Source organism: Pseudomonas sp. KK18, assembly GCF_037094675.1.
GTDB lineage: Bacteria > Pseudomonadota > Gammaproteobacteria > Pseudomonadales > Pseudomonadaceae > Aquipseudomonas.
In genome coordinates, this window is sequence record NZ_CP146605.1 from 2,558,577 (window position 1) to 2,673,919 (window position 115,343).

87 protein-coding genes and 2 pseudogenes (1 of these 89 only partly in view) are annotated in these 115,343 nt (G+C 59.5%); 50 read left to right on the forward strand and 39 right to left on the reverse strand.

All coding sequences use genetic code 11. The features are described 5' to 3' along the window. Window positions 1-208: 208 nt before the first annotated feature. Together paaY and paaX are read left to right on the forward strand one after the other, a co-directional pair. The gene (gene paaY, locus V6607_RS11770) at window positions 209-805 is read left to right on the forward strand and encodes a phenylacetic acid degradation protein PaaY (protein WP_338743928.1); all 597 of its coding nucleotides are present in this window, start codon (window positions 209-211) and stop codon (window positions 803-805) included. Between the two features lie 63 nt (window positions 806-868). After that, on the forward strand, window positions 869-1,798 hold the full coding sequence (gene paaX, locus V6607_RS11775; protein WP_338743929.1) for a phenylacetic acid degradation operon negative regulatory protein PaaX: 930 nt from the start codon (window positions 869-871) through the stop codon (window positions 1,796-1,798). Window positions 1,799-1,872: 74 nt separating this feature from the next. On the opposite strand, the gene tynA is transcribed toward paaX, so the two are convergent. Then, the gene (gene tynA, locus V6607_RS11780) at window positions 1,873-4,143 is read right to left on the reverse strand and encodes a primary-amine oxidase (RefSeq protein ID WP_338743930.1); all 2,271 of its coding nucleotides are present in this window, start codon (window positions 4,141-4,143) and stop codon (window positions 1,873-1,875) included. Between the two features lie 368 nt (window positions 4,144-4,511). On the opposite strand from tynA, the gene V6607_RS11785 reads away from it, so the two are divergent. Beyond that, window positions 4,512-5,414 carry a helix-turn-helix domain-containing protein gene (locus V6607_RS11785; RefSeq protein WP_338743931.1) on the forward strand — a complete coding sequence of 301 codons (903 nt, stop codon included), beginning with the start codon at window positions 4,512-4,514 and terminating at the stop codon, window positions 5,412-5,414. A gap of 317 nt (window positions 5,415-5,731) precedes the next feature. On the opposite strand, the gene V6607_RS11790 is transcribed toward V6607_RS11785, so the two are convergent. Then, complete coding sequence (locus V6607_RS11790) at window positions 5,732-7,132, reverse strand: tyrosine-type recombinase/integrase (protein ID WP_338743932.1); 1,401 nt, start codon at window positions 7,130-7,132, stop codon at window positions 5,732-5,734. 438 nt (window positions 7,133-7,570) lie between these two features. Here V6607_RS11790 and V6607_RS11795 point away from each other — a divergent pair, with 438 nt between their 5' ends. From V6607_RS11795 to V6607_RS11830, 8 genes are all read left to right on the forward strand, one after another. Continuing rightward, window positions 7,571-9,790, forward strand: a complete 2,220-nt coding sequence (locus V6607_RS11795; protein WP_134326125.1) for a class I SAM-dependent DNA methyltransferase — start codon at window positions 7,571-7,573, stop codon at window positions 9,788-9,790. Further along, window positions 9,790-11,118: a restriction endonuclease subunit S gene (locus tag V6607_RS11800; protein ID WP_134326126.1), complete on the forward strand. Its 1,329-nt coding sequence runs from the start codon at window positions 9,790-9,792 to the stop codon at window positions 11,116-11,118. Before V6607_RS11795 ends, V6607_RS11800 begins: the two co-directional genes overlap by 1 nt. Beyond that, the gene (locus V6607_RS11805; protein ID WP_134326127.1) at window positions 11,111-14,170 is read left to right on the forward strand and encodes an HsdR family type I site-specific deoxyribonuclease; all 3,060 of its coding nucleotides are present in this window, start codon (window positions 11,111-11,113) and stop codon (window positions 14,168-14,170) included. Before V6607_RS11800 ends, V6607_RS11805 begins: the two co-directional genes overlap by 8 nt. Then, window positions 14,154-14,933, forward strand: coding sequence for a SprT family zinc-dependent metalloprotease (locus tag V6607_RS11810; protein WP_134326128.1), 780 nt, complete (start codon window positions 14,154-14,156; stop codon window positions 14,931-14,933). The genes V6607_RS11805 and V6607_RS11810 overlap by 17 nt, the downstream gene beginning before the upstream one ends. A gap of 329 nt (window positions 14,934-15,262) precedes the next feature. Then, window positions 15,263-16,816, forward strand: coding sequence for a class I SAM-dependent DNA methyltransferase (locus V6607_RS11815; RefSeq protein WP_256662404.1), 1,554 nt, complete (start codon window positions 15,263-15,265; stop codon window positions 16,814-16,816). Continuing rightward, window positions 16,813-18,021, forward strand: a complete 1,209-nt coding sequence (locus V6607_RS11820) for a restriction endonuclease subunit S (RefSeq protein WP_134326129.1) — start codon at window positions 16,813-16,815, stop codon at window positions 18,019-18,021. The genes V6607_RS11815 and V6607_RS11820 overlap by 4 nt, the downstream gene beginning before the upstream one ends. Window positions 18,022-18,139: 118 nt before the next feature. Continuing rightward, on the forward strand, window positions 18,140-18,514 hold the full coding sequence (locus tag V6607_RS11825; RefSeq protein WP_218571478.1) for a hypothetical protein: 375 nt from the start codon (window positions 18,140-18,142) through the stop codon (window positions 18,512-18,514). A gap of 344 nt (window positions 18,515-18,858) precedes the next feature. Next, window positions 18,859-22,269: a DEAD/DEAH box helicase family protein gene (locus V6607_RS11830; protein ID WP_134326130.1), complete on the forward strand. Its 3,411-nt coding sequence runs from the start codon at window positions 18,859-18,861 to the stop codon at window positions 22,267-22,269. A 304-nt stretch (window positions 22,270-22,573) separates the two neighbouring features. Here the strand turns inward: V6607_RS11830 and V6607_RS11835 are convergent, their stop codons facing one another. The 6 genes from V6607_RS11835 to V6607_RS11860 all read right to left on the reverse strand — a co-directional run bounded on the left by V6607_RS11835 (window position 22,574) and on the right by V6607_RS11860 (window position 30,940). Continuing rightward, entirely contained in the window at window positions 22,574-23,131 is a 558-nt protein-coding gene (locus V6607_RS11835; RefSeq protein ID WP_134326131.1) for a hypothetical protein, read from the reverse strand. A gap of 154 nt (window positions 23,132-23,285) precedes the next feature. Next, window positions 23,286-24,011: a hypothetical protein gene (locus V6607_RS11840; RefSeq protein ID WP_134326132.1), complete on the reverse strand. Its 726-nt coding sequence runs from the start codon at window positions 24,009-24,011 to the stop codon at window positions 23,286-23,288. Between the two features lie 107 nt (window positions 24,012-24,118). Further along, a complete protein-coding gene (locus V6607_RS11845) occupies window positions 24,119-24,448 on the reverse strand; it encodes a hypothetical protein (protein WP_256662405.1) in 330 nt (109 codons plus the stop codon). Window positions 24,449-24,504: 56 nt separating this feature from the next. Beyond that, on the reverse strand, window positions 24,505-27,690 hold the full coding sequence (locus V6607_RS11850) for a UvrD-helicase domain-containing protein (protein ID WP_134326133.1): 3,186 nt from the start codon (window positions 27,688-27,690) through the stop codon (window positions 24,505-24,507). Between the two features lie 2 nt (window positions 27,691-27,692). Beyond that, the gene (locus V6607_RS11855; protein ID WP_256662431.1) at window positions 27,693-30,308 is read right to left on the reverse strand and encodes a PD-(D/E)XK nuclease family protein; all 2,616 of its coding nucleotides are present in this window, start codon (window positions 30,306-30,308) and stop codon (window positions 27,693-27,695) included. Window positions 30,309-30,775: 467 nt separating this feature from the next. Next, window positions 30,776-30,940, reverse strand: a complete 165-nt coding sequence (locus tag V6607_RS11860; protein WP_165933340.1) for a hypothetical protein — start codon at window positions 30,938-30,940, stop codon at window positions 30,776-30,778. 144 nt (window positions 30,941-31,084) lie between these two features. Here V6607_RS11860 and V6607_RS11865 point away from each other — a divergent pair, with 144 nt between their 5' ends. The 3 genes from V6607_RS11865 (at window position 31,085) to V6607_RS11875 (ending at window position 32,938) form a co-directional block, all read left to right on the forward strand. Next, entirely contained in the window at window positions 31,085-31,702 is a 618-nt protein-coding gene (locus V6607_RS11865) for a sel1 repeat family protein (protein WP_134326135.1), read from the forward strand. Beyond that, complete coding sequence (locus tag V6607_RS11870; protein ID WP_134326136.1) at window positions 31,692-31,949, forward strand: hypothetical protein; 258 nt, start codon at window positions 31,692-31,694, stop codon at window positions 31,947-31,949. The genes V6607_RS11865 and V6607_RS11870 overlap by 11 nt, the downstream gene beginning before the upstream one ends. A gap of 236 nt (window positions 31,950-32,185) precedes the next feature. Further along, on the forward strand, window positions 32,186-32,938 hold the full coding sequence (locus V6607_RS11875) for an NAD-dependent deacylase (RefSeq protein WP_134326137.1): 753 nt from the start codon (window positions 32,186-32,188) through the stop codon (window positions 32,936-32,938). A 28-nt stretch (window positions 32,939-32,966) separates the two neighbouring features. Here the strand turns inward: V6607_RS11875 and V6607_RS11880 are convergent, their stop codons facing one another. The 3 genes from V6607_RS11880 to V6607_RS11890 form a co-directional block, all read right to left on the reverse strand. Further along, the gene (locus V6607_RS11880; RefSeq protein WP_032896235.1) at window positions 32,967-33,503 is read right to left on the reverse strand and encodes a GIY-YIG nuclease family protein; all 537 of its coding nucleotides are present in this window, start codon (window positions 33,501-33,503) and stop codon (window positions 32,967-32,969) included. A 65-nt stretch (window positions 33,504-33,568) separates the two neighbouring features. After that, window positions 33,569-34,582 carry a WYL domain-containing protein gene (locus V6607_RS11885; protein ID WP_032896237.1) on the reverse strand — a complete coding sequence of 338 codons (1,014 nt, stop codon included), beginning with the start codon at window positions 34,580-34,582 and terminating at the stop codon, window positions 33,569-33,571. 93 nt (window positions 34,583-34,675) lie between these two features. Continuing rightward, window positions 34,676-36,763, reverse strand: a complete 2,088-nt coding sequence (locus V6607_RS11890; protein ID WP_134326138.1) for an AAA family ATPase — start codon at window positions 36,761-36,763, stop codon at window positions 34,676-34,678. Window positions 36,764-36,986: 223 nt separating this feature from the next. On the opposite strand from V6607_RS11890, the gene V6607_RS11895 reads away from it, so the two are divergent. From V6607_RS11895 to V6607_RS11940, 10 genes are all read left to right on the forward strand, one after another. After that, entirely contained in the window at window positions 36,987-38,201 is a 1,215-nt protein-coding gene (locus V6607_RS11895; RefSeq protein WP_134326139.1) for a hypothetical protein, read from the forward strand. After that, entirely contained in the window at window positions 38,198-40,192 is a 1,995-nt protein-coding gene (locus tag V6607_RS11900; RefSeq protein WP_134326140.1) for a hypothetical protein, read from the forward strand. The genes V6607_RS11895 and V6607_RS11900 overlap by 4 nt, the downstream gene beginning before the upstream one ends. Continuing rightward, window positions 40,176-43,928 carry a helicase-related protein gene (locus tag V6607_RS11905; protein ID WP_134326141.1) on the forward strand — a complete coding sequence of 1,251 codons (3,753 nt, stop codon included), beginning with the start codon at window positions 40,176-40,178 and terminating at the stop codon, window positions 43,926-43,928. The genes V6607_RS11900 and V6607_RS11905 overlap by 17 nt, the downstream gene beginning before the upstream one ends. 115 nt (window positions 43,929-44,043) lie before the next feature. Continuing rightward, window positions 44,044-44,175, forward strand: a complete 132-nt coding sequence (locus V6607_RS11910) for a hypothetical protein (RefSeq protein ID WP_256662406.1) — start codon at window positions 44,044-44,046, stop codon at window positions 44,173-44,175. A 187-nt stretch (window positions 44,176-44,362) separates the two neighbouring features. Further along, window positions 44,363-45,325: an ATP-binding protein gene (locus V6607_RS11915; protein WP_256591061.1), complete on the forward strand. Its 963-nt coding sequence runs from the start codon at window positions 44,363-44,365 to the stop codon at window positions 45,323-45,325. Continuing rightward, a complete protein-coding gene (locus V6607_RS11920; RefSeq protein WP_108526289.1) occupies window positions 45,325-46,569 on the forward strand; it encodes a hypothetical protein in 1,245 nt (414 codons plus the stop codon). The genes V6607_RS11915 and V6607_RS11920 overlap by 1 nt, the downstream gene beginning before the upstream one ends. Next, window positions 46,566-48,713, forward strand: a complete 2,148-nt coding sequence (locus tag V6607_RS11925) for a hypothetical protein (RefSeq protein ID WP_134326142.1) — start codon at window positions 46,566-46,568, stop codon at window positions 48,711-48,713. Before V6607_RS11920 ends, V6607_RS11925 begins: the two co-directional genes overlap by 4 nt. A gap of 6 nt (window positions 48,714-48,719) precedes the next feature. Next, complete coding sequence (locus V6607_RS11930) at window positions 48,720-49,415, forward strand: OmpA family protein (RefSeq protein WP_134326143.1); 696 nt, start codon at window positions 48,720-48,722, stop codon at window positions 49,413-49,415. 302 nt (window positions 49,416-49,717) lie between these two features. Beyond that, complete coding sequence (locus V6607_RS11935; RefSeq protein ID WP_338743938.1) at window positions 49,718-50,581, forward strand: hypothetical protein; 864 nt, start codon at window positions 49,718-49,720, stop codon at window positions 50,579-50,581. Window positions 50,582-50,803: 222 nt separating this feature from the next. Then, the gene (locus V6607_RS11940) at window positions 50,804-51,502 is read left to right on the forward strand and encodes an NUDIX hydrolase (protein WP_134326145.1); all 699 of its coding nucleotides are present in this window, start codon (window positions 50,804-50,806) and stop codon (window positions 51,500-51,502) included. Here V6607_RS11940 and V6607_RS11945 read toward each other — a convergent pair. Next, window positions 51,502-51,801: pseudogene (locus V6607_RS11945) on the reverse strand (transposase); the annotation flags it as partial. The gene V6607_RS11940 and the pseudogene V6607_RS11945 overlap by 1 nt on opposite strands. A gap of 306 nt (window positions 51,802-52,107) precedes the next feature. On the opposite strand from V6607_RS11945, the gene V6607_RS11950 reads away from it, so the two are divergent. After that, window positions 52,108-52,785 (forward strand): hypothetical protein, encoded by a 678-nt coding sequence (locus V6607_RS11950; protein ID WP_134326146.1) that lies wholly within the window; start codon window positions 52,108-52,110, stop codon window positions 52,783-52,785. Continuing rightward, window positions 52,782-53,759, forward strand: coding sequence for a hypothetical protein (locus V6607_RS11955; protein WP_134326147.1), 978 nt, complete (start codon window positions 52,782-52,784; stop codon window positions 53,757-53,759). Before V6607_RS11950 ends, V6607_RS11955 begins: the two co-directional genes overlap by 4 nt. Window positions 53,760-53,970: 211 nt before the next feature. Here V6607_RS11955 and V6607_RS11960 read toward each other — a convergent pair whose 3' ends face one another. Further along, window positions 53,971-54,171 carry a hypothetical protein gene (locus V6607_RS11960; protein ID WP_134326148.1) on the reverse strand — a complete coding sequence of 67 codons (201 nt, stop codon included), beginning with the start codon at window positions 54,169-54,171 and terminating at the stop codon, window positions 53,971-53,973. An 11-nt stretch (window positions 54,172-54,182) separates the two neighbouring features. Between V6607_RS11960 and V6607_RS11965 the strand changes: the two genes are divergently transcribed. Beyond that, a protein-coding gene (locus tag V6607_RS11965) for an IS3 family transposase (RefSeq protein ID WP_134326149.1) occupies window positions 54,183-55,333 on the forward strand; the annotation gives its coding sequence in 2 pieces (ribosomal slippage) (window positions 54,183-54,417 and window positions 54,417-55,333; 1,152 coding nt in all). 82 nt (window positions 55,334-55,415) lie between these two features. On the opposite strand, the gene V6607_RS11970 is transcribed toward V6607_RS11965, so the two are convergent. The 3 genes from V6607_RS11970 to V6607_RS11980 all read right to left on the reverse strand — a co-directional run bounded on the left by V6607_RS11970 (window position 55,416) and on the right by V6607_RS11980 (window position 59,261). Next, window positions 55,416-56,249: a CmcJ/NvfI family oxidoreductase gene (locus tag V6607_RS11970; RefSeq protein ID WP_134326150.1), complete on the reverse strand. Its 834-nt coding sequence runs from the start codon at window positions 56,247-56,249 to the stop codon at window positions 55,416-55,418. A 28-nt stretch (window positions 56,250-56,277) separates the two neighbouring features. Next, a complete protein-coding gene (locus V6607_RS11975; RefSeq protein ID WP_134326151.1) occupies window positions 56,278-57,018 on the reverse strand; it encodes an SDR family NAD(P)-dependent oxidoreductase in 741 nt (246 codons plus the stop codon). Between the two features lie 92 nt (window positions 57,019-57,110). Continuing rightward, window positions 57,111-59,261 carry a TonB-dependent receptor gene (locus V6607_RS11980; RefSeq protein ID WP_134326152.1) on the reverse strand — a complete coding sequence of 717 codons (2,151 nt, stop codon included), beginning with the start codon at window positions 59,259-59,261 and terminating at the stop codon, window positions 57,111-57,113. Window positions 59,262-59,694: 433 nt separating this feature from the next. Here V6607_RS11980 and V6607_RS11985 point away from each other — a divergent pair, with 433 nt between their 5' ends. The 15 genes from V6607_RS11985 to V6607_RS12055 all read left to right on the forward strand — a co-directional run bounded on the left by V6607_RS11985 (window position 59,695) and on the right by V6607_RS12055 (window position 80,136). After that, a complete protein-coding gene (locus V6607_RS11985) occupies window positions 59,695-61,398 on the forward strand; it encodes an ABC transporter substrate-binding protein (protein ID WP_134326153.1) in 1,704 nt (567 codons plus the stop codon). Then, window positions 61,395-62,327, forward strand: coding sequence for an ABC transporter permease (locus tag V6607_RS11990; protein ID WP_008431773.1), 933 nt, complete (start codon window positions 61,395-61,397; stop codon window positions 62,325-62,327). The genes V6607_RS11985 and V6607_RS11990 overlap by 4 nt, the downstream gene beginning before the upstream one ends. Before the next feature lie 23 nt (window positions 62,328-62,350). Continuing rightward, window positions 62,351-63,604 carry an acyl-CoA dehydrogenase family protein gene (locus V6607_RS11995; protein ID WP_134326155.1) on the forward strand — a complete coding sequence of 418 codons (1,254 nt, stop codon included), beginning with the start codon at window positions 62,351-62,353 and terminating at the stop codon, window positions 63,602-63,604. Window positions 63,605-63,636: 32 nt separating this feature from the next. Beyond that, window positions 63,637-64,689 carry an NADP(H)-dependent aldo-keto reductase gene (locus V6607_RS12000; RefSeq protein WP_087694258.1) on the forward strand — a complete coding sequence of 351 codons (1,053 nt, stop codon included), beginning with the start codon at window positions 63,637-63,639 and terminating at the stop codon, window positions 64,687-64,689. 15 nt (window positions 64,690-64,704) lie between these two features. Continuing rightward, the gene (locus tag V6607_RS12005) at window positions 64,705-65,568 is read left to right on the forward strand and encodes an ABC transporter permease (RefSeq protein WP_102606419.1); all 864 of its coding nucleotides are present in this window, start codon (window positions 64,705-64,707) and stop codon (window positions 65,566-65,568) included. Next, window positions 65,565-67,223 carry an ABC transporter ATP-binding protein gene (locus V6607_RS12010; protein WP_003219919.1) on the forward strand — a complete coding sequence of 553 codons (1,659 nt, stop codon included), beginning with the start codon at window positions 65,565-65,567 and terminating at the stop codon, window positions 67,221-67,223. The genes V6607_RS12005 and V6607_RS12010 overlap by 4 nt, the downstream gene beginning before the upstream one ends. Window positions 67,224-67,260: 37 nt before the next feature. Beyond that, window positions 67,261-68,661 carry an LLM class flavin-dependent oxidoreductase gene (locus V6607_RS12015; protein WP_087694260.1) on the forward strand — a complete coding sequence of 467 codons (1,401 nt, stop codon included), beginning with the start codon at window positions 67,261-67,263 and terminating at the stop codon, window positions 68,659-68,661. A gap of 1,022 nt (window positions 68,662-69,683) precedes the next feature. Beyond that, on the forward strand, window positions 69,684-71,345 hold the full coding sequence (locus V6607_RS12020) for an ABC transporter substrate-binding protein (protein ID WP_023659005.1): 1,662 nt from the start codon (window positions 69,684-69,686) through the stop codon (window positions 71,343-71,345). Continuing rightward, the gene (locus V6607_RS12025; protein ID WP_003219850.1) at window positions 71,342-72,322 is read left to right on the forward strand and encodes an ABC transporter permease; all 981 of its coding nucleotides are present in this window, start codon (window positions 71,342-71,344) and stop codon (window positions 72,320-72,322) included. Before V6607_RS12020 ends, V6607_RS12025 begins: the two co-directional genes overlap by 4 nt. Further along, complete coding sequence (locus tag V6607_RS12030) at window positions 72,319-73,182, forward strand: ABC transporter permease (protein ID WP_003219852.1); 864 nt, start codon at window positions 72,319-72,321, stop codon at window positions 73,180-73,182. Before V6607_RS12025 ends, V6607_RS12030 begins: the two co-directional genes overlap by 4 nt. After that, on the forward strand, window positions 73,179-74,894 hold the full coding sequence (locus V6607_RS12035; RefSeq protein WP_134326158.1) for an ABC transporter ATP-binding protein: 1,716 nt from the start codon (window positions 73,179-73,181) through the stop codon (window positions 74,892-74,894). The genes V6607_RS12030 and V6607_RS12035 overlap by 4 nt, the downstream gene beginning before the upstream one ends. Window positions 74,895-74,914: 20 nt before the next feature. Beyond that, complete coding sequence (locus tag V6607_RS12040) at window positions 74,915-76,123, forward strand: acyl-CoA dehydrogenase family protein (RefSeq protein ID WP_134326159.1); 1,209 nt, start codon at window positions 74,915-74,917, stop codon at window positions 76,121-76,123. Further along, entirely contained in the window at window positions 76,120-77,562 is a 1,443-nt protein-coding gene (locus V6607_RS12045; RefSeq protein WP_134326160.1) for an MFS transporter, read from the forward strand. Before V6607_RS12040 ends, V6607_RS12045 begins: the two co-directional genes overlap by 4 nt. Then, a complete protein-coding gene (locus V6607_RS12050) occupies window positions 77,559-78,071 on the forward strand; it encodes a GNAT family N-acetyltransferase (RefSeq protein WP_134326161.1) in 513 nt (170 codons plus the stop codon). The genes V6607_RS12045 and V6607_RS12050 overlap by 4 nt, the downstream gene beginning before the upstream one ends. Window positions 78,072-78,330: 259 nt before the next feature. Next, window positions 78,331-80,136, forward strand: coding sequence for an ABC transporter ATP-binding protein (locus V6607_RS12055; RefSeq protein ID WP_102368605.1), 1,806 nt, complete (start codon window positions 78,331-78,333; stop codon window positions 80,134-80,136). 35 nt (window positions 80,137-80,171) lie between these two features. Here V6607_RS12055 and V6607_RS12060 read toward each other — a convergent pair whose 3' ends face one another. Beyond that, entirely contained in the window at window positions 80,172-81,260 is a 1,089-nt protein-coding gene (locus V6607_RS12060) for a sigma-54 dependent transcriptional regulator (protein ID WP_134326162.1), read from the reverse strand. A gap of 22 nt (window positions 81,261-81,282) precedes the next feature. Next, complete coding sequence (locus V6607_RS12065; protein ID WP_003219870.1) at window positions 81,283-82,470, reverse strand: acyl-CoA dehydrogenase family protein; 1,188 nt, start codon at window positions 82,468-82,470, stop codon at window positions 81,283-81,285. 439 nt (window positions 82,471-82,909) lie between these two features. Between V6607_RS12065 and V6607_RS12070 the strand changes: the two genes are divergently transcribed. Then, window positions 82,910-85,015 (forward strand): TonB-dependent receptor, encoded by a 2,106-nt coding sequence (locus tag V6607_RS12070; protein WP_003219873.1) that lies wholly within the window; start codon window positions 82,910-82,912, stop codon window positions 85,013-85,015. A gap of 144 nt (window positions 85,016-85,159) precedes the next feature. On the opposite strand, the gene V6607_RS12075 is transcribed toward V6607_RS12070, so the two are convergent. Beyond that, the gene (locus V6607_RS12075) at window positions 85,160-85,624 is read right to left on the reverse strand and encodes a hypothetical protein (protein ID WP_003219875.1); all 465 of its coding nucleotides are present in this window, start codon (window positions 85,622-85,624) and stop codon (window positions 85,160-85,162) included. Between the two features lie 133 nt (window positions 85,625-85,757). Here V6607_RS12075 and V6607_RS12080 point away from each other — a divergent pair, with 133 nt between their 5' ends. Then, window positions 85,758-87,038, forward strand: coding sequence for an MFS transporter (locus V6607_RS12080; RefSeq protein WP_173406087.1), 1,281 nt, complete (start codon window positions 85,758-85,760; stop codon window positions 87,036-87,038). Here the strand turns inward: V6607_RS12080 and V6607_RS12085 are convergent. The 4 genes from V6607_RS12085 to V6607_RS12100 form a co-directional block, all read right to left on the reverse strand. After that, complete coding sequence (locus V6607_RS12085; RefSeq protein ID WP_134326163.1) at window positions 87,030-88,574, reverse strand: cryptochrome/photolyase family protein; 1,545 nt, start codon at window positions 88,572-88,574, stop codon at window positions 87,030-87,032. The genes V6607_RS12080 and V6607_RS12085 overlap by 9 nt on opposite strands. Continuing rightward, window positions 88,568-88,873 (reverse strand): DUF6482 family protein, encoded by a 306-nt coding sequence (locus tag V6607_RS12090; RefSeq protein ID WP_134326164.1) that lies wholly within the window; start codon window positions 88,871-88,873, stop codon window positions 88,568-88,570. Before V6607_RS12090 ends, V6607_RS12085 begins: the two co-directional genes overlap by 7 nt. A 17-nt stretch (window positions 88,874-88,890) precedes the next feature. After that, on the reverse strand, window positions 88,891-89,427 hold the full coding sequence (locus tag V6607_RS12095) for a DUF3833 domain-containing protein (protein ID WP_177009899.1): 537 nt from the start codon (window positions 89,425-89,427) through the stop codon (window positions 88,891-88,893). 320 nt (window positions 89,428-89,747) lie between these two features. Continuing rightward, entirely contained in the window at window positions 89,748-91,235 is a 1,488-nt protein-coding gene (locus V6607_RS12100; RefSeq protein ID WP_134326166.1) for an aldehyde dehydrogenase family protein, read from the reverse strand. Window positions 91,236-91,463: 228 nt separating this feature from the next. On the opposite strand from V6607_RS12100, the gene V6607_RS12105 reads away from it, so the two are divergent. Together V6607_RS12105 and V6607_RS12110 are read left to right on the forward strand one after the other, a co-directional pair. Then, window positions 91,464-92,633: a flavin-dependent monooxygenase gene (locus V6607_RS12105; RefSeq protein ID WP_134326167.1), complete on the forward strand. Its 1,170-nt coding sequence runs from the start codon at window positions 91,464-91,466 to the stop codon at window positions 92,631-92,633. 59 nt (window positions 92,634-92,692) lie between these two features. Next, window positions 92,693-93,163 (forward strand): annotated as a pseudogene (locus V6607_RS12110) (flavin reductase family protein); the annotation flags it as partial. A gap of 179 nt (window positions 93,164-93,342) precedes the next feature. On the opposite strand, the gene V6607_RS12115 reads toward V6607_RS12110, so the two are convergent. After that, complete coding sequence (locus tag V6607_RS12115; RefSeq protein ID WP_134326168.1) at window positions 93,343-94,671, reverse strand: hypothetical protein; 1,329 nt, start codon at window positions 94,669-94,671, stop codon at window positions 93,343-93,345. A 216-nt stretch (window positions 94,672-94,887) separates the two neighbouring features. Here V6607_RS12115 and V6607_RS12120 point away from each other — a divergent pair, with 216 nt between their 5' ends. The 3 genes from V6607_RS12120 to feaR all read left to right on the forward strand — a co-directional run bounded on the left by V6607_RS12120 (window position 94,888) and on the right by feaR (window position 98,023). Further along, window positions 94,888-96,387, forward strand: a complete 1,500-nt coding sequence (locus V6607_RS12120) for an APC family permease (protein ID WP_102606196.1) — start codon at window positions 94,888-94,890, stop codon at window positions 96,385-96,387. Further along, window positions 96,368-96,952, forward strand: coding sequence for a DUF3156 family protein (locus V6607_RS12125; protein WP_134326169.1), 585 nt, complete (start codon window positions 96,368-96,370; stop codon window positions 96,950-96,952). Before V6607_RS12120 ends, V6607_RS12125 begins: the two co-directional genes overlap by 20 nt. Window positions 96,953-97,069: 117 nt before the next feature. Further along, entirely contained in the window at window positions 97,070-98,023 is a 954-nt protein-coding gene (gene feaR, locus V6607_RS12130) for a transcriptional regulator FeaR (protein WP_003219901.1), read from the forward strand. A 60-nt stretch (window positions 98,024-98,083) separates the two neighbouring features. Here the strand turns inward: feaR and V6607_RS12135 are convergent, their stop codons facing one another. The 8 genes from V6607_RS12135 to V6607_RS12170 form a co-directional block, all read right to left on the reverse strand. Then, complete coding sequence (locus tag V6607_RS12135; RefSeq protein WP_134326170.1) at window positions 98,084-98,386, reverse strand: contact-dependent growth inhibition system immunity protein; 303 nt, start codon at window positions 98,384-98,386, stop codon at window positions 98,084-98,086. Beyond that, complete coding sequence (locus V6607_RS12140) at window positions 98,383-103,050, reverse strand: RNase A-like domain-containing protein (RefSeq protein WP_338743968.1); 4,668 nt, start codon at window positions 103,048-103,050, stop codon at window positions 98,383-98,385. Before V6607_RS12140 ends, V6607_RS12135 begins: the two co-directional genes overlap by 4 nt. Before the next feature lie 174 nt (window positions 103,051-103,224). Continuing rightward, window positions 103,225-103,986 (reverse strand): SDR family oxidoreductase, encoded by a 762-nt coding sequence (locus tag V6607_RS12145; protein WP_003209865.1) that lies wholly within the window; start codon window positions 103,984-103,986, stop codon window positions 103,225-103,227. Then, a complete protein-coding gene (locus tag V6607_RS12150) occupies window positions 103,979-104,779 on the reverse strand; it encodes an SDR family oxidoreductase (protein WP_134326171.1) in 801 nt (266 codons plus the stop codon). The genes V6607_RS12145 and V6607_RS12150 overlap by 8 nt, the downstream gene beginning before the upstream one ends. After that, window positions 104,772-105,593, reverse strand: coding sequence for a molybdenum cofactor biosynthesis F family protein (locus V6607_RS12155; protein WP_134326172.1), 822 nt, complete (start codon window positions 105,591-105,593; stop codon window positions 104,772-104,774). Before V6607_RS12155 ends, V6607_RS12150 begins: the two co-directional genes overlap by 8 nt. Before the next feature lie 86 nt (window positions 105,594-105,679). Then, complete coding sequence (locus V6607_RS12160; RefSeq protein WP_134326173.1) at window positions 105,680-106,339, reverse strand: LuxR C-terminal-related transcriptional regulator; 660 nt, start codon at window positions 106,337-106,339, stop codon at window positions 105,680-105,682. A 51-nt stretch (window positions 106,340-106,390) separates the two neighbouring features. Further along, on the reverse strand, window positions 106,391-106,756 hold the full coding sequence (locus tag V6607_RS12165; protein WP_134326174.1) for a cupin domain-containing protein: 366 nt from the start codon (window positions 106,754-106,756) through the stop codon (window positions 106,391-106,393). Window positions 106,757-106,902: 146 nt separating this feature from the next. Beyond that, a complete protein-coding gene (locus tag V6607_RS12170; RefSeq protein ID WP_008437180.1) occupies window positions 106,903-108,201 on the reverse strand; it encodes an FAD-binding oxidoreductase in 1,299 nt (432 codons plus the stop codon). A 195-nt stretch (window positions 108,202-108,396) separates the two neighbouring features. Between V6607_RS12170 and hpaR the strand changes: the two genes are divergently transcribed. Next, window positions 108,397-108,819, forward strand: a complete 423-nt coding sequence (gene hpaR, locus V6607_RS12175) for a homoprotocatechuate degradation operon regulator HpaR (protein WP_003209875.1) — start codon at window positions 108,397-108,399, stop codon at window positions 108,817-108,819. A gap of 132 nt (window positions 108,820-108,951) precedes the next feature. Here the strand turns inward: hpaR and hpaI are convergent, their stop codons facing one another. The 7 genes from hpaI to V6607_RS12210 all read right to left on the reverse strand — a co-directional run. Next, entirely contained in the window at window positions 108,952-109,752 is an 801-nt protein-coding gene (gene hpaI, locus V6607_RS12180; RefSeq protein ID WP_134326175.1) for a 4-hydroxy-2-oxoheptanedioate aldolase, read from the reverse strand. Window positions 109,753-109,770: 18 nt separating this feature from the next. Beyond that, complete coding sequence (hpaH, locus tag V6607_RS12185; RefSeq protein ID WP_003209880.1) at window positions 109,771-110,574, reverse strand: 2-oxo-hept-4-ene-1,7-dioate hydratase; 804 nt, start codon at window positions 110,572-110,574, stop codon at window positions 109,771-109,773. A gap of 10 nt (window positions 110,575-110,584) precedes the next feature. Next, window positions 110,585-111,889, reverse strand: coding sequence for an MFS transporter (locus tag V6607_RS12190; protein WP_008437183.1), 1,305 nt, complete (start codon window positions 111,887-111,889; stop codon window positions 110,585-110,587). A gap of 51 nt (window positions 111,890-111,940) precedes the next feature. Further along, window positions 111,941-112,333 (reverse strand): 5-carboxymethyl-2-hydroxymuconate Delta-isomerase, encoded by a 393-nt coding sequence (locus V6607_RS12195; RefSeq protein ID WP_087694947.1) that lies wholly within the window; start codon window positions 112,331-112,333, stop codon window positions 111,941-111,943. Window positions 112,334-112,475: 142 nt separating this feature from the next. Beyond that, window positions 112,476-113,333, reverse strand: coding sequence for a 3,4-dihydroxyphenylacetate 2,3-dioxygenase (hpaD, locus tag V6607_RS12200; protein WP_003209884.1), 858 nt, complete (start codon window positions 113,331-113,333; stop codon window positions 112,476-112,478). A gap of 148 nt (window positions 113,334-113,481) precedes the next feature. Next, window positions 113,482-114,942, reverse strand: coding sequence for a 5-carboxymethyl-2-hydroxymuconate semialdehyde dehydrogenase (gene hpaE / locus V6607_RS12205; RefSeq protein WP_134326177.1), 1,461 nt, complete (start codon window positions 114,940-114,942; stop codon window positions 113,482-113,484). Between the two features lie 5 nt (window positions 114,943-114,947). Continuing rightward, window positions 114,948-115,343: the 3' portion of a fumarylacetoacetate hydrolase family protein gene (locus tag V6607_RS12210; RefSeq protein ID WP_134326178.1), read on the reverse strand. Its footprint extends 375 nt past the window's final position; only the last 396 of its 771 coding nucleotides appear in the window; its start codon lies off the right edge, out of view; its stop codon occupies window positions 114,948-114,950.

Below are 115,343 nucleotides of genomic sequence, written 5' to 3' on the forward strand. Positions count from 1 at the left end.
GCTCGGCAAGCAGCGGCAGCTGATGGGGCAATACTAGCGTGACGTGACAGTGCGTTCGGGGCCCATGACCGAGCATTACATTCAGTTCCGCCTGGCGTACATTTACTGACGGGTGCTGGGCAGGGGCGGTTTTATATGTTACAAAAAAATAAATAACCATAAATTCGGCGTGCCATAAGGGGTACGCCCCTGCCGGAGCCACCGCCCCATGCCATGTTACCGCCTCAACGGCATGACCCCCGTCATCGACCCCAGCGCCTACGTCCACCCCACCGCCGTACTGATCGGCGACGTGATCATCGGCCCCCATTGTTATGTCGGCCCCTTGGCCAGCCTGCGTGGCGACTTCGGCCGCATCGTCCTGGAAGAGGGCGCCAACCTGCAGGACACCTGCGTGATGCACGGCTTTCCCGACAGCGACACGGTGATCGAGCGCAACGGCCACATCGGCCACGGCGCCGTGCTGCACGGCTGCCACATCGGCGCCGACGTGCTGGTGGGCATGAACGCGGTGGTGATGGACAACGCCCACATCGCCGAGCGCTGCTTCGTGTCGGCCACGGCCTTCGTCAAGGCCGGGTTCCGCTGCGCGCCGCAGTCGTTGATCATGGGCGCGCCGGCGGCGGTCAAGCGTGCCCTCAGCGACGACGAGGTGGCCTGGAAACTGGCCGGCACCCGCGAGTACCAGCAGCTGGCCCAGCGCTGCCTCCAAGACCTGCAGGAATGCCAGCCACTGCCCGCGGTCGAGGCCGACCGCCCGCGCCAGCGCGACTCCGGGCTGCGGCCCAAGCACAGCGGCGCTTGAACAGCACCTGTGCCTACAGCCACCAAGCAGGTATATTTCGGTTTTTCTTCGCACGGACAGCCAATGTCGTCCCTCACGCCGCTCGACGCCCTGATCGCCCGCTTCCAGGAACAGACCCCCATCCGCGCCAGCTCGCTGATCGTCACCTTGTACGGCGACGCCATCGAGCCCCACGGCGGCACGGTGTGGCTGGGCAGCCTGATTCGCCTGCTGGAGCCGATGGGCATCAACGAACGGTTGATCCGCACCTCGATATTTCGTCTCACCAAGGAAGACTGGCTGACCGCCGAGAAGGTCGGCCGCCGCAGCTATTACAGCCTCACGGCGGTCGGCCGGCGACGTTTCGACCAGGCCCTCAAGCGTGTCTACAGCTCCAACCTGCCGGCCTGGGATGGCAGCTGGTGCATGGTGCTGCTGACCCAGCTGTCGGCGGCCCAGCGCAAGTCGGTGCGCGAGGAGTTGGAGTGGCAGGGCTTTGGTGCGCTGTCGCCAACCTTGCTGGCCTGCCCGCGCAGCGACCGCGCCGATGTCAACGCCGCCCTCGGCGACCTCGGCGTGCTGGAAGACACCATCGTGTTCGCCACCCGCCCTGAGCCGGAAGCCACCTCCGCGGCGCTGCGCACGCAAGTGAAGGAGACTTGGAATATCGAAGCGCTGTCGGCCCATTACAGTGAGTTCATCCAGTTGTTCCGCCCGCTGTGGCAGGCCTTGCGCGAACGCGCCGAGCTGGACCCCGAAGAGTGCTTCCTGGCGCGCATGCTGTTGATTCATGAGTACCGCAAGCTGCTGCTGCGTGACCCGCAACTGCCCGACGAGCTGTTGCCCGCCGACTGGGAAGGCCGCGCCGCCCGGCAGCTGTGCCGCAATATCTACCGGCTGATCTACGCCCAGGCCGAGAAGTGGCTGGGCGTGACCATGGAAACCGCCGACGGGCCACTGCCAGACGCCGGCGAGAGTTTCTACCGGCGTTTTGGCGGCCTTCGAGATACCTGACTTCAGCCTACACGCCGAGCACTGTTGGAGCGGGCAATGCCCGCGATGAGGCCCTTGAGTCTGGCGCCGAGTTCTCAGGGTTTCGCGTTAAGGTTCAAAGTCGGCGTCTCATCAAAGAAGTTCCACGGCTTGAGCAGCACGTGCACCCATTCGGTCGGCATGATCGGCCATTCTTCCGCCCGTGCCACGTGAGTGGTGCCGGTGGTCAGCCACACCACATCATCGGTGTTCTCGATCGACTGGTTGTTCGCGGTGAACTGCCCCAGGCCACTGTCCGCCGCCGAGCGGTTCGGGTACTTGCCTTCCGGGTAGCGCTCCTGCGGGTCGTAGCGGGTCACCCAGAGCTGCTTGTCCATGAAGCTGAGGCGATGGTACAGACACTCGTCGCTGCCGAAATTGGCGCCCTTGGCCACCGGGTGGGTGCCCCCGGCATAGGGAATCAGCTGGTAGGAAACCGGGTAGCCCATCTTGTTTTCCTTACCCGGGTTGCTGATCAGGCGAATGGTCGCCGGGTCGAATTTCTGCGCCGCCTGCTGCTCGGTGCTTACCACCTGTTGGTCGATCTGCATGGTGCTGGTGCGCGGGCCGCCGCGGTCGTTCTTGGCCACCACCGGGTTGAGCTCGACCAGCGAGTTGTTCTCGCCGTCGACGTCCATGTCCAGGCGGAAGTTGTAGATGTGTTGGTGGGTGGTGCCGACGATGTTGTGGTCGATCAGCGTACCGTAGCGGGTATCCTCCTTGGCGGTGGCGTCGTGGATGGTGGTGGACTTCACGCCCTTGACCGCCTCGATACCCGTGGCGCCGGCGTCGATGCCGATCACGCCGTTTTCCTGGAATACCCAGTCGAAAATGTAATCGTAGTTGCCCACGGTGCTGATCCAGCGCACCACCAGCTCGCGGCGCTCGGTGCTGAGGTTCGGCTGGCCCATTTCCGCGTGCTTGTACTCGGGGCCGGCGTAGCGCTCGAAGATGGCCATCGCGCGCGGAATCTTGGTCGGCGCGCCAGTGTAGTCGGCGATGGTGGCGTCCAGCAGCACGGCGTTTTGCGGCGCGTCCTTGCCGGGCTGGATCGGCGAGGTGAGGGTGCCCATGCCGTAGTCGCCGGAGTCCAGGTAGGCCTTGAAGTACCAGCCGATGTCCGGGTCGCCGTAGGGCACGATCATGCCGCCAAGGTTGCCCTCGTACATGATCTTGCGCTTCTTGCCCTGGTCGTTGTAGGTCACGGTGGAGATCACCGGGCCGACGCGGGAGTCGAGGTGCAGGTGCAGGTCCCAGTTCTGCCAGTGGATGCTGTCACCGGTGATGGTGTAGTTCTTGCCTTCGGGCTCGGTGATGTCCAGCGGCTTGACCGTGGCGCCCTTGCGGCCGCGGCCGTCGTAGGGGGTGGGTTTCATCGGCACGGGAATCACGCCGGCGTCTTCGATCTTGAGGATCGATTTGGTTTCCAGGTCGACCACCGCCACCAGGTTTTCGATGGGGTGCGCCCAGTAGTTACCGTCGCCGACGTCGAGGTAGCTGACTATCTTGAGCAGGCGCTTGTCCTGGGTCAGGCCGTCCTTGCCGTCGAAATAGCCGACGGTGAGCGGCGTAGCGACCACTTTCTTGACGTCGGTGATGCCGCGCTTGGCCAGGGCCTGGGCGTATTCGGGGCTGGTTTCGATGACGTTCTGCACGGTGGCGAAGTCGTCCAGCAGGACCATGCCGTGGGCGTCCTTGATCGGCTCCCAGCTCAGCAGTTGCCTGCTCTTGAGGTCGACCACGGCCTCGATCACGTGCTTGCCGTCAAGCACCACCACATCGGCCTGGCGGGGCTGGCTGACGGGCTTGCCAGTGAAGACGAAGTCCCACACTTCGCTCTTTTTCGGCTCGCGCAGGGAGATCGCGGTATAGCGCAGGTTGCTCTTCGCATGCGCAGACGCCTGGACAGCGGCCACGGCGGTTTTTATTTCATCGGCGCTCAGGGCATTGAGCGGGTGCGGACGGGTTTCAACCACGAAAGTTTTATCCAGCCCCGATTGGAATACTTCGTTGATAAAGTCGTGGGACATGTACGCGGTATTCTTCTTGAACACCACAGGCACGCTCAATTCCAGGCGTTTGCCATTGAGCATGGCCACTTTGCTATTGGGCTTGACCTTGACGTAGGCGCCGTCCTTGGAAATAACGAAGACGTTGGCGTAGTCATCATATTTGACCGTGGCGCCGAAGTTTTCCAGGGTGCTTTGCAGCGGCACCATTTCTGCCGCGCCGCCATGGGCCTGGGCCTCAGGCGTGAGGCTGACGAGGGCCAACGCCAAGGCCAACGGGGCCATGGCGAAGCGCTGATGTTTGAAGATATTACCCATGAGTGTGTCCTTGAGTTCCCGGCCGAATGAGGTGGTTGTGTCTTCCGGTAACGGCTTGATACCGTTCTTTTACGGGTGTGCCAGGCAACTTTCTGTACGTGCCAAAGTTCGGCGGGTTGAACTGGCCTGCGGATTCACTCTACGGCCGGGAGCGAGCGGGTAATTAACACAAAGTGGCAATTGGTGAAGCCAGGGTTTGAATTGAATGCCTGTACTAGAGCGGTGCACGAAGTTGAGGCGGCGGTGCTGCAAATAAGGGCAAGATGAAGGTCATTTCAGGCAGGAAACGCGCACTGCACGACGGCATGACAGTTGCACACATTTTGTAACATCTGCTCATTCGCGAGCGCGCCCTGTCGAGACTTCGTATGCGCCAGTCCCTGCACACCACCGATATTTTCGAGCACGCCAACGCCTTGCCGGGCTGGCAGCAGCAGTACGACCAGCTCAGCAGCGGGCGGCTCGACGGCTGGCTGGACGTCGCCCAGGTGGATGAGGTGCAGCTGTTTCGCGAGCGCCTCAACCAGCAGGTGGTGCAGCGCATCAGCTTTCCGTGTGATGCGGTGAATATCCTGCTGCCGCTGGCGTGGCCGCAAGAGGATGAGCAGGGCGTAATCGTCCAGGGCCGCGCCACGGTGCTGCCGGCCATCGATGAGTATCGGGTGGTGACACCCTCCGGCATGGATGTGCTGTGCCTGTCGGTGCCGTTCGAGTCGCTGCGCGGGCTGTTGGACGAGGCGGTGCTCGCGGTGTTGATGGCATCGACCGTTTCGCGCCGGGTCTGCCTGCCGCCCGCGCGCCTGGCCAAGGATATTCGCGCGCTGCAGGTACTGATGGAGCTGGGCACCGGTTGGCAGACACTGCAGCTCAAGCGCAGCTTGACGATGCTGGTGGTCGAGTGGCTGGAGACCGCGGTCGACACCCGCCAGGCCCTGCCGCGGCCGAGCACCCGGGGCTATATCGTCGAGCGCTGCCACCAATGGCTGATGGAAGCCCCCGACGCGGCACCCAGCGTGCTGGACCTTTGCAAACGTCTGAAGGTCTCGCGGCGCACCTTGCAGTACAGCTTTCAGTCAGTGGCGGCGGTGACGCCGGTGCAATACCTGCGCTCGGTCCGCCTGAACGGCGCCCGTCGCGCCTTGAAGCAGAACCCCCAAGCGAATATCGCCGAAGTGGCGGAGCGCTGGGGCTTCGGCCATTCGAGCTATTTCACGCTGGAATATCAGAAGCTGTTTGATGAGCTGCCTTCGGCCTTATTGCAGAGGCGATGATCGAAGGGATTTGAGCAGTAGCTTAACCGAGCGCCGGAATGTTTGCCTGACTTCCCAAACCCACCGGATACGCCGTAAAGCCGAACAGCCCGATGGCGATGTTGACAAAGAATATGCGCAGGCGCTTTTAGGCATCTACTAATAGGCGATGGCACGGCTGAAGATACCGTTTGCGTCGTGGGCACAAAGCTTGGAAGGGAGAGCGGGTGGAATGGTAGTTAAAGTGGTACAGAATTGGTAAGTGGCATGCATTTCTTCTGTATTTTAACTTGTTACTCAGCTGGTTATAAGGGAGTTGGTCCCATCCATCGTCAACGCTATACATTCGCTGGGGGGGGCGTTTTGAGGATGGCTTCTATGCGCTCTCCAAGCAGCTTCCACGCGAGACTCTTCTCTTGCTGATAGTCGTGATGTAGATAATGTCGACGTACCTTGGACCCGCCTAGAACGTGATTCTGACAGCGGTCTATGATTTCAAGATTGACGCCTAGCATCTGCATCGTAGTGGCGCCGGTGCGGCGTAAATCATGAGGTGTCCATTCACCATTGATTCCTTTGCCAAGCACCAGTGAATCGTCATGATGACGCCCTGCCGGTGGCTTGGACCTGTTTTTGAACCGGCATTGGCGGTCTCCAATCAGTTTGCTGACCGTTTTTGTATCAACGTGATTTAGTTCATTTCGGCCCGGAAAGCAAAAATGAGTGTGTCCGGTTTCCACTTTCAGGCGTTTGAACTGGGCCATGCTAAAGCTTGAGAGAAAAACATGGTGATCCTGGCGCTTGCCTTTGCGTCCCTTCGTGGCTTCAGCTGGGATGAACCAGATGCCTTTATTCAAATCGATGTTGCGCCATTCGGCCTTCAGCAACTCGCCAATGCGACATAGGGTACTGAGGCAAATCCATACAGCGCATTGGACTCGAGGGTTGACCGGTCTAACTCCCGAATACTTCGCTCCACTTGCCAGCGATGCGTAGTCATGTTCAAGCTGATCGAACACCCCACGTAGCTCTCGGATCTCCCCTGGGGACAGTACACGATCTCGCTCTTCCTCATAGTCGTGATCCAGAAGCTGGCTTACATCCACTAAATCCGCAGGGTTGCCATCATTCATCAATGCTCGCCACGGTTTTCGCTTCTCAGCCCACCGGAGCATTTGCCCTATATCGTTGCTGCGAATGACAACCGCGCGATTGAGGCCACGTGATTTGATAGCTCGAAGTACGTCCAACAAATCTCGCTCTGTGAGTTCGCGCAAACGCCTGCTACCGATGAGCGGCAATACATCCTTATTGAAGCTGCGGCGAAGCTCGGCATTACCATCCTGGCGCGAAACTCCGTCACGCAGCCATTCACAGAACAGGTCGTTCACTGTCTTGTTTTCAACGGCCAGCCGGTCGGCCTCAGCAATTGTGGCGGCGATGGCATTCTGAGCTTCGATCTTCGCAGCTTTCCGACCTGCAGTTGGATCGATTCGCTTTGAAAGCATCGTCTTAAGCTCATCACGCTCAGCACGAATTACGCCAAGAGATTTCTTTGGCCACGTGCCCAGCCGATGGTCCCGTTTGGCGCCATCCCACTTGAATTCAAAACGGAATTGCACCGTGATGCCGCGCACACCGGCTCGAACCTTGGCGACAATGCCCCCATCCTCGCGGAGCGTTCTGCCATCATCTGCATCCGATAGTGCTTCCAGTTGCTTAATCGTGAGCTTTGCCACAGCCTACCCCTAGCATCAGTGGTTTCGCTGAATTTTGCCCCCACTTTTGCCCCACCGAAAGTACCGGCTGTCACCGTATGTCAATAGATCTTCTTGGACGCTATGAAGGAACCATGACGATGATTCCTAACGGTTTTATCCGTCTTTTGGATGCCTCCAGCATCCATCGCGTTCTGGTTGATAAAAGCATGGGGTGCTAGGGGTCGAGTGTTCGAATCACTCCGTCCCGACCATATATTTCAATGCATTAGCCTGGTTCGGTAACGACCAGGCTTTTTCATTTCTGTGATTTGGTCTTTCCGGTTGCCAATTGGTTGCCAATTGAGATTAGCTAAAGCTTCAGTAAGGTCTGCGCTTTGTCGGCATGGTCGGATAAATGTGATTGGCCGGAAAAGCACAACCGCCCTTGCTATCTGCCGGGAGTGAAAGGGGAACGAAATGAATCTGGAAGAGCTTCTCAATAACCTTGAATCCCCCATTTTCGTGCGCCCGACGCGCCGGATGACGCAAGGCGAGCTCGAAAACTATCTGGATAAAGCGGCCGACATCTTGCGTGGTAGCGCGGACCACTCTGAATTTCGCGGATACGTTTTTGCCTTGCTCTTCTACAAGCGAATTAGCGATTGCTTCAATGAGGAGGTGCAGGCCCAGGTTTCGATCCTGACGAAAGCCGGCATGTCGCTAGCCCAGGCCACCGTCTTGGCCATGGCGCCAGAAAACCATCACTTCGTTGTGCCAGCAGGTTCCTCCTGGGATGGCGTCGCTCGGACATCAAAAAACCAGCTCGGTCAGGCACTCAACGATGCCATGCTGGCCATCGAACGCGCCAACGCGCACCGTCAGAACAACTTCGATGGCATCCTCACAGGCAAGATCGACTTCAACAAGCAAGACGAGTTGCCGCGCGACAAGCTGGTTAATCTGATCAATCATTTCGGCTGCCAGATTTTCGATAGAGCCCACGTTTCGGACGACCTATTCGGCAACGCCTACGAGTATCTGATCCGCAACTTCGCCAGTAAGGCGGGAAAGTCCAGCGGGGAGTTCTATACCCCGGCAGAGGTCGGCTTTCTGATGGCCGAGGTGCTGCAACCGCAAGCTAATATGTCCCTTTGTGACTGGGCCGCAGGCTCGGGTGGACTGCTTCTGCAATGCATCCGCTACGTCAAGAAGCATGGCGGTGACGTGCGCCAACTGCAGTTGCACGGGCAGGAGTCTAACGTAGCGACCTACAACATCTCACGCATCAACATGATCCTGCATGGCATCCCCGTGTGGGAGCACAAGCAGGGCGATAGTCTGCGAGACCCGCGCCACCTCAGTGTTGGGAATGGCTCCAGTGGTGCTAGTAAAGCCAACCTCAAGCAATTCGATCGGATCATCATGAATCCTCCGTTCTCTCTGGAAGACTGGGGTTACGATACCGTGGCGGCGGGCGACAAGTTCGGCCGACTGGCCTACGGCATGCCGCCGGCCAGCAATGGCGACTGGGCCTGGATGCAACAGATCGCCAAATCCCTGAAGGATGCTGATCCTGACACCGGCCGCGGTGGGCAAGGCATGGTAGTAATGTCGCAGGGAGTACTGTTCCGTGGCCAGCCGGAGCAGACTGTTGAGGAGGATGGCCAGAATCAGAAGGCTGATTCCGAATACGTGATCCGGCGTGGCTTCATCGAGGCCGACCTGATCGAAGCCATCGTTGTGCTTCCGGGCAAGCTGTTTTACGGCAATAATGTGCCTGGCTGTCTGGTGTTGATTAATAAGGACAAACCAGCGGAGCGTAAGGACAAAATTCTGATGATCTGGGCCTCGCGTCACTTCCAGAAGGGCAATCCGCAGAATTTACTGCGTCCATCTGACTTGATGCGCATTCTCGTGCCATGGCGCGCCTTTGGTAGCCTCATAATGGCCCGCCGCTTGGTGGCTGAGCAGGAAGTGCAGCTGATCCGGGAGGTTGAAGTGCAACGTGTTGGCCGACTGGCGGATATCGAGGATGCATACGGCCCAGTGCTCGAACCTCTAGTACGTCTGGAAGCGGAACTCACCCAGCTGGATGCCCTGGATTTGAAGGTGCAAGCCGTAAAAGAAGCCATCACGCCATCGCATCCGTATTTCCACCCCCTTGCGCCGTTGCAGGCTGCAGTTGATTGCATCGAAAATGAGATCGCTGCCGCGGGGCGCGGTGAGAAGGCCGCGCTCAAAACCAAGTTGTTGGCCCCAAAGGCTGAATACCATTCCGCCCGCAAGACGCTGATTGACGCCGTCAAGGCTCGACACAAGCAGGTCACCAAGGCAGTTAAGGACTTGGGAAAATTCAAGGAAGAGCGCGACTCTCGCGAGCAGGAAGTGGATCTTTCCGCCGAGCGCGAGATTGCCCATCTGCGCGAGGCCGCTGCCGATCTATTGCGCATCTGTGCTTGCGAAGACGAGGCACGCCGCTATTTCACAGTGGTGGACAGGGCTGAAATCGGGGAGAACGAGTTCAACCTTAACCTGCCGCGGTATGTCGATACATTTGAGCCGGAGAGGGTTCTTCCGCTCTCACAGGCCGCGAAGCAACTAGTAGCTGCCTCGATGGCCGCCGACGGCGCCCAGAGTGCACTGCAATCTTTGTTAACCAGTATCAACAAGGCCGTCGTGTGTGAGGAAAGCGCTTGATGCTAACTCACCGTTTCAAAACTATCCTTGGCACTATCCCAGGTGATTGGCAGGCCAAGCCGCTCAGATCGCTGATCACAGAGCAATTTGCCGGCGATTGGGGTAATGACGATGGCGAACAGGCTGTATCGGTGATGCGTTCGACAAACTTCACGAACGACGGGCAGCTTGATATGAGCGACGTCGCCACTCGTTACTTCTCCAAGGAAAAAGCTGAGCAATTCGGTCTGAAGAAGGGTGATCTTTTGGTTGAGCGTTCCGGCGGGGGGCCTGAGCAGCCGGTCGGTCGAATCGGGTTCATCGAGCAGGACATGTCTGGCGCTACGGTATCCAACTTTGTACAGGTGCTCAGGCCCGATGCGGAAAAAGTGGATGCGACGTTTCTTGGTTGGGCACTGTTTGAGTTGCAGCGCACAGGCATTGTTGAGCGTGTTCAGCAGCAGTCCACGCAGATGCGAAATCTCAATTGGCGGGACTATCAACGTCTGTTGCTACCGTGGCCGGAGATGGACGAGCAGCGCAACATCGCTGCATCACTCAGGCTGGTCGATGATGCCATCAACAAAGCTCAGGCGGAATTGGAGGCGACGCGGGATCTCAAGCGTTCACTGATGGTTCACGTCTTTGAGCGTGGCCTGGTTGCCGATATTGAAACTAAGCCCTACAAGATCCACCGATGCTACACAGCTCGGATCCCTACGCATTGGGATGATGACAAGCTAGGCAAGTCTTTGACCGCTGTTGAGTACGGCACTAACGCTGCGTCCAACGACTACCGCGGTGGTTATCCTGTGATCGCGATCCCACAGGTGGTCGCACCGCATCTGGCCTTGACTGACGTCCCATTTGCCGAAGTGACTGAATCGGAAGCGGCTGCGCTGCGCTTGATGGTCGACGACGTGCTCCTGATTCGCACGAACGGAAATCCGGAGTACATAGGTAAATCGACCATCGTTTCTGAAGAGGTTGCCGAAACTCATACGATCTTTGCCTCATACCTGATCCGTGTGCGAACTGATAAAGATCGATTGATGGGCGCTTACCTCAATTACTTTCTCGCATCTCCCCTAGGGCGTAGGCAAGCCGGTGCCGTGGCGAATACATCTGCGGGCAATAACAACATCGGCGCACGAGCGATCAAGCAGTTTCGCTTTCCACGCCCGCCGCTCACCGAGCAAGAGCACGTTGTCACGTTACTCGACGGGATCGAGAGTCAGATCAGCGCACAATTGGAAAAGGTGAATGCTGCCATGAAGGTGAAGCGCTCCCTTCTGCAAAACCTACTCACCGGTAACATCCGTATTCCAAAAGGCGACACCCATGTCTGAAGTGATAGAGGCACTGGCTCCATATACGGTGAGCACCTTGTTCAATGAGGAAACCACGGTCGAGCGCGAGATTATCGAGCACCTCAAGGCGGCCAAACTAGGATGGACCTGGCGGTCGCGCGAGCAACTGCGCGAATTCCGACCCGATGAGCGCGAAGTGTTGTTGTTACCCCTGTTGCGCAAGAAGTTGAAGGCGCTGAACCCTTCGGTGCTGACAGATGACGCGCGGGTGGACGCCATCATCACCAAGTTGCGCGGCTGCCGAGACAACCAGCAATGGCTGGTGTGGCTGAAGGACGGCGTCAATTACAAGTTTGACGCTGCTGAGACCACTCAGGACGTGCGGTTGATCAACTACGACGATCTGGATAACAACGAATGGTGGGTGACTAATCAGTTTCCGGTGGAGGGTCGCTCGCCGCGCCGCCCGGACATTGTGCTTCTGATCAATGGCATTCCAATCATCGTCATCGAGGCCAAAACGGCTAGTCGCAGCAAGCCCGATTGGCGCGAGGGTGCCAAACAGCTCGGCATGTATGCTGAGGAAATCGACCAGCTCTTCTACACGAATGCCTACGCCGTGGGGGTCAATGAGACGCGGATGATGTACGGCGTGCCGGGGCGACGCTTGCAGTTCTGGCTGCAATGGCGTGATCCGTGGCCGCACGACATCGACGAGTATGATGAGATGAAGGTCTCGCTGTATGGCTTGTTCGATCGAGGCAATTTGCTGGACTTTATCCGCCACTTCATTGTCTTCGTCACCAAGGATGGCAAGACAGAGAAGGTGGTGGTGCGTTACCAGCAGTACCTTGCGGTAAAGGGCATCCTGAGCCGGGCGACTGATCTGACGCTGCCCGCGGACAAACGACGCGGCCTAATTTGGCACACCCAAGGCTCTGGCAAGACGTTGACAATGATTTACGCCGCTCGAAGCCTATGGGAAGACCCGAAGTTGCAACAGCCGACCGTCATCTTGCTGGTGGACCGTGAACAATTGGGCGATCAGATGGACCGCGAGCTGAATTCTACTGGCATGGACAACGTGTGGGTGGCTCCGAACAAGCGCGAGCTGGAGGAGAAGCTTACAGGCGACTATCGCGGCGTGATCCTGACCACAGTGCACCTGTTCGAGGGAATGCCCAAGCAGGTGACGAAGCAGCGCCCCAACGTGATAGTGATGGCCGACGAAGCGCATCGTACGCAGGAGCGCGACTTGGGTACTTATATGCGCTCGGCTCTGGAAGGGGCGTCGCTGTTTGGCTTTACTGGTACACCCATCGAGAACGATGACCACAATACGCCCAAGGCTTGGGGTTACGTGAAGGAGGACGGCAAACTCGAGCGTTACATGGGCCGCCCCTACACAGTAACGGATGCATTGCACGACGGCGTAGTGAAACCGATTCACTGGCAACCGCGCGTGACTGACTGGCAACTGCACGGCACCAAGCTGGATACCACCTTCAAACGAGAGTTTGGCCATCTGCCGCAAGAAGAGCAGAACAAGCTGATCACCGAGGGCGCCCGGGTAGATGCGCTGCTATTCCATCCCACGCGCATAACTCAGATCGCCGATGACGTGGTTCAACACTTCACAGACCACGTCCGCCCCAATGGCTTCAAAGGCATGCTGGTGTGCAAGGATAAGCAGGCTGTGAAACTCTACGCGACAGCGCTGCGTGAGCGCTTGGGTGATGAAGCAGTGATGGCCGTGATATCCGAGGCGCCGCAGAAGGATCCCGAAGACATTAAGGCGCTGTACTTGGGGGAAGTCAAGCGCAAGAAATTGCTGAATGAGTTCTTGATCCCGGCGCAATCGGAGCAGGACGAGCACCGCGACAAGGCCTACCGCAAGGTCGAGATGCTGGTGGTGTGTGACATGCTGCTGACCGGCTTCGATGCGCCAATCCTGCAGGCGTTATACCTGGACAGGAAGCTGCTGAATCACACTCTGTTGCAAACCATTGCGCGGGTGAACCGGCCCTATAACGAACTCAAGGGCCACGGTTTGGTGCTGGATTACTACGGCATCTTTGACCACCTGAACGAGGCGCTGAACTACAAGCCCAATGAGTTGGGGGACGTAGCTTTCCCGTTCGACACCATTCGCGAGCATTTTCGCAACACCTTCCAGCAGGTCTGGGACTTGTTTCCGTTAGACACGGTGCCACGGGATGGTTCGCACGATGCGTTCATCACCGCGATGAAGATCCTGCGCGATGTAGATGGCACCGAGAAGCAATTCGATAGCGGCTACCGTAGCCTGCGCGTGCTGTATGAGGCGCTGCAGCCCGACGAGCCGTTGCGCGATTTCATTCGACCTTATGCCTGGCTGACCAAACTGTATATGTTGTACCGGAAGAAGTTCTACCCGGACGCCAGCAAGAGCATCGAAGCAACCGAGGAGGACGCCGCCCGCACGCGCGAGCTGATCCGTGATCACATCGACGTGGATGAGTTGGAAATCGAATTCCCCACCTACGTGCTGGACGAGCATTTCCTGACCAAGCTGAAAGACAAGAAGCCAGATGCTAAGGCGCTCGAAATCGAGGCCATGCTATCGGCCGAGTTGCGCATCCGCCTGGATCTGGATGAGTCTTTCCGCCCGCTGTCGGAAAAGCTGCAGCGGCTGATCGACGAGAAGCGCGCTGGTACCTTGGCCGGTATTGCACTGATCGAGGAATTGGAGAAGCTCACCGATGCTGTTCGTAATGCCGTCGAGGAAGCAAATCGCCCCATCGCCCAACAATTGGCGCTAAAGATCAAGGCCCACAACGCCTCAATTACTGAGATGCTGGCTGTCGAAATCTCGGCGGCTACCCTGGCCGAGGCAGATACACACTGTTTCCCCGGCTGGTGGAGCAGCAGCGCGATAGACCCAGATTTGTCGCGCGGGCTTTTGCTCATGATAGTCACGCGGTTTTCTGCCGCAGGTTTGCTCGCGGGTGATGCGATGGAGCTCATTGGGATCTTGGTGCAAACGCTCAAGGTCAGGCACTACAAGCCGTCAGCGTCTGACGGATCGGATGGCGATGGAACGGGTGCTTGAAGCGACCACACACGCACATCTGGATTTACCGGATGGCAGGGAGCTCGAGTTCGAGATTCGCTCTTCGACCAAGGCCCGTTCACTTCGGCTGAAGATCAGTGCTCGCGCTGGGCTCATAGTCATTGTGCCCAGCGGGCTTGAGCGTGATCGTATCTTGCAGTTGGTGGCTAGCAAGGTCGATTGGATCGCTGAGCGACTCTCTGAATTCGATTCGGTACGTCATTTGGTCAGCGAAGCTGCTCCGGTCCGACCCCAAGCTTTCGACCTGCCTGCGCTGGCCGAGTCGTGGCGGATTGAGTACCGGGCTACCCGTAGTCGAACCGTAGGGGCTAGAACCAATCAGCCCGGACGCATTGTTGTTTCAGGCGCCATCGACGACATTGAAGCCTGTCAGGCCGCGATACGCCGCTGGCTGGCACGCCATGCCAAAGGAGCCCTGTCGTCGTGGCTGTCGAACCTTGCGCAACAGACTGGGCTGCGATATACGGATCTCGCCATCAAGAATCAGCGCACTCGCTGGGGGAGTTGTACCGTACATGGGCGCATCACTCTGAACTGCAAGCTACTATTCCTTCCGCGTGATCTGGTGCGCTATGTGCTGGTACATGAGCTTTGCCATCTTTTGGAAGCCAATCATTCTGATCGCTTCTGGGGGCACCTACGTAAGTTTGAGCCGGCGACGGACACCTTGCACGGTAAGATGCGTGACTCTTGGAAGCTGATACCTGCTTGGGCGCAGCGAGGCTCGGGCGTTCTGTTGTGATTGGGGACTGACTGACTGACTGATTGAGTGGCCAAGTCTGCGTGGCTGTTGCTAAAAATGATTGCAGGCAGAGAAAAGTAGCATCGAAAGATCCTTCGTCAAAAGTTAATGAGTTGGCGATCGATACTCCACGCAATCGTTTCGTTCGTGCTGCATTGGAAACCGTTTCGAGGATCGTTCGGCGCAGGGACGTCGTCACCGCGAGGCTGAGGGTTTTGGACTACAGAACGCTCCTCGACAATTAATTCCGTCGTCTGGCATACGCACGTCTCTGCCCAGACGTTATTATCCCCCACATTTTTAGCGCCTGCCGAGCGGGCGCGTGAGCCATGGAGCAACATTCGGTGATCACCGGCGAACTCAAGAGCAAAATCGACGTTATCTGGAATGCGTTCTGGTCAGGTGGTATTTCCAACCCGATGGAAGTCATGGAGCAGCTGACGTACCTGCTGTTCCTGCGTCGTCTGGATGAGTTGCATACCCTGGAAGAGAACAAGGCCAATCGCCTGAAACAACCAATGGAACGTCGCATTTTCCCTGAAGGTCTTGACCCGCGCGGCTGCAATTACAATGACTACCGCTGGTCGCGCTTCAAGCATTTCTCTCCGGCGACCATGTTTGAAGTGATTGGCGAGCACGTATTTCCGTTCCTGAAAACCATCGGCAGCGACGACTCCACCTACAGCCATCACATGCGCGATGCGCGCTTTACCATCCCCACGCCAGCGTTGCTGGCCAGAGTGGTGGACTTGCTCGATGGCATCCCGATGGACGACCGCGATACCAAGGGTGACGTCTACGAATACATGCTCGGCAAAATCGCCAGCGCTGGGCAGAACGGTCAATTCCGTACGCCACGACACATCATTCAGTTGATGGTTGAACTGACCGCGCCCAAACCTAACGATGTGATTTGCGACCCGGCTAGCGGCACCTGCGGCTTTTTGGTGGCGGCCGGTGAATACCTGCGCGACACCTACCCGAGCCTGTTGCTTGATGCCACCCAACGTCAGCATTTCCACCACGGCATGTTCCACGGCTTTGACTTCGACAACACCATGTTGCGCATCGGCAGCATGAACATGTTGCTGCACGGCGTGGAAAACCCGGACATTCGTTACCGTGACTCCTTGGCGGAAAGCACCGCAGGGGAGGCCGAACACTACAGCCTGATCCTGGCTAACCCGCCGTTTGCCGGTAGTCTGGATTACGAAAGCACCGCGAAGGATCTGCAGCGCATCGTTAAAACCAAAAAGACCGAACTGCTGTTTTTGGCGCTGTTTCTGCGCCTGCTTAAACCGGGTGGCCGTGCGGCGGTGATCGTTCCGGATGGTGTGATGTTTGGTTCCAGCAAGGCGCACAAAGAGCTGCGTCGCATGATCATTGAAGATCACAAGTTGGACGGCGTGGTCAAACTGCCGAGTGGGGTGTTTAGGCCTTATGCGGGTGTCGCCACTTCTATTCTGCTGTTTACCAAAACCAACTCCGGCGGCACCGATAACGTCTGGTTTTATGACGTGCAGGCAGATGGTATGAGTCTGGATGACCGGCGCACTCCGCTGCTTAGTGAGGACAAGTTAGGCGTTGCGCCGAGCGTTGCCTTGAGTGAAGAGGATCATGCCAGAAACAATCTGCCCGATGTGTTGGCGCACTGGAATGAGCGTAAGGGGACGGAACTAACTCGCCCGCGCACGGCGCAAAGTTTCTGCGTGCCTAAAGAAGAAATTGTTACGCAAGGCTATGATCTCAGTATTAGTCGCTACAAGGAAGTGATTCATAAGGAAGTCGAGCATCGTACGCCTCAGGAAATATTGGCAATGCTGGACGAGTTGGAAAAAGAGATTCAGCTAGGAATGAAAAATCTGAGAGGTATGCTGGGATGACCTCGTTTGTGACAGTTACCTTGGGTGATGTGGCGACATTTATACGTGGGATTACCTTCAAGCCTGAGGATGTTGTTCCGGTGGGAACTGAAAATTCAGTTGCATGCCTGCGGACAAAAAATGTTCAGGCTGAACTCGATCTAAGAGATGTTTGGGCTGTGGACAGAAGTTTAGTGCGCCGTAACGATCAGTTTCTGCAAGAAGGTGATATATTGATTTCCAGCGCTAATAGTTGGAACTTGGTTGGGAAATGTAGCTGGATTCCTGCGCTTCCTTGGAAAACAAGTTTTGGTGGTTTTGTATCGGTTCTTCGAGCTAATCCCGAACATGTTTATCCGCGTTTTTTGTTTTGGTGGTTTTCGTCAACCCGCATCCAGGCTATGGCAAGAAGTTTCGGTAATAAGACAACTAGTATTTCAAATTTGAATGTTGATCGTTGTTTGGAACTTTCTCTTGATCTTCCAAGCTTGCAGGAACAAGTGCGCATTTCGTCTATTTTGGATCAGGCTGAATGCCTTAGGGCTAAGCGTCGAGAAGCGATTTTTAATCTTGATGCTTTAGCTCAAGAGGTTTTTATTGATGTGTTTGGTGATCCCAGCTCTAGTCAAAAGAAGTGGGAGGTGAAAAAGCTGAGTGAGCTGGTGTTGGAGTTTCGATATGGCACATCAGAAAAGTCAGGGGGGGAGGACATCCCTGTTTTGAGGATTCCTAACATCGCAAAAGGTGATGTTGATATATCGGATTTAAAGTTTGTCTCTCTTGGGGTAAAGGACTACGAGCGTCTGCTGTTGAAAGAAGGAGATATTCTTTTTGTGCGGTCCAATGGTAATCCTGAGTTTGTTGGGCGTTGTGCGGTTTTTGAACAAGGGTCCTGCGGTCGAGGTTTTGTTTATGCTTCTTATTTGATTCGCGCGCGTTTGAGTCAAGATGTTGTTTCTCCTTACTACTTGCGTGAGTTCTTACTAGGTCGAACGGCAAGGCAGTCGCTTTTAGCTAATTCAAAAACATCTGCAGGGCAATACAATATAAATATACAAGGGTTGGGTAGCATTGATGTGCCTGTCCCTCCGTTGACCTTGCAGGAGGAGTTTAGCCGTAGACTCTCAGCAATCAAAGATATGAAAAAACTGTATCTAAACGATCTCTCGAAGCTTGAGGCCCTCTTTACCTCTCTCCAAATCCGCGCCTTCCGAGGCGAGCTCTAATCCATGCGCGGCTCAATGCTCCTGATCTGGTCCCGTACCTGGCGCGAGCTCTGGAGCCCCTTAAAGCGCGACACGGATCGGCGCCTGCCGATCTGTTCTGCGAGTGTACCGGGCGTTGATGCCCGCCTTGAAAACGCCACCGTCCCTTGCAGTTCTGGCCGAAATCATCGACGACCCTCCCCAGAGTGTTCAAGTCTTCCGCCGGATCACCGCCGATGACCTTATCGACGAGTCGGCACTACTGAGCTTTCTGCAAAACGTCTACGGCGTGCTCGATGAGCTGGCGGGAGAGGCGCTGGCCAATGCGCACTTCAATCGCCTCTCTGGTTTCATCGAGACCTGCAACCTGCGTTACGAGTTGCGCCGCCCCGTGTTGGTTGTACCCGACCGTACCCGGGCTGTTCGCCAGCCTAGTTCAGGGATTGCGCGACAGCCATGCCGAGCACCCGCACCTCCACACCCTGCAGCGGGATTTCGACCAGGCTTTTCGTGATCTACACGACAAGGGCGGCGAAGGACGCATCAAAACCTGCCTGCAAAAGCAGATCAACTTGCTGGAAGCCTTGGGCCGCGACAATCCTCGGGTAAAGGAGTAGTCGCTGTCGAGCATCTGCGATCAGCTCCCCCATTGGCCTCACGCCAAGGTTCGCGAGGCGCTGAAAAGCCTCTATGGTTTCACCTGTGACTATCCCGGCAATCGCCATGGCGGCAAGCCCGGCAGCGTGGAAGGCAATATAGAGATGCGCGATATGCTGGCACTTTGTATCCTGTCCACCGGATTCACCCCGTACCTGACCGACCGGTTAGACGTTGCCGCCATATTTCAAGGATGTTGATATGAGTAACTTTGCCTTCTTGCGCACTGAATGGCCCGGCCTCTATGCCGAAGCGGTCAAGGCAGAGGCCAATGTCTTGGCTGATCCGCGCTCTTCCTGTTTCTATGCCCGGCGCACTCTGGAGTTGTTGGTGGCGTGGCTGTTCCAGGCCGATCGCAGCTTGAAGTTGCCGTACAAAAGCGATTTGTCGGCGTTTCTGTTTGAACCCAGCTTCAAGATCCTGACCGGGCCGATGCTCCACACCAAAATGGAAGTCATCCGCAAGCGTGGTAACGATGCTGTGCACAGCGCCCGCCAGGTACGCGAGCAAGATGCCCAGGCCGTCCTCAGCGAGCTGTTTCATGTGGCCTATTGGCTGGGGCGGCATTACGCACGCAGTGCGGCCGGTAAACCGGATGGTGCGTTGCGTTTCAACGCTGCGCTATTGCCTAAACCGCCAGGAGCCGTCGCTACCCAAAGCCAGACTCAGCTGCAAACGCTTGAAAGCGAGCTCGCTCAACGGGATGCCGCGCTGGCTCAAGCGCAAAAGAAAAACGCGGCCCTGGATCAAGAACTCGTCTCGCTGCGCGCTGACGTGGCAGCAGCGAAAGCGGCCAACGCCGTACAGCCCGATACCCACGACTACAACGAAGCCCAAACCCGCGACCTGTTTATCGATCAGTTGCTGCACGAAGCCGGTTGGCCGTTGGATGCAGCTCGTGATCGTGAGTATGAAGTGGCGGGCATGCCGAACACTCAGAACAAGGGCTTTGTCGACTACGTGCTCTGGGCCGACGACGGCAAGCCAATGGCGCTGATCGAAGCCAAGCGCACTCAGCGCGACGCCCGTGCCGGGCAGCAGCAGGCCAAGCTGTATGCCGATTGCCTGGAATCGATGTACGGCCAGCGGCCACTGATTTATTTCACCAATGGCTACGAGCACTGGCTGTGGGACGACACCTTGTACCCGCCGCGTTTGATTCAGGGCTTCCATAAAAAGGCCGAATTGGAACTGCTGATTCAGCGCCGTATCAGCCGCAAGGCCTTGGGGCAGGCGACCATCGATCCGTTGATCGTCGAACGGCATTACCAGCAACGGGCGATCCGTCGTATCGGCGAAACCTTCGAGCAGGATCGTCAGCGTAAGGCGTTGGTGGTGATGGCCACTGGTGCCGGCAAGACCCGCACGGTAATTGCCCTGAGCGATTTGTTGATGCGTTGCAATTGGGCCAAACGCATTCTGTTTCTGGCCGATCGTGTGGCGCTGGTCAATCAGGCGGCTAACGCCTTCAAAAGCTTTTTGCCCAGTGCCGCTCCGGTGAATCTGGTCACTGAGAAGAACACTGAAGGGCGCATCTATGTGTCGACCTACCCGACGATGATGGGCCTGATTGATGAAAAGCAGGAGGGGCAACGCCGCTTCGGTGTGGGCCATTTCGATTTGATCATCATCGATGAGGCGCACCGATCGGTGTATCAGAAATACCGGGCGATTTTTTCCTACTTCGATGCGCTGCTAGTTGGGCTGACCGCTACCCCTAAAGATGAAATCGACCGTAACACCTACAGCCTGTTCAATCTGGAGAGTGGCGTTCCGACCGATGCCTACACCCTGGAAGATGCAATTGCAGAGGGCTATCTGGTCAAGCCTCGCGGGGTTTCGGTGCCGCTCAAATTTCAGCGCGAGGGAATCCATTACGACGATCTTTCCGAAGATGAGAAAGATCAGTGGGACGAACTGGAGTGGGGAGAAGAGGAAGAAACACCGGACGAGGTTAGCTCCGATGCGGTAAACCGCTGGCTGTTCAACACCGACACGGTAGACAAAGTGCTGCAAACCCTCATGGAGCGCGGCCACAAAGTGGCGGGCGGTGACCGCTTGGGCAAGACCATCATCTTTGCCAAGAACAACGCTCACGCCCAATTTATTGCTGACCGCTTCGACGAGAGCTATCCCGATAAGGCCGGTGCCTTTGCTCGGGTGATTACTTACAAGACCGAATATGCGCAGTCGTTGATTGATGATTTCTCAATCAAGGATAAGGCGCCGCACATCGCGATTTCGGTGGATATGCTCGATACCGGGATTGATGTGCCGGAAGTGGTCAACCTGGTGTTTTTCAAGATTGTTCGCTCCAAAGCCAAGTTCTGGCAAATGGTCGGGCGAGGTACGCGATTGTGCAAAAACCTCTTCGGCCCAGGGCAGGACAAGGAAGATTTCTTCATCTTTGATTTCTGCCAGAACCTGGAGTTTTTCAACCAGAATCCCGAGCCCACCGAGGGAACATTGAGTGAGCCATTGGGGCAGCGCTTGTTCAAAGCTCGATTGGAAATGTTGGCGGCCCTGGATCGGCGGCGTAACAGTGTCGAGCTCAAGGAGCCTCGTGGCGCCTATGCGACCGTGTTCAGCGATGATCAGCTGCGTGACGACATTGCCCAGTCGCTGCATGAGCGGGTGTGCTCAATGACGCTGGACAATTTCGTGGTTCGCCCTAAACGACGTTGGGTCGAAATCTATTCCGCTGCAGGCATTTGGAAAGATGCCGGTGAGACTCAACTGCGTGAGTTGGCCGAGCACGTTTCAGGATTGCCGACCACTTTGGCGGAAGAAGACGAAGAGGCTAAGCGCTTCGATCTCCTGCTGCTGCGATTGCAGCTGTGCATTCTCAATGCAGAACCAGGTTTCGTCCGTTTAAGTGAACAGGTGCAAGACTTGGCTCAAGCGCTGCTGGGACAGACCAATATCCCGGCGATTGCGGAACAAGTGCTGATGATCGAAGCAGTGGCGGGGCAGGAGTGGTGGGAGGATGTCACCGTTTCGATGCTGGAACAGGCTCGCCGCAAGTTGCGCAGTTTGATCAAACTGCTGGAAAAAGGGCGTGGCGTTACCGTCTATACCGATTTTGAGGACGAGCTGGGACAGATCGACGAAGTCATTATGCCTTCGATGGTGAACCCGGCGAGTTTCGAGCGTTTCCGTGATAAGGCCCGTGCTTTCTTGCGCGCACACCAGGATCACCTGTCGTTGCAGAAGCTGCGCCGAAATCAACCGCTGACGTCCTTGGATCTAGAGGCTCTTGAGCAAATGCTGGTTGAAAGTGGTGCTGGCGCAGGCGAGATCAATCGTGCGAAAGAACAGACCAGAGGCTTGGGATTGTTCATTCGCTCCCTGGTTGGCCTGGATCGCGATGCCGCCTCTGACGCGCTGTCTGGCTTCCTGGCTGGAAAAGCACTCAACGCCAGCCAGATCGAGTTTGGTAACTTGGTAATCCAGCACCTGACAGAGCACGGCGTTATGAGTGCAGCCCTGCTGTATGAGTCGCCCTTCACCGATATCACGCCAAGTGGTCCGGACGGCTTGTTCGAGCCGAAGCAGGTCGATGAATTGTTTTCGGCATTGAGCAAGATTGAGGCAAGTGCTTTGGTGGCGTGAGTTAGGTAGTAGGTGAAGTTGGAGTGACGCGTCCTACCTCGTCTGGAAAGCTATTTGGCGGTCAGCTTGCCCATGATTTTTGCTTTCCGATCGGTCGCGGGAGGGCGCAGGTAACTGCCATTTCTACCGCGACCGATTCAGGCACCGCTATCGGCGCATGTAATCGACAAAGGTACGCCACAAGCCAGTTTGCGAACTTAAGCACCGTAGTTCAGGACTGCAAATGCACCGTATCAATCGAACATCAAAACCTGCGTCAGACTGGGGTCGTAATCCGTATTTCCCAGATGGCTCGCCATGCACATTAGGCCAAACGCCATTGCCTTGTGCTTATTCCAGAGAGTTTCCAGGTTCTCCAGCAGAGGCAACAAGCATTTTTTTCGTAGCGACCGAGTTCATAGTGGTCAGGCTGTGAGCCGATCGTGTCGAAGTAAATTTCAGCCCCCAGCTCTTCCTCTGCATCTGATCGCAAGCAAGCCATTTCATCGTAGGCGTCACGACATTCCTCGCGCTCCTGGGCCATAAACGTTTGGAACTCGGCTTCGTTATCGGAGAACTCCTCCTTTAAGTCATCTGGCACATTTGCCAGGCTCTGTACGAAACGCCCTCGGTAGTCCTGCTTGATTCGTGCAACGAAGTAATCGAAGCGATCGAAGCGATCGAATTTATGGATGGTATTCGATAGCCATCCGGCTTTGACGTTCAACCACCGACCATCGCTGACTTTATCCGCCAGCATATCCAGGTCATCTCCCAGCGGAGTACCGCCGAATACCGTTTTCAGGAAATCGTGCTGCTTGTTGAACTGGTCATAGTGTTTTTCGTAGGCACAATCTATCTCGTTTGCCTGTTTGATCGTCATTGGTAGGGCTCGCTTGGGCTGACTCAGAGAAGCGCAAAGTGCGGGGCTCGAGGTTGTGCTGCCATTACTTTAATTGGAAGGGATCAGGTTAGCTTGAATAGAGTGAGGGATGATGGGTAGGTGCAGTCATCCCTGAATCTTACGAGCGGAGAGATCAACCCTCAAAAAAGTGATTGGCCTCAGCTTTTTTATCTAACCCGACTACTACGCTTTCCGTGATACGGCACGCGGTGGGCGGATTGGATGGCCCCCAGTGCCGGCAGTAATAGCGACCTTCGTTTACCGCCTCACCTTCCTCAGTGAACACTTCGATCACCGCGTTCCAGAGGGACACTTTCGGCGCTTCGCTGGTGGGGTCGAGGCAGAGTAAATGAGTGATCTGCAGCTCATCCTCGTCATCGACCTGAAAGCCTTGGTATCCGATGACGAGAAGCCAGTGTCCCGACTGTCCGCCTTCCCATTGAACACCAACTATGGGGATCTTTCGTTGATCGACCGCTTCGGCGAGGTTGCCTATAGTGGTTTTGCGGCGCGGGGCTACATCCAATACGTCGGTTACCACCCCGGCTCTCTTGAATAACTCGACCAGCCAACTCACGTCGAAATCGTCGGTGCCTTCGGTCACAAGTGCACCAAAGGCCATCAAGTTGTCGCGAAAGCGCCCAAGACGAGTACGGCCGTCGAACGTATCGAGCGACAGCGCCTGCTCGCGAGACATCACCCCGAGCGTGATCAGTGTCATCACGGCGCAGTAGGGCCCACAGGCCCCATCCATTTCACCTTGACGCAGGTGGATAAGGTCGTTGTTGTGGGGGTGGGCGCAGGTCACGGGGCCATGGGGTGAAACGGACAACCATGGGCTGACGAACATTCGATTCATGCGGTGTCATTCCTTTACGCATGGGGCAAGCCACGGCCTGGGAAGTAGCCGTGGCGAAACTGATGCGATGGATCGGCTAGTTGCGGATTTGAAGCACTGTCTGGTAGTTACTGGGCAGGCTCCAGTACTTTGTAGACGCCAGGCGTTACCCGCAGGTATTGGGCCTTGGCGCCATTGCTGACACTGTTTCCACCTGCACCGGTCTTTCCGTCACTGGCTTTGTTGGCGATGGTCGTACCAATCGCCGACTTCATGAAGAACTCGAAACCAATCCGATATTTTTCAACTAGCTCCTTACCCTCGGGGTACATCACCCGGCGACGCTCCGAGGTCAACTCCTGAACCTCAAAGGGATCACTTAGTGCACCATTTCGGGTTTCCAACAGAATTGATTCATACAACGTCATGCTTTCTTCCTTTGAGATGTAGGCGGTCAAAAGTAATCCTGACCGCCGGGATTGATCGTTAACGCGAGAGTGAAACCCGCCCACGGCTAGAAAACGCGAATGGCACCGGCAGCCGTAGGCAGGAAGATCCAGGCCTCTATCACAGGCCTGCCAGATGCCGCCTCAATCGCTTGGGCATACGCGTCAAGTTGGCCTGCATGTTCTTGAGCCAGTCGCTCCCACTGCGCCTCGGGAGATGGATTGGATTTGTGGTCAATCAGTACCCAGCCATCCTTCGTATCCAACAACAGGTCAATCCGTCCATTCAGTATCTGCCCCGAGGTGAGCAACTGTTGCACCGGGTACTCTGCCATGGCTTTGGCATGCGGCCACCGGGACTCGATCCAGGAATGCAACGCAGATAGCTGATTGATGACCTGGCTGGCGCTCACATGCTCATGTACTTCATGGCTCAGCAGCAGGCGCTGCACTTCGTCCAGGACGACGGGACGGGTTGGATCGGTGAACGAGAGGCACAGACTGGCGTGAATCGCGGTCCCCAATGCACTCATATCCGGGCTGCCCTGCAAGGCGATGCGGGTGCCGATTTGGCATTTTTCGCCGGCGCCTGTCACCGATCGGATGACGCTACTGGACGGCTGAAAGCTCAGTTGCATACGCGGCTTGGCAACTACCAGTGGGGCAAGCCAATGCAGATTTTGCACGGCAACTGCGATAGGTTCTGGCGCATTGTCGGCGGTCAGTGTTCGACAGTCAGCCGGCAACGATTTCCCGCTAGGTAAACGTAGAACTTGCTCGCCTGGGGCTGTCATCAACCACGGCGCTTGAACGCAGTCGAGCCACTGCCCGGTTGTTTTTCTGCCGGAACGTGCGATCACCAGCAGATCGCGGGCTCGGGTCATGCTCACGTAAAGCAGGCGTTTTGCTTCTTCAACAGCTTCCTCTCGGCACGTTTTGGCCAGGCTGGTCTGCTCGAACTTCTCGGCCAGTGGGACCTTCTGCTGTTTGCCTAGAGGCCAAGGCCAGTAGCGGATGAAGCGGTCGTGCAATGGTTTGTGCGGATCGAACGCGCTATTGGAGCGCGAAGAAACGGACCATAGGCGGTCGCCAATATCGCGCGCCAAATCCATCAGGATGACCACTGGCCATTCCAGGCCTTTGCTTGCGTGGTGGGTCATCACCTGAACGGCGTCCAAAGCCGGTGTGGCCAATGCATCGTTGTTGGTGCTGGCCGTTTCGCCCAACCAGAGCACCAGCCCGGAGATAGATGCAGCCCCCAGCCCATTTCGGCATAGGTCCTCATATTGCTGCGCCAAGTCGATTATTGCGTCGAGGTTGGCCATGCGCTTTTGAGCCTGTGCTGGCGAGGTCGACCAACTCGTGACGCGCGAGGGTAAGTCACACTCAGCGATTAAGCGCTGCAACGCTTCCACAGGCGTCAGCAATGGAAGGTCCGCGCGCAGCCGCGCCACTGCCGCAACCAAGGGGTGTGCCCGATAATCGTCGACGTCTTGCTCGCGCCACAGCGCTTTTGGATGACCCGCATGCAAATAACGCAGGCGCTCCGCAACCCAGCTCTCCGGCTCTTCTGCCTCAGCCAGCGAAACAATCTGCGCGGTAGCCAGGGTATCGAAGGGATCATTCAAGCGACGCAAGCACGCCAGCGCCAGGGTTGCTTCTGCGGTAGCCAGCAAGCCGGGCTGTGCAGTGGAGCAGGGCATTCCCGCTGCAGCGAGGGCGGCGGCCACTTTGGCGACGTTGCTGTGGGAGTAGCAAAGTACGGTGATATCGCCCAGCTGGACGTCACGGATTTCCTTGCTGGTTTTATCGAATACCTGATGCCGGTTTTTCACCAGTTGGCCAATGCCTTCGGCCAACGCATTCACCTGCTGCTCGGCATTGCTGCCATCGAGTAACCAATTGGCGAAGGCGGGCCCGGGCAGTTGGTCCGCTCGAGTAGGTATCAGCTGAACTTCGTCGGGCGGCAAGCTGCTGGAGAACGCCGGGCCAAACACTTCGTTCGCCAGCTCGACCAGCTCCGGTCGTGAGCGCCACGAGTTACGCAACACCTGTTTCTCACCGCCCATTTCGGGTAACGCGTTGAGGATGGCCTGCATCAATGCACAGTCGCTGCCACGGAAGCCATAAATGGCCTGCTTGATATCGCCTACCCAGTAAACCCGTTTGGCAAAGCGCGAAAGCTTCAGGAAGACTGCCAACTGCATCGGGCTGGTGTCCTGGAACTCGTCAACCATGACCAGATCAAGTTCTTGCTCCAGCACCTGAATCACGGCGGGGTTGTCTAGCAGTTTCAGCAATGCGTGTTCCTGGTCGGCAAAGTCCAGCACGCCGAGCTCAAGTTTGCTCTGGCCGTACACGTGCAATGCGTCGATGGCCAAGGTGAACACCTGTTCCAGATACACCGTGATATCGCGATGCAAGTCCGTGTGTTCTGCGTAGCGCTCTACCGTTTCGGTCAGGCTTGCAACCAATGGCTTGAGCTTGGCTTCCGGGGCCGATTTGGCCAACTTTGCCCAGGCACTCCAGCGCGCGTTGCCTTGCAGCAACTCACGGTGGAAATCCATGAGCAGGGATACATAGTCCGCCGTAAGCTTTATCTTGCTGTTGGCAGCGATCAGTTGTCCAAGCACATCAGGAATGATGCGCAGGAGCTCACCGCTCAAGTCGGTTTTGGTCGCTGAGGGGAAATGCTCAAGCATATCCTCGGCATTGCGGACTGCAAAACCACGGGCCAGATCGAGGTCGATGTCGTTGGTGCGTAGCTGATCTAACAGTCGGCGAAGTTCATCGAGCCAGTTATTGCTCGCATAGTCGCCCTGTTGATGGGTGACTTCCAGGCCCAGACGGCGTGCGATGGCAAGGAAGGTGTCCATGCTTTCGCCATGCAGGACCCGGTCTACTGCCTGATTGAGCAGCACTTTCGCCTGATTCTCTTCCAGCACTCGCTGTTGTGGAGGCATGCCAGCTTCAAATGCGAAGCGCTCCAGCAATTGGCCGCAAACGCTGTTGACGGTGCCTATCCGGGCTTGCCCCATAGAGGTCGCCAAGCCAATCTCACCTTTTTTGAGCAAATGGCTGCGTACTCGCTCGCGAAGTTCGGCTGCCGCTTTTCGTGTGAAGGTGGTGGCAATAACGCCTGCAGGTTGGACCTGCTGACTGAGCAGTTCCTGGTGCAGAATCTCCGTGAGCCGGTGAGTTTTTCCGCTGCCGGCGCCTGCGCTGATAAAAGTGATGTGCGCGTTCTTAGGCATTGTCATTGCTCCCATCCGGCCAGGGCCAGGTAGTCGTTGTAGGCTTCCTTGAGGTATTCCATTGGCATCGCTTTCTCGGGCGGTGTCGAATCCTCGTCCTCTTCAATACTTTCCAGTGCCACTTCAAAGACGCCCGCAGTGATTTGCGCCTGACGCCATTTCCAGGCCTCGGTGAAACTCTGCCAGAGTTCGGGCGTGGTGCTTGGCGGATTGGCGGGCACCCGTTCCGAATCGGCAAATACGCGGTCATCCGGTGTCAGCAGGCGGGCGGACTCCAGGATGAAATACGCCACGGACGGCAACGAATTGGTCTCCTGACGCAGCAACTCGGCATAAATCGCCAGTTGTAAATGGCGGTTCGCCTTGAGTTGTTCGGGATATTTTTTGCCGCCGGCCCACTTCATGTCGACGATGGCTCGATGCCCGTCCTCTGTGGTCAATACCAGGTCGGCAGCACCCGCCAGAGCGCCTCCAGCGAATTGCCCGTCCAACGCCTGCTCTGCGGTTACGACGCGGACATTGGCATTGGCCAAGTGCGCTCGCAACTGGGTCATTGCACGCAACACTCGGTGGCGCAGGGTTGACAGATCGGCACCGCGCCCCTCCATCAACAGCACTGCCCCTTCTTCACGCACCACGCGCGGGAAATGAATCGAGAACCATGTGGCGAAGTCTGCCGCGTCCATGGTCAACGCGTCGGTTCTGCTGAAAAAGTGTTCAGCTAAACGGTGGGCAAGCGAACCGTTCAGAAGAAAACTGTCGCTCAGACTGAGACTCTTGGATGCCTGAATCTTGGCTCCGTATTGCAGCAGCCATTGGTAAGGGTTGAACAGCAGCAGGTTGAGGCTCGAGAAAGAGGCTTTTTCTGGCAGAGCCAGCGGCATGTCTGCCGGCAGCTTCCACCAGCGTTTGCGCACTGGTAGGGGGGTCGACGGTTGTGGCTGAAATAGGAGGCCGGGCGCAAGCAAAAGGTCCTCCAGCGCATGTATTTTTGGGGGCTGAGCAACCGCTTCGATCATCTGCCAAAGTGGGTGACTTTCCTCGTGCGGTGGCGCTAGCACCAGCGTTAGATTGCGGTTCGCGACCAGCAAAGGCCGTAGCCAGTCTTGGGCCGCTTGAGCCAGCAGCGTTCCACCGTCGGGCAGCGCCACTCCTGCATTTGCGAGTTGCAGCAGTTCCGCTTTGGACCACGGCGAAATGGCAGGCAGTGCCGGCATGGCCAGATTCCACCAGACCACCGTGTCCGAGCTCTCAATGGCGGCCCCCGGGCGGGAAACGGTCGAATGAGCGCCGACCTGGGCGGCCAGTAACGGATTATCCGTGCCACTCGCAGTGGCCTGTTCGATCACCTGCTGCAACTGCCGCGGACGCAACCGCTCGACGCCTTGAAGTTGAAGCGTCTCTAGTGTTTCCAAAGCTGCTTCGCACTGCGCATAACCCGCCCGAGCAGCTAGGCTGTGTGCGGGTTCTTCGTGGCCCAGGCGCGGTTGAAAGAACGCCAGCAAGCGCTGGACACGCACCAGCACTTCGCTCAGCGGCGCGCCTTCATCAACACTGAACGTGGGAGCTTCGAGCCAGTCGCCAATGGATGTCCGAACACGAGGCGCTTCGGCACCGTAGTGTTCTGCGATGCGCTCCAGGACTGCTTCCCATTCGGCTCCGACAATACCCGGCATACTCGATACCTTGGTCGCCAACTGTCGACGGGCAAACAGCCGAATCGGGCATATCGGATGGGTCAGAAACTGTAATAGCGCCGGGTAATTCAGTGGCGCCCAAAGCAACTCCATTGCCAAAGGCAATACCTGCAGGGCCGGCCGCAAATCGCTGCTGCCATTCAGGCCATGGCGAGCTTGGTTTGCACCGACTAAATGACCATCAAGGCAGCCGCCCTCGGCACTGGCCACCAGCAAGGTCTGCACGCTTTCATCTAGCGAGCGGCTCAACCAGCTCGCCGCCAACACTCGAGTCTGTGCCTGAACTACCTTTACCGTGCCGTCCTCTTGCCACGGCATCGGTGTCACGCGCTCACCGGCAATGCTCTTGCGCAGTTGCGTCTGCAACTGGCCTAGGAAGCCTTGCGCCGTGCCCACGGGCACCTCAAGGCGCTCGTGTGGGAGTTGATGCAGCACCGCTTGCCAACCAAGTGGGTACACCTCCCAATCGTCAGCCAGCAGCACATTCTTGATCGGTGGTCGCCGCACAGCCAGAGCCTCGGCAACATTGTGCAGGCGTTGCCCAATCGATGGCGCGACTACCTCGCGGGCTTTCATCTCTACCTCGGTAAGGTCCTTCAGGCGCTGGCTGGCATCTGCCTCCACGCGCCCATCCCAACCGTACAGATACAAGTCATCTCGCCAATCCAGTAATGCAGCGGACACACCCAGCTCATCAGCGGAAAAACTGGCGTTGTAGAAACGCTGTGCGTTGTTGCAGTGTGCCAGGCAATTCCGATACGCCGCTGTACGCTGCGCCGCGCAAGGTTGGTGTGCTGTCAGGCCCAGTTGGGTTTCCAGAATATCCAGAAACCCCTGTGGCCCAACCGTCAAAGCGCCCAGCTGATTGCTCGCCCGGGTTGCCCGTTGACCATCGAGTTGCATACCGAACGTGATGAGCATTTCAGACACGTTGACGCTCCTTGTGAACGTTGAGGGTTCAACACACCGCTATCGGTGAGTTGTTGTAACGACCTAAAGACGAAACACATTTAGCGGCTGGCGGCTACCGTACGAACGAGGTGCGACGGATTGCGTCGTGGTCGACACGTTTGTCAGCGAAGGCGCTGTTCTCGCCATATTTGCGACTTATCCAGGATTGAGCCAACTCAGGGCTCGATGGACACGTAAGGCGAGGTTGGGGTGGTGGGCGGTTGCGTTCATTGTGGTGGCGAGTCTTGAGCGACTGGTAATCCATTCCAGGAGTTTCCTTGGGGCAGAGGATGTCCGCTTGGCCTTGGTTATCGAGGCTGTATCGGCGGATTAGGCTCAGGCTTGAGCATTCGGGGATACTCAGTCCAGTGCATTCTCGCGCAGTGTGGCGATAAGCTATCACTTGTTGAGGGGAGGGATCCACAGGTGGAGAAACGTCAGCGAACCTGAGTGGGAGCGTTGAAACACTTGTAACCGGGATACTGGGCTTCGGCAGTGACCTTGGCCATGGCCGAGCTCACTGCTTGTACGGTGATGGTGAAATTGGCTTGCGGACCGGCAGTGGCGATGGAGCGTTGCATGAAGGCGCTGTAGGTTTTCATGAGTGCTGGCTCTGGGTTGTATTGATGAGCCTTCATTGTTGTGATCAGCCGCGACAGGATGTGTCGAGATGCGTGTACGACACAAAATGTCGTTGTCATTTCGATAATGAGCCCTATCGAATGATCAACCGGAAGGCTGTCCGAATGAGCCCTGATGAAAAAGTATTCCAGTTTCTGGATGCCCTGTTGCCCGATGCCGAGAGCATGCGGTTTGTCGAGTCGCGGTCGCCATGCGTTGCGGATGCAGACATTGGCATGCCGTCCTTGAGAGTGTTGAAAGCGCCTGTCGACGGCAATCTTGCCTACCTCACGATCAACGCCGCGAGCCCCCTGGTCACCATGGTCGATCCCGCGTTGCTGCGCATTCTGTATCGTTCGCTACGCGATGACTCGCTCGCCTCAGACCCGGATGCGCTCAATGATCTTGGCTGGCTATGGATCAACGGTCGTCGCGTCCCTTTCGATAGCGTCCTCGCTCGGCGGTTGTTCAAACTCGCGTATGTGTTGGGATCGGGTGAGGCGGCATTCAATCTTGGCGAGCAAGCCTGGTACGGCCGAGGCATGTGCGTTAACCAGGACCTTGCGACCAGTTACTACGAGCAGGCATATGAGCGCGGCATCACGTGTGCGGCGCAGGCGTTGGGACGTTTGCATGAAAAAGGAATTGATGGCCAGGCGCCAGACTTTGCCAAGGCTACGCACTGGTACCGGCTGGCTGCCGGAGCTGCGTTTGCGTCAGGAGAAAAATGCTATGGGTTTTGAGAGTTGGGCATCGATGGCGATGCAGGGGCTGATCCTTTCAGTGCTGGTTGCGCTGTACACGCGATGCGGCAAAACCTGGCGTTTACTCAGCGATTGGCATGTCACTACGCAGGAGCGTCGAACTCGCGCGAATTGGCATGCCGAGGAAAATCGCGAGCTCAGATCGGCGCTGCGAGCGGAAAAGGCTCATGTGGAACAGCTACAGCGCAAGGTGGAAATTCTGCAGGCCTTGCTGCCTGTGGCGTAAAGCGAGCGTAACAGAGGAGTAATGACATGCCCATAAGACCAAGACCCTTCACATTTGTCTGTGGCAAATGTGGCTGGAAGAAAACGGTCGTGCCACTTAGCGATGCCCTTGGACCGGGGGATTGGTGCGATCGATGTGAGAAATGTGGAAACGAAGCGTTGACCCGACAACCGGCCAATATGATTGATCGTACGTTGGCTGAATGGTTTGCCCGGTTACGTAGATAGGACGAACTCATGATCGAATTCCAGGGCCAGCGTTTGCGTGATGCTTCCCATGTGGTCGTATTTACTGGCGCGGGCGTTTCTGCCGAGAGTGGCATCCCGACGTTTCGCGACGCCTTGACTGGCTTGTGGGAGCGTTTCGATCCAGCGGTATTGGCCACCGCCGACGCATTTCGCAACGACCCGGCGTTGGTGTGGGGATGGTATGAATGGCGACGCTCAAAGGTACTTACCGCCAAACCGAACCCCGCCCATTTGGCTGTTGCCGAACTCGCTCGGTTAGTCACCAGGCTGACGGTCATTACTCAGAATGTCGACGATCTGCACGAGCGTGCGGGTTGTCATGGGGTGATTCATTTGCACGGCAGCCTCCACTCACCGCGCTGTTTTGCGTGTGCCCGGCCTTATAAGGGGACAACGGATCAGTTGAGTGAACCTGCAGACGGACGCAGGATCGAACCTCCTCGCTGTCGACACTGTAACGGCAAGGTCCGGCCGGGCGTGGTCTGGTTCGGTGAGTCGCTACCGGAGCACGCATGGCATGAAGCGCTGGCGGCCGTCAGAGATTGCGATCTGCTGCTTTCGGTGGGGACTTCGGGGCTGGTACAACCAGCGGCGGAAATTCCTCGGATCGCCAGGGAACATGGCGCTGTAGTTGTGCATGTCAACCTGCAGCGAGAATCGGTCCAGGGAGAAAGGGAGTTCAGTCTCGTCGGCAAAGCGGCAGAAATACTGCCGCAGTTGCTTGCTCAGGCAAACGAATAGCGGACGCCTTCAACGGTCAGCGAATTGCTTATCGAGCGCCCTGTCTGCCGAACATGGGTTTGTTCGAGGCCCACAAGCCATCTTCTATCGCCTGGACGACGGCACCGTCGATCTCTTTGCTGAATCGCCAGGCTTGAATGCGCAACGTACCCTCGCGTTCTGGCAGCCAGTGGCAGAGCTGCATGGCGTAGGTACCTTTATTGCCGAAGCCCAGGTGTTGTTTGACCCGCGAATCCAGGTCGGAGGAGCTCCCAACATATAACAGTGCTGACGCGGGATTGAGACGGCAATACGCTCGATCGTTTTTCCGAGCCTCCTTGGCTTCCTTAAATGCGCCGTGGAGCTCTTCGTATGCATCGTCTTCAACTGAAAACTGATAGATGTAGCGCGCTTTGGAAGAGGACCAGGTCTTCAGAGCCCCCAGCGTTTGAGCGGGATAGCCGCTGCGGATCTCACTGAAAGGAATACATACGTCATGGAGGCTATCGATAGTTGTGCGTTCGACGTAGCGGGCCAGATCACGCAGATTGCTTGCGATGTCGGTCAGGATGGAAGGCGTAAGCATGTGTTTCTACCTTGTTGAGCATTCGACCAAAAAATAGGCCGGTCGCGTCGGTTGCTTAAAACAAGCTAAATTTCTGGCTCATACGCCGCAGCGGCGCGGCGCAATGTATCGCCTACCTGTTGGCGCAGTGCTGCGGGTTCCTGCACGACCAATGAATCGCCCAACGACAAAATCCACCAGTGCAATTGCCACGTATTGTTGACGGTGGCCTGCACCTGATAACCGTCCGACAATGCTTCGAGCGCCATGTCTTTACTCAGTGGCGTCTCTCGAATCAACCGAGCCTGGTGTTCACTCACCCAAGCCTTGAAGCGGATTTTCTCGGGTTTGCCGAACTGCAGGGCGTCGGTGGCAAGGTAGGTTTGCAGCTCGAATGACTCCAGCCCCTGGCATGGCGTGTCGAGCACCGTTACCGCACGAAAGCGATGCACCGCGAACTGACGGACATCGGTATACGGCGCGGCAGTGGCGATCAGATAGGTGATCAGTCCCCGCTGGACAATCGCCAGGGGGTTGAGAGTCAGTACACTGAGTTTGTCGGTGTGTGCCGAGTAGTACTGACAATGAACTTGCTGTTCGCTAATCAGGGCATGCTGCAGTGCCTCCAAGGTTTCTGCCTGGATTTCCGGAGCTCGAAGATTGAAATCCGGCCGAACGCTCGCAACTTTGTCGGGCCAGCGCGCGGCAGGGTTGCCGTCTTCGAGGCCTTTGAGTTTTTGCCGGGCATGCTCGAAGCGCGGTTCCAGCACGCTCAACATGCTGCCCGGGAGCAGTGGGCGGATTGCATCTTCGACCAACGCAAGACTTACGGCTTCAGTCAGAGTAATGCCCTGCAACTCGACGCTCACGCCCGGTTTCCAGTACCAACCGAAGGGCGTACCACCATCGTTGCACTGCAATGGAAACACCAGGGACAGATCACGCAGGTCGCGCTCGATGCTGCGGCGGCTGATGGAGTAGCCAGTGGCCGTCAGGCGAGTCAGCAATTCACTCACTGTGATACCGGGTGAGCGTTTGGGCAGCTGTTGCAACAGCTCCCATTGACGACTCAAAGCGCTATGGGTCTTGGCTGAAGGCAAGAGAATCATCCTTGTAGTGTTGAAGCTGGCCTTTGGCTGGCGAATAAACCGGTTGTCTGCCTATCGGCGACAATCCGGCAACCTTTAGTCCGTTCAATGTATGAAACCGATAGGGCGCTGCTGCCCAGCGGACTTCAGTCGACACTCGGCAAGCAATGCGCCTGCCAATTCATCCGCGCTGGCGAATGGCTTGAAGCGCCCCCGGCGCGCGACCGCCGCGAAGTCACCGGGAGTCAGGTATGTCTCGCCGCGCAAGCGAGTCGCAGCACTGTTTTGTGGGTCCTTGAGCTCCAGAGCCTTCAGAAGTGCGGCAAACAATGCCTGAGCCTGAGCGGTTGCTAGGTAGCCGAAATGCACCTTAAGGTCGAAGCGCCGCAGAGAGGCTTGATCCAGATCGAGGATCAGGTTTGTGGAGGCAATGAACAGCCCTCGGTAGCTTTCCATTTGCGTGAGCATTTCATTGACTGCAGTGACCTCCCAGCTTTGCCGCGCCTTGCGCCGGTCCTGCAAAAAACTGTCGACCTCATCCAGCAGGAGTACGGCGTCTTCTCGTTGCGCGAGCTCGAAGGCGCCCGCCAGGTTCTGCTCAGTCATTCCCACGTAAGGGGATACGAGGTCGGAGACTCGCTTGACCATCAGCGGCTTGCCCAGCTCCTGCGCCAGCCAGTGGCCAAATGCGGTTTTGCCAGTGCCGGGTGGCCCGTAGAAACACAACCGTGCCTGTGGATGAGAGCGGAAACCGTCAACCAGTCCGTCCAGTGGGAGGTCGGCGTTGATCCACTCCGGAGAATAAAGCGCTGGCAAAGCGCCGTCGGTGTGCTGAAGTTTTTCGAAGCCTTGAGCTTTCAGCGTGCCGTCGACAATGCAGCGAATAGTGTTATCCAGCGCCTTGCTGGCGCGCTGCGACACGCTGCGTCCTACGCGTACTGCCCGCTCCAGCACGGCAGGCGTCATTCGCTCGTGTGCACTGAGGTGTTCGATCAACTGATCGCTCAATTTGCCACCGCCACACTCGCGCAGCATCCGCTTGCGTTGTGCCAGTGGCGGGTTGGGCACCTCGATCACCATATCGAAGCGTCGTATATGGGCGGCGTCGATAGCCTCTATGCTGTTGCTCAGCCAGAAACACGGCAGCGTATTTTCTTCCAGCATGCGATTGATCCAGCCTTTCTGCGAGCGACTATTGGCGTCTGCGCTGGCGGTCTGGAAGATGTCTTCGATCTCGTCAAGTACGAGCAAGGCGCGTTGAGAATGCAGCACACTGTTGGCCGCGCGCAGGGAACACAGACGTTGCTTGGCGGACACCGGGTCACCTTGGCTGTCAGTGCAGGCGACTTCATAAAGAGCGCTGCCCAGGCTGTGAGCGATCAGACGACTGAGTTGAGTCTTGCCAGTACCAGGCGGGCCATACAGCAGAATGTTCACACCTTGACGCCCTTGGGCCAAGGATTTGCTCAGGTAGCGTTCGGCGATCATCAGCGGCTGTCTGACATGACTGTAATGCTCCCAGCTCAAGCTGCCGGGTGGACTCAAACGGAACGCATAGGCGAACAGCTCCAGTGGCGTGCCTTTGCTGAAGCGCAGGAGGCCAGGCAGATCCGGGTTGCTAACCGACAACATCGAACTCAACGCCATGACGGAACGGTGGTTGTTGCTTATTTCCAGCAGTCCGGTGCGCATTAGTGGGCTGTTATGCGCTAGGCAGGCCTCGACCTCCGGCAGCGGCAGGCCCAATAGTACTGACAGCACTTTTATTGCACGGTTGAGTCCCAGCATCCCCAGCTGATCTGTAGCATCACTGAGTGTCGGATCGGTGTGCATCAGCACGCAAAAACCGAGCACCTGGAGCTCTGCGTCGGCCAAACCCAACAATTCTCCCAAGGCCTCAAGATTGGTCGCCAGGCTGTCCGGGTAGGGCGCATACAGGGGATCGGTGTTGAAGCTACGAGCGCCTTTGCGCAGTGTCGCCAAGGCAAGTGCGGGACTGTAATTGTCGCCGTCTATCCATTTGGCCAGACCCAGTTCATGCGCCAGATCCTCATCATTGAGGCCGTGTCGGCTGATAAAGGTGCGATGTCCCCCCAGATCCAGCAGCAGTTGGAAACTCCACTTCAGCGATAACGCACAGGTGTCAACGGCGCGGCGGCTGCCGTGTGCGAAAGGGTTTAATCGGGTTCCCATGCTAGATCTCCTGATGCTGTGGAGGCGGCAGGGTAGGACGAGCAGTGGTCAGGATGTGTCGTGGTTGTCGTGCGTATTGAGTGATGTCATATTGCCTGCCGCTCTCGGCGACCCACTGGATGCCAGATCACTGCATACGACACATCTTGTCGGTGCCCGGTGATATTGCTGGTTTGAACACCTTGTTCATTCCGGCGTCAGCCTTCTCAAGGATCGAGTTTTCATGCTTACCGTTCTATCTCTGCTGGATAACAGGCTACGTCCTAAAGGATCACGAGATCCCTTGGCCATCGAGTCCATCTGGAGCTCGGTGGGGCGAAAGGCGGTGGGTAACCTGACAACGGTCACCAGCCGCATGAGCCATTTCATGGTCGCGTTGCTGGCCTGCCGATATGCCCATACAGGCACGAAATCTCGTCCCCTTGAAGATGTCCAGCAGCGGTACGCACGCGCCGAGCAACTGTCGGCTTACCTGCGACTTCATGACTCTGTTAAAGCAGGGCCACTGGGAAGCCAGCTTGCTATCGCCAATCTCAAGCGCGACTCGATGGAATTGGGCATACACAAGAAGGCGCAAATCCTCAGCAATCAACTCAGCTATGGGCTGTGGGGGCTGTATTCCTCCGCACTACAGGCAGCGGGTCTTATCAAAGGCAGTGAAAGACGACTGACTGACCGAGGTGTGGCGCTCACGGATCTTATGTTGCAGGTGTTTGGTGACTCTCGGTGGCAACGCTTCGAGGATTTAGCCGGCCGGAACAATGTGACCCGGGCGCAACTGTCCCTGTTGGCGCCCGACTTTGCCGCGCTGCTCAATGACAAAGGCGTACGCAAGCACATCGTCCTGGCGCTGCTGAATTACCAAAGGGCTGGCCCCCTGCAAGTCGCGTTGTTCGAGGCGGTTAACGTGTGGCTCCTGTTGCCTGGCGATAAATCTTCAGTGCGCGATTTCATTCAGTGGGCGCTGACCGAGCAGAGTGTCGACCCCCAATTGCAGGATGTTCTAAAGCAAATTTTGTTGCTGCAACCAGTGCTGGTGTTTGCCAATACGCTTGTTGCCTGGTTGCAAAGCCAGAAAGGCCGCAGCCGCAGCGATTTGATCGACGACTTGAGTCCACGGCTCACGGCGCCATTTCTACCGTTGGGCTGGAGCAGGCCGGGGTTGCCGCATTTATCGTTCCTGCAGAGCCTCGTGGAGGCTGCCAACGGCGGCGATGCCGCTTCGGTAATCGAGCAGATCGTCATCCAGAACAGCGTAGTGATGGGCCAGAGAGGTGGAGCCGCGTGGCTTCACTGGGAGGCAGACAAACTCAGGGTTCGGGTTCCCGTGGATCGCGCCTGGTTGCCTGAGGATCTTTGCGGTCATTGTGGAAAAACCTGGGATTACAGCTTTTTTCTTCATTCCTTCCTGACCATTGCCAAGGCAGGCCAACAATGAAAGCACACACCATCAGTGATGCGTTCCGGGCCTGTATTGGTGAGCGCGAAGTGACCTCGGCTTTTTTCACAACCTACAGCTTCGAGCCAGACTTCTTCGAGCTTGAGGTCATCCCGCTGCTACTGGGCGATCATGCACTTTCAAGCCAGAGCGATATTCGCTCGGTCCAGCTGCAGGCATTGATGCAGGACAAGGGCAGGCGCTTTGCCGTGGTGCATGACATGGATGTATTCAACCCCACGGCAGGCAGTCGCCTTGAAGTCGATTATTTGCCCGTGCGGATCGGCGGGGGGTGTCAACACGCCAAGATGGCAATATTGGTTTTGCAGGAAAAGGGCGATCAGATACCGACGATTCTGCTGGTGGCAGGGTCATTCAACCTGACCAAGGCGGGGTGGTGGGACAACATCGAGGTTGGACATTTTGTCGAGCTGCAAGCGACTCGTGCGCCTGCCAATATTCTTGAACCCATGCGCCGTGCACTGCGATTTTTTCAGGCAGCCGCGCCCACCCCTGTCCTGGATGAAATAGTGAATGTGCAGGCCGGCTGGTTGGCGAGCGCCGATGATCCTGATTGCAGCTTCTATTTCTCCGGGGCTGCTTCTAACCGTTTGGCTTTCCTCGACTTCATTGGCCAGCGCCCACATACGTTGCCCGCTGCCAAGGATGCAGCCACGTTGGAAATCGTCAGTCCTTTCTTCGGCGAGAAACCGGACAGTGGCGATACTCAGAAACTGATGAGTCTGTTCCCGACAGTCCGTTTGCTGCTGCCTCGGGATGAGGAGAAGCGGGCACTTGTCGATCCCGGAGTATTTGACGCGTTCAATACCGATCAATGGTGCGGTTGGGCCTCTGCCTGGAACGATAGCCATCAGGTCATCGGAGCCCCCTTTCGCCGGGTACATGCAAAGATATTCCAGGGGCGCGGCAAGCGGTCGTGGCAGTTTGTGGGGTCAGTGAATTTCAGCCACAAGGCATTCCGGGAAAATGTCGAGGCTGGTTTTCTTCTGCAAGGAGGCGATTTCCCGCCATTGCTGGAGCCTTTGACGGCCCTGCCTTCGGGGTTTGCCCCGGACTCGGATTTGCATAGCGCTGAAGCTTCGGAAGGACTGGCAATGCCGGCCTTGCGCCTGGCATACGACTGGAACAGTCAATGGCTGGAAGTGATAGCACAGGATTCGATCAGCGGTGAGCTGACATTGCTGGACAACCCAACGCCAAGCCTTGGCTCAATTGTTTTCGCACAGACAACTTCGGGCAATGCGTTTCTGCCTGCATTGCGTGACCATCTGGAACGTTCTTCTCTGGTCAGGGTGCGCTGGCAGTCAGGTGCCGAGTGCGTGGAGCGTTACCTGATGGTGACGCAGCGCAACATTTACTGTCGTCCCAGCCAGTTGCCGGCGATGGACCTGCAAAGTCTATTGCGTTTGTTCATCGAGATGCGCCTTACCAAAAAAATCAGCCAGTTCGGTGAGCTGGCTCAACAGATGCTTAACCTCCGTGCCGCACTGGGTGCGACGGATGAACAACTGCCGGAAATGATGGACGCGATTGAAGCCAAAAGCTTCTTCGCGGAGTTCTCGCAGGTCAATGGCGCGTTCTGGCAATTGGAACGCACCCTTGCACTGGCGGCAGACGAGAACAGCGCAAAAAAACTCGCGTACTACCTCGCTGGCTGTCAGCCCGACTCTTTGAAGGCCATGCTGGAAAGCGTGGAAGCGGCGGGCGGTGATGAGGAAACGGTGGTTGTGCGCTATTTGACGCTGGTCAGCATGCAAGGCTTGTTGACCCGATATCCGCAGCACAGCTGCGCGACCCTGATACGGCGAGTACAGGCACTCATTACCGAACTGGAAAATGAAGAACTGTTGCGTCAGCTCGACGAGGCCGAAGGTGCGCGTTTCCTCGACTGGTTCAGGACTCAATTTCAGCGCCCCTTGAACGCTGTAAATTCACGGAAGAAGGATGCCCCCCATGCAGCGGATCAATAAGGCCACGGCCGAGGCCGTTATCGATTTTTCCGGAGGCAATCCTGAACTCGAGGGCTTGGCTGAGCAGCAACTGTTGGGCACGGTCGCCCTGTACAACAAACTGGCGGACCGTCAGGTGGCGTACCTCGCCGATGAAGTGGGGATGGGCAAGACTTACATCGGCCTCGGTGTCGCTGCATTGATGCGGCATTTTAACCCTGGTCTGCGTGTCCTGTATCTGCTGCCGAAAAACAACGTCCGCGACAAATGGATCAAGGACTATCGGGCGTTTGTCCATAGCAACTATAGGCTTGAGGACATGGCGGTCAAAGGCCTGGGTGGCGAGCCGGTCACTCCGTTCAGAGCCTGCCACAATTTGTCTGAGGTGGTTCAGGCAGTGGCCAGCGGCAACGAGCGCGATCTATTTATCTGCACATCAGCCTTCAGCTTTGCAATGGGAAATACCGTAGCAGACATGCTGCGTTGGACACAGCGATTTGAGGAGTTGATGCCTCAACATCGCAAGCTTCTGGAGAAGATCGTCAGGCAGTTGAACACTATGGACGGCAGAAGCAATCCTGGGGGACTCAAGCGGCAGGTCAAGGATGTCTGGGTGAAGGCGTTGGGCGAGATGTTGCCCCGCTTCGATCTGGTGGTAGTGGACGAAGCGCACAACCTGCGTGCTGGCTGTGAAAGCAGCGACCGTAATCGCTTGTTGGCGACCTTGCTGGGCGACAACAAGCGTATCAAGCGCCTTTTGCTACTGTCGGCAACACCCTACGACCGCCATCTTGAACAGTTGCGCAACCAACTCGCGTTGTTCGGCTTCCAGGGGTATGCGGCACTGCCGGAGGGCGGCGATCCGACCGACCCCGACATGCACGCGGCGCTCAGTCGCTTGTTCGTACGTCGCCTGAACACGCTCACGCTTGATCAGGTGGCTCACACCCGCAACATGTATCGTCGTGAGCATCGCAGCGGCGAGGCTGCGGAAGTGAAGATGACCGTAGCGCAAAAATTGTTCGCCGCTCTGCTGCAAAAGAAGGTGAGCGAGCACTTGCAGGAGAACTGCTCTAATCGTTTTGAGCTGGGTATGCTGGCGTCGTTCGAGAGTTACCTGCCTGGCGAAAAAAACCGGCCGGTAGAGTTCGATGGTCATGAGGCCGCGGACGAAGGCGATTCGTTACGGGATGCGGCAGACCGCAGCGTCGTTGAATATCTGGTGGACGATTACGAGAACTCCTTCAAACGCAGACCACCGCATCCAAAAATGGACAGTGTGAGTCAACAGACGCATCGTCTGGCGTTTGTCGAAGGCAAGAAACAGTTGATTTTCGTCCGCCGTGTGCGCAGCGTTTCCGAGCTGAAGTTCAAGCTCGAAGAAGCCTACGACGATTGGATTAGTGGCTACATCGTCGGCGACAATGCTGTTGTCAAAAGTTACCAGCTATACCGAACGCGCACGGTCGAACGTAGTCACTCCCTGATCGAAAACGATGTCGCTGACGTGTTCGATGCACCGGCAAGCAGCGACAATTTCTTTACCTGGTTCTATCGTGGTCAGAATCCGGAGCTGGCCAGCATCAAGGGCCTGGGGCAGTTGCCCCACAACTTCCGCAGCACGCTGTTGCAGAGCCGATTGTTCGAGGCTAACTGGTTATCTTTGCCGGGCATGCCCGCCATGACGTCGTTGAAAATCGATTGGAGCGTGATCGGCAAGAGCGAGTCTGTCGCCAGTCCCGGCCAACGTTATCGATTGGCTCAATATGCGTATCTGCGGGCCGTCGCAACGCGTGACGATGCCGCCGCGACAGTCGCCAAACGCGTGTTGAATGTGTTGTTCGAAGGGGTCCAGGCCACGTGTGACTTGGCTGACCCTTCAGCTCTTGCCCGTGAACTGGAGCGTTCAACGCTCTGGGATAGCTTGCGGCGCCATGGCGAGCTTGCTGTGCTGGCACCCAATTGGAACTCAGAGGTATTCCCCCAACTTGCCACTTTAAACAATGGTGCGGTTGATCGGCTGTTGCGCAGACTGAGTACTCATCAGGAATTGCTCGGCGCGCTGTGTCGTGTAGATCATCCTTTCATTGATCTGTATTCGCTTAGGAGCGCTCGCAGGGAAAAGGACGGCGACGCCGACGGCCTGTTCATAGAGGCACTCGTCGAACTGTTGGATGTTCAGCGAGCAAAGCACAGCCCGTTCAGCAGTTATCAGATATTGCGCGATACCGTCGAGAACCTGGATTTGTTGATCAAACTCAACTTTCCGGAGATCTACTCAAGGCCAGTCAGTGGCCTGACCAAGTACCTGGCCACCCAGGTTCGTTCCACTTCACCCATTCGCGGAGCTACCGGCGAGAACAGCGCCAGCCGTACAGCAATTGCCACGCTCTTCCGCATGCCTGGCTATCCACGTGTGCTGATATCCACCGATGTCTTTCAAGAAGGGGAAGACCTGCATACCTTCTGCGACAGTGTCGTGCATTACGGTATTTCCTCCAGCCCCATCGCTCTGGAGCAAAAAGTCGGCCGTGTTGATCGGATCGGGTCACTGGCACATCGGCGCATGCTCACGGCCGGCACCGGTTATGCCGAGCATTTCATTCAGGTGGGCTTTCCGCACATCCGTCAAAGCATGGAGTTTTATCAGGTACGCCAGGCTGCGGCCAACATGAACGCATTCATTCAAACGCTGCATGCCGTGGGCCACCAGGGACCCCGGTTCAAGCGCGAAGTGGAGCTGCATGAGGAGTTGGTGGACCAAGCGCCCGTGAAGCCGCAGATTCTCGACTTTCTCACCAGCCATTATGAAATCACTGACGAAGACCTAAAGGGCGATGATCGCAGTGAGGCGATAAGCAATCAGGCCATTGTCATGACGCAGCGTCTGGCTCATGTCAAAACCCAATTGGGGACCACGCTTAGAGATCTGACTGGCGATCCGCAGGCTTTCGTGAGGGAGGCTGGTGACGGCTGGCATCTGTCGAAAGCGGATTTCGATATGCCGAGCGTTACCGTGCGCAGCGCTGTTGGCATGGCCGAGTTGCTGGTAGCAGCGACGATACCTTGCGATATCGACGAGTCAGGCGACATCCACAGCCCCATCGGCCGCGTCCGCTTCCTCAAGACCTTGCAAGCCGATTCGTTCAGGCGGGTGTTGCTGGCGCCGACAGCGGAAAAAACCAAACGATTCGCTTTGCTGTACAACGCCGAAAATTACGCGGGCAGCGATGGTGTTCTAGTTGGTGACGAAGTTCTCGACGTCTATCGGCGTGTCTCAGGCTCGCTTTCTACATCCAGCAAACGCACCGAGGAAACGGTCGCGCGCATCCACGGGATGGTAGACAGACTCGTACACGACACTGAGCGCATGAGCGTCAGGCGTCTATCGACGTGGAGGCTTGAGTTCCATTTCAAACTGGAGGGGCGGTACCAATTGGTCCGGTGGGGGTTCAAGGGCCAGTACGTGGTGTTCACCTCCAAGGTTGTCGATCACAAATGGACCAGAAAATTGGCGATGTTCAAACAGTTCAGCCAGTCACCGCTGGTGGAGCACACGCTTGGACGCAATTGCCGATTCGATCTGGTGGACTTCCATGTCGACCAGGACGAGGAGCTGAGCGTGCGGGCGTGTCATCCAGTGCAACATCTGAATGCTGAAGAGTTGATGCACATTGCTCATCAGGTCGCATCTCAGGCAGACAGGCTGGAGCACGTATTGATGGGGCGGGAAGGGGAAGTCGGGGACGACGACTGACTATCACCGCCAGGGTGAGTATTTTTCGTGCCTTTGGAATCGGCTGTTCGGCCCCGACACAATCTGTCGCGACCGGCTCGTAGTCTCAGTACAGACCACAAGAGAGGGATGCGAAATGCTGAAAAACGTGATGGCTACCATCGGTTTAGTCGTGGTGCTCAAAGCGAGCTTTGATCTGTATCTGAAGTACAAACAGATGGAGCGAGAGAATGATACCTGGCGCAAGTCGGCCTCCGGCGGGGAGTGATGTGCTAATCGCCTGGGTTCTTAATTGATCCAAAAAATCTTCAAGTTCGACGTCTGCTGTCCGATAGCTTTCTGATGCGCCGTTGGATTTCCAACGGCTCAATCAAGATACTGCCTGCGGACTTGCGCAAGCTTCTCTTGCAAGGCTGCAAAGCCAAAGAGCTCAAATCAATGGACTGGTGATTACAGTGTCCTCCAGAGACTATCTCTATCAGAAGTTACGGCCTGAGCTGTTGGCCGCCGCCGAAGAACCTCCCGCCAAGACTGCACCCGCATCGCGAAGCACATTGCCTCGCTTCACACTTGAGCGGGATGTAGTGCTTTCGCCGCAGATCAAGCAACAGCTCGATGAAGCCTTGGTGAAAATTCACCACCATCACACCATCTACGTCACCTGGGGCTTCGCTGAGGTCGACCCTTGTGGCAGCGGCACGATCCTGAACTTTCACGGCGCGCCGGGTACGGGGAAGACGCTGACGGCCGAGGCATTTTCCGGAAGTATCGGCAAACGGCTTATCAGCGCCAGCATTGCCGACCTTGAAAGCAAGTTCATGGGCGATACGTCAAAGAATATTGCGCAGTTGTTCGAGTTGGCGCGTGCCGAAGACGCAGTATTGTTCCTGGACGAAGCCGACACGTTGCTGGGTAAACGTTTGTCTTCCGTCACCCAAGGCATTGATAACGAGGTCAATGCCATGCGCTCCACGCTGCTTATCGAGTTGGAGAAGCACACTGGCATCGTGATTTTTGCGACCAACTTTGCGCGCAACTATGACAGCGCCTTTGTCAGCCGCATTTCTCAGCACATCCGTTTCGAGCTGCCTGGCGAAGGTGAGCGTCGAGCGCTATGGGCACGCATGCTGGTACCGGGTATTCCCCTGGCAGAGGAGCGGGAAGGGGTGCTTGACGTCCTCGCCGCCGCGTCCGAGGGACTATCGGGTCGTGAAATACGCACGTGTTTGAGACTGGCTTTGCCCAAGCCCCTGCTGCCCCAAGGCGCCGGTGTGCTGCAGCAGGCTCATCTTCAGGAAGCACTCGCTCAGCTGCTGGCTGCGCGTCAAGACATTCACGCTTCGCGGCCCGAGGTTGATCTCGGCACCGTCGCGGCGAACCGTAAAGCATTGGGCATTCATCAAAGGAGCGATAGTTAATGGGCTGGTTTGATTCTCTAGTAAGTACGGTGAAAAACGTTGCTTCGTCTGCGTTCCGTGCCGTCAAGCAAACCGTTAGCAAAGCCGTCAAATGGCTCGCCGACGAAGCAGAAATTTTTGTAGGAGAGGTCAAGCGACTTTACCAGGCAGCCAAGCCTTACATTTCCAGTATGCGCGTGGGACTTCGAACGCTCGCAACCCATGTGCCGTGGCCATGGGTTAAGGCCTTGAGTCTTGGCCTGGAGCGTGCCTTGGCCGCGCTGGAGCACCTGGATACCCACCCGTTGGCAGCCAAGGTGCAGCAGGCCATCGACTGGGTGATTGAGCGTGCCCGTGAATGGCAGAAAAAATTGCTGGATGAGCAGGAGATCGCCGAAGCGCAGGCGCGGGAGCGAGATCTGAACGCTGCCATGGCCAAAACCCAGGGTGCAGACCGCGAAGCACTCCAGGCGATTGCGTTGACCAACCGCTATCACTTGGTCAAGGCATTGACTAATCGCCTCGTCGAAAAAGAAGCGTTCGTAGATTTCGACCATTACCTGCGGGTTCGCGCCGTGCAGAAGCTGCTGCAAGTTTACGAAGAGCAAATGACCCAGCTGGAAGACGTCGTGTCCCTGAGCCAGGAGCCACTGTTCATTATCGACGTCGCTGCCCAACTGATCGAAGCACGGGCGGAATTGAGCGATGCTGACGTACAGCGCCTGGACGATATGACCGTCAAGCACTTCGGCAAGGCCGTGATTCCGTTTGTATTCGAGGAAATGATTCTGGTGTGGGGCCTGAGTTTGCAAAATGCTCAAGCAGCCTGGGAAGAGCTCAATAAACGCGTGGTCAAGGACCGAGTGCTTAAGCGACGCCTGGAGCTGGAGGCAGAGCTGGAACCACTGGAGTCGGAAGAGGCGCTGGTGCTGGACGACCTACGCAAGCTGTTACCACGTGACGAAGCCAAACTTGAAGTGCTGGGCAATGAGACACGTGCCAAGCGCAACTATGTGTTCGCTGCGGAAGGTTTTCTGCAACTGCTTGAGAAGAGCGAAGAGCAAATTGTGGCCGACGATCAGGAGTATCTGATCGATCACGGCGGCAAGGTTGGCGAGATTCTCGTTCGCTGCGCACAGAACGGCGAAAAATGGGAAAGCCTGGAGCCGGAAGAGAAATCGCTGATTGTCAGCTTCGCCAATATTTTCGAGGCCGACTGCAAGAAACGGACGGATGCGTTCAAAGTGATTGAGGTTGCGGCATGATTGGCGAAATCCTGCAGTTCTTGACCCCTTCGCTGAGCAACCCGCTGGAAGTGTTTTTTTTCAGCATCATCGTGTTGGGTCTACTGCTGTCGCTGATTACCTCTCAGGTTTTCGGCCAACCGGCGAACTGGGAAAAAAACTGGCGCGGCGGGGCTCGCATCAATGCGCTGGACATTGAGCACGGTTCAATCGGTGAATTGAGCCACGTTGTCGCCTCAGGTTGGGAGCGCTTCGCTTCCAACATGCCGGGATTGCTGCTGATCATCGGGCTTTTAGGCACGTTTCTGGGGCTGGGCCTGGCGTTGGACAAGGCCTCGACCATCCTTCAGGGGCATGACGACTCGATCAACGCCATGAGCGGTTCCCTGACTCAGCTCACTGGCATGATGAAAGATTTGGGCACCAAGTTCAAAACCTCCACGTGGGGCATCGTTGCCTTCATTGTGATCAAGCTGTGGGAAGCCGCGCCGTGGTCAGCGGAAAGCAAGCGCACGGACTGGTGCCTTGGGCACATGAAGGCAGAGATTGATCTGAGCCGAAAAGCCGCGCTTGCATTGCATGCCGAACGCGACCAAGTGCACTTGGCTGCCCTGGAGAGTGTCGGTAGCCGGCTGGTCGAGGCGTTCAATGCCCAAGGTCTGCTGGTGGCCACCGAGCTCAAGCAGATCAAGGCAGTCGAGTTCCAGAACGGTAAACAATCCGAAAGCCAGCTCACTGCGCTGGATGAAAGACTTGCCAGTCTGGCAGCCGACATTGATCTCGGTCGCAAAGCCACGTTTGCGCTGCATACCGAAAGTGAGCAGGCGAACCGGGCTGCGCTGGAAAATGTCGGCGCTCGGGCAATTGAGGCCTTCAACGCCCAGGGTCTGCAGCTGTCGACCGAGCTCAAGCAGCTCAAGGCGGTTGAGTTCCAGAATGGTAAACAGGCCGAGAGCCATTTCAATGCGCTGGATACCCGGCTTGCCGACCATTATCAACAGCTCGGCGAGATCGCCAGACTCAGTGAAAACCTTCCACAAATCGCCGAGATGAGTACGCAACTCAGCCGCTTGGTTAATGTCGAAGAGAGCCTCAAAGGCCTGCAGGCGGTCGAGACTCGACTGGGCGAAGTGGCAGACAGCACCAGGATGTCGAGTGAGTGCCTGCAAGGGTATGTAGAGGCCAAGACCGATAACCTGCAACGCCAGGAGGCGGCGGTACAGTTGATGGGCGAATCTGCCACGCTACTGGCAGACTCGGCAGGGCTGCTAAAAGGCAGCGTGCAGGTCATGCAGGAAAAACTCAGCGGTGCGATCGAGTCGCTCAATGAGGACTTCGCCGGACACCTGGGAGAAATGAAGGCGAGTATGGATGGCAACATCACCCGGCTGGGCACTGTCATGGAGACCATCGAGGGGAGTTTGACCGGCACCATTACCACGATGAGCCGGGACTTTACCCAGAACACCCAGGACATGGCGGCCAACCTCAAAGGTGCGACCGACAACATTTCCACTGCGGTTGATAAGTTGTCAGAGCATGTCGGCACAGTGGTCAAGGAAGTTCAGGTGACGACAGAAAGCGCCAAGGATATGCAGAAGAAAACCAGCTCTCAGTTCTCGCAGACAAGTACCACGCTTAACGAAGCGATCGCAACGATGAGCTCCAACATGGATGAGCTCGGCAAGAGTATTTCGGAAGGCCTGAAGGAGGCTTCCAAGGCAGGACACAAGATGGATGCGGTGGCGAGCAAACTGGTGACCTTCCCGCAACTCGCCGAACAGTTCACTGCGCTCAATGTGCAGTTCAAAACCATGACCGACCAGGGTGCTAAAACCCAGGAGGCGCTGGAAGCTTTGCCGGCTAGGCTGACCCCTCTGAGTGCAAGCGTCAAACTGCTTGAGCAATTGTGTGAATCAGCACGACAGTTGCCTCCAGTCGTCCAGGACGTGAAGGCGCTTGCGGACTCGCATCGCCAAGGCCAACAAGCCATTAGTGCTCTGCCTGAACAGATGGCGGCCAATATCGACAAGCAGTTTGCCAATCGACTCCAGGTGCTCAGCGACGCGGCACAGTCGACCGTGGCATTGCTTGGTCGACTCACGACGGACTATGACCCTGTGCCTGCGAGCGGTTTGCAGACCGATAAAGTTCAGCCGGCGTAACCGACCATGAAAGAAAAACCCAGCGAATGGATTTCCATCTCGGACCTCATGGCAGGTGTCATGGCGGTCGTGATGCTCATGCTTGTCGTTTCGGTGCTGCAGAACAAAGCGGCCGAAGCGGCAATGCGAGTCGAAAAGCAACAGATGGAAGCAGCGCGTCAGGCTGAAAAAAACCAAGGCGCGACAACTCAACAAAAACGCCTGAGTGTCTTGCTTGAAGCGATGCAGGCGGATCTGGAACGCGGCGGTGAAGGGGGGCTGATCGATGTCGATATCAAGAACCGGCGCCTGACGTTGCCTGATAATGCCTTCGGCCGCGGTAGCGCCTGTATTACCGATGAGGCCAAGCGGGCGCTGACTCAGTTGAGCGTTCGCGTCGCTACCTTCATCCACGATTACGGCCAGGGCCAGGTATTGGTCGAGGGGCATACCGACAATGTGCCGGTAAGCCGACCGGTCACTGATTATGCGCGGTACTGCACGGTCTATGACGATAACTACACGCTCTCCGCTGCTCGGGCACGGGAGGCACGCAAGTTGTTGGTTTTGGCCCTGGATGGGCAGCAATCACTGCGAGTGATTGTGGCGGGTTACGGTGATTCCAGACCAAAACCCGGCCTGAACCCGGCAAGCGCAGAAAACCGGCGGGTTGAAGTTCAGTTGGTGGTGTCTCAGGAAGATCGCTCGCTTGGAGAGCACTGACCTTTTCTTGATGGGCACGGCACGCATGTCGCGTCTACCGTGAACAGAATAGTTGCCGACTCCCGCTGTTCGGGGTGTCGGCAATCGATATTTGAATGCTCAACTGTCCAATTTGGCACCCCACGCACTTATTACCTTGCATTGATTATGGGGCTACTTCAGGCCATCCCCAGGGCTTAGTGCAAGAGGCCGATTGGGTATGCCTGTCTTGAGGGGCTGGTTTGATCGCGACATATCCTGTCGCTACACGCTTGAAAAATAAGCCCATCGCCCACGTGAGAAACTCAATGAACCAGATGGTAATGACAACAGGCACTTCGACCGCACTGCCCGGTATCCTGGAAGATTTTGCCCAATACCTGGCCAGCCTCTGGAAAGGTGGCTTCACCCACCGTTACGCCATCACCCATCACCGCGCCTGGAATCCCTGGAAGGCGCGCCACGAGAAGGCCAAGGAGTGGTGGTGTGAGTCCCTGGGGGAAGCGGCGGCGCATTACTCGTGGCCTGAGCGCGATGCTCCCAATAGCTTTGACTGCATTGCCGAGCGCTTGCGCTCTGAGTTGTTTGCTTTAGGTGATAAATCCGACGATGCATTGGCTGAAGCATGCCTTGCAGTCTTCAAATGGGGAGGGGTTGCCCGCACCGCCAAAGACCCATCCCGCCAGTGGTTGGCCACTCGCAACGGATTGCACGCCTCGATCCAGGATGCGGTCAAAAGGCTGCATCCCAACGCTGTCGACAGCCTGAAACGCTTTGACGGCAAGGACCTGCTGATGAACTCGGCGATGACCAAGGTCTACGCCGCCGCAGACCCCGAGCAAATCATTATCTACGACGGACGAGTAGGTGCCGCCCTTGGCCTGTTGGTCCGCCACTGGCTCACCAGCCGCAAGCAAGTGCAGGTCCCGGCTGAACTGGCGTTCCGCTGGGGCCCGCACGCCACCAGCACCAGCAGCCGAAACCCGTCGGTCGGGCCCTTGAAGTTTCAATCCCTGTACACCGCCAGTACCCAGCAGAGCAACAGCGTGGAGTACTGGGCCAAGCTGGTGCGCGATAGCAACCGCCTGCTGCGCCGGGTGGTGCAGATCCTTCAGGAGCAGGGCGTTGCTGTTCGGCTGCTGGATCTGGAGCGAGCCTTGTTCATGATTGGTTATCGAGTGGCCTGACTTACTGCGCCACTACGGGGTAACGGGCATAACCCACAGGGGCCGGGGTTATCCAGCATGAGTGCGATTATCTGCGGCACCAACTTGCCAAGCAGTTGCCGCAGTCGCGTAACTTCGCCGATGCATGTCGATGAGCTACTACCCATTTAAGATTTTGATCCATGGACAGTTAGCCTTTGGGGCTTTTTTGCAGCCACACCGATGCCCACCAAGGAACGCACAATGCCAATTCACCCCCGCAAAAATAATTACGGCGAACAGGTCCACCTCCACAACCCCAGCACCGCCACGGCGATGCGAACTTGGCACGATGATGAAGCCACTGCCACCTGCCTGCCGGATGGTGAACTGCCGCCCACCCTCCATGGCATCGCGTTGCAACCCTGGCTCGACACGCCACACAGCTGCGAAGGCTGGAACCAGGACACAGGCATCAATCTGGACTTACCCGAAGCCTGCATGGTTGAACTGGATAAAAAAATAGCAGCCGGCGCCGTCATCATCGAGCCGGACGGCCGCGTCTGGGTCACGCACCCCAGCAACCAGTTTGGCGGCTATCAAGTGACCTTCCCCAAAGGCCGACAAGAGCCTGGTCTGTCGCTCCAGGCCACCGCTATCAAGGAATGCTGGGAAGAGACCGGGCTGCGCATCCGTATCCACAGTCTGCTCGGCGACTTCAAACGCACCGCCACACTGACGCGCCTCTACCTGGCCGAGCGTGTCAGCGGCACACCGGCCAGCATGGGCTGGGAAAGCCAGGCCGTCAGCCTCGCGCCGCTCTTAGCTCTGGGCAGCCTGCTCAATGGCGCCGCCGACAAGCCCGTACTCGCCGCCTTGCAAAAAAACCTGCACTCCCTCAAACATTTCGGAGAGCCCTTTGGTGGCTACAGGCCCATCGCCCAGCAGCGCGGCCAAGACTGAAACAGTGTCACCATCTGTGCGGTTTTCTTGACCAAGCCCCGGAAGCGCACCTTGGTATATCCAAACTGGCGCTTGACCACCCGGCAAGAATGCTCAACTTTGGCGCGAGCCCAGGCCTTGGCCTTCTCGGTCCTGCGCATCACTTTTTACAACGCGCTGCGTTTTCCGTGTTTCCTGTAGGTGCTGCGTCGGGCTGCAACCTGCTAGATGACTCGGCGTTGCAGGCAGTACGACTCGTTCCCTGTTTCGAGGACGTGGCAGTGATGCGTGAGCCGATCCAGCGTATGCGTCCGGGCATCACACCTTTGCTGATGGTTGAGCTTTTGGGCAAGAGATCGCGCCGGGCGATTATCCAGGGGCCCTACCCATTACCGAAGGGCTTCTCCCTGCCCCATACCCTCTACGGACTCTGCATCTAGCCGTGCAGAGCTTGCGCGTCGATAGTTGCATTCGCTTCAACCGACATCGCTTTGTATGAGTGGCAGTTGGCCGGTGGCCTACATTACTCGGCTGTGAGAGGATTTCGTCACAAGCTTGTGCAGCCTAGCCTAGCCTAGCCAAGCCAAGCCAAGCTCAAACCGAACAGTAGTTACCAGGGAGATGTGATGGAATCGGTTGTCATGCGCAATAGGCCGTTAGCGGACGTGTTTGCACGGGCGGCATCGTCAGAGCTGGACATTCTTGCAGACATCATCACAGACAAAGGTGATGGACGTCTCGCGTTGAGTACCAAATCCAAAGACGCAATCCTCAAAAACAAAAAGCTGGGCAAGCTCCAATCTATAGGCGGTCTGCTAGCTCAGGAGATTTGCTGTTATGGTGGCCACACGCTCGTTAACATGTTTCGGAGCAATGGCGCTGAATACCGAGAAGTGGCAAAAGATGTGGGGATACACCTCGGCGCAAAAATTCGCAAAAATGACGATGTTTACGCTGTTGAAGAAAAAGTAGTCGAGCACATCATTCAGACATTTGCAAAAAGCCCAGGCAAAAATTTCACAAACGAAGATAGATCGAACTTGCTGGCATTCATCGTACGAGGACTTGTTTACTCGGATCAAAGCGCATTGGAACGTTTTCTGAAGGAGCATTTCCTCGGTGGCGGTTTCGCGCCAATCTTTAAGATTGTATTTCTGCCTACCTATTTGGCTAATGAAATTACAGGCCTCACCAGCCAGCTTCGTATAACTGTCCCAGCAGTGATCCAGATTGCAAGTATGCGCCGACGTCAGGTCGATGCTGAATATCATTACTATCGCAGGAGCCTGGAGGCATGCCTATGAGCACGGATGTATGGCGTGTTTTGACCGACTCGCCGGAAATACTTGAGGGCATCCGCAGCGGTGTATACAAGATATGGGGCGGGGTTATTCGTCACGCTACTGGTAGTCCTGAAGGTGGCCGAATTGTAGGTCATCTGAAATTTCCAGGTGATCAGCAAGCGGCTCAACAAAGTATCGAAAACCTTCAAGGAATGCTCAGTCAAGGCTTCGAGTCTGCACAGACGGCGATGGGCGGCCTACAGCAAAGCATGAATATGCTGCAAGGATTGCAGGTAGCCAACCTTGCGCTGTCGGGTCTGAACCTCGCGGTCTCCGTAGCAGGCTTTGCGATCGTGTGCAGCAAACTCAACAAGCTGAGCGCACAGGTTCAAGCTCAGTCCATCAATATCAACCAGATTCTGGAAATCGTTAGCGAGGCGCGAGATCGTGCCCTACTTTCGGATGAAGCCCAGTTTCGGTCGCACGTTTTGTCTGCAAAGCAGTTCAGTGAAGAAGGAGACACGCACCAACTGAAATCGCTTCTGCCAGCTATCACGAAGGAGTATGAGTTCAGCCGACTGATCCTTCAGAAGCATGCGGGCATAGCCGTCAGCAGCATCGAGCACCTTCCTACTATCGCCCTTTTTCAGGAGCGTCTTGTCCATATCGGACTGCTGCGTTCTCATGTTCAGATGAAGGTCGGTGCGCCCAAATACGCCGAGGAATCCTTACAAGACTTGCTAACCGAATTGCCCTCCCTCAACGCGACTCGTGTTGAATGCCTGTTGAAAGACAAGCACATGGCGACACGGATGCCCGCTGACCATTTTCCCAAGATCCTGGATTTCTTCTGTCAGGGCAAAGCTGTCCTTCCGGCGCTGTCCTACGAGTCCAACCTATTAGCGCTGGAGCGCAGTCAACCTGGAACGCTCGCCCAGTTTGCAGCCAACGACTCAAGCCAAATTCTGATTTTGCCCGTTAGAGCTACTGCCTGACCTAACCAGAACCGAGAGAACTACGATTACAAAGTCGATGCTCGCAATCAGCGAGTTGCTTGAGAATTGCCGCATAGGCAGTTCAGAAAAGTACCAGTTCCAATAACTGGCCCAGGTTCACTGCCACAATGGCAGTCCAGACCAAAAAAAATGGAAAATAGCATTTAGGCAGACAGGAGGCACTTCAGCCTCCTGTCTGCCTTATGTTGTTTTATCCGATTCTGGGGAGGCGCTTGAGCACCCAGAGAAAGAGCAGGCAGGCAATGCCTACAGCGATCAAGGTCGGTGGAAATCGCAGCATCAGGATCACCGTCAGCACGACTGCGCAAACGCTTGCCAGTACGATGGTGAAAGTAAGATGTGAATCGCCCCGGGTTTCGTAGACACCTCCATGCCTTAAAATGAGGCCCATTAGGAGGTGCCATGAGCAACCAGCGTTATCCCGAAGAGTTCAAAATCCAGGCGGTCAACCAAGTGACCGAAAAGCAGCTTCCTGTCTCGGAGGTGGCTGCCCGATTGGGTGTGTCCGTGCACAGCCTCTACGCCTGGATTAAGCGCTACACCAAGCCCCAAGAGCAGCGCGTTCAGGAGGACGATCAGAGTGCCGAGCTTCGCCGTCTACGTGCTGAGCTAAAGCGGGTGACGGAGGAGCGAGACATCTTAAAAAAGGCCGCCGCGTACTTTGCCAAGGAGTGCGGCTGAAGTACGCCTTTATTAAGCAGCTTGCGGGTGACTACTCCATTCGACGTCTTTGTCTGACGCTGAAGGTTCATCCCAGCGGCTACTACGCATGGCTATCCGAACCAAAATCTGCGCGAACCAAGGATGATCAACGACTGCTCGGTTTGATCAAGCATTCCTGGCTGGAAAGCGGTGGTGTTTATGGTTATCGCAAGATCCATGATGACCTGCGCGAGGTCGGCGAGAGCTGTGGCCGCCATCGGGTGGCTAGGTTAATGCGCCTTGAGGGTTTGCGTTCTCAAACTGGGTATCGGCGACGCCCAGGAAAATCTGGCGGCAAACCAGCGGTTGCCTCACCAAATTTATTGAAGCGCCAGTTCGATGTCAGAGAGCCCAACAAAGTCTGGGTCACCGACATCACCTACATCCGAACATATGAAGGCTGGCTGTATTTGGCCGTGGTGCTCGATCTGTTTTCACGCCAAGTCGTTGGCTGGTCAATGAAGTCACAAATGACGAGCGACTTGGCCATCGATGCACTGCTAATGGCGGTGTGGAGGCGTAAGCCGAAGCAGGAAGTAATGATTCACTCTGATCAGGGCAGCCAGTACAGCAGCTCTGATTGGCGCAGCTTTTTAAAGGCCAACAACCTGGTCGCCAGCATGAGCCGTCGAGGTAACTGCCACGACAACGCCGTAGCTGAGAGTTTTTTCCAGCTGCTGAAACGGGAACGAATCAAGAGAAAAATCTACACCACGCGGCAAGATGCTCGTGGGGATGTATTCGATTACATCGAGATGTTTTACAACCCAAAACGACGTCATGGTTTCAACAATCAACTGTCACCGGTAGAGTTTGAAAAGCGTTACACAGCGAGCTTGGAGAGTGTCTAGAAAACCCGGGGCGATTCAGCATCCTGAGCAAGCCCAACCTGAAAAGGCTGGGCTTTTTCATGCCTTAAAAGAAACCCAAGACTCACTCCCCAAAAAACACCAACGCCCGCACCTCGATACTCCTCCTTAGCGGTGCATCCACCGGCGTAGTCGGGTCATCAAACGCCGTATGCGCGCTGCGCCTCGCAACATCGCTACGCGAGTCATGGATCTTCAACAGCAGCACCTCATCCGGCCGCAACAGCGGGTAGTAATACCAGCGATGTGCGGGATTGGCCTTGACCGAAAAAGTCTCGCCAACCTTGTCCCGATACACCAGGTCGCTGGGCAGCAAGTCGCTCTCGGCCATGCTTTGCGCATCGCACAGGGCGAGTGGGGTACTCAGGACCGGCGCACCAATCGGCCGCCAGACGTTAATAATCGCAAACCGTTCCAGCAGCCGCTGTTCAGCCTCATCCGCAGGCAAATGATCACGTACCCTGCGAATCGCCGAGCGCTCGGTCTGGTCGTTATGCACGTACCGCACCGGCTCACGCAGCCCGCGGTCCTCGCGTCCGTGCTCGTCTACCCGGATGGTGTGGTCGAAGATCACCACTTTCACCGCACCGGTCTGTTGCTTGAGCAAGGCTTCGGTTTCCGGATAGTAGTGTTCACGGACCTGATCATCGTTTTCCAGGTCAGGCACCGAGCTGGTGTGGTCGATTCTTTCGAAACCGTTGCGATCCAGATAAGCCGGTTCGTCGAGCAACCGGGCGTTGTGAATACTCACTTGGGTGGGGTCCAGCACGCCGTTGCGCTTGGGTGTGCCGTCTGGCTGCGGGAAGGTGTAGTTCACCGGTCGCTCGCCGGTGTCCAGCAGGTAGTTGAGTTCGCCGATGACCGATGGCGGGGCGAGATGAGTCTGATGAGTTCCCATGAACAATCCTCCAGCCGTGAGGCGGTTTTCAGAAGGGTTCCTTGAAGGGCCGCAGGTCCAGTTCCTGGGTCCAGGCGCTGCGCGGTTGGGTGTGCAGGTACCAATAGGCGTCGGCGATGTCTTCGAGTTTCAGTGCACCGTCTTCCCCCAGTCGCGCCAGGTAATCGGGGGCCCGGCTTTGCACGCGCTCACCGTCGATGGCGCCATCGATGACCACATGGGCGACGTGCACGTTTTGTGGCCCGAACTCGCGGGCAAATGACTGGCTCAGTGAGCGCAAGCCCGCCTTCGCGGCAGCAAAGGCGGCGAACGGTGGCTTGCCTCGCAATGAAGCGGTAGCCCCGGTGAACAACAGGCTGCCGCCACCACTGGCGAGCAGCAAGCGGGTGGCCTCGCGGGCAAACAGGAAACCACCCAGGGTCGATGCCCGCCAGGTCTGCTCGAACAGCTGCGCGCTCAACTCCAGGGTCGGCGCTGCGACGGAGTTGCCGACATTGAAGATCGCGGCCTTGAGGGGGCCCAACTGGCTGATCTGCTGGCTGGCGGCGATCACCTCGGACTCGTTTCCCGAGTCCGCCACGATAGCCACCGCTTCCCCGCCGAGCGCACGGATGCCCTCGACCACGGCCTGCAACTTGTCCGGGCTCCTGCCGCTGACAGCCACCTGCAAACCCTCCCGCGCGAAGCGTCGCGCCAGCGCCGCTCCCAGGCCGGCCACGGCACCCACACCAGCAACCCACACCACAGGCTCGGATCGAGACTCAGACATTAGCCACTTCCTCAATGAGATACGTGGCTAACAATTTACCCATCGCCGGGCGTGAGGAATAAGAACATCGACAGCTAAGGTTATGCGCTGACTCAATAGCGCATTTCCACCGCCACATAAGCCCCAATCCCATCCCCTGGATACAACGACGCCGTATCCTGCCCCTTCGCGTCATACAACGGCTGCACCGCCGTCACGTATTTCTGATTGGTCAGGTTCTTCAAATCCAGCGACACCTTCCAGTCCTTGCTCGGCGTTTCATACCCCACGTTCGCCCCGAAGATTGTGTAGGAGGGCGCATAGAAGCTGTTCGCATAGTCCACCGCCGTACGCGAAGCCGATTGCACATTCACCCCGGTATAGAAGCCCGCCGGGTGCTGATACTGCACTTCGCCCTGATAGATATGCTTCGGAATCCCCGGCAGTTGGTTGTCGCCGAAGGTCGGGTCGTGGCGGTAGTAGAAGTCGTTATAGGTATACACCTGGCGCAGGGTGATTTTTTCACCCGAGGTGTTTTCCCACAGGCGTGTATTCAAGCCGGCCTCGATCCCTTGGTGGATCGTCGGCGTGGCGTTGAATGCACCGGTGACCGCAGCAGCCGTGGAGGTGGCCGGGATGATCTGCACGTTGAGCAATTCATTTTTCACCCACGAGCGGTAGAGCGCCAGGCTGCCGTCGAAGATGCCCGATGAACCCTTGATCCCGACTTCCACGGTATTGGCTTTCTGTTCCACCAGCGGCCGTACGTACGGCGTGGTCGGCCCGGAGCCGGAGTATTCCCAGGACGCCGGTGGATCGACGGAGCGGCTGACGTTGGCAAACACTTGCAGTTGTGGGTTGAACTCGTAACGCACGCCCACTCGCGGTGCCAGGCTCCAGTTGTCGTAGGTCACATCGCTCGGGTAAGTGGTGGTGTTGGCCACCAGGGCTTCCTTGACGTCGGCATGGCGGCGCACGTTGATCGCCGAGACGCCGCTGGTCAGCCACAAGCCGTCCACCAGTTCCAGGTCGTTGCCCAGGGAGAACACGTGATCAAACGAGGAGCTGTAGTCGACGAACTTGCGCGTCTGTTTGTTGGCGAAGGTGGAGTCGACCTGGCCCTTGAGGTGCTCGGTGGAGGTGAAGGCCAGGCTGGAGCGGCTTTCGTGGCCGAACAGGGTGTCGCGGCGGTCGTAGTTGATCACCGCGCTCAGGTCATGCCAGTCCCAGTAGCTGGGGTTGCTCGGGCTGTTCGGGCTGTTGTTGTGGGCGTACTGGTAGTAGACGAAACCCACCGACAGGGTGGCGTCGTCCTCAAAGGTGTAGGTGGTCTTGCTGCCCAGCCATACGCTGCCGGGGCGACGGCTGCCGGCGCCGCTGCTTTCGGCGGTGGCACTGGCACGGTCGGAATGGTGCTTGACCGCATCCAGGGTGGTGGCGCTCGGGTCGTTGTGGAACTCGTCGCGGTAACGCAGCATCACCCGGGTTTCGAGTTGCGGGCTGAAGCGGTAGCCAAAGTTGGCCACTACGCCCTGGCTTTTCGACAGGCTGTAGTCGCGGTAGCCGTCGCTGCGGTAGTTGTCGGCATTCAGGTAGTAATCGAACGCACCCTCGACGCCGCCGACGCTCAGGCTTTGCTTGTTGTAGCCGTAGCTCCCGGTTTCCGCCCGCACCCGCAGGCCGGGTGCGGTGTAGCCGGTCTGGTTGACGAAGTTGATGGCGCCGCCAAGACTCAGTGCGCCGTACTGGAAGGCGTTGGCCCCCCGCAGGATTTCGGTGTAGTTCACCCCCGAGCCGTTGAGGAATTCGTAGGGTGTGCCGCCCGGGCCGGTGATCGGCAGGCCGTCGAACAGGAACTTGATGCCCTCACGGAAATACCCCGGCGAGGTGTTGGCGCCCGAGCCACGAATGGAGATCTTGGCCGCGTCGTTGCCGCCGGTGGACTGCACGAACACGCCCGGCTGATAGGCGAGGGTGTCCTGCAAGGTGGCGGTGCGTCCCTTGGCCACTTGTTCGCTGTCGACCACGCTGGTGCCGCCTGGCACTTCGGACAGCTGACTTTTGGCTGCCTCAACGGGCGTGATTTTTTGTGCCTCTACTGTCACCGTCTTTAGCCGTGTTCCGGTCGTCGGTGTGACCTCATCATCTGCCTGCACACTGGCGGAAAAAACCAGGGCTGAGCCCAGCCCCACCATCGCCAGCCAAGTTGCTTGCCGCACGGCAAGTGTCAACTTTTGCAACTCTCCCCGAAAGATTGGATCCATTAAGCGTGTTCCTTGTGAATAGATAAAAGAGCCCCAGCTTTCTATTCGAATAGTCATGCCTGTTTCGCTCTGAGCAGTTTCTATGCCAAGACTATTGGCCAAGGAATACGGGCGCTTAGTTAAGGTTAAGTGTTCTGCGGGATACTTTGTTTTGAATCGGTGTTTGATTCTCAACAGTCAACTTTAATGGCTGGGATTGCTGCAGCTGTCGCGAACGCAACAGTTGATAAGCAGTGTGTAAGGCTACCAACAATTCCGGGGTGTATAACGGGTATAACCATATAAGTGTTTGGCAGTGTTCGCCTCGTTTTACAAGGGTTTTGCGCTGGTTTCGTGGTCAATATGGCGTTTCTTGAAGACTGGCATGCTCACTGCATTACACCCCGTAATTGCAAACTTTCAGTGTTCATCGAGTTCCTCTAAGGAAGTGTCATTGACAACCATCCTGAAACTTTCGGCGGTTATTTCACTGTGCCTGGCAGTCAATGCCTGCTCACCGGCTGCGGCACCGAAACATGAAACGTCTGCGGCTGATGGCACGGTCACCAACGGTGTAGTGACTTATTCGGCGACGGACTTTCATGAGTCGTCACCGGGGCGCAGTGGCGGAACTTTGCGCGTCTCAGCCGCCTCCGACGCCGGCAGTTTCGATGTTCATGCACTGTCTAACGGCAACATCCAGTGGATGGGCCGGATTCTCTTCGATTGCCTGGTGTACCAGGACGAGCAGGGCAATATCAGCCCGTGGCTGGCCCGCTCCTGGGACATCTCCGACGACGGCAAGACCTACACCTTTCACCTGCGCGACGACGTGACCTTCAGCGACGGCGAGAAATTCAATGCTCAGGCGCTGCAAACCAACCTGGAACACATGCGCGACCCGGCGACCAAGTCCCCACTGGCCGCGGCCTATATCGCGCCGTACCTGGATGGCAAGGTCATCGACGACTACACCTTCGAAGCCCATTTGCGCGAACCCTATACGCCGTTCCTGGATGTGCTGGCGCAGTCCTGGCTGAGCATGATCTCCCCCAGGCAGATTCGCGAGGCGCCGAAGACCATCGCCGAGCACCCCATCGGCAGCGGGCCGTTTACGTTGCAGAGCTACACCCGTGACCAGGGCGCGGTGTTCATCAAGCGCCCCGGCTATAACTGGGCGCCACCGGTGACGCGCCACGCGGGCGAGGCCTACCTGGACCGTATCGAACTGAGCTACGTCCCCGAAGCCATGATCCGCTTCACGGCGCTAGAGTCCGGCCAGTCGGATTTCGCGCTTGATGCACCGGCCCAGAATGCCGCCGCCATCCGTGCCAACCCGAGCCTGGTGATGCGCAGCCGGATCCGCAAAGGCAACCCGAGCCGCAGCATGACCTTCAACGTCGAACAGCCACCGTTCGACGATGTACGGGTGCGTCGCGCAGTGGCCAAGGCCATTGACCGCGAAGGGTTGGCGTGGATTTCCGGTTTCGGCGAATACATCGCCAAGGCGGATTTCCTGGCGGCCAACACCCGGTTTTATCAACCCAACAACGACGCCCTGGCCTACGACGTGAAAGCCGCCAATGCGCTGCTGGACGAGGCCGGCTGGACCGGGCGCGATGCCCAGGGCTATCGAACCAAGGACGGGCAGCGCCTGAATGCAACGATGCTGTCCTATGACAACCCGGCGTTTCCCGCCAGCGTTTCGGTGGCCATCCAGGCCGACCTGAAAAAAATCGGCTTCGAGATGCCCATCGAAATGCTGCCGCTGACCCGCGTGACCGAGAAACGCTACGCCGGGAAATTCCAGGCGCTGGCGGGCGGTTACTGGCACACCAACACACCCGATGGCCTGTTCGTGCTCTATCACAGCCAGGCCATCAGCACCGATAAGATCATCGGCCAGAACGTCGGGCGCTTCCGTGATTCCGAACTGGATCGCGTGCTCAGCACCGCCCGCCAATCCCGCGACCCGGTGCAATTGCAGGCGCTCTATGGCGAGGCGCAAAAGCGCCTGACCGAAACCGTCCCGGCGGTGCCTTCGGTGGAAAGCCAGGTGCTCACCGCGTATGGCCGGCAGGTCCAGGGGGTGATTTTCGATACCTCCCACAACGTACCGTTCTTCACCAGCATCTGGCTGGACCGGGGGCAACCATGAGCCTGTTCAAATCCATCGCCTGGCGCCTGCTGGCGGGCATTGGCGTGCTGTGGGGCGCGGCGACGCTGACGTTCCTCGCGGTCAATTTCAGCGGCGGTGACACGGCGCTGGCAATCCTCGGCGGGCCGGATTCGATGCCCACCCCGGAGCTGCTGGCCCGGGTGCGTGCCGAGTACGGCCTGGACCAACCCCTCATCGTGCAATACGGCAATTACCTGGTGCGCCTGGCCCATGGCGACCTGGGCGAGTCCTATCGCTTGCGCATCCCGGTGCAGCAGGCGATTGCCGAGCAGATCGGTGCAACCATTCAACTGTCCCTGAGCGCGGCGTTGCTGGCGGTGGTATTGGCCCTGGTGTGCGCGATCCTCACCGCCAACCGTTCGCGTTGGGTGCGTTCAGCCGTTTCAGGCAGCGAGCTGGTGCTGTCTTCAGCACCTTCGTTTGTGATCGGGATGCTGTTGTTGCTGGTGTTTTCGTTTCATTGGCACTGGTTGCCGCCCTCCGGCTCCGTTGGCTGGCGCTCATTGATCCTGCCCTCGATCGCGCTGGCGTTGCCGGTGGCGGCAGTGCTGACCCAGCTGTTGCGCCAGTCCCTGGAAGACACCCTCGAACAACCCTTTATTGCCATGGCCCGTGCCCGTGGCTTGTCCGAAACCGCTGTGCGCCTGCGTCATGCCTTGCGCCATGCGCTGGTGCCGTTGGTGACCCTGGCCGGGTTCGTGTTCGCCAGCCTGCTGGGCGGCGCGGTGGTGGTGGAGTTGCTGTTTGCACGCCAGGGCATCGGGCGCTTGATGCTCGATGCCACCAGCAACAAAGACGTGCCGGTGGTGCTGGGCGTGACCTTGCTGGCCGCCACCGTCTATGTGCTGGTGAACCTGGCCGTCGATTTGATCAACCGCTGGATTGACCCTCGGGCCAACCAAGCGTGAGTGCCTTTGAAGAAGGAAAAACCATGAGTGCTTCGATCCCCGCTGAAGTGAGGTATGCCGACTTGCACCAGCGTTTCGCTGACGTATTTGCCCGGATAGCCGACACCGCCGTCGCCCGCGAGCAGCAACGCGAGCTGGCCCATGACGCGGTGGCTTGGCTGCGCGAGGCCGGCTTTGGCGCACTGCGTGTGCCGCAGGCCTTGGGCGGCCTGGGTGCAAGCCTGCCGCAGCTGTTTCGCCTGTTGATTGAACTGGGAGAGGCCGATTCAAACCTGCCGCAGATCGTGCGCGCGCATTTTGGTTTTGTCGAAGGCCGGCTTTCCAGCCGCGACAGCGCTTCCCAGGATTACTGGTTCGCCAAAGTCGTCGACGGCGAGTTGTGGGGCGCCGCGATGGCCGAGCGCACCGACACCACCCGCAACTCGGTGACCCTCAGCGCGGTCGACTCCGGCTGGCAGCTGGACGGCGAGAAGTACTACTGCACCGGCACGCTGTACGCCAACTGGATCGCCGCCGTGGCCCTGGATGGCGAAGATTTTGTCAGCCTCGCGGTACGCACCGACGCGCCGGGTGTCACCGTCGAGGATGACTGGGACGGCTTTGGCCAGCGACTCACCGGCAGCGGCACCACCCGCTTCAAGGCGGTGAACGTACCGGAGCAGCACATTGTGCGGCGCTTCAAGAAAGACGAACTGCGCGCCGAGTCCTACCTGAGCGCTTTCTACCAGCTGTTCCACCTGGCGACCCTGGCCGGCATCGCCAACGCCGTGCTGCGTGACGCCACCGAATTCGTCAAGGGCCGCACCCGCGCGTTTGGTGTGCCGGGGCAATCGAGCCCCAAGGATGACCCGCTGGTGCAGCGGGTGATTGGCCGCTTGTCGAGCCTGGCCTATGCCGCACGCACCCAGGTGCTGGCCGTCGCGGAGGTGCTGCAGGACGTGCACGAAGCGGAGCAGGGCGGGCACGCAACCGAACAGCATTACACCGAGGCCGAGATTCGCGCTTTTCAGGCGCAACAGATCGTGCTGGAACAGGTGCTGGAAGCCACCACGCTGCTGTTCGAAGTCGGCGGCGCCTCCGCCACCAGCGAGTCGCGTCGCTTCGACCGGCATTGGCGCAACGCACGAACCCTGGCCTCCCACAACCCGGCGATCTTTCGCGAACGGGCACTGGGCAACTACTACCTCAATGACGTCACCCCGAACGCCGCCTGGCGCAGCCTGCAAGCCGCCGACGCCGAGCAGCAGGCCGCCCGCGACGAAGCGAGTGCGGTATGAGCCATCAACCCTTGAAGAAAAAAGGATCACCCATGCGTTACCGCCAACTGGGCAATAGCGACATCCAAGTCAGCGTGCTGGGCCTCGGCACCATGACCTGGGGCCACCAGAACACCGAAAACGATGCCCATCAACAGATCGACCTGGCACTGGCCGAAGGTATCAATTTCATCGACACCGCCGAGATGTACCCCACGCCCACCAAGGCCGAAACCTGGCGCACCACCGAGCGCTACATCGGCAGCTGGCTGGCGGCCAGTGGTCGACGTGACGAGGTGATCCTGGCGAGCAAAATCGCCGGCCCGGCCCGTGACCCCAGCAGCCAGCAGCACATCCGCGACGGCCTCAGCCGCCACGACCGGCGCAACATCGTCGAAGCCCTCGACGGCAGCCTCAAACGCCTGAACACCGACTACCTCGACCTTTACCAACTGCACTGGCCCGACCGCACCACCAACATCTTCGGCCAGCGCGAATACCCGTATCAGGCAGACACCCAGAGCGTGGCCATCGAGGAAACCCTGGCGGTGCTGGCCGATCAGGTCAAGGCCGGCAAGGTACGCCACATCGGGGTTTCCAATGAAACCCCGTGGGGCGTCGCCGAGTTTCTCAAGCAAAGCGAACGCCTCGGCCTGCCGCGCATTGCCAGTGTGCAAAACCCCTACAGCCTGCTTAACCGCCTGTACGAAGGCGGCCTCTCGGAGTTCACCCATCGCGAAGGCGTCGGCCTGCTGGCGTACTCGCCGCTGGCCTTCGGTGCGCTCACCGGCAAGTACCTCGGCGGCGCACGGCCCGAGGGCTCACGGCTGTCGGCGGTGTACCGCACTTTCAATCGCTACGACAGTGCCTCGGCCCAGGAGGCCATCACCGGCTACGTGGAGATAGCCCGGCAACATGGCCTCACCCCGGCCCAACTGGCCCTGGCCTTCATCATCGACAAACCCTTCGTCACCAGCGCACTGACCGGGCAAACCAGCCTGGCGCAATTGCGCGACAACCTCGGCGCGCTGGACGTGACTCTTGGCGATGAGATCAAGGCGCAGATCCAGGCCATCCACCAGCGCATCCCCAACCCCGCGCCTTAGCACCAGGAGCCTGGCATGACGCAAACCATTGAAACGTTGATCGGCAATCGCCCGTTGCGTCTTGTCGGGTTTACCCAACTGCGGCCGGGTCTGTTGCTCGCCGGGGTATTTGTCGGGCTGTTGCTGTTGGCCGCTGTTGTTCCGCACTGGCTGGCCCCGTATGACCCGCTGGAGGCGTCGGCGCGCATGGCGTTCCAGGCGCCGAGCAATGTGCATTGGCTGGGCACTGATGAGAACGGGCGCGATGTGCTCAGCCGATTGATTTATGGCGTGCGTTCGTCGCTGTTCATGGGCCTCGCCGCCACCGCGCTGGGCCTGGCCTGGGGCACCTTGCTCGGCTTGATCGCAGGCCTTGGGCCGCGCTGGCTGGACAGCGCATTGATGCGCGGGATCGACGTGCTGCTGTCCTTTCCCGACCTGTTGCTGGCGCTGGTGATCATCACGTTTTTCGGCCAGGGCACGGCCAATCTGATTCTCGCGATAGGCATTGCCGGTGTGCCGCGTTATGCGCGCCTGGTGCGGGCGCAAACCCTCAGCGTACGTAATGCCGGCTACGTCGAATCCGCCGTCACCCTCGGCCAATCGCAGCTGGCGGTGGTGCTGCGGCACATCCTGCCGAATGCGTTCAAGCCCGTGTTGATCCTCGCCACCATCGGCATCGGCGGCGCGATCACTGCCGGTGCCGCCTTGAGTTTCCTCGGCTTCGGCGCACCGCCGCCTGCGCCGGAGTGGGGCGGGATGATGTCCATCGGGCGCAGCTTCCTGGCCAATGCGCCGTGGCTGGTGGCCTGGCCCGCCCTGATCATCACCCTGACCGTTGTTTCCATCAGTGCCATCGGCCGCGAACTCTTGCGCCGCAGCGAAGGAAAGCCTCTATGACGATGAACATCCATACCCTCGGCCCGCTGGTCGATATCCGCGACCTGACAGTACGTTTCGGCCAGGCCGAGCCAGTGTTGCACGGTGTCAGTCTGCAGTTGAGCCGGGGTGAATGCCTCGCGCTGGTGGGGGAGTCGGGGTCCGGCAAAAGCGTCACCGCCCGCACCCTGGCTGGCCTCACCGGCAAGGACGCCCATGTCCAGGCTGCCAAGCTGGCCTTCCAGGGCGTCGACCTGCGCCAGCTCAACGAGCGGGCCTGGCAGCAACTGCGCGGCGCGAGCATCGGCTTTGTGATGCAGGACGCGTTGGGCGCGCTGGACCCGCTGCGCCGCGTCGGTGCCGAGATCGAAGAACCGTTGCACCTGCACACCGCATTGGGCCTGGAAGCGCGCCGCCTGCGGGTGCTGGAACTGCTGCGGGATGTCGGTGTGCCGGAACCGGAACTGCGCGCCAGCCAATACCCCTGGCAACTTTCCGGTGGCTTGCGCCAGCGGGCGCTGATCGCCTCGGCGATTGCCTGCAATCCGCGGCTGATCATTGCCGATGAACCCACCACGGCACTGGATGCCACGGTGCAGGCCCAGGTCATCGCCCTGCTGGAGAGCCTGCGCGGTGAAGACAATGCACTGCTGATGGTCAGCCACGACCTGTCGGTGGTCTCGCGCCTGGCCGATCGCGTGGCCGTGATGCGCCACGGGGTGATCGTGGAGGAGGGCAGCACCGAACAGGTCCTGCAAGACCCGCGTCATCCGTATACCCAACTGCTGCTGCGGGCCGCCAAGGCCGTGCACTTCCAGCCCACACGCCGACTGCTCACGGCGGTGGAGCCCGAGCCGGCGCCCCAGGGCGAAATACTGCTTGAAGCACGCGAGCTGTCCAAAACCTTTGTCGGCCCCGACGGCAAAACCCGCACGGTGCTGAACCAGGTGTCGCTACAGCTGCGTCGCGGCGAGACGCTGGGGGTGGTGGGCGAATCGGGTTGCGGCAAGACCACCTTGACCCGGCTGATACTCGGCCTGGAAACCGCCGATGCCGGCGAGGTGTGGATCAATGGCCAGCGCTGGTCCGACCTCGACGCCAGGCAAAAACGCGAAGCCCGGCGTGCGGTGCAAGTGGTGTTCCAGGACCCGCTCAGCTCCTTCGACCCACGCTACACCGTGCAGCGTGTGCTGTTCGAAGCGCTGGTGGTGGCTGGCGTACCGCGTCATGCCCGGCGCGACCGTGCCCTGGAACTGCTGGAACTGGTACGCCTTGATGCCAGCGCCTTGTCGCGCCGGCCGATCGAACTTTCCGGTGGCCAGCGCCAGCGCATCGCGATTGCCCGAGCGTTGGCGTCCGAGCCGCAGATCCTGATCTGCGATGAACCGGTGTCGGCGCTCGACGTGTCGGTACAGGCACAGATTCTCGAACTGCTCGACGACCTCAAGCGCCGCCTCGGCCTGGCCTGCCTGTTCATTTCCCATGACCTCGGCGTGATCAATCACGTCAGCGAGCGTGTGCTGGTGATGAAGGCCGGTGAAGTGGTGGAGTCCGGCTCGGTACGCGCGGTGTTCGACCGTCCGGCCCATGCCTATACCCGCGCGCTGATCGATGCGATCCCGACCCTTGAAACCGACTACACGCCGATCCCGTTCTACCTGAATGTCGCGATCTGACGTATTGGAAAACGTATCTACGAAAGGAGTGCTCCTGGTGCCCAAGCAACTGCACGTGAATTTGTTTGAAATGAACTGCGTCAGCCACATCGTCCATGGTTTGTGGGTGCACCCGGACAACAACCGGCACCGTTTCAACGACCTGGACTATTGGACCGAGCTGGCGCAGCTGCTGGAATACGGCACCTTTGATGGCGTGTTCCTGGCCGATGTGATTGGCACCTATGACCGCTTTCGCGACGGCCCCGAGACCTCGCTGCGTGAGGGCATGCAGATTCCCAGCAACGACCCGCTGCTGGTGATTCCGGCGATGGCCGGGGTGACCAAGAACCTGGGTTTCGGCGCGACCTTTTCCACCACCTACGAACCGCCGTTCGCGTTTGCGCGGCGCATGAGTACCCTCGATCACCTGACCAAGGGGCGGGTGGGCTGGAACATCGTCACCTCGTATTTGCCGAATGCGGCGCGCAACTTCGGGCATGACACTGAGGTGGTTCACGATCACCGCTACGAGATCGCCGATGAATACCTCGACGTGCTGTACAAGCTTTGGGAAGGTTCCTGGGACGATGACGCGGTGATTGTCGACCGTGAGCGTCGGATCTACACCGATCCGGACAAGGTGCGCTATATCAACCACGTGGGGGAGCACTTCAAGGTTGCCGGCCCACACTTGTGCCAGCCTTCGCGGCAGCGTACGCCGGTGTTGTTTCAGGCTACGGGGTCACCGGCCGGGATCGAGTTTGCCGGGCGGCATGCCGAAGTGGTGTTTACCGGTGGTAATGATGCGCCGGCGGTGCGGGCGAATATCCAGGCGATGCGGCAGAAGGCAGTTGAGCATGATCGCGATCCGGCGGGGTTGAAGTTTATTGTGATGGCGGGGGTGATCGTTGGGCGGACGGATGAGGAGGTGAGTGCCAAGCTCGACAGTTATCGCAAGTTGGTGAGTGTCGAGGCGTCGCTGGCTCACGGGCAGTCGGCGATTGATTTGACGGCGTATCCGCGGGATACGTTGATCAGTGATCTGGTGAGTCGGCAGGTCAAGGGGTGGGAGAGTTTGAGCCGGTACAAGGCGGACTCCACTGTTGGGGCGGTATTGGCGCAGCTGGGTGGGTTTAATCGCGAGCGGTTTTTTGTCGCGGGTACGCCGACGGTGGTGGCGGACGCGATTGAGAAATGGCTGGATGAGGATGGGATCGACGGGATTAACCTGAGGCAGTACTTGTCGTTTGAGACGGCGCGGGACTTTATTGAATTGGTGGTGCCGGAGTTGCGTCGTCGGGGGCGGTTTCGTGAGCGGTACAACGAGGGGGAGACGTTGCGGGAGCGGTTGTTTGGGGCTGGGCGGGCGCGGTTGCCGGGGGACCACTTTGGGGCGCGTTATCGGGATCCGGCGGCGTTGCTGAAGCCGGCGTTGCCATTGCGGTTTTCATCGTGAGTTGGTGTACATATCCGTTGCTGCGGTAACGGCGGCTTGGGGTTCCGCTCTTACAGCGGGTCACTTTTGGCAAACGCCCGGAATGCCGGCCCAGCCAAAAGTAACCAAAAGGTCTTTGCCCCACCACTCGGTGCCTCGCCTAGGCTCGGCATGCCCGCACTCCGGCCCGATTCCGCGGGCCGCCGCGACGGGCCATCCATGGCCCGGCGCGGCTAAATCGGCATCCTTGCCGATTTACCCGCTCCACCGTGCCTACTTGCGGCCATCGTGGTTGACGGGGCCCGCAGATCAAGATCAAAAGCAGATCAAAAGCGAGAGCACAGCGGCCTCCCGGCCGGCTTGAGTGTTAAAAGCAAAAGCAAAAACCAGAGCGAAAACAGATCTGCTTTTCTGTGGGAGCGGGCTTGCTCGCGAAAACCTGAGAGCGCCGCGTTCATTCAGGATGCCGGCGTCATCGTTAACGACCTTCGCGAGCAAGCCCGCTCCCACATTTTTGACCGTGCCCGCTTTAGATTTTGATTTGGCTTTTGCTCTTCAACACTCAAGCCGGCCGGTAGGCCGCTGTGCTCTTGATCTGCTTTTGATCTTGATCTTAGGCGCCCCGTTAAACCACGCTGGCCGAACGCAGGCTTTGGAGCGTGGGTAACCCGGCAGGACGCCGGGTTAGCCGCGCTGGGCCAAGGATGGCCCATCGCGGCGGCCCACGGTCCAAAGCCGGAGTGAGGGCACACCGAGCCTAAGCGAGGTGCCGAGTGGTGGGGCAAGAGCGTTTTGCTTACTTTTGCGCTGTTCAAAAGTGAGCCGCTGTAAGAGCGGAACCAATAGCCGCCGTTACCGCAGCAACGGATATGTACTCAAACCTCACGCCCCCCCAAGGCCGAGCTGTTGCCTGACCAACACTTCCCACACACATTGTCGTTTTCAGCAATCCCCCAACCCTCCAATCCCCCCTGTTTACAGGCCCAAAAAACCGGCATGCCTTGTGCAATGACCCAGTTCCCGGACTTTAGGCCTGACCCATCATGCAAGAACCCGCCCCTTACCCGCGACGATCCAGCCCGTTGCTCCTTATCGGCACCGCCACACTCTGCGGCCTGCTCCTGGGCTGTGGCCAAGGCAGCTCCACCGTCACACGCAGTGACCAACCGGTAAAGGGCGGCACCCTGGTCTACGCCACCGACCGCGAACCCACCTGCCTCGACCCCCATGTGGCCGGCGACATGCCCCAGGTGTTCGTCGCCCAGCAGTACCTCGACTCCCTGGTCTCGATGGACGCCGACGGCCGCATCGGCCCCTGGCTCGCCAAGACCTGGGAAGTCTCCCCCGACGGCCTGACCTACACCTTCCACCTGCGCAACGACGTGCACTTCACCGACGGCACCCCGTTCAACGCCGCCGCCGTCAAGGCCAACCTCGACCACATGGCCAACCCCAAGACCCAGTCCAGCACCGCAGGCGGCTACATCCGCCAATACCGCAGCACCGACGTGCTCGACGAATACACCGCAGTGGTGCACCTGGCCACGCCGTACGCGGCCTTTCTTGAAGTCCTCGCCCAAGGCTTCCTCGGCATCGAGTCCCCCACAGCCCTGCTGCGCTCGCGCGATGTGAACTGCGAAAGCCCGGTCGGCAGCGGCCCGTTCAAGGTCGTGCGCTGGGACCGGCAAAGCCAGGTCGAGCTGGTGCGCAACCCCGACTACAACTGGGCGCCACCCACCGCCAAGCACCAGGGCCCGGCCTGGCTCGACCGGATCGTCTGGAAGTTCATCCAGGAACCTTCCGTGCGCTTCGCCTCGTTGCAGGCTGGCGAGGTCGACGTGATCGAAGCGTTGCCGCCGGAATCTCACGAGGCCGCTCGACGCAACCCGGACCTGACCCTGGTGATCGCCCAACGCCCCGGCAACCCCACCAACGGCACGCTGAACATTACCCGTGCGCCGTTCGATGACGTGCGAGTGCGCGAAGCCTTCGTGCGCAGCTCCGACATCGAGGGCGCGTTGAAGAGCGTGTACTTCAACGAATTCCCCCGCGCCGGCGGGCCGCTGAGCCCTGCCACGCGCTTTTACAGCCCGGAGTTCCAGCACGCCCAGGATTACGACCCGGCCCGGGCTGCTCAGTTACTCGACCAGTCCGGCTGGACCCAGCGCGACAGCGAGGGCTACCGCACCAAGGACGGCAAGCGCCTGCAAGTTCACGTGGTGATGGGCAACCGCACGCCACCGTCGGAATACACCTTGTGGGAACAGGTGCAGGCCACCACCCGGCAGGTCGGCTTCGAGCTGATCGTCGACCAGATGAGTGACGTACAGGCCACCAAACGCCAGGCCGACTGGGACTACGACATTCGCCTCGGCTACTGGAACACCAACACCGCCGACGTGCTGCGGATCATCTTCGGCAGTGAGTTCATCAGCCCGGCGGGTGTCGGTGGTTACCACCAGAACACCGCAGGCTTCAGTGACCCGGCGTTCGACACGCTGATCCGGCAAGCCCTCACCACCCAGGACAGCGAGCAGCGCCGGGCGCTGTATTACCAGGCGCAGAAAATCGCTTCCAGCCAGTACCTGCAATTGACCACCTACCCGCAAAGCACGCGGCTGGGTATCTACAAGACCACCCAGGGCGTGCGGCTGGAGCCGTCGCTGGCGGTGACTTATCTCTATGACGCATGGGTGAACAAATGAGCGACACATCACTTGCCAACCCACGGCGCGAGCGCCTGGCCCGGCTCGGCAAACGTGCGCTGTGGCGCCTTGCCGGCGGCGTGCTGGTGCTCTGGGCGGTGGCCACGCTGACGTTCTTTGCCTTGCGCCTGATGCCCGGCGATCCGGTGCAGGCGATCCTTGGCGGCCCGAGCGGCAACCCCACCCCCGAGACCATCGCCGAAGCCACCCGCGAGTACGGCCTCGACAAACCACTGGCGGTGCAATACGCGTTGTACCTCGGGCGACTGGTGCAGGGTGACCTGGGGGTTTCCTATTCCCAGCACCTGCCGGTGACCCGCGTCCTCGCCGAGCAATCCTGGCCGACCCTGGAGCTGACCCTGACCTCGCTCGCCCTGGCCTGGGTCCTGGTGCTGGCGCTGACGGTGCTGACCGCCGGCCGGCGACGCTGGGTTGCCAGCCTGGCCTCGTTGGCCGAAACCCTGGCCGCCGCGCTGCCGCACTTCTGGCTGGGGATTCTGCTGCTGGCGGTGTTTGCGTTCGGCCTGCGGCTGTTCCCGCCGGCAGGCAGTGATGGCTGGCGCACCCTGGTGTTGCCGTCGTTCGCCCTGGCGATTCCGCTGGCCGGGTTTATCGCCCAGGTCACCCGCGAATCCCTGGATTTGACCCTCGACCAACCCTTCATCCTGACCGCCCGCACCCGTGGCCTGAGTGACTTCAACGTGCGCTTCAAACACGCGTTGCGCCACGCCGTGTTGCCGGGCATCTCGCTGTCGGGCTGGGCCATCGGCGCGCTGATCAGCGGTGCCGTGGTGATCGAAGTGATTTTTTCCCGCAAGGGCCTCGGCCGCCAGTTGTACCAGGCGGTGCAGGCCCAGGACCTGCCGCTGACCATCGGCATCAGCCTGGTGGTCGCCGCCGGTTACGTGCTCGCCAATATTCTGGTCGACCTGCTGTACCTGTGGGTCGACCCTCGCCAACAGGAGCTTCCAGCATGAGTGGCCTGACCCTGGAAACACCGCTGCCCGCGCTGCGGATTCAGCGCACCACTCGCACGCTGCGCCTCGGCCCGCTGTTGGCGATTACCTTTCTGTTGCTGGTGATCGTCGCGGCGCTGGTGCCGCAGTTGTTCGCCTATAGCGACCCGCTGGCCATCGTGCCCCGCGATGCGTTTCATTCGCCGAGCCTGGCCCACTGGTTCGGCACCGATCAGTCGGGGCGGGATATTTTTTCGCGGGTGATCCATGGCACCCGCCAGTCGTTGTTCATCGGCCTGGCAGCCACGGCGATTGCGATGACAATCGCCATTGTGCTTGGCCTGTTGGGCGGGCTGGGCGGCGCGCGGGTGGACCGCGGCGTGGGCTGGTTGCTGGAAGTGCTGTTTGCGTTTCCGAGCCTGATCCTGGCGCTGTTGTTCGTGGCGATTTTCGGCAGCGGCATCGGCCCGCTGATCGTCGCCACCGGGCTGGGCAGTGCACCGGGTTATGCGCGGATGGTCCGTGGCCAGGTGCTGGCGGTGCGCAACGCGGGCTATATCGAAGCCGCCCGGGCCCTCGGGCATCCGCCGCTGCGCATCATCCTGCGCCAGTTGCTGCCGAACGCCATGCGCCCGCTGATCGTGACCCTGACCATGGGCGTGGGCCAGGCGATTGTCTGGGCCTCGGCCCTGAGTTTTCTCGGCCTGGGCGCCCGTCCGCCGGCACCGGAGTGGGGGACCATGTTGTCCATGGGCCGCGACTTCATCGCCAACGCCTGGTGGCTGACGTTCTTCCCCGGGCTGTTCATCGTATTGACCACGCTGTCGACCACGGTCACTGGCCGTTACCTGCAACAACGCCTGGAGGGCCGTCTTTCATGAGCGACCAGAAACGCTTGATCGTTGAAGGGCTGTCCATCGAGTTTGCCGGGCAGTCGGTGGTGCGCAATCTGTCTTTCACCCTGGAGCCTGGCAAGACCCTGGCGCTGGTGGGCGAATCCGGCTCCGGTAAAAGCGTCACCGCCCGCAGCCTGATCGGCCTGGCGGGTGCGGGCGCGAAGGTTACGGCGCGCACCTTGAGCTATGACGGTGTGGATTTGCTCAGCCTGTCGGAACGCGGCTGGCGTCGTTTGCGTGGCAATGGCATCGGCTTCGTGTTGCAGGATGCACTGGTGTCCCTCGACCCGTTGCGGCCGGTGGGCAAGGAAATTCTCGAAGTGCTGGAGACCCATCGCTGGGGCGACCGTCGCAGCCGTGGCGAACGCGTCATCGAACTGCTGGACCTGGTGGGCGTACCCGAACCGCAACTGCGTGCGCGCCAGCGTCCCGATCAACTCTCCGGCGGCCTGCGCCAGCGTGCGCTGATTGCCAGCGCACTCGCATTGAACCCCGGCCTGGTGATCGCCGATGAACCGACCACGGCGCTGGATGCCACGGTGCAGGCGCAGATCCTGCAGGTGTTGCAGCAGATCAAGGCCCGTGGCGATTCGCTGCTGATCATCAGCCATGACCTGGCAGTGGTCGCGCAATTGGCGGATGAGGTGCTGGTGCTGCGCCACGGCGAAGTGGTGGAGCAGGGGCCGATGGATCAGGTGCTGCTCAACCCGCGCCACGCCTACACCCGCTCGCTGCTGGATGCGGTGCCCGCCGAACATGCCCGGGGCACACGCTTGTCGCCGGAGCGCAGCAACGCTGTGGCGCAACCACGGCCCGGCGCGGATTCGCCGGTGTTGCTCAAGGCCTCCGGGCTGGGCAAACGGTATATCGGCCCCGATCAACAGTCGCGTCAGGTGGTGGATAACGTCAGCTTCGAGCTGCGCGCCGGCCGCACCCTAGGCATCGTCGGTGAATCCGGCTCGGGCAAAACCACGGTGGCGCGTATCGCCCTCGGCTTGCTGCAACCGGATGCCGGTGAGGTGCGTTTTCTCGACCAGCCATGGGCCGCGGCAGGTACCGAGCGGGTCGAGGAAAAGACCCGCCGTGTGCATCGCCGGGATATCAGCGTGATTTATCAGGACCCGCTGAGTTCGTTCGACCCGCGCTGGACGGTGGGGCAGATCCTCAGTGATGCGCTGGACGTTGCCGGTATCGACGCCGAGCAACAGGCGGCCCGCGTGACACAGTTGCTCGACCAGGTACGCCTGGCGCCGCAATTGGCCGAGCGCCGACCGTTGCAACTGTCGGGCGGGCAGCGCCAGCGCGTGGCGATTGCCCGGGCGATTGCCAGCAACCCCAAAGTGATTATCTGCGACGAGCCGGTGTCGGCGCTGGACGTGTCGGTGCAGGCCCAGGTCCTGGATCTGCTGGCCGACCTGCAAGCCTCGCTGGGCCTGGCCTACCTGTTTATCTCCCACGACCTGGGGGTGATTCGCCACGTCAGCGACGAAGTGTTGGTGATGCGCCACGGCCAGGTGGTGGAAAGCGCCAGCGTCGAGACGATGTTTGAATCGCCCCAGCACGAATACACCCGGCGCCTGCTGGGCGCGGTGCCACGCCTGCCCGGCAGTGGCACGCAGTTGGTGGTGCCGGCCCTGGAGCCGGAAAACCCCGGCTGGCTGTTTGATGAATCGCGCCTGTGGAAAATCGCCATCTAGACCTGAATCAAGGAAGTGCCATGAGCAAGTTGTCTGCTGTACCCACGCCGCCGGTTGTAACGGTGGCCGAACTGAACGCCCGCGCCGACCGCATCCTGCCGCAGATTGCTGCCGGCGCTGCGCAACGTGAGCGTGACCGCCAACTGCCGTATGAGGCCGTGGCGCAGATCGCCCAGGCCGGGTTGTTTACCGTGCGGATTCCCAAGCGGTTTGGCGGCGCCGGTGGTTCGGTCAGGGACGTGATTGCCTTGCTGATTCGCATCGCCTCGGCCGACTCCAACGTGGCCCAGGCGCTGCGCCCCGGTTTCGGGTTTGTCGAAGGCCTGCTGGCGTCCCGCGCCGAGGGGGCGGAGGAGGAGCGCGAGCGTTGGTTCGGGCGCTACCTGCAAGGCGCCGTGATCGGCAATGCCGGCTGGGAAGTCGGCGGTGCCAACGGTTCGATCAGTGCGCGCATCGTGCGTGACGGCGAGCACTTTCGCGCTTGCGGCAGCAAGTACTACAGCACCGGTTCGTTGTATGCCGATTGGGTCAGCGCCGTCGCCCTGGACGAGAATGACCAGCCCGTGTCGTTCATCCTGCCGCGCGACCGCCAGGGCCTGGAGTTGCTGGATGATTTCGACGCCATGGGTCAGCGCCTGACCGCCAGTGGCACCACCCATCTGCATGATGTGCAGGTGTTGGCCAGCGAGATCCGCACCCGCACCGTCGAGGAAGGCAAGCGCACGATTGTCACGCCGTTCCTGCAAGTGTTCCTCGCGGCGGTGCAGGCTGGTATTGCGCGTAATGCCCTGAATGATGCGGTGACCTTTGCCAAGGAGCATGCGCGGCCGATCAAGCACAGCAGCGCCACGCGCTCGGTGGATGACCCGTACGTGGAACTGAGCGTGGGCGACGTTTCAGCCCGGGCTTTTACCGCCGAAGCGGTGGTGTTGCACGCGGCGGACTCCATTGACCGCGCCTGGGCTGCGGATCTTGATGCGGTGGCCGTCGACCAGGCGGCAGTGGACGTGGCCCAGGCGCAATACATCGCGGCGGAGTCGGCGCTCAAGGCCGCCGAGCTGGTGTTCGACGTGGGTGGCGCTTCCACCACCGGCCGCGCGCATAACCTGGACCGGCACTGGCGCAACGCGCGCACCGTGGCCAACCACAATCCCCGGCACTGGAAAGCCGCAGCCGTGGGCGCCTGGCAACTCAAGGGCACGCCGCCTCCGACATCGGGGCTGTTTTGAACAAAGCCCTCGACCTTTCACACCCCTTGGGCGAGGTGGGCACCGGGCACGCGCGCCGGGTGCCGATGATCATCGGCTGTGCGCTGTTCATGGAATTGATCGACGCCACGGCGGTGCTCACGGCGCTGCCGCAGATGGCCCAGGATTTCGGCGAGCCCAGCGTGCGCATGAACCTGGTGGTGTCGCTGTACCTGCTGGCGGTGGCGCTGTTCGTGCCGGTCAGCGGCTGGGCGGCCGACCGGTTCGGGCCGCGTCGGGTGTTTATCAGCGCCATCGTTCTGTTCACCCTCGCGTCGGTGGCCTGTGCCTGCTCGGGCTCGCTGTTGCAACTGTCCCTGGCGCGTTTGGCCCAGGGTGCCTCGGGGGCGATGATGGTGCCGGTGGGGCAGGTGATCCTGCTGCGCTGGTCGGCGCGGGAAAACCTGCTGCGTGCCATGTCGTACCTGACGGTGGCGGCGCTGGTTGGGCCGCTGCTGGGCCCACCGTTGGGCGGGCTGTTGGTGACGGTGCTGTCGTGGCACTGGATCTTCCTGATCAACCTGCCGATCGGCGTGCTTGGGGTGATCCTGGTGCTGCGCTATATCCCGGACTATTCCGGGACACCCGGCCAGCCATTGGACGTTCCCGGCCTGTTGCTCAGCGGCGTGGCATTGGGCGGGCTGGTGTTCGGTTTCGAGGTGCTGGGCCACGGCCTGTTGCCGCGCCAGTGGGCGTTGCTGCTGATTGGCGGCGGGCTGTTGAGTGCCTGGCTGTATGTCCTGCATGCACGGCGGACGGCGTACCCGTTGATCGATTTTTCGTTGTTGAAAATCCCGACCTTCGCGGTGAGCTTCTGGGGCGGCAACCTTATGCGCATCGGCAGCGCGTCACAGCCGTTTTTGCTGGTGTTGCTGTTCCAGCTGTGTTTCGGGCTTAACCCGTTGCAGGCGGGGCTGCTAAGCGTGGCCGGTGGCGTGGGTGCGTTGCTGATGAAAATGCTGGCGGTGCGGATTGTCAGCCGCTTCGGTTTCCGGCGCACCTTGATCGGCAATGCGGTGCTCACCGGTGCGACCATCCTGGCGTGCAGCCTGTTCGAGGTATCAACGCCTTACTGGATTGTAATACTGGTGTTATTTGGCAGCGGGATCATTCGTTCGCTGCAATTCAGCACCCTGGGGGCGTTGACCTATGCCGACGTGCCACCGGAGCAATCCAGCCGCGCCAGCAGCCTGTCGGCGATGACCATTCAGTTGACGTTGAGTTTATCGGTGGGCATCGCGGCGGGGCTGCTCGGCTTGATCATGGCCGTGCGCGGGCATGCCACGGTCGAGCAGAGTGATATCGCCTGGATCATGGCGGGTGCCGGATTGCTGTGTGCCTTGTCGGGGCTGGTTTATCGCAGGCTGTCGCCCCAGGCGGGCTCGGCGATTTATGCAAAACGCGCAGAGGGAATTGGATGATTCGGGCAGCACGTATCGAGGACGCAGGTGACATTGCCTGGGTGCATATTCGCAGTTGGCAGCAGGCTTATCGTGAACTGATGCCGGCGGATTACCTGGCTTCGCTGGAGGCGACGCAGCCTCGGCGTGAAGCCTTTTGGCGGCAGTCGATTGAGCAGGGGAGCGAAGCTGTGTTTGTCGCGCAGGTCGAGGGGCGTGTGGTGGGCTGGATTGTTGTCAGCTCGAGTCGTGATGAGGATGCTGATCCAGGCGTAACCGGTGAAGTGCAGGCGGTGTATGTGCTGGCCGAGCATTGGGGAACGGGGGTGGGCAGGGCGCTGTGGCTCAGGGGGCTGGAGCATCTCGCGAGCCTGGGCCTGGAGACGGCGACGTTGTGGGTGCTGGCTGAAAACCGGCGGGCAGTGCGCTTTTACCAAAATGCAGGATGGATAGCGCAGCCCGAATCAAGCCGCACCCTTGCTCGGGGCGGTCGTGAGTTGGAGGAACTTCGCTACCAATCCCAAAAGTGACGCTGAACCTGTGGCGAGGGAGCTTGCTCCCGCTGGGCTGCGCAGCGGCCCCAAAATCCTGGGAGCGCTTCGCACTCCAGCGGGAGCAAGCTCCCTCGCCACAGGGGAATGCCGCTCTGGACGCTCTGCGTCCGCTCTTAAAATCGTGACGCAGAGCGTCACCGGATGCATTCCCACGCAGAGCGTGGGAACGATCACACTCACCATTTTTGCCTGAAAGCTGCGCGGCCACAGGCGTCATTCAGGAATGTCATTGGCCATGAGTTCGTCTTTTTCATTGTTTCGCACCTGGAATGTCCAGCACTTGCCATCGACGCCGGCGGCGTTTGTGCGGCATTTCATCGGGCATTTCAAAGGGTGGTACCTGGCGATCCTGCTGTTGCAGATTGCTGCCGTGGTGTGTTCGATCCTGATTCCCTGGGGCCTTGGGCAAATCACCCGCACCGTCAGCAATGGGCTGGAGGCGGAGCGTGCGTTCGAGGTGCTGCGCTGGCCGTTGACGCTGTTCGCCATACTGCTTGTGTGCGAGGTGTTATTTACCCGCGCGGCGGCGGGCTGCCATATCCACGTGTTGCCGTTGCAGCGGCGTACGGTGACCCATGTGGTGTTCGCCTACCTGCAACAGCATTCCCATCGCTTTATCAGCAACGAATTCGCCGGCGCCCTGGCGCACCGGGTGTCTGAGGTGACCCTTGGGGTGAACCAGACCCTGAGCATCCTGCTGTTCGACCTGATCCCGCTGCTGGTGACGCTGAGCCTGGCCACGGCCTTGCTATGGACCGCTTCGCCGCTGCTGGCGCTGTTCATGGCCGGCTGGTCGGTGGTGTTCATCGCCATCTGTTACCTGCTCGCACGGCGCAGTCATCCGCTGGCCCAGCAGTATTCGGCAGCGCGCAGCACCAGTACCGGCAAAGTGGTGGACGCCGTGTCCAACCTGGCCAATATCCGCCTGTTTGCGCGGCATGCCTTCGAGCACAGTTACCTGGGCACCTTCCTCGACAAGGAGGTGACGGCGGCTTATCGCTCCCTCGGCTATATGGAGCGCATCCGCTGGTTCCAGACCAGCTGTGGCGTGGTGCTCAAGCTGGGCCTGTTGCTGCTCGCCCTGTACTTGTGGCGCAGTCACCGCATCGATATTGCGGCGTTTGTGATGTCCACCAGCTTGTCGCTGTTGATCATCAGTGACGTGGGCAACCTGTCGCGACGCTTTCTCGAATTTTTCGAAGCCACCGGCAACATTGCCAACGGCGTGCGCACCTTGATCCGCCCCCATGAAGTCATCGACCAACCCGGCGCCAAGGCGCTGATGGTCAAGCGCGGCGATATCGAGTTTCGCGACGTGGGCTTCAGCTACAGCGCCGGACGGCCGATTTTCGAACACCTGAATATCGTCATCCCCGCTGGCCAGAAAGTTGGTCTGGTAGGCGCTTCCGGTTCCGGTAAATCGACACTGTTGAGCTTGCTGCTGCGCCTCTACGACGTGCAGCAAGGCCAGGTGCTGGTGGACGGCAAGGACGTGCGCGAGGTGACCCAGCATTCGCTGCACCAGCAGATCGGCCTGATTCCCCAGGAGCCCGGCCTGTTCCACCGCAGCATTCGCGAAAACATCCATTACGGCCGCCTGGATGCCTCGATGGACGAGGTCGCCGAGGCGATCCACCGCGCCGGCGCCAGTGAATTTATCGACAGCATGGAACACGGCTACGAATCGCTGGTGGGCGAGCGTGGGGTCAAATTGTCCGGCGGCCAGCGCCAGCGCATTGCGATTGCCCGGGTGTTGCTGAAAAACGCGCCGATCCTGGTGATGGACGAAGCCACTTCCAGCCTGGACTCGATCACCGAGCGCTTTATCCAGGACAAGCTCGACGAAATCATGGAAGACAAGACCGTGCTGGTGGTCGCGCATCGGCTGTCCACCGTGGCCCACCTGGACCGGATCCTGGTGTTCGACAATGGCCGGGTGATCGAGGACGGCAGCCACGAACAGTTGCTGCGCCAGGGCGGGCAATATGCGCGGTTGTGGAGTCGCCAGTTCAGCGATGCGCTGGATGAAGCGGTGGTGTGACCAGGCGGCGTACCGGGTACGCCGCGCAGTCAGGTTCAGATCGAGAGGTGCAGCACCCGGTCATCCTTGGCACCGGCCAGCGGGCGGCGCTTGTTGACCTTCAGCTCTCCGAGGTTGATCAGCAAGGTGCGGGTCACGTTGCGGCTCAGCCCCAGCAACTCGGCGGTGTGCACCTGGTTGTGCTGGCACAGCCGGTAGGCGGCGGTGAGCAGGCTGCGTTCCACCTGTTCGTGGAGGTTTTCTATCTGCTCCTCGAACAGCCGCTGGAAGGCCTGGTCGAGCAGGTCATGGGCGGTGGTGCTGTCTTCCTGGCGTTCGATACGCAGGCTGGACATGCGCAGGTCATCGGCCTGGATCACGCCGTCGCGGCAGATCAGCAGGGTGTGGTGGATGACGTTTTCCAGCTCGCGGATATTCCCCGGCCAACTGTAGGTGGCCAGGCGTTGCTCGGCTTCCTTGCTCAAGATGATCTCGCCATAGCCGAGGCGGCGGGTGTAGGTGTCGATGAAGTACTGCACCAGCGGCAGGATATCGCCGGGGCGATCCCGCAGCGGGCTGAGTTCCAGGTTGACCACGTTCAGGCGGTAGAACAGGTCCTCGCGGAAATGCCCGGCGTTGATGGCTTTTTCCAGCTGCACGTTGGTCGCCGCCAGTACCCGCACATTGATCGGAATGCTTTTGCGCGAACCCAGGCGCACTACTTCACGCTCCTGCAATACCCGCAGCAGCTTGACCTGGATCGACATGGGCAGGTCGCCGATTTCATCGAGGAACAGCGTGCCGCCGTTGGCTTCTTCAAACCAGCCGGCCTTGGCACCGAGGGCACCGGTGAACGCGCCTTTCTCGTGGCCGAACAGCTCGGCTTCCACCAGTGATTCGGAGAACGCACCGCAATTCACCGCCACGAATGGCTGCTCCTTGCGGCCACTGAGGTTGTGGATATGCCGTGCGACCAACTCTTTGCCGGTGCCGGTTTCACCGATGATCAGCACGCTGGCTTCGCTCGGCGCGACTTGTTGCACATGCTTGAGCAAGGCCTTGGACCTGGGGTCTTCAAACACCTGCGCGGTGGCGCGGATGGAGGTGGCAAGGGCGGGCGAGGGCGGTAGGGTCAGCAGTTGCATGGTTATCCCTTTGAATAAAAGATCAGGAATAAAACGTCGGGATGGGCGCGGTACCGTTCAGTGCCCACTCGCCCAGTTCATGAAGTTTGTAGTCCAGCGGGTCATGCAGGCTCTGGGTGCGCAAGTTGCGCCAGTGCCTGTCGAGGGCCACCGAGGCGTTGGTCGCCCGTGCGCCGGTGACCTCGAAGACCTTGCTACACAACTCCAGACCATTGCGGCTGGCGGCGACTTTGGCGGTGGCGATGGCAATCGCCGTTTCGCCGCGTTCCTCGCTGGTCAGGGCCGAGCCCTTGGCCCATGCCGCGTCCAGCACCTGGCCTGCGCGCTCCACCAGCAGGCGGGTGCTTTGCAGCGCCACCCAGAAATCGCCGTAGTGGCTGAGGATGTAAGGGTCCTGGGTGCTGTGGCTGGCGCTGGAACGGAACCACGGGCGGGCTTCTTCCAGGGTGTATTGGCGCGCTTCTTCGAACGCGCCTTCGGCGATGCCGAGGAAGATATTCGCGAAGTGCAGTTGCGCAATCAGCGGGCGCAGGCAGGCGAACGGAGTACTCAGGGGGCCCGGGTCCAGCAACAGGTCGGACTCTTCCACGCGCACGCGCTTGAAGGTCACGCTGCCGCTGTCGGTCTGGCGCTGGCCCATGTTGTTCCAGTCGTTGTGCAGGATGATCCCGCTGCGGGCGCTGGGAATCGCCGCGATCAGCAACTTGCCGCCGGCGCTTTCATCGATGGCCGAGGCGATCAGCATTTCCGAGTCGTTGGCCCCGGAGCAGAAGTTCTTCTGTCCCGAGAATTCCCGCCAGCCCGTGTGGCGCTTGACCACCGTGCGGGTGTCCAGGGGGTTCAGGGTGTTGCCCCAGAACCAGTTGTTGCTGGCCGTCAGGCTGAACCAGGTTTGCCATTGTGCGGGCGTGGCAAATAACCGGACGGTGGCGAGCATCAGGTGATGAAAGCCGAATACGTGGGCGATGGAGCTGTCGACCCGGGCGAATTCGCGCACCACCTCGAAGGTTTCCGACCAGTTGGCGTCCAGCCCGCCGAATTGCCCGGGGATGCTCAGGGACAACAGGCCGCTGCTGCGCAGTTTGTCGCGTTCGGCCTTGGGCGTACCGCCGCTGGCGTCGCGGTCGACGGCGGTGCGCGCGAACTCGGTCGCCAGGTCACGGGCAATCTCCAGTGGCGTCCTGCGGGTGCAGAGTAAGTTGACCGTCACGCGTGAATACCTCGTTGCTTAAGTCGAGAATGCTCGAGCTGATTTGTTTCAACAGGCAATGGATAGAGCAAGACCCATACCAAGTAACAATAAGCCGATAACTTGCGACTTCTTACGGGGATGCAGGCGCGGACAGTGTCGAATACGCAACTTTTGTTGGAGGGCTGTTGGGATTTGCACAGTTGCGTCCTGTGCCCGCAGGGCGGGGCTTTCGTTATGCTTTTATTGCTTGAGCATATAAGTGGTTGTGGGTGGTTTTTGTATTGTCCGGAATCGAACATTTCACCAGCAAAGTGTTGCACTTGTGGCGATTAATAAGAGTGGCCGGCCAGTGTTTATTGAGGCTTGGACGTGGCATGAACCCTGCAAAGTTGGAAACAGAGCGCGACTATACGAATAGATGCTCCAACTAATTCGAGACCCCAGGAGTATTTAATTCATGCGGCAACTGTTTGAACCTCGCGCTCGTCGTTTTGAGTCACTGGCCACCGCGTCCAGCCTTGGCGTGCTGTTGATGTTGATACACGGCGCGGCCTTTGCCGCCCAGGCGGACCCGACCCTGGCCACGGTAGTGGTCACCGGTGCCGAAGCCACCGAAGCGCAAAAGGCCGAGAAGCAACTGTCCAAGGTGCCCGGCAAAACCGCAGTGATCGACAACCGCAAGATCGAACAGGGCCGCGCGGCGAACGCCGAGGACGTGCTGGCGTTGCAGCCGGGCGTATTCGCCCAAGCCACCAGCGGCTCGGGCGCGAACAAGATTTCGATCCGCGGTTCGGGCCTCAATACCTTCTATCAAGGCTATGTGCTGGGGATCAAATTCCTTTATGACGGCCTGCCGTTGACCGGCCCGGGCGGCACCCAGGAAGACATGCTGGACATGGCTTCCGTGGACCACACCGAGGTGCTCTACGGCGCCAACGCCTTCCGTTATTCAGCCTTGTCCCTGGGCGGCGCGATCAACTTCGTGAGCAAGACCGGCCGCACCGATCCGGGCAACTACGCGCGTTTCGAAGCCGGCAGTTTCGGCTATCGCAAGGAGCAACTGAGCACCGGCGGCGTGGACGGCGACAATGACTATTACGTCAGCATCCAGCACAACGAGCGTGACGGTTACCAGGACAACACACCGAACAAGGGGCAGGGGATCGTTGCCAACTTCGGCCACGTGTTCAGCCCGCAACTGGAGACGCGCTTCTACATTCGCTACAAGGAAGAAACCCTTAGCCAGGGCAACACCCTGACCAAATACCAGCTCAAGCACGACCCCACGAGCAACCTCGTGCCCATCGGGCGCAAGAAGGACGGCTCGACCCTGCTGGGCAGCACCACCACCTACACTTTCGACGACAATGCCAAGCTCGAAGTCGGCCTGGGCTACAACGATTACCCGCTGGACAACGGCTGGCGCTATTCGCCAACACCACAGGAATGGCGCTCCCAGGACGTCAACCTGACCTTGCGCTACCTGCGCACCGCCGACACCTTCTTCGGCCTGCGCAGCGACAGCAGCGTGACCTTCAGCAATACGCTGGCGTACCTGGCCGATGTGAAATCCCACAGCAAGGCCACCGGCATCACCCAGCAGAAGACCAACTACACCGGCTCGCGGGACACGGTGTTTTCCCTCGGCAACGAACTGCAACTGAATGACCGCACGTGGCTGTCCACCGGGTTGTCATTGATTGATATCAAGCGCAAGGCGCAGATCGAATACAGCACCGCCACCAATACCAGCGCGTTCCCCAGTGGCGTTGAATACGACGAGACCGACGTCGCCCCGCGCATTGGCCTGCGCTATCAGTTGACTCCGGAATTCGAAGTGTTCGGCAACGTCAGCCGCTCGGTGGATCCACCGGTCACCTGGCAGCTGGGCAGCACCGGCACGCCGTACATCCGTGATGTGCGGCCGCAAAAAGCCAACACCGTGGAGTTCGGTATCCGCGGCGGCCACGGTATTTTTGACGGCAGCCTGACGGTCTACCGCTCGTGGGTGCAGAAAGAACTGCTGTCGGTGGTGGTACGCCAGGCGACGGCTACCCAGGATCAACTGGTGGCCACCTCCAACGGCAGCGCGACCATTCACCAGGGCATCGAAGCCGGCTTGAATGCGCAACTGTGGGACGGCGGCAATGGCGACACCGTGACCCTGCGCCAGGCCTACACCTTCAACGACTTCCACTACCGCAACGATGCGGTGTTCGGCGACAACCAGCTGCCGGGCCTGCCGCGCCAGGTCTACCAGGCCGAGCTGGAATATCGCCAAGGCAGCGGTTTCTACGCGCAGCTCAACGCCCGGGCGGCGTCCAGTTATTACGTCGACTTTGCCAACTCCCTGAGTGCGCCGTCGTATACGTTGTGGGGGGCCAAGGTGGGCTACGAGGCCCCGAGCAAGAAGTGGGAAGTGTTCGTCGATGCACGCAACCTGACCAACAAGCGCTATGCCACGGCCACCAACACCGCGTACGACGCCAAGGGCCAGGACTCGGCCAACTTCTATGTGGGGGATGCGTTCAACGTGACCACGGGGGTGGCGTTTCACTTCTGACCGTGACAGATCGTTCCCACGCTCCGCGTGGGAATGCCGCCTTGGACGCTCTGCGTCCGGCCGTCGATGCGAGAGGTGATGGTGACGCAGAGCGTCACGGTATGCATTCCCACGCGGAGCGTGGGAACGATCATTTCGAGGAACCTAGTTCTGCGGCCGCTGTTTGGTCGAGTCCAGCTCGGCCTTTTTACCGGTGCTGATCTCGGTGATCTGCGCCGACTTGGCAATCGCGAAATCAAAGGTGTCCTGCATCTTGGCGATGGCATCGGTCGCCGTGCCGTTGAGCCCACCGTTGGCTGCCCAGTCGAAGTTCCACACCCCGGAAAAGTTATCGGCACCGGCCACATCATGGGTTTCGATCGCGGTGAACACGTCGGGATGGCGCTCCATGTACTGGGCCGCAGCGCTCACATCGGCGGGCACCTTGCCCGAGGCATTGCTGGCCAGTTGCGAAAGCTCTTGCTTGGTGATGGCCGACTTGCCCGTTTGGCGCATGTAATCGGCGATGACCTTGCTCGACTTGGAAATATTCAACTTGTCGTCGAATACCGACGTCGAGGCTTTTTGAGTGGTCGGTCCGCCACCGGCGGGTGTTACGGTAGTAGACATCGGCGCTGCTCCCTCAATGAATTGGATGACATCGAAGCCGACGTTAGCATGGGCAATTGGCCATTTATCACCGGCTTCACAACAATTCGCAGCGGCCGGAAAATTTCACAGCGTTTCGCACAGGGAAGGGATGGTGTTCAGGACGAATCAAGGGCAAAGCCGGTTTGCCGGTTTTTTCATCAGCCGCAATTTTTCACTTTTATGGCTGGGCCAGGCGCTCTCGTCCTTCGGCGAGTATGTGCTGGAGAGCACGATCATCGTCTGGCTGGTGACCGATCTGTTCCGTGACAGCGCCTTTCTACCCAGTGCCGTGGGCCTGGCGGTGGCGGCCTCGGCGATCCCGCGGGTGCTGGTGGCGCCATTGGCGGGTGCCTGGGTCGACCGCCTGACCCCGCTCTACGTGATGATCAGCGCAGACGCTATCCGGGTGATCAACTTCCTGATCTTTATCCTGATCTATTCGCTGTCCGGCCTCGATCAGATGCAAGTGTTCGCCGGCGTGCTGCTGTTGCTGGTGATGAACAGCAGCGCCGCGCAGTTCTTCAACCCGTCCCGGCAGGCGGTCATGCAAGTGATCATTCCCGCTGAGCGGCGGGTGGAAGCGTCGGCCAAGACGATGTTTTCCCTCACGGGCATTTCGGTGCTTTCCGCCTCCGTGGGCCCGGCGCTGTTTGTGTGGGTGGGGCCGATCTGGGCGTTGCTGATCAATGTGCTGGCGTTCAGCTGTTCAGCGCTATGTATCCTGGCCACCCGAGATTTGGGGGCTGCATTGCCCGCAGAGCGCGCCTCATTCTGGCGTGGACTCTTGGCCGGCCTGCGGTTTTCCTGGGGGCACCCGTCGATTCGAACCCTGCTGACCGGCGTGGCGTTATATGGCTTTTCCCTCGGTATCAACAACGTCGTCCTGTCGTTGTATGCCTTCAAAACGTTGGGCCTGAGCCCGCGTGAATATGGCCTGGTACTCGCCGCATTCCCCGTCGGCGGGCTGGTGGCGGCCTTTCTCGTTCGGCCGCTGTTGAAGGTCTTGAGCATTCGACGCGCGTTCACCGTGGCGCTGTTGTGCCTGGGGCTGAGCTACCTGGGCTATGCGTTGCATCCGCCGTTTTACCTGGCCTGGGGGCTGATGTTCTGCTGCGGGCTGTGCTTTTCGGTGTTTGCCATGGTGCAGGGGCCTATGCTGCAAGAGGCCGTGCCGGCAGGCTATATGGGCCGAGTCTCCGCGACCGTGACGCCGGTGCTGGCCATTGCCTCGCTGACCGGCACCCTGGTGTGTTCCCAGACGCTCAACCTCGTGCAAGGTGTGGATGTGTACGGCGGCTATATCGTTATCGCGGCGGGCTTGCTGCTGACGGGAGGTGGATTGATGCTGCTCGGTCAGCGTGCCGGCAAACACCAAGTCGCCCGCTCAAAGTGACTCGCCCGCATCCAGCTTCGCCAGCAGCCTCTGGCCCCGTTCCCACAGCGCGTCCTGCTTGGATTCAGGCATCCGGTCGAGGTTCTTGTAAAGCATGGCCATGCGCTGATTGCCCCGCAGCAGGTCGCCGTGGCGCATCAGAAAGTGCCAGTAAAGCGCATTGAACGGGCAGGCATTGTCAGCGGTACTTTCAGTGACTTTGTACGCACAGTCGCGGCAGTAGTCCGACATGCGCTTTATGTATTGGCCGCTCGCGCAATAAGGTTTGGAACCCAGGTAGCCGCCATCCGCATGCATGACCATGCCCAGGGTGTTGGGCAGCTCGACCCAGTCGAACGCGTCCATGTAGATCGCCAAGTACCACTCGCATATCTGGCTGGGCACGATGCCGGCCAGCAGGGCGAAATTGCCGGTGACCATCAGCCGCTGGATGTGATGGGCATAGGCATGTTTCAGGCTCTGGCCGATCGCCTGGCGCATGCAGTTCATTTGCGTCTCGCCCGTCCAGTAGAACTCCGGCAGCGGGCGGCTGTTGCCGAATGCATTGCCAGCGGCATAGTCGGGCATCTTCAGCCAGTACACGCCGCGTACGTACTCACGCCAGCCAATCAGTTGGCGGATAAACCCTTCGCCAGCGTTCAGCCCGATGCTGCCCGACCAATAGGCCGCCTCCACATCGCTGCACAGCTGGCGCAGGTCCAGCAGGCCGATGTTCAGGGCTGCGCTGATACGGGCGTGAAACAGGAACGGCTCGTCGCTGGCCATGGCGTCCTGGTAATCACCGAATCCAGCCAGGCCATAATCCAGAAAGTAGTCCCAGAGGGCCTGCGCGTCGGCGTGGGTCACGGGGTAATCGAAGGTGTCGAGGGAACCGTAGTGGCTGCTGAAGTGTTTACCTACCAGCGCCAGCACGTCCTGGGTGATCGAGTCCGAGCTGAAGCGCGCCGGGTAGGGCGCCCTGGTGCCCTTGGGCAATGCCTTGCGGTTGTCTGCATCAAAGTTCCAGGCGCCGCCCACCGGCGTACCGTCACCGTTGAGCAAGAGCCCACTCTTGCGGCGCATCTCCCGGTAGAAGAACTCCATGCGCAGCTGTTTTTTACCGCTGGCCCAAGCGGCGAACGCGTCACGGCTGCACAGGAATCGGTGGTCGGCATGCCACTGGACCGGCAAACCGCAGTCCTTCAGGGATTGCTCCAGGCGCCAGTCACCGCATTCGGTCAGGTGTATTTCCCGGGGTTGCATCAGCGATTGCCAGCGCCTTAACTCGCCGGGCACCGAGCCGGTGTTTTGCGGATCGTCCAGGGTGACGTACTGCACCCGCACGCCACGCTGCTGCAACGCCTGGGCAAAATGGCGCATGGCGCTGAAGACCAGGACGATTTTTTGCGGATGGTGGGGCACATGGCTGGCTTCCTCCATGACCTCGACCATCAAGACCGCATCGCGCTGGCTGTCCAGCCCATCCAATGAGGCCAGGTCAAACGACAACTGGTCGCCCAGCACCAGGCACAGGTTTCGAACTGCCTTGGTCACCATGGCGCTTCCAGGGAAAATGGCGTTCGCAGTGGCTCGATAGCGCCTTCTCGCCGGCCGCACATTTCGTCATGCACGCACTGATGCACCAGGGTGCAGGGAAACGCAGGGACTGCCTGCAACACGTCACGCAAGTGATTGACGGAGCGAAAGTGCATGGGCTTCGCCGACTCGTCCAGCAGCGTGAACTGGCCGTGGTCCAGCGTTACGCGCGCCAGATAGAAACCACCTTCCAGCGACAGCAGTTCCATTTCGCGTACAGCGCCTTGGGTGGCCAGTTTGGTCAGGGCTTGCAGGTTCATGGTTCACTCCTTACCGGTCAGGGTTGTGAAGACTGGCGACGGAAGAACAACGTCACCTGGCCGACTTCCACACCCAACTTGGACATGCTGGAGCGGTTGATCAACGTGTCTTCGTCCATCAGGTACATCCAATCGTCGAGGCTCACTTCGTAGACGGATCCATCAACCGGCAGGTTCAGGACGTAGCGCCAGCGCAGTGCGTTGCCCGCCACTTCGCCCCTGGCCTCGCCCACCACATCACCGGCCCGTCCGCGCCAGTGGGTGGGGCCGTCCGGGGTGAGGGTCCAGACACGTTGCTGGCGAGTACCATCGCTGTATAGAAAGCGCTCATCGAGAATCAGGTTTTCACCCTCGCGGCGGCTGGCGATATTCACCTCGAAACGCTTGGCCACTTCACCCGAGCGTTTCTCGAAGATGCCCCAGGCCTTGACGGGCTTGCTGAAGAAGCTCACCAGGTCCAGTTGCGGTTGCTGGTCGGCATAGTGTTTTACATCCACGCTGCCACAACTGCTCAGGCCCAACACCAAGGCCAGCGAAACCAATAGACGGGTCATTGCGGTTCTCCCCGAGAGGGCTTGATACTGCTGATACTTGTACAAAATAATAAAATTGTACAGGTATTTAGCGCATTACCAGGATGTTACCGGCTACCGGCCTGCCCATTTATGGCGGGTATATGCAGCCTCAGGGGACCAGGTGCAGATGATCGTTCCCACGCTCTGCGTGGGAATGCCGCCTCGGACGCTCCGCGTCCCGCTGGCACCGCCGGATTGACGTCTCGCGCAAGGGTGACGCGGAGCGTCACGGTATGCATTCCCACGCAGAGCGTGGGAACGATCAACACACTCAAGCCGGCCGGCGCTCCGCATGCCGGTCAGTAGCGAATCATCACCGACTTGAGCTCGGTGTAATCCTCGATGAACGCCCCGCCAAACTCCCGTCCCACCCCCGAAGACTTGTTGCCGCCAAACGGCACCGCCGGGTCGAGCATCGTGTGCATGTTCACCCACACCGTCCCCGCGTTGATCGCCGGCACCATGCGCAGGGCCTTGCTCAGATCATTGGTCCAGAGACTGGCGCTCAGGCCGTAAGGCGTGTTGTTCATCAGTTCCAGCAGCTCATCCTCGGTGTCGTAGGGGAAAAACGTGGCGATCGGGCCGAAGGTCTCTTCGTTGAGCAGGGTGTCGTGGATCGTGTTGGCGAGAATCACGGTGGGCTCCACATAGCACCCCGGTCCGTCGATCAGCTTGCCGCCGTGGACAATCGTATTGTTCTCGGCCCGGGCCTTGGCGAAAAACCATTCGAGTTTCTGTTGGTGCTGGCGGTTGGTCACCGGGCCGAATTCGGTGCGCTCGTCCAGCGGCGAGCCGATGTTCAACCGGCCCAGGCGTTGCGCCAGTTTGTCCATGATCGGCTCGATCTGCGAGCGGTGGGCGAAGAAGCGTTCGGCGGCCGCGCAGATTTGCCCGGAGTGCAGGAAGCCGGCTTCGATGATGCCGTTGACCGCCTTGTCGAGGTCCACATCCCGCAGGAATCCGGCGGAGTTTTTGCCGCCCAGTTCCAGGGTCGCCCGGGTCAACCCGGCGCCCATGGCACTGCGGCCCACGGCGATGCCGGTGGGCACCGAGCCGGTAAACGAGACCTTGTCGGTGCCCGGGTGCTCCACCAGGCCTTTGCCCACGTGGCCGCCACCGGTCAACACGTTCAGCACGCCCGCCGGCAGGCCGGCGTCGATGGCCAGTTCGGCGATGCGCAGGATGGTCAGCGGGGTGAACTCGCTGGGCTTGATGATGATGCTGCAGCCGGTCACCAGTGCCGAGGCGAGTTTCCAGATGGCGATCATGGTCGAGAAATTCCACGGCACGATGCCCACTACCACGCCCACCGGTTCGCGCAGGGTGAACGCGGTGTAGCGTTCGCCGGCGAAGGAGGGCAGTGACGGGGTAAGGGTCTGGCCGCTGATCTTGGTGGCCCAGCCGGCGTAGTAACGCAGGAAGTGCGCCGCCTGATCGACCTCGAAGGCCCGGGAAATCTGGATGATCTTGCCCGACTGGCAGGTTTCAATCTGCGCCAGTGCTTCGCGATGTTGCTCCAGCAGGTCGGCGAGTTTCAGCAGCAAATTGCCGCGAATGGCTGGGGCGACCTGGGACCATTGCCGGAAGCCACGCCGGGACGATTCCACCGCTGTGTCGATATCGGCCAGGTCCGCATCGGCAACCTGGGCGATCACCTCGCCGGTGGCCGGGTTGATCACTTCCAGAGCCTGGCCGGAATGGCTTTGGACGTACCCGCCGTCGATAAACAAGGCATGGCTTCGACGGAGGAAGGCCTGGACTTCAGGCAGCAGCGCAATATCGCTCATGGGATTTTCCTGCTTGCAAAAGCCCGAGGGTAACCAGCGCCGCCGGGCCAGGCTTGTCCGTGCCTGCCGGGCGACATGTCTGTGGCTGCCAGGCCTGTGGAAAGTGCAATCTTGGCTGTGGAAGGTGCATTTTCCGGGGGGGTCGCCCGCTCCATACTGGCCCCACATCCAGCGTCGTTCGTTGAGTTTGAACGCCAGCCGGACATCCAATAATAAGCAGGGCCGTCCATGAAAAATCCAAACCCGCTCCTCGAAGATCTCAAGGCGATTCTGCCGACCATCGCTGCCAACGCCTTCCAGGCCGAGCAGGACCGCAAGGTTCCCGACGAGAACATTGCGCTGCTCAAGAGCATCGGCATGCACCGTGCCTTTCAACCCAAACCCTTTGGCGGCATGGAAATCTCCCTGCCGCAGTTTGCCGACTGCATCGCCTTGTTGGCCGGCGCCTGTGCCAGCACCGCGTGGGCCATGAGCCTGTTGTGCACCCACAGCCATCAACTGGCGTTGTTTCCCGCCAAGTTGCAGCAGGAAGTCTGGGGCGATAACCCGAATGCCACCGCCAGCAGCAGCATCGCGCCGTTTGGCCGCACTGAAGAAGTTGAGGGCGGTGTGCTGTTCAGCGGTGAAATGGGCTGGAGCAGCGGTTGCGATCATGCCGAGTGGGCGATTGTCGGCTTCCGCCGTAAAAACGCCGAGGGCACCCAGGACTATTGCTTCGCGGTACTGCCGCGCAGCGACTATCAGATTCGCGATGACTGGTTCGCCGCCGGCATGAAAGGCAGCGGCACCAAGACCCTGATCATCGACAACGTGCGGGTGCCAGAACACCGCATCCAGAAAGCCAAGGACATGATGGAAGGCAAGTCCGCCGGCTTCGGTCTGTACCCCGACAGCAAGATTTTCTACTCGCCGTACCGGCCGTATTTCGCCAGCGGTTTCTCCACCGTGAGCCTGGGTGTGGCCGAGCGCATGCTCGAAGTATTCCGCGAAAAAACCAGGACCCGCGTACGTGCCTACACCGGCGCGGCAGTGGGGGCGGCGACTCCGGCGTTGATGCGCCTGGCCGAGTCGACACACCAGGTGGCCGCCGCCCGGGCGTTCCTGGAAAAGACCTGGCAGGAACACGCCGAACACAGCGAACAGCACCGTTACCCGAGCCGCGAGACCCTGGCGTTCTGGCGTACCAACCAGGCGTACGCCACCAAGATGTGCATCCAGGCGGTGGACCGCTTGTTCGAGGCCGCCGGTGGCAATGCGTGGTTCGAGCACAACGAGATGCAGCGTCTGTTCCGCGATTCCCATATGACCGGCGCCCATGCGTACACCGATTACGACGTGTGCGCGCAGATCCTGGGGCGTGAGCTGATGGGGCTCGAGCCTGATCCGAGCATGATTTGACGCCGACCCGGCCATCACAACCATCAGGACTGCGCGTTGATGCAGTCCGGGAGTCTTGCATGTCTGATAACAGTTTCGACCCACGGGCCTTTCGCCGGGCCCTGGGCAACTTTGCCACCGGTGTCACGGTGGTCACTGCCGCTGATGCCAGCGGGCGCAAAGTGGGTGTCACCGCCAACAGCTTCAACTCGGTGTCCCTGGACCCGCCGCTGGTGCTGTGGAGCATCGACAAGCGCTCCAACAGCCACGAGGTGTTCGAGCAGGCCAGCCATTTTGCGGTCAACGTGCTGGCGGCCGACCAGATCCACCTGTCGAACAACTTCGCCCGGCCCAGGGACGATCGCTTTGCCGAAATCGAATTCGAGCCCGGGGAGGGCGGTTCGCCGGTCTTCGCTGATTGCTCGGCGCGGTTTCACTGCGAGAAGTACCAGCAGGTGGATGGTGGCGATCACTGGATCATGATTGGCAAGGTGGTGGCTTTCGATGATTTTGGTCGTGCGCCGTTGCTCTATCATCAGGGGGCGTATGCGCGGATCGAGGAGCGGCAACCGTAGGGCGAACACCTCTATCGAAGGCTGAAGCAGGTTCAATGTGGGAGCGGGCTTGCTCGCGAATGCGGAGTGTCAGCCAATACATCTGGCGACTGACACACCGCTTTCGCGAGCAAGCCCGCTCCCACATGTGATCTCGGTAGCTCATTGCATCTGTGTTAGAACGGCACGGCCACGGTGACCTGGCTATAGAGATTGGTGCCATTGCCACCCACCTGGTTGCCGCCGTTGCTCTCATCCTTGTTGGGCTTGTACAAACCCAGCAGTGGCGTGACGATCAGGTGTTCGTTCACCGCCCACTCCGCGTACAGGTCCAGTTCGCGCCCATCGAGGTTGAGCATGCCGCCCTTGCTCAACGTCTTGTAGTCGAAGAACAGCGCGCCCAGGGTGACGCTGTCCAGCGGCTTGACCTTCAACGCCACATGCTGCACCTCAGTATTGGTATTGAACGGCCCCGAATAATTGCCGGCCACCTCGCCCTGCACCCAGGTGCCGTAGCCACGGTTGAAGCCCGAAAACATCGCATCCCAGTTTTTCGAATAGCGGCTGTAGCGGTAGGTCAGGTCCGGCGACCACGGCAGCGCGGCGAAGGTATAACCGCCTTCGGTGTACCAGGCCTTTTCCGGGCCGGCGTCCTTGTCCTGCCAGGCGTATTCAAAGGAAAAGTGCGCGTTCTCGATCCCGGCATTACCGGCGCCCCGCAGGCTGTAGATGTTCATCCCGGCGCGCTGTTTTTGCAGGTCATTGGCATAACGGTCGTCGACGCTGATGCCGTGGATATAGGTCAACCCCAGGGTGCCGGGCGCGGCGGTGTAGTCCAGGGTGCCGGCAGCCATTTCAGTGTTGGCCTGGGCGCGGTTGTCGGACTTGATCCACATTACGCTGCCATGCACGCCGTCCTTGCCACCCAGGCGTAGCACTGCGGTTTGATCGAAGGCATGCCGGGCGGCGATGTAGTAGGCGCCGCCCCGGTTGAACTTGCCGTCATCCACGCCCTTGCCGAAGTTCGGGCCGTCATCGTTGATGATGAAACCGTCGCCGAGCATGATGACCTGGCGGCCGAACGACAGGTTCACACCATCCTTGCCCAGTGCCGGAAACAGTTCCCCCGAGCGCCAGCCGGCGAAGGCTTCGTCGAACTTGGTGGTGCGCTCGCTGCCGGTGGTCACGCCCGACGCATCGCCATCACCCCAGGTGCCCGAGCTGACCAGGTTGGCCGTGCCATACACGCTGCCCAGGGCGCCGAAGCGCTGGTCGACGCTCAAGCCATACTTGATAAAACCTTCACGCCAGGTGGAACCGCCGGTGGTGCCGTCGTAGTTCTTGCGGCTGTTGAACATCCCGTACACCGCCAGGAAGTTGCCGGTGACCTGAGTGTCGTCATCGGCATACAGCTCGAACGCCTGGGCCGATGAGTCGATGATCATCAGCGCGACGCCCAGGCTGATGGCCCTGTACAGGTGACGGGTTTGTTGTGTGTGCTGCATTGTTATAGTCCCCAACAAGGTGAATTGAGGGAGCATTAGGGCGAGCGCCACCGGGCCAAGTCTTTCCCCTGCGTGCCAGGAAATTGTCCCAGGCCGCCAGTGGCGCAGCAGTGGCAGGCAGCAACAAAACCGGCGGCAGCCAGGAGCAAGACGATCAGCCAGGGCGGGCGCAGAGTGCCAATACTTCTAAAAATCCGCTTCTTGAGGATCTGCACCATGTCGATCAACGACCGGCTCACCGAACATTTGAAACGCGGCACGGTGGGCTTTCCAACCGCGCTGGCGAGCACCATTGGCTTGATCATGGCCAGCCCGGTGATCCTCACCGCGACCATGGGGTTTGGCATCGGCGGCAGCGCCTTTGCGGTGGCGATGTTGATCGCGGTGGTGATGATGCTGGCCCAGGCGACCACCTTCGCCGAAGCCGCCTCGATCCTGCCCACCACCGGCTCGGTCTACGACTACATCAATTGCGGCATGGGCCGGTTCTTTGCGATCACCGGCACCTTGTCGGCGTACCTGATCGTGCATGTGTTTGCCGGCACCGCCGAAACCATCCTCTCCGGCGTGATGGCGCTGGTGAATTTCGAGCACCTCAACACCCTGGCGGAATCCGCCGGCGGTTCGTGGTTGCTGGGAGTGGGCTTCGTGATTGTGTTCGGGGTGCTCAATGCGTTTGGCGTCAGCGCGTTTGGCCGGGCCGAGATCATCCTCACTTTCGGCATGTGGACCACCTTGATGGTGTTTGGCGTGCTGGGCCTGATCGCAGCCCCGGCGGTGCAGCTGGACGGCTGGTTCGGTGAATCCCTGGTCGGTACCGACCTGATTACCATCCTGTCGCTGGTGGGCATGGCGATGTTCATGTTTGTCGGCTGCGAGTTCGTCACGCCGCTGGCGCCGGACCTGCGCAACTCGGCCAAGGTGATGCCCAAGGCGATGGTGCTGGGGTTGCTGGGGGTGGCCACCTGCATGTTCATCTACGGCGCCGCCATGAAGCGCCAGGTGGAGAACGTATTGATCGACGCGGCGGGCGGCGTGCACCTGCTGGATACGCCGATGGCCATCCCGAAATTCGCCGAGCAGGTGATGGGCAGCATCGGCCCGATGTGGCTGGGCATCGGCTTTCTGTTTGCCGGGGCTGCGACCATCAACACCCTGATGGCCGGTGTGCCACGGATCCTGTACGGCATGGCGGTCGACGGCGCGTTGCCCAAGGTTTTCACCTACCTGCACCCGCGCTTCAAGACACCGTTGCTGTGCATTCTGGTGGCGATGCTGATTCCGTGCCTGCACGCGCTGTACCTGGGCGGCAACACCGACAACATCATGCACCTGGTGCTGGCGGCCGTGTGTGCCTGGAGCTTTGCTTATCTGCTGGTGACGCTGTCGGTGGTGATCCTGCGGATTCGCCGTCCGGATCTGCCTCGCGCCTACCGTTCGCCGTTCTTTCCGCTGCCGCAGATTCTGTCGAGCATCGGCATCCTGCTGGGCATGTGGTTTATCACCCCGCCGGGCATGAACCCCGCCGACATCTACATTCCCTTTGGCGTAATGCTCGGGTGCACGGCGGCGTACGCGCTGTTCTGGACGCTGGTTGTGCAGAAGGTCAATCCATTCAGGCCCGCCTCGGTGGAAGAGGTGTTGGCCAAGGAGTTCGCCCATGAGCCGGGTCAGCCGCACAACGGGTATATCAGCCATGCTGCAAAAACTGTCTGAGCTGTTCAGCGCCCGGCGCGCGCCTGCCGGGTATCGACCCGGCGTTACGCTGGAACACCTGAGGCGTAACCTCGGCCTGGCCGGTTATGAGGTGTGTGGACCGACGACGGCCCGGGTTTCCCTGGACAATCTCGGGCTGCAACTGGAGATCGTCGAACGCACCGAGTCGCAGCTGTTGATGCACCTGGTGATGACCGAATTCGTACTGCGCATTCCTGCCTCGCAGCAGGGCACGGCGAGCTTCGAACTGCACCACACCGGGGCCGTCCGACGCACCGGAATCCGCTGTCGACAGCGGTCGGGAGACAAGGAAGTTTTAGGCATTTTGCACACGCAATTGCAGGAGGGCAGCGCCTTGCATCGCGCCTTGATGCCGCTGGACTTCAAGCGCCTGCGCATCGACCTGGTGGATCACCAGTGGTGTGTGCGGCTTGAGCATATGGGCGGCAGCGAGGTGGTCAACCGCATGCCGGCGTTCCGTCGCTACATCGCCTTGAGCAGTGTGCAACGCGCCTGGCTGCTGGACGCCTTGAACGGTTTCCAGCGCGCCTTGCAGGCCCACTGACCGCAGTATTTGGCATCAATAGTGCAACCACCTTGGCAGACACGTACTTGTTGCGCGCATATAGATAACATGTTAACTATTGCCCGACAAAAACAAAAAGCCAAGGTGGAAACAACCATGAGCATGCAACAGATTGGGCAAGACGGGCTGGACCTCTGGACCCGGGATCTGCGCGCGGTTTGCGGTCACTTCGACACAGAACTGGCCTTCAACCGCTCGCTGTTCATCGGCAGCATCAGCACCTTTTCCCGCGGCGGTTTGCCCCTGGCCAGCCTGCGCACCAACGCCGGCCTGATCAAGCGCCCCAAGGCCCGCGCCGACCACGATGACGACCAACACTGCTTCCTCGTCAGCCAGCGCAGCGGCTACTGCCAGATCACCCAAAACGGCCAGAGCTTCCAGCTTGCCCCCGGCGAACTGTTATTGATGGACTCGGTGGGCTCCATCGACATCACCCCGTTCGGGCTCATCGAACACGCGTCCCTGTCCTTGTCCCGCGCAGAGGTGTGCAAACAGTTCGGCAACCAGCCCAAGACCTTCGGCAAAATCTCCTCGAGCAAAGCCTGCGGGCGCATGTTGCATGTGTTGATGGATCAACTGTGCAAAGACGCACTGAACGGCGAAGGCGCGGTCGGGGAGGGGCAGGCGTTGCAGTCGGCGTTTGTCTCGCTGCTGGGGTCGGCGTTTGAGCAGGAAGACGATGAGCGCGATGATTGTGGCGGGTTGCAGGGCAGCAATCTGCGCAGCTATGTGCAGAAGGTGATTGATGAGTCATTGACCCAGCCAGGGCTTAGCCCGGTGGGGTTGGCGAGTCGGTTGAATATCTCGGTGCGGCATTTGTACCGGTTGTTTGAGGAACAGGATGACAGCGTGTGCCGGTATATCCAGCGGGCGCGGTTGAAGCGCAGTGCGGATGATCTGACCAACCCGTTTTTGCGCAGTGAGTCGATTACGTCGATTGCGTATAAGTGGGGGTTTACGGATTCGGCGCACTTTAGTCGCTCGTTCAAGAAGCAGTTTGAAGTGTCGCCGAAGGATTTTCGGGCTGGGCGGTTGCAGCAGGTGGGGTAGGGGAGGAAGAAGGGGCTTTCCGAGCACCTTCTTTATTATAAATATCTTAAGAGATCGAAGTTATTCGCCTCTTTGGCTCAAAAGCGCGTCAATGTGCTCCAGCCACAATTTCCCGCTTTTCCAATCGTGAGGATAATAGTAGCCACAGCCAATATCTGAGAACAAAAGATGCTGTAACGCTTGCTCCGTCTTGTTGGCATGTAAAAGAGCTTTTAACTCGAGGTGTGCAGCTTTAAAAGTTTCTGCTGAGGATTCAGCTATAAAGCTGAGAATCACATTGTCCGCACTATCAAACTCATCAACCCAATCTTGATTGAAGTAACCCGCGAGAAGTTGTTGCAGTTGTGAATAATCGTTATTCATGGATTCGGATATCCGGTCTGAATTCTATAGCCATTGGGCATGCTTTTATCTTTGAACAAAATCAGGTAAATCTCCCGTCCGGGGACGGTTTTTTTTGCACCTCGCTTCAGGCTGGTTCCAACTGGCTGAGGAGACTTTTGAGTAATAACAATTTTTTTGTCTTTTCCTTTAACAAACGAATTTATTTTAGTTTTGTTGCTTGCTATCACGCTTGATATTGCTGACTCGGCTGTCGCGCGATCAGGGAAGGTAGATGCCGTGGGCACATGAGGCTCATTTTTAAGACGTGTTGCCAGTTGTTGGTCAGTTCTACCAATGTGCTTTTGCATCAAATGTCCTCCGGCAGCTTCGTGAGCAGCTAAACCTCCACCAGGAACAATTTCGCTGTAAGGCCCATCGGCGACTATTTGGCCTGGGCAGGCTGTAGCTTTACAGCTCAACCCCAACGGATCCACCCACCCCGTCGGGTTGGGCACGTACTGGTATCCGTTCAGCCCGCCCGCCAGTTTCACCGGATCAGGCGTCAGGTAGCGGCCAATGTCCGGATTGTAGTAGCGATGACGGTTGTAGTGCAGCCCGCTTTCCGGGTCGAAGTATTGGCCCTGGAAGCGCAGCGGGTTGGTAACGGTGTTGACGTCCAGCTTCGCGATTTGGCCGTAGGCGCGGTAGTGCGCTGACCAGACAATTTCGCCGTCGGGCGCGGTGAGTTCTTGTGGCGTGCCCAGGTGGTCGAGTTGGTAGTGGAAGGGTTTTACGTTTCCCGGCCCATAGCCTTTCAGCAGCGCTAACGGGCGAAAGCTGTTGGGTTCGTAGATATAGCTTTGGTGGTGATCAGCACTGTGTTCGGCAATCAGCGTGTCGCCTTGCCAGAAGAACTCGGTGGTTTGGCTTTTTATCGTTTTGGCGATACGCCGACCAAATGGATCGTAGCGGTAGCTGGCCTGTATTCCGTCCGGCTGGGTGACGCTGATCAGGCGATGCTGACAGTCGTAGCGGTATTCGGTAACCAACTGTTGAGCCTGGCCCCGGCGTTCCCGCAGGAGGTTGCCGAAAGCGTCGTAGTCGTAATGACGGTCGCCTTGCATCAACAGGCGATTGCCTTTGACGACGCTCGGACCGACGCGGTCTTGCATCAGCAGGTTGCCCGCCGGGTCGTGGACGAAGCGTTCCTGCAGGTCGTGCGAGTGGTTGGCGCGGGTCAGGCGGTCGAGCGGGTCGTAGTGGTAGTCGTGCTGGCCTTTTCGAGTGTCGAGGATGCGGGTCAGGTTGCCGCGTTTGTCGTAGTCGTATTGGCGGCGCTGGTGGCGTTGTTCCTGTTGGGTGATCGCGTGGGCGTGCAGGCGGCCCTGGTCGTCGTAGTGGTAGTGGCTGAGGAGTTGGCCTTGCTGGCGCTGATGTTCGCGGCCGGATTTGAACAGGTGCGAGGTGAGCAGGTTGCCGTTGAGTTCGATGGTGGCGAGGTCGCCGCCTTTTTCGTGGTGGAAAGCGAGGCGGTTGTTGTCGGGCAGGCGCAGGTAGTTGAGTTGCCCGCATTCGTCGTAGCGGTAGCGCAACGTGCCCCAGCCCTGGTGTTCGGCGGTGAGGCGGTTTTGCAGGTCGTATTCGTAATGCAGCGGCCAGTGGCCGTCGTCGACGCTGATAAGGTTGCCGAGGCGGTCGTAGGTGTAATCGACAATGCTGCGGTCGGGCAGGGTTTTTCTTACCAGGCGACCGGCGCTGTCCCGCTGATAGCCAGTAACCAACTGACTGCCGTCATCGCCGTATTCGGTCTTTTCCAGCAGATGCCCGGCGAGGTCGTAGACATAGGCAGTACGCCGGCCATCAAACCCGATTTCCTGCTGGATCAGGCCGTTGGGGTGATAGTCGAGCCGATAGGTTTCGCCGACCTCGTTTTCAATCTCGGTCAGTAACAGCCGAACGTTGTCATAACGGTATTTAAGCTGCGTGCCGTCCGGATTAATCCGACGGCTGATCAGGTGCAGACCATCGGCGTATTCGTAGCGGGTGACGCGGCCCAACTCGTCGCGCTCAGCAGTGATTTTTCCGTACGGGTTGTAGCTGAATTCGCGTGTGGCCCCGTCAGGCTGAATCACTTTCAGCAAACGACCTACGGCGTCCCACTGATACTGGGTCAGCGCACCATGCTCATCCTCGCAAGCCACCTGCCGCCCCAGCTCGTCATAGCGATAACGCCGCACACCGCCATTCGCCAGTTTTTCCTCAATGAGCTGGCCGCGTTCGTTCCAGATAAAGCGTTGGCTGCTGTTGTCCGGATACCAAACACCCGTAAGCTTTCCGTGTTTGGTGTAGGTGTATTCGGTGTAATTGCCGTCCGGATCAGTCTTGCGAGTGATATCGCCTTGATCGTTACGCTGGTATTTCCACACCGCGTCACCACGGCGCACAACCCGTACGAACCCGTTGTCATGCTCGTAGGACGTCGGCATATCGTCCCCGGGAAACAGCGCAATCAACCGACCGGCTTCGTCGTACTGATAGGCCGTCACCGCCCCCAGCGGATCCTGCTCGACCGTCAGCCGGCCTTTTTCATCGTAGGATTTGAAGTGCTGCGCGCCGTCCGGATCGATCCGCTGCACCAGCCGTGCGCGCTGGTCGTGGACGTAGACTTCCTGGCTGCCATCGGCGTTGTGCACGGTGACCGTGCCGTTGTCGTCCCACACATACCGCGTGTCCATCTGCGAAAAACTGGCCCAGTGCCGGACGCACCTTGCCGCCTTGCCGGACCGTTCCCACTCCCAGAAGAAACTCGCCCCACCGGCCAGTTCCCGCTCCAGGATCACCTGCTGATCGTCGTATCGATAACGCTCGCTTTCGCCTACCGCGTTGGTCGCCTCAACCAACCGCCAGGCATCGTCGTACGTGTAGGAAACAACGTTCTGTTCGGTGACCCAGCCCGGCTCCCGCTGCACCTGATAGTCGACGGCAACGATATGGCCGTGCTCATACCGCAGCAGCAATCCCTGGCCAACATGGTTATCGATCCGCTGAATCCGCCCGGAATAATCGCGAGCAATGCGCAGTCGGTTGTCATACGCATCGCTGATCGCCGTCAGCACACCGTCACGGAAGTGGTAGAAAAGCGACGCCTGAGCCAGCACCAGTTCATCCGGCAAAGCACCCCGATAAATCGCCGCTTCCGCCAGGCTATTGGTGATCGCCGGCCGTGCAGCAGAGGGCAGGGGAAAGGTGGTGCTGCGGTTTTCGTGATCGGTCCACACCACCGATTCACCGCTCACCACCAACCGCTGCGCCAGCGCATGACTCCAGCCAAACCCCAACCCGCAATCCACTTCCACGGCACTGCTGCGATACAACCGCGTCCAGGCAAATGGCAGGACACCCTCCAACGAGCCGTCTGTGAGGGTCAGCAGTTCCTCACCAGTAACCATCGAAACCGGGCAGCCATTGGTACAGGTATTCGCCGAACAGACCGAAGCATCCCCATTGGGGTTTTTCGCCGAAGCCGGGGCATCATCCACATGTTCTTGCTTCACCAACGCCGTGCGCGCCGTCTTCGGCTCCCGCACCATCGGTGCCGGATTGGAAATCTCGTCCACGCCAGCCTTCAACGGCACCGCCGCAGCCTTCACCGGTACTGCCTGACTCTGAAGCGATAACGGCTTAAGCACTTCCGCATGCCTATCCAGCGGGGCCGTACCGCCCAGCTTGGCAATCTGCTCCAACCACTCCCGTGCCCGTTCGGACCTGACCTTGCCCAGCACCTGCGCGCCCAGCCGTACCGCCACACCCATACCGCCGGTAGCCCACAGCAACAGCAGGTTGAGCAACACCTCGGTGGTGATTTCCCCGAGCAACTCAAACATGTAATGCGGCGGCAGCATGCGCATCCAACTGACCATCGCGGACAGGTAGATGAACAGCAGCGGCTCGTCGCTGAGAATCAACAATCCTTTGGCAATCGCCTCATGACTGAGCTTCAGGAGCGCTCCAAGCTCGGCTTGGGAGAGGTACTGCAGGAGCTTTTCGGTGTTGGGCTTGATGTCTGCCAACCACTGGTACAGCTGCGCAATACCGTCCCAGAGGCCGTAAAGCACGTTTTCAAAGCCCCGCGCATAAGCCAGTTGCAGCGAGGTGTAGCGCTCGCCATAACCCGCCTTGGAATAGCTCTCCCATATCGGATTGAACGTGCTCGTCCACTGACCGCGCAGGTTGCCTTCCAGCGAGCTGATCTCGGACTGGTAGGAGGCATACAGTGCCTTGACGTGATCCTGGGAAACGTTGGGATAAAAACTGACCCGGTACTGCCGGTCGACGGTGCACTCGGTGACTTCGAGAATGCCGCTGGGGCCGATGGTTTTATGGATGGGGTCGCCGAGGGCGCCACCGTCTTGCGCGACTTCCTGCAGCATCACCGGCGTATTGCCGATGGGCACGAACCGTGTGCTCTGGAACATGTGCACCAGGGTCAACGGTGAGTTGGCCTTGCAGGTCGCGACGGTGCTGGCGGGATACAGGGAACGGGTGATGGGCGCGACCAGCGAAACCTCGTCGCCGACCTTGAACACCTGCTCGACATCCAGTGCCGAAAAGCTCCAGAAGCTCTCGGCCCACGCGTCGTAGGTGTTCAGGCAATGTGTGAAGTCATTGAGAACCCCATCGACGTCGCGCGTCTTCGGGTCCATCGCCGCCACGACCAGAAAGCCTATGGCGGGATTCAAGAGGCAGCCCCATCGGGCAGGGCATTAATCGAAAAAAACATCGGCGTTCCCTCGCGCTGTGTGATCAGGCGAGGGACTTTGCAGAGGTTCTCAGGGCAGGGGAGTAGAGGTTATCCGGCAGTTCGGTAGGACGTTTCGTTAAACCTCCGGCAAGGTCGAGCCGCCATCCACCACCAGCGTCTGCCCAGTGATATAGCCTGCCAGGTCCGATGCCAGGAACAGCATTGCCCCGGCAATATCCGACGGTGCGCCCAGCCGTCCCAGCGGTACCCGGCTGGCGATCTGTGCATTTACCTGGTCATCCCCCAGGTTGCCCATGGCCGGGGTTGCGATCATGCCGGGCTCCACACCGTTGACTCGCACATTCAAGCCGGCCAGTTCCAGCGCCGCATTGCGAATGAACCCGTTGACCCCGGCCTTCGACGCCGCATAGTGACTCAACCCCGGAAACGCAACCCGGGGACCTGTGACAGACGACGTAACCAGCACGCAGCCCCGACCCTGACGGCGGAACATCGGCAGCGCCGCCTGGGTCAGCCAGAACAACGCCGAGAGGTTGACCGCCAAGGTACGGCCGAGCATCGCCGGAGTGATCTCGGCAAAGGGCGTCAGCGGAAAATACCCGGCGTTATGCACCAGAATATCCAGCCGCCCCCAGTCGTGTTCCACCCCTGCAATCAGCTCGAAAACCGCAGCCGCATCCGCCAGATCCACCGTCACCGCTTCCACCTGGCAGCCGCGCCCGCACAGCTCCAGCGCGAGCGCCTCTGCCAGTTGCAGGTCGGCGATCATCACCCGCGCGCCCCGCAGGGCAAACGCCTCGACGATGGCCCGACCAATACCCTGGGCGCCACCCGTTACCAATACGTTGCGGCCAGTGAAATCCAGGTCTTCATTCATGACGCTGCTCCATACGCGCATAGGCCAGCGTCGGCACATCGACGATGCTTGAGCCTCCGTCCGCCACCAGCGTCGCACCCGTAATGATCGACGCGTCACTGGAGGCCAGGAAGCGGCACACCCTGGCGATTTCTTCAGCGCTGGCGGGCCGGCGCAACGGCACATCGGCGCACACCCGGTCATAGGCGTGCTGCAGCGTCTCGCCATGGAAATCCATCAACGGCTGCATTTCCTCATCCGCCATCGGCGTGCGCACCCAGCCGGGGCACACCGCGTTCACCCGCACCCCGCGCGGGCCGTAATCCCGGGCCAGCGAGCGATTGAGCCCGAGCAAGGCATGCTTGGCCGTGGTGTAGCCGCACACCTCGGGCCCGGCAGCCAGTGAGGCAATCGAACCCATCAGCACGATGTTCCCGCCACTTTCCAGCAGCAGCGGCAAACACGCCCGCGCACTGTAGAAGGCGCTGTCGAGGTTGCTGCGCAGCGCCGCTTCCCAGGTCTGCGGGCTGGTGCCGGTGGCGCTGCCCACGCCATGGCCGCCCGCACAGGCCAGCAGCACGTCGATCCGCCCATAGTGCTGGCGAATCTGCGCAATAAAACCCTCCCAGGTCTGCGGGCAGGCCGCATCACCCACCAACACCAACCCCCCGGTTTCCCGCGCGACCTGCTCCAGTGGCTCGCGACGACGGCCGATCAGCACCACATGCGCACCCTCGGCGGCGTACAGCCGGGCGCACGCGGCACCGATGCCCGTGCCAGCCCCGGTGATCACAATCGTGCGCGGCTCAGTCATCAGGATGCTCCGTGCGATTGAGCACCTGGCAGTAGGAGCTGATGGGAAAGTTCGATAGCTCATCGAAGGAGGCGTCGGCATAGCCGAAGATCTTGCCGTCGCTGCGGTGTTGCTGCAGGTCGATCAGCACCAGGCCGAGGGTGGGGATGATTTTTTCGCGCCAGACGAACAGGTAGAGCTGGTCGGCGATCTTGTAGTAATCGCAGCGGTCGGTGTCGCACAGGCCTTGCTCGACACCCTTGAGGCATTGCCAGGCGTAGAACTGGTGGTTGAGGTAGATGTGCTCGTAGACCTCGCTCGGGCTGTAGCGATACTGGTTGCGCAGGCCGATCAGGTCGGTGGTTGGTGCGTGGGGGCATTGGCCTGGCTGCCACGGGCGGTCGAGGCTGCCGTGGAGGAATTCCACTTCCACCGACGTCAGCGGCTTGCCGGCAAGGGCGCGGCTGTAGAGGCCTTCGCGGGTTTGTTCCTGGGTGGGCATGCGCCCGAGCACAGCGGTGAACGAAGCGCTGGCGGTGTCGAGCACCAGGCTGACCGACCAGGCCTGCGTGCCTTCGCGCTTGATGAAATCCACCAGGTACAGGCCGGGGCGCACGGAGGTCGCACGGTAGGTTGCGCTGCCGCTGGAGTGACCGTCGGCTGCAGCCCAGGAGAGCCTGTCGCGCTCGAAACGGTGCTCGATCTGCCAGCCATTGGCGAAGTGCAGCGTGAAGGCCTTGCCGCTCAGGTCGGCCAGGTTCGGCAGGATAAATGCCTCTGGGGCGAAGCCGTCGGCCAGGGCGCCCACGGTGATCCAGTCAGAAGGGGTGGTCATTTGCGATGCTCCGGTTGGGTGGGTGAACACCACGAATCATCGCGCCCGGGAGCAGGCCCTGGTATCAACCGAATGGTTGAGGCGAACTACAGGAACAGGCTGCCCACCAGCTCCGTGCGACTGCTGACGCCGGTCTTGCGAAACAGGTTGATCAGGTGGGTCTTGATGGTGGGCAGGCCGACATCCAGCTCCTGGGCCAGCTGTTTGTTGCTGGCGCCCTGGCGCAACAGCAGGGCGATCTGGCGCTCCTTGGGTGTGAGACCGGCCAATGCATCTTCAGTGGGCTGCATGTTGGCCACCGCCAGTTGCAGCAAGGTTTGCAGGGCGTTCAGTTGGGCCAGTTGCTCGCCGGTGAAAGCGCCCTGGTCGGCGGTGCGCAACAGCGAAATCGCCGCCTGGGGCTGGCCGGCCCGCTGGGCGAAAATCTCCACCACATCGACCACGCCATAGCGCCGCAGAAAATCCCCATAGCGCCGGGTATCCCGCGCCGGCTGGCGGGCCATGGCAACGCCCAGCGGCACCACCGCCAGGCCACTGGACAGGCAGTTGCGCGGTTGCAACGGGTCGAATTGGCGGTAGTTGTCGAGGTAGTCGCGGTGCATTTCGCCGCTCATGCCGTGCAACTGGAAATCCCGGGCTTGCAGCTGGCGGTCGACGCAATAGAACGCGGCCTGGCTGACCGGAATCAAGCGGGTGAAAGCCTGCAGGCACTGGCCGGCGACTTCGTGGGAGGGGAGGGCGTGCATGGGGGATACCTGCGCCAAAAGGCTGCCGACGGGGGCCGGCAGCCGGGGCCATCACACCACGGCGAAGTAGTGTTTGACGAAACTTTCGCTGACCACGTCCCACAGCACCGGGGTGCCCTTGGTCACGAACCAGCTGTCGCCGGCCTTGTAGCGGGTGCTCTGGCCGGTGGATTCGTCGGTGAGTACCACCTCGCCGGTGACCACGGTGGCTTGTTCGGCAAACGGGTAGACCATGCGGAACTTGCCCTGGGTGGTGCCGAAATAGGCGCTGCTGACCGGGTCGGTGGGGGCACCGAAGGTCATTTTGCCGAAGGCCCGGACTTCGCCTTCGAGGATGGTCGAGCCGAGGTCGGCGACGGTGCCCCAGGCGTCGAGTTCGGATAGCTGGATGTCTTTCTTGAGGGTAACGAGGGTCATGGCAGTTGCTCCTGATGAGAAAAAATTAGTGACCAACTGTAGGAGCGAGCTTGCTCGCGAAGGTCGTCAACGATGACGTTGGCGTCCTGGATTAACGCGGCGCCCTTGGGTTTTTCGCGAGCAAGCTCGCTCCTACAGGGTGTTTGTCAGCGGCGGCCGTTCCAGTAACCGGAGAGCTGGTGCCAGGACTTGCCGGCGGTGAGCAGCAGTGGGCGGATCGCGTCCTTGCCGATGATGGTCGGGCGATGGATCGAGCTGACCAGGTCATACCGCGCCGAGCCTTCGCTCATGCCTTCGGCCAGCACCTTGCAGATGATGTGGCTTGGGGTCACGCCGAAGCCCGAATAGCCCTGCACGTAGAACGCGTTGCTGCGCCCGGGCAAGGTGCCGACCTGCGGGAACAGGTTCGGGCTGCAGGCCATCGGGCCGCCCCAGGCCAGGTCGATCTTCACGTCCTTGAGGTACGGGAAAATCTTCAGCATCAGGTTGCGGTTCCAGGCTTTCAAATCGCCGGGAATGTGCTCCACCAAAGGCGTGGCGGCGCCGAACAGCAGGCGGTTTTCGTTGGTGACGCGGTAGTAGTCGATCACCGGGCGAATGTCGCTGTAGGCCCCGCGAATCGGGCTGATACGGTTGATCAGCTCTTCTGGCAACGGCTCGGTCATCATCTGGAACGCGTAGGTGTTGATGGTCGAGCGGTGCAGTTCCGGCTCCAGCTTGTTGAGGAAACTGTCGCAGGCCCACAGCAGCTTGCTGGCCTTGACCGAACCGCGGCCGGTGCGCACGGTGATGCGCTCGCCATAACTGACTTCCAGCGCCGGGCTGTTCTCGAAAATCCGCACGCCGTGGCCGGCCAGGGCCTTGGCTTCGCCCAGCAGCAGGTTCAACGAGTGCACATGCCCGCCGCCCATGTGCAGCAGGGCGCTGCTGTAGGCGTCGGAGCCGATGATCTGCCTGACGTCGGAGCCGCCAAGAAAGCGGATCTCGTGTTGGGTGTTGATGGATTTGAAGTCTTTCTCCCAGGCGCGCAGGGTCTTTTCCTGGCGGGCGTTGAAGCCCATGTAGCCATAGCCGTGGCAGAAGTCGGCATCGATGTCGTACTTGGCGATGCGGTTCTTGATGATGTCGGCGCCCAGGTCGCTGATCTCGAAGATCTGGCGCAGGCCGTCTTCACCCACGTCCTTCTTGATCTTTTCCAGGTCGTGGCCAATGCCGGCCATGATCTGCCCACCGTTACGCCCGGTTCCGCCGAAACCCAGGTAACGCGCTTCCAGCACGACGATGTTGGTGATGCCTTTTTCGGCGAGCTCCAGGGCGGTGTTGATCCCGGAAAAGCCGCCACCGATGATCACCACGTCGGCTTCCACGTCCTGCTCCAGGGTGGGGAAGCTGAGGTTGTATTTCTTGGTCGCCGTGTAATAGGTCGGCGTTTCGATATTGATCATTGCGCTGCCTGACAGTGAAGAGCTAATGAGTGTATTAAGGCCGTTGGCGCGCTGGATGTCTTGATTCTGTGTGCCGCCGGTTTTGATCCTGCGCGCCAGAGCCTTCGCCGGCTTCACAAGTTATAGCGTGAGGTGGGGAGGAGAGTGTTAGAGTTTCGTTAAAACATTAACTAAATCTATCGTGACCCTGAGCCTATGTTGAAACCCAGACAATCCCTGACCCTGACCTTGCTTCAGGCCCGTGAAGCGGCCATGAGTTTTTTCCGGCCCTCGCTGAATGAGCATGGGCTGACCGAGCAGCAATGGCGGGTTATTCGAATTCTCAGCCAGCATGACGAGCTGGAGATTTACCAACTGGCGGAACTGGCGTGCATTCTCAAGCCGAGCATGACCGGCGTGCTGGTACGCATGGAGGCGGCGGGGATGGTGCACCGGCGCAAGGCCGAGCAGGATCAGCGGCGGGTGCTGGTGACGCTGGCGGAGAAGGGCAAGGCCAGTTTCGAGTCGATGAGCCAGTGCATGGAGGAGAATTACCAGCGGTTGCAGGAGCAGTTCGGGGAGGAGAAGTTGCAGGTGTTGCTGGGGTTGCTGGATGAGTTGAAGACTATCAAGCGCTGACACACCGCCGATCCAAATGTGGGAGCTGGCTTGCTCGCGAATGCGGTGGGTCAGCCAACAAACCTGGCACTGATACACCGCTTTCGCGAGCAAGCCCGCTCCCACATTTTGGATCTTTGTGGTTTCAGAGCGTCAGTACACGCCGCCGGTAATGGCCGGTGTTGCGGTGTCTTTGAATTTCGCCGCCAACCCCTGCAACCCGCGCATCAACACCGTCGTATCCACCCCTACCGCCACAAACGCCGCCCCAAGCTCGATATACCGCCGCGCCAGTTTCTCATCCGCACTCAAGATGCCCGCCGCCTTGCCGGCTTTTTGAATCCTTACGATGGCGTCCTCAATCGCCGCCTGCACCTCGGGGTGCCCGGGATTCCCCCGATGCCCCATGGCCGCACTCAAATCCGCCGGCCCGATAAACACCCCGTCCACTCCGTCAACCGCAGCAATCGCATCGAGGTTGTCCAGGCCTTCACGGTTCTCGATCTGCACCAGCAGGCACATCTGCGCATCGGCCTCATCCAGGTAACCGGGAATACTGTTCCAGCGCGACGCCCGCGCCAGCGCGCTGCCCACGCCCCGTATACCACCCGGTGGATAACGCATCGCCCGCACCAGCTGCCGTGCCTGGTCAGCCGTCTCCACCATCGGCACCAACAGCGTCTGCACGCCGATATCCAGCACCTGCTTGATCAACGCCGTATCGCCGATCACCGGGCGAATCACCGGTTGGCTGTCATAAGGCGCGACAGCCTGCAGTTGGCCGAGCATGCCGCGCAGGTCATTGGGCGCGTGCTCGCCGTCGATCAGCAGCCAGTCGAACCCGGCATTCGCCGCCAGTTCGGCGCAATAAGCGTCCGCCAAACCGAGCCACAGGCCGATCTGGGTCTCGCCACGTTGCAGGCGCTGCTTGAAACGGTTGATGGGCATGTCCATGAAACAGTCCTCCAGTATTCAGACAAAGCGGCAGGAGATGGAACCCAGCATGTCGTAGTCGACATGGAAGGTGTCACCCGGATTCGCCGCCACCGGGCGGGTGAAGGAGCCGCCGAGGATGATCTGGCCGGGTTGCAGGGTGACGTCGTACGGCGCCAGTTTGTTCGCCAGCCAGGCCACGCCCTTGGCCGGATGGTTAAGTACCGCAGCCGACACCCCGGACTCTTCGATCACCCCGTTGCGGTACAGCACCGCCGGCACCTTGCGCAGGTCGATCTCGGTGGGGCGCACGGCGCGGCCGCCCATCACCACGCCGGCATTGGCGGCGTTGTCGGAAATGGTGTCGAACACCTTGCGGGTGGCGTTGGTGTGCGGGTCGATCTGCTGGATGCGGGCGTCGATGATTTCCAGCGCCGGGATCACCCATTCCGTGGCATCGAGCACATCGAAAATCGTGCAGTTTGGGCCCTTGAGCGGCTTGCCGAGGATGAACGCCAGTTCCACTTCCACCCTCGGCACGATGAAGCGCTCGAAGGGGATGTCGGTGCCTTCGTCGAAGAACATGTCATCGAGCAGGGCGCCGTAATCCGGCTCGGTGATGTTCGACGACACCTGCATCGCCCGCGACGTCAGGCCGATCTTGTGCCCGACCAGCTTGCGCCCGTCCTTGATTTTCCGGGCCACCCAGGCGCGCTGGATGGCGTAGGCGTCTTCAATCGTGATGTTCGGGTGATCCAGGGAAAACTGGCGCACCTGTTCACGGGAGCGCTCGGCCTGGTCGAGGCGGGCGGCGGCTTGCTGAATAAGGGCTTGATCAAGCATGACAAAATCTCTACTGGGGATTGACGATGGCCGCATGGGTGCGCAGCACCAGCAGGCCGCCGAGGGCGATAAGCAGCGCCAGCACGTACAGGGCCAGGCTCGCGCTTTGGGTGGTGTCGCGCATCCAGCCGATCAGGTAGGGCGCGAGGAACGAAGCGATGCTGCCGAACGAGCTGATCAGCGCGATGCCGGCCGCCTGGGTGCTGTTGGACAGGAACGCCGGCGGCAATTGCCAGAACATCGGCAGCGCAGCGCTGGCGCCCATGCCGGCGAGGATCAGGCCGCCCAGCACCAGGGTCGGGTTGGTGGGCGAGAGCCCGGCCACCGCAATACCGATGGCCGACATCAGCAACGGCACGCACAGGTGCCAGCGGCGTTCGCGGTTGCGGTCGGACGAGCGCCCGCAGCCGATCATGAAGAAGCACCCGGCCAGATACGGTACGGCGCTCAGCAGGCCGACCTGGCTGTCGCGGCCGATGCCGGCGCCGTGGATCAGAGTGGGCATCCAGAACGCCAGGGTGTTCACCGCCAGCATCACCGCGAAGTACACCGCCACCAGCAGCCACACCTGCGGGTCACGCAGGATGCCGCCGAAGGAGGTGATGGATTTGCGCTGTTCTTCGGTGCTCAGTTGCTCGCGCAGTTGTTGCTTTTGCGCGGGCTCCAGCCATTTCACGGTTTCGAAGCTGTCGGGCAGGTATTTCAGGACGACCAGGCCGAGCAGCACCACCGGGGCGCCTTCGATCAGGAACATCCACTGCCAGCCCCGCAGCCCGCCGAAATCATGGAAGTTCTCCAGGATTGCACCGGACAACGGGCCGCCAATCACACCGGCCATGGGCACGGCAATCGCAAACAGTGCGGTGACTTGCGCGCGGCGGCGGGCCGGGTACCAGCGGTTGAGGAACACCAGGATCCCCGGGAAGAAGCCGGCTTCGGCCACCCCCAGCAGAAAGCGCAGCACGTAGAAGCCCGTGGAGCTTTCGATCCACAGCATGCTGGTGGAGAGCACGCCCCACACCACCATCAGGCAGGCGATCCAGCGCCGTGGGCCGACCCGGTCCAGGGCCATGTTGCTGGGTACGCCGAACAGCGCGTAGGCGATGAAAAACAGGCCGGCACCGAGGCCATACACCGTGTCGCTGAAGTGCAGGTCGGTGCTCATCTGCATCTTGGCGAAGCCGATGTTGATGCGGTCCAGGTGGGCAAACAGGTAGCAGATCAGCAGCAACGGCATCAGTCGCCAGGTGACGATGCTGTGGGTGCGCTGATGTTCGATCAGGGTGGTGCTGTCGGCGGTATTGGCTGTGCTCATGATGTTGTTCTTTTTTGTTTGAGTGGCCATGGGCGGAAAGGTGGGCTGTGCTCAGCCCGCCTGGTTCTTCAGGAATGCGTGCACGTTGTTCTGCTTGAAATTCAGCTCGGGGTGCAGCTCGATCATCTCGAACGACAACGCCAGCAGCCGCTGGGATTGCAGCTCGGCGAAGTGTTCGGTGATGACCTTGAACAGGGCTTCGGCCACCGCCTTGCGGGTTTCCAGGTCGCGCCCGTGGCCGACCTTGAGGGTCATGTGGACGAAGGCGTAGTCATGCTTGCCGTCGGCCATGCGCCAGGTGTCCAGGCGCACTCCGCGACTGCGGATGCCCCCCAGGGGAAACACGCCGCTGTCCCCCAGCACGGCGTGAACCTGCTCGAACAGGGCCGGCAGGTTGGCCTGCTGCTCGATGTTGTCGGTGTATTCGGCGATGAAGTGCGGCATGTGTATCTCCTCTTGGGGTGAGGTACAGCGAATTCCTTGTAGGAGCTGGCTTGCCTGCGATGGCATCAACTCGGTGCGACAGATACACCGAGGTGCCTGCATCACAGGCAAGCCAGCGCCTACAGGTGATCTTCACCAAGGCTCATAAAGGGAAAATGGCATTGATCTGCCCGGTGCCCGAACTGCCGAACGGCTGGGTGATGATCTCGGCCGGCTGGTTGTAGTCCGGCCCGCCCAGCAGTCCCAGGAGCATCGCGGTGTCGTGCATCTTGCCTTCGCCGAAGCAGTGCTCGGCGTAGTCCGGCAGCATTGCGCAGAACTCCTTGAAGCGGCCTTGCTTCCACATCTCCACCACGTGCAGGTCCATCTGTTTGTCGAATTCACGGGTCCAGTTGTGGATGTTGGCTTCGGCTTCGCGGTCGTCCGAGAAACGGTGGGAGAGGGAGCCCGAGGCCAGCACCAGGACTTTGCGGTCGCTTTTCTCGATCGCCCGGCGCACGGCGGCGCCGAACGCAAAGCTGTCTTCCAGGCGGTGCCAGGCGCACCACGCGGCAATCGAGATCACGTCGAACTTCTGCGCGTCCGGCACGCCCATGTGCATGTAGCGCATCGGCACCAGGGTGCCGTATTCCAGCTCCAGGCTCGGGATGTTGTGGGCCATGGTGCGCACGCCGGCCAGGTTGGCCTCGGCGGCGATCAACTCGCCCAGCTCGGGGCAGCCCGGGTACTCGTACTCCATGTTCTTGATGAAATGCGGCAGCTCGTTGCTGGTGTAGGTGCCCTTGAAATGCTCGCCGCAGTTGACGTGATAGCCGCTGTTGACCAGCCAGTGCACGTCGAACACCACCGCGGTGTCGGCCCCCAGTTCACGGGCGCGCCGCCCGATTTCCTTGTGCCCGGCGATGGCTGCTTCGCGGCAACCGTGGTGCTTGCCGGGCAGTTCCGACAGGTACATCGAGGGGACGTGGCAGATCTTCGCTGCCAGAACCACTTCGCCCATGATCATTCTCCTGAGTATTTATTCTTTTGTAGGAGCGAGCTTGCTCGCGAAAAACGTCAACGATAACGCAGCACTTCTGTTAGCCCGCGGCGCCTGCGGGTTCTTCGCGAGCAAGCTCGCTCCTACAGGTAGCGTTGTTATATCCGGGTTACACACCCCAGCGCGGGATGTGATGACTGCCCATGGAAATGCACACGTTCTTGATCTCGGCAAACACTTCGAAGCTGTACTGGCCGCCTTCACGGCCGGTGCCGGAACCTTTTACCCCACCAAACGGCTGGCGCAAGTCCCGCACGTTCTGGCTGTTGATGAACACCATGCCGGCTTCGATGCCGTAGGCCAGACGATGCGCCTTGCCGATGTCCTGGGTCCAGATATAGGACGCCAGGCCGTACTCGGTGTCGTTGGCCAGTTGCAGCGCTTCGGCTTCGTCCTTGAACGGGATCAGGCACACCACCGGCCCGAAGATCTCTTCCTGGGCGATGCGCATGTTGTTGTGCACATCGGCAAACACCGTCGGCTGGATAAACTGCCCGCGGCTCAAGTGCGCCGGCAGGTTGGCCGGGCGTTCCAGGCCACCGGCCAGCAGGGTGGCGCCTTCTTCGAGGCCAATCCTGATGTAGCCGGTGACCTTGTCGTAGTGGGCCTGGGTGATCATCGAGCCGACCTGGGTCTTCGGGTCCTGTGGGTCGCCGACGATCAGGCGTTTGGCGCGGGCGGCAAATTCGGCGACGAACTGCGGGTACACGCTCTCCTGAATGAAGATCCGGCTGCCGGCGGTGCAGCGCTCACCGTTGAGCGAGAAGATGGTGAACAGTGCCGCGTCGAGGGCGCGGTCCAGGTCGGCGTCTTCAAAGATCAGCACCGGCGACTTGCCGCCCAGTTCCATGGAGTACTTTTTCAGCCCGGCGGTCTGCATGATTTTCTTGCCGGTGGCGGTACCGCCGGTGAAGGAAATCGCCCGCACGTCCGGGTGGCGCACCAGCGCATCACCGGCGGTGGCGCCGTAGCCCTGGATTACGTTCAGCACGCCGTTGGGAATCCCGGCTTCGACCGCCAGGCGCCCCAGTTCATTGGCCGTCAGCGGCGACAGCTCGGACATCTTCAGCACCGCGGTATTGCCCAGCGCCAGGCACGGCGCAGTCTTCCAGGTGGCGGTCATGAACGGCACGTTCCATGGCGACACCAACGCGCACACGCCCACCGGCTGGTACAGGGTGTAGTTGAGCATCTGGTCGTCCACCGGGTAACTGTGGCCGTCCATGCGGGTGCAGACTTCGGCGAAGAAATCGAAGTTGTGGGACGCCCGGGGAATCAGCACGTTCCTGGTCTGGTGGATCGGCAGGCCGGTGTCGAGGGTTTCCAGTTCGGCCAGGTGCGGCACGTTCTGTTCGATCAGCTCACCGAGCTTGCGCATCAGGCGGGCCCGTTCCTTGGCCGGCGTTCCCGCCCACTTCGGAAAGGCTTCCTTGGCGGCCGCTACCGCCTGCGCCACTTCCTCGGCCCCACCGCTGGCGACTTCACCGATGGCTTCGCCGGTGGCCGGGTTGTAGTTGATGAAGGTGTCTTTGCTCTCGACCTCACGGCCGTTGATCCAGTGTTTGATCATGTTGCTCAAGCCTCTTTACGGGCGGAGAAGAATTCCGCCTCGCTGACAATTCGATTGACCAGGCGACCGACGCCTTCCACTTCCACGACCACTTCATCCCCCGGCACCACATCCGCCAGGCCTTCCGGGGTGCCGGTGGCGATCATGTCGCCGGGCTGCAGGGTCATGAAGCTGGACAGGTACTCGATCAAATACGGGATGTCGAAAATCATGTCTTTCGTACTGCCTTCCTGGCGCAGTTCACCGTTGATCCAGGTGCGCAGCTTCAGGTTGCTCGGGTCCGGCACGTCGGCGACATCCACGATCCATGGGCCCACGGGCGTGGTGGCGTCGCGGTTTTTCACCCGCAGGTTGGGGCGGTAGTAGTTTTCCAGGTAGTCGCGGATCGCGTAGTCGTTGCA

Coding starts and splice junctions, on each gene's coding strand:
- paaY (WP_338743928.1), top strand. CDS start 209: ATGCCATGTTACCGCCTCAACGGCATGACCCCCGTCATCGACCCCAGC.
- paaX (WP_338743929.1), top strand. CDS start 869: ATGTCGTCCCTCACGCCGCTCGACGCCCTGATCGCCCGCTTCCAGGAA.
- tynA (WP_338743930.1), bottom strand. CDS start 4,143: ATGGGTAATATCTTCAAACATCAGCGCTTCGCCATGGCCCCGTTGGCC.
- V6607_RS11785 (WP_338743931.1), top strand. CDS start 4,512: ATGCGCCAGTCCCTGCACACCACCGATATTTTCGAGCACGCCAACGCC.
- V6607_RS11795 (WP_134326125.1), top strand. CDS start 7,571: ATGAATCTGGAAGAGCTTCTCAATAACCTTGAATCCCCCATTTTCGTG.
- V6607_RS11800 (WP_134326126.1), top strand. CDS start 9,790: ATGCTAACTCACCGTTTCAAAACTATCCTTGGCACTATCCCAGGTGAT.
- V6607_RS11805 (WP_134326127.1), top strand. CDS start 11,111: ATGTCTGAAGTGATAGAGGCACTGGCTCCATATACGGTGAGCACCTTG.
- V6607_RS11810 (WP_134326128.1), top strand. CDS start 14,154: ATGGAACGGGTGCTTGAAGCGACCACACACGCACATCTGGATTTACCG.
- V6607_RS11815 (WP_256662404.1), top strand. CDS start 15,263: ATGGAGCAACATTCGGTGATCACCGGCGAACTCAAGAGCAAAATCGAC.
- V6607_RS11820 (WP_134326129.1), top strand. CDS start 16,813: ATGACCTCGTTTGTGACAGTTACCTTGGGTGATGTGGCGACATTTATA.
- V6607_RS11825 (WP_218571478.1), top strand. CDS start 18,140: ATGCCCGCCTTGAAAACGCCACCGTCCCTTGCAGTTCTGGCCGAAATC.
- V6607_RS11830 (WP_134326130.1), top strand. CDS start 18,859: ATGAGTAACTTTGCCTTCTTGCGCACTGAATGGCCCGGCCTCTATGCC.
- V6607_RS11835 (WP_134326131.1), bottom strand. CDS start 23,131: ATGACGATCAAACAGGCAAACGAGATAGATTGTGCCTACGAAAAACAC.
- V6607_RS11840 (WP_134326132.1), bottom strand. CDS start 24,011: ATGAATCGAATGTTCGTCAGCCCATGGTTGTCCGTTTCACCCCATGGC.
- V6607_RS11850 (WP_134326133.1), bottom strand. CDS start 27,690: ATGCCTAAGAACGCGCACATCACTTTTATCAGCGCAGGCGCCGGCAGC.
- V6607_RS11855 (WP_256662431.1), bottom strand. CDS start 30,308: ATGCTCATCACGTTCGGTATGCAACTCGATGGTCAACGGGCAACCCGG.
- V6607_RS11860 (WP_165933340.1), bottom strand. CDS start 30,940: ATGAAAACCTACAGCGCCTTCATGCAACGCTCCATCGCCACTGCCGGT.
- V6607_RS11865 (WP_134326135.1), top strand. CDS start 31,085: ATGAGCCCTGATGAAAAAGTATTCCAGTTTCTGGATGCCCTGTTGCCC.
- V6607_RS11870 (WP_134326136.1), top strand. CDS start 31,692: ATGGGTTTTGAGAGTTGGGCATCGATGGCGATGCAGGGGCTGATCCTT.
- V6607_RS11875 (WP_134326137.1), top strand. CDS start 32,186: ATGATCGAATTCCAGGGCCAGCGTTTGCGTGATGCTTCCCATGTGGTC.
- V6607_RS11880 (WP_032896235.1), bottom strand. CDS start 33,503: ATGCTTACGCCTTCCATCCTGACCGACATCGCAAGCAATCTGCGTGAT.
- V6607_RS11890 (WP_134326138.1), bottom strand. CDS start 36,763: ATGGGAACCCGATTAAACCCTTTCGCACACGGCAGCCGCCGCGCCGTT.
- V6607_RS11895 (WP_134326139.1), top strand. CDS start 36,987: ATGCTTACCGTTCTATCTCTGCTGGATAACAGGCTACGTCCTAAAGGA.
- V6607_RS11900 (WP_134326140.1), top strand. CDS start 38,198: ATGAAAGCACACACCATCAGTGATGCGTTCCGGGCCTGTATTGGTGAG.
- V6607_RS11905 (WP_134326141.1), top strand. CDS start 40,176: ATGCAGCGGATCAATAAGGCCACGGCCGAGGCCGTTATCGATTTTTCC.
- V6607_RS11910 (WP_256662406.1), top strand. CDS start 44,044: ATGCTGAAAAACGTGATGGCTACCATCGGTTTAGTCGTGGTGCTCAAA.
- V6607_RS11920 (WP_108526289.1), top strand. CDS start 45,325: ATGGGCTGGTTTGATTCTCTAGTAAGTACGGTGAAAAACGTTGCTTCG.
- V6607_RS11925 (WP_134326142.1), top strand. CDS start 46,566: ATGATTGGCGAAATCCTGCAGTTCTTGACCCCTTCGCTGAGCAACCCG.
- V6607_RS11930 (WP_134326143.1), top strand. CDS start 48,720: ATGAAAGAAAAACCCAGCGAATGGATTTCCATCTCGGACCTCATGGCA.
- V6607_RS11935 (WP_338743938.1), top strand. CDS start 49,718: ATGACAACAGGCACTTCGACCGCACTGCCCGGTATCCTGGAAGATTTT.
- V6607_RS11940 (WP_134326145.1), top strand. CDS start 50,804: ATGCCAATTCACCCCCGCAAAAATAATTACGGCGAACAGGTCCACCTC.
- V6607_RS11950 (WP_134326146.1), top strand. CDS start 52,108: ATGGAATCGGTTGTCATGCGCAATAGGCCGTTAGCGGACGTGTTTGCA.
- V6607_RS11955 (WP_134326147.1), top strand. CDS start 52,782: ATGAGCACGGATGTATGGCGTGTTTTGACCGACTCGCCGGAAATACTT.
- V6607_RS11960 (WP_134326148.1), bottom strand. CDS start 54,171: ATGGGCCTCATTTTAAGGCATGGAGGTGTCTACGAAACCCGGGGCGAT.
- V6607_RS11970 (WP_134326150.1), bottom strand. CDS start 56,249: ATGGGAACTCATCAGACTCATCTCGCCCCGCCATCGGTCATCGGCGAA.
- V6607_RS11975 (WP_134326151.1), bottom strand. CDS start 57,018: ATGTCTGAGTCTCGATCCGAGCCTGTGGTGTGGGTTGCTGGTGTGGGT.
- V6607_RS11980 (WP_134326152.1), bottom strand. CDS start 59,261: ATGGATCCAATCTTTCGGGGAGAGTTGCAAAAGTTGACACTTGCCGTG.
- V6607_RS11990 (WP_008431773.1), top strand. CDS start 61,395: ATGAGCCTGTTCAAATCCATCGCCTGGCGCCTGCTGGCGGGCATTGGC.
- V6607_RS11995 (WP_134326155.1), top strand. CDS start 62,351: ATGAGTGCTTCGATCCCCGCTGAAGTGAGGTATGCCGACTTGCACCAG.
- V6607_RS12000 (WP_087694258.1), top strand. CDS start 63,637: ATGCGTTACCGCCAACTGGGCAATAGCGACATCCAAGTCAGCGTGCTG.
- V6607_RS12005 (WP_102606419.1), top strand. CDS start 64,705: ATGACGCAAACCATTGAAACGTTGATCGGCAATCGCCCGTTGCGTCTT.
- V6607_RS12010 (WP_003219919.1), top strand. CDS start 65,565: ATGACGATGAACATCCATACCCTCGGCCCGCTGGTCGATATCCGCGAC.
- V6607_RS12020 (WP_023659005.1), top strand. CDS start 69,684: ATGCAAGAACCCGCCCCTTACCCGCGACGATCCAGCCCGTTGCTCCTT.
- V6607_RS12025 (WP_003219850.1), top strand. CDS start 71,342: ATGAGCGACACATCACTTGCCAACCCACGGCGCGAGCGCCTGGCCCGG.
- V6607_RS12030 (WP_003219852.1), top strand. CDS start 72,319: ATGAGTGGCCTGACCCTGGAAACACCGCTGCCCGCGCTGCGGATTCAG.
- V6607_RS12035 (WP_134326158.1), top strand. CDS start 73,179: ATGAGCGACCAGAAACGCTTGATCGTTGAAGGGCTGTCCATCGAGTTT.
- V6607_RS12040 (WP_134326159.1), top strand. CDS start 74,915: ATGAGCAAGTTGTCTGCTGTACCCACGCCGCCGGTTGTAACGGTGGCC.
- V6607_RS12050 (WP_134326161.1), top strand. CDS start 77,559: ATGATTCGGGCAGCACGTATCGAGGACGCAGGTGACATTGCCTGGGTG.
- V6607_RS12055 (WP_102368605.1), top strand. CDS start 78,331: ATGAGTTCGTCTTTTTCATTGTTTCGCACCTGGAATGTCCAGCACTTG.
- V6607_RS12060 (WP_134326162.1), bottom strand. CDS start 81,260: ATGCAACTGCTGACCCTACCGCCCTCGCCCGCCCTTGCCACCTCCATC.
- V6607_RS12070 (WP_003219873.1), top strand. CDS start 82,910: ATGCGGCAACTGTTTGAACCTCGCGCTCGTCGTTTTGAGTCACTGGCC.
- V6607_RS12075 (WP_003219875.1), bottom strand. CDS start 85,624: ATGTCTACTACCGTAACACCCGCCGGTGGCGGACCGACCACTCAAAAA.
- V6607_RS12085 (WP_134326163.1), bottom strand. CDS start 88,574: ATGGTGACCAAGGCAGTTCGAAACCTGTGCCTGGTGCTGGGCGACCAG.
- V6607_RS12090 (WP_134326164.1), bottom strand. CDS start 88,873: ATGAACCTGCAAGCCCTGACCAAACTGGCCACCCAAGGCGCTGTACGC.
- V6607_RS12095 (WP_177009899.1), bottom strand. CDS start 89,427: ATGACCCGTCTATTGGTTTCGCTGGCCTTGGTGTTGGGCCTGAGCAGT.
- V6607_RS12100 (WP_134326166.1), bottom strand. CDS start 91,235: ATGAGCGATATTGCGCTGCTGCCTGAAGTCCAGGCCTTCCTCCGTCGA.
- V6607_RS12105 (WP_134326167.1), top strand. CDS start 91,464: ATGAAAAATCCAAACCCGCTCCTCGAAGATCTCAAGGCGATTCTGCCG.
- V6607_RS12115 (WP_134326168.1), bottom strand. CDS start 94,671: ATGCAGCACACACAACAAACCCGTCACCTGTACAGGGCCATCAGCCTG.
- V6607_RS12120 (WP_102606196.1), top strand. CDS start 94,888: ATGTCGATCAACGACCGGCTCACCGAACATTTGAAACGCGGCACGGTG.
- V6607_RS12125 (WP_134326169.1), top strand. CDS start 96,368: ATGCTGCAAAAACTGTCTGAGCTGTTCAGCGCCCGGCGCGCGCCTGCC.
- feaR (WP_003219901.1), top strand. CDS start 97,070: ATGAGCATGCAACAGATTGGGCAAGACGGGCTGGACCTCTGGACCCGG.
- V6607_RS12135 (WP_134326170.1), bottom strand. CDS start 98,386: ATGAATAACGATTATTCACAACTGCAACAACTTCTCGCGGGTTACTTC.
- V6607_RS12140 (WP_338743968.1), bottom strand. CDS start 103,050: ATGGACCCGAAGACGCGCGACGTCGATGGGGTTCTCAATGACTTCACA.
- V6607_RS12145 (WP_003209865.1), bottom strand. CDS start 103,986: ATGAATGAAGACCTGGATTTCACTGGCCGCAACGTATTGGTAACGGGT.
- V6607_RS12150 (WP_134326171.1), bottom strand. CDS start 104,779: ATGACTGAGCCGCGCACGATTGTGATCACCGGGGCTGGCACGGGCATC.
- V6607_RS12155 (WP_134326172.1), bottom strand. CDS start 105,593: ATGACCACCCCTTCTGACTGGATCACCGTGGGCGCCCTGGCCGACGGC.
- V6607_RS12160 (WP_134326173.1), bottom strand. CDS start 106,339: ATGCACGCCCTCCCCTCCCACGAAGTCGCCGGCCAGTGCCTGCAGGCT.
- V6607_RS12165 (WP_134326174.1), bottom strand. CDS start 106,756: ATGACCCTCGTTACCCTCAAGAAAGACATCCAGCTATCCGAACTCGAC.
- V6607_RS12170 (WP_008437180.1), bottom strand. CDS start 108,201: ATGATCAATATCGAAACGCCGACCTATTACACGGCGACCAAGAAATAC.
- hpaR (WP_003209875.1), top strand. CDS start 108,397: ATGTTGAAACCCAGACAATCCCTGACCCTGACCTTGCTTCAGGCCCGT.
- hpaI (WP_134326175.1), bottom strand. CDS start 109,752: ATGGACATGCCCATCAACCGTTTCAAGCAGCGCCTGCAACGTGGCGAG.
- hpaH (WP_003209880.1), bottom strand. CDS start 110,574: ATGCTTGATCAAGCCCTTATTCAGCAAGCCGCCGCCCGCCTCGACCAG.
- V6607_RS12190 (WP_008437183.1), bottom strand. CDS start 111,889: ATGAGCACAGCCAATACCGCCGACAGCACCACCCTGATCGAACATCAG.
- V6607_RS12195 (WP_087694947.1), bottom strand. CDS start 112,333: ATGCCGCACTTCATCGCCGAATACACCGACAACATCGAGCAGCAGGCC.
- hpaD (WP_003209884.1), bottom strand. CDS start 113,333: ATGGGCGAAGTGGTTCTGGCAGCGAAGATCTGCCACGTCCCCTCGATG.
- hpaE (WP_134326177.1), bottom strand. CDS start 114,942: ATGATCAAACACTGGATCAACGGCCGTGAGGTCGAGAGCAAAGACACC.